Raw genomic sequence first — 111592 nt, forward strand, 5'->3', positions numbered from 1 at the left:
AAAGGCAATGATCATATTTAGAAACAAACAATGCCATTTTTGGTTTTTGTTCCTGATTGTACAAATCCCACGACATATTAAATTGCGCTGCAATTGTTTGGTCAAAATCAGTTTTAAAACTTTCAATAGTTATATTATGGTTGGTCAATTCACATTCCAATCGCATAAAAAACACATTTTGTTCCACATCAACATGTTGGTCGATATAGGTAATGTTCCCTTCTACTTTTGCAATAAAAGTAGTTACTGAAGCAATAATCCCTTTTTGGTCTCTGCAGTGAATCAGAATGGTAATTTTTTGCATTTTAGTCTAGATTGGTTTGTTATAGTTCTTTTAATTTTAGCCTCGAATTTCACGAATTAACACGAATTAAATTTGTGAAAATTCGTGAAATTTGTCGCTGAAAAATTTATTTTCCGTCCTGCATAGCAAACACGCTTTTTAATAAAGGCGTTGTTCTTGCACTAATATTATTACGAATATCTTTTTCTTCAACAGAGATCATTTTAAAAACTCCTGCCAAAGCTTGGTTTGTTGTATAATCAGTCAAATCTGGATTTACTTTTTTAACCAACGGAATCGTGTTGTATTTGGTAATAATATTTTTCCAAACCACATCGGCACCAACTTTTTCGAAAGAGCTTTTAATAACCGGATTAAATTTTCCGTATAAAGCTGTTGTAGTGCTATTTTGCAAATAACTGGTTGCGGCGCTATCATTTCCTAAAAGAATATTTTTAGCATCTGTAAACGACATGTTTTTAACCGCTGATACAAAGATTGGGGTAGCTTCTTTAACCGCATCTTCGGCAGCACGATTCAAAACTTTGATACCTTCATCGGCAAGAGATGATAATCCAATTTTGCGCAAAGTAGCGTCTACTTTTTGCAATTCTGCAGGCATTAAAATTTTTACGGCTTCATTTTTATAAAAACCATCAACGGCGGTCAATTTACTCACCTGTTCAGTAATTCCTTTATTTAAAGCTTCTTTTAATCCGGAAGCGATGTCAACTCCGCCAATTCCTGGAAGTTGCGAAGACAATTGTGGTAATTGATTTAGAGTCTGTTGTACCTGAGCACAAGAACTAAGAGAAAATACAAGGGCTAAAATTAAAATCTTTTTCATTAAGTAGGTTTTTATATAAGTTTCAAAAATACTACTTATTCAAAAACAAAGCCACAATTTTATTTTAAGAGCATAAACAATTTGTTTCATAAATAACAATTTGTTTTTTAAAGGTTCTATCCCTAGACTTCAGTATTAAGGTTCTTTTTGGAATGTTATTTTTTTTGGAGCTAATCCCACTATTCGTTGCGATCTTTTGTGGCTCCCTAATAAGCCCAATGTCATTAAGTTAAGGGTGATATAAAAATTACTGAACAGTTTAATTAAGAAAGTAATTAGAAAAATCCGTTTTTTATCAGCGTTTTCGCTTTAGCGAATCAGTAAAATCAGCGTCTAATTTTGACGCGGATAAAAACGGATTTACTTCGTAAAAACGCGGATAAAAACGGATTTACTTTGCAATAATTTTATTTTCTAAAAGCTTAACATAATCACATTGCCCGATTCCGAAACTTCAGGATAGTAGCTTTCTTTCACGGCCAATACATTCTAACATTATAATCCCAATACGTTTTACTGGAAAGATAAGTAGGCTGCATGGCAGAAATTGGTAGATTATTTTGGTCGTACAATTGTACTTGTATTATTTTTTCTGAGGTATCATCTTTTAAATCAATGTTTCCTTCGGCGGCGTCTATTAATTTCTTTTTCTTTAGATACAAATCAGGTTTTTCGATAATAAAGACAATTGCTGCTTCATTATTCGATTCTCTTTCACCTGCTAAATTACCGTTAGCATCAAAAGTTTCAATTCTTTGTAAATAGTCATTATTGTAATAAAATAATTGGAAAGAAATTCCGCCATGCAATACTTGCAACTTCTGATTCATAACACGAAACCGAAGTATTTGCTTTTTTGCATTTGTAAATTCTATTGATCCATTTCCAGTTGCATTAATGTGATTGTATAGAACCTTTGCGGGTTTTGAGAATTGTTTTATTTTGTTGGTATATAAATCATATTTACTTTGAGAATTTGCTGTATTGCAAATGCTCAGAAAAAAGGACAAGGATAAAAGCAATGATGATTTCATAGCTCTTTCTATTATTATAATTAATTTTTTATTTTTCTCCATTGTTGAAAAACACCTTCAAAAAAAGATTTAATTCCTCTTTCGCTACCGTCAATACTAACTTTGAATGTAAAGCCATTTTTTTTTGTAACGAGAATATAGGGGCAATAAGATAATCCTGCCTTATAAATTGTATCAATTTTCACAATATCATTATAATAGGCAAAATTTACATTGTCTTTTTTTGCATTTCGCTTATCTAACCAATAAGTTGCAATTCTTTTGTTAGTATAAAAATTCCCGCAAACATCTTTTTTATATTCGCTATAAAACTGATATATAGTTTCACTGTTATCAAGAAGGTTTAGCTTTTTTATGCGTTGAATATCAACTTGATTTAAAGTCTTGTGATTTTCAATTTTATTACAAGAAATAAACAGTACTAAAATTGTTATGAAAATATATCTGTTCATAAAACTTACTTCTTCAATAAATCAATTTCTTCTTTTGTAGCCTCAATATAAACGGACTTTACGCTGTATTTCCAAGTCCCTCTTTTTTCAGCTACAATAAATATAGTTCCTTTTCCTTTGGAGCCTTTTATAGGAATTTGCAGGTCACAATTTCCAGTATCATTACTTAAGCTAATATTTCCGGATGTCATTCCGTCTGCTTCAATAGGATTTCCGAGTTTTTCAATTATTACCTTGTTATGTTTTACTTCTGTTAAGGTTTCTTTGTAAACATCAGAATCTTTCATCATTGAGGTAACTCCAAAGAAAACTGCGGTTATAAATAAACCTAAAAGGACCAAAAGACTTAAACATCCTGTTGGCACAAACCATTTCCAGTTTCTATCCCACCAACTTTTTCTAACTTCAGTATAATTTTCTTCCATAATTAAAAATGTAATTTCAGATCAGAAAGATACTATTATTCTAGTTAAAATTCGGAAAAAAATGAAAGGGAAAGTTTACTTGAATAGTGTTCTAATTATTTCATATTGGCATAAGTATTTGTGAAAAGGCGTCCTTGTCCTATTGCGATCAAAGTATTGTGAGGATCTTTATAATCATCGGACATAATCGAAGCGAGTTGTAAGTTTTTGATCCCTTTAATATTATTATCCTGAATATCCAGTTCACCTGATAGAATAATTAAGTTTTGATATTTTGCGATATAAGAACCATAATCGAGTTCGCCGTTACTGTGTAGTAAGATCGAGAATTTATCGCCCTGACCGGATATAAAAGAACCTTTTCCTTCCCAGGTTTCATTTTGAGCATCATGGGAATAAATCGTGAAATTTTTGAAATCGACGCTTAAGTTAGTAGTGTTTTGGTTTGATAGCGTGAGAGTGGATGTGCCAAGATTCACGCCTAAATATCCATCATTAAAATTAGAGTTTGTACAACGAAAAGGATCAATATAATAAATACCTTCTACATTAGGAGGAGTATCGCCTTTGTTAATCGTGATTCCAAGTTGATCAATTGCTTTTTGCATGTTGCTGTCAACATAGTAATCATAAAGTTTTTTTTCAGGCGAGTCTGTTTGTTTTTCAGTAGAATCGTTAGAAGAACAAGCTGTTGTGCCAAGAACGATGCATAAAATAAATAATTTAAAGGTGATTGTTTTCATCTTATAGTTGGCTTAGAAGTTAAATAAAAAAAGAATTTAGCCCTATAAAAGAGCTAAATTCAATTTGTAAATATATCTTTTGTTAACTTCCAGATTTACCGGTAAAAGCTTTAAAATTTATAACTTAAGGCAATATTTGGTGAGATGATATTCAGAAAAACCTTTGGGGCAAAAAAGGCAGTTATGCGATAATTATTAAGAAAAAAAATTAGATGTATTGTAGGCAATACAAATTAGGATTGTAAACAGGATTGATTTGATTTAAGTCGGCTAAAATTTTGTGTGTATAATCACGACCGCCAATTGCTAAATAAAATAAAGATTTTGACAGATACATTGGTCTTAGAGGAAAGGTACGCCAACTAAGTAATACATTCTTTAAAAAATGTCTTAATACATACTTGATTTTATTTTCTTCAGGACGAACAAAATAAATCGTTGAACTTTTAACTTTGGTCATTAAATTAGGGAACATTACAAATCTTGCACCTTGTTGGATTAATAAATTTATTTCGAAAAGTGTTAATCCTTCAATATTTTCTGTTTTCATGATAAATTGATTTTTGTATTATAATAGTGGTATAATTATAGTGCAAAGATCAGGTTGTTTTATCGTTATTTTGTTCTGTAAAAGGTTTAAAAGTAATGCTTTAAGGTTTTTTTTAGAAATTAATAAAAGGCAAAAAAAGCTTCTTATACATCAAAATCAAATTATGATTTGAACGATAAGAAGCTTCTCTTATTAATATCCCAATTATTCTTATTTATCTGCTACAACATTTTCATTAGTAAGTACTTTGCTTAAATCGTTGTCTCTGTCATAAACATCGGGAAAGAAACTAACTTCTCCGGATTCATTTACCCATGAAGTAAAATAACAAATATAGATAGGTACTTTGTTTGCCAATTTAAAAGTAGTTTCTTCAGAACCATCCATTGCTTTATTGATTTTGTCTTCTGTCCATTCCGGATAATCTTTTAACATTGCAATTGCTAATTCTTTAGCTTTATTTACATTCACACAACCGTGGCTAAAAGTTCTTTTTTCAAAATCAAATAATGTTTTTGCAGGCGTATCGTGCATATAGATATCATCTGGATTTGGGAAAATAAATTTCACTAAACCTAATGAATTATCTGCGCCCGGTTTTTGTCTCACCTGACCATTTACAATCTCCATATTGTGTTCTGCCAAATAGTTTTTGTCAGCGGCAATTTTTGATTTCAATTCATTGTCAACAATACTTTGTGGAACTGTCCAATAAGGGCTAAAAATAATTTTATCGATATTACCGTTAAAAATTGTTGTTTTGGTCAATGGAGCACCTACAAACACTTTAGAAGTCAATTCGATTTTACCATTTTTTACATAAATCAATTCAAATGACGGTACATTAACCAGGATAAATTCTTTGTCTTTAGAAATTTGTGGCAAAATAGCTTTGCAACGTTCCAGATTAAGCATCAATGTTTTAATTTTTGCATCAATTGGAGTATTCAAATCCTTGATATTATCTTCATTAATGATATAGTTTGGTTTAAGACCGTTTCTCAATTTATATTTCATAACGCCATCCATTAATTCCTGATCATAAACATCACTTTTAGAATCATTTTTCAAATCGCCTATTACAAACAATCTGTTTCTAACTTGTGCAACTGTAATTGATTTTGCGTCTGGTCTGATATCTTTATAAGGAGTTTCTGTTGTGATAGGTTGCCAGTTGTTGTCTTTTTCTATTTTTTGGTATTTTTTTAAAGCACCTTGAAGTTTGTCATATTGATCAGATACAGCCGAAGTATTTTTCTCTAATAAAGTAGGTTTGGTCATTAGAGAATCTAATAAAGTTTCATAAGAAATTGTTGGTTTTCCTGCAATTGCTTGATTAGCATATATAATGTATGCTGCACTCAACAACATATCAGCATCTGTTTTTGAAAGTTTTTCTTTTGAAGTTGTGCTAAAAATCGAATTAATTTCTTCTTTATAAGGAAATTCAATTTGTGCAGATTTGTTATCAGTGTTGTTTATTTTTTTGTACAATAGATTTCCAAAGTCAATTATTTTTCCATTTTTATACCATATAGTTCCATAAGATCTGTTTTTGTATAAAGAGATCACATCATTTTGGTATTTTTTTAAATCAGAGTATCTTCTAAAAAAATCATTTAATACTTCTGTGTCAACTACATCGTCATTTTTATCCGTAGCATTCATGTAAACGTCAGCAGAAGTTTTTGTTGTATTTACATCATTTTTCTCAAGGTTATTAAAAGATGAAGTAAAGAAACCTGCGACTAAAATTAGGGTGATTGAATATAATGTTTTCATTTTATTTTAAATTTTTACGTTATTGTTCGTTAGGAAGTTTTTGGTAAAAATTTGGGGCTTTTCTACACTGCTAAATTAATGTATGATGTTGCTAAACAAGTTGTTATATTTAGTTTTAATGTTGCGAAATTGCCATGTTTGGATGGCTTATATACACTATATCAGATTAGTAATTAAAATGTTACCCTTCTTGTTGAAAAAAACATTTCTTTTTTTGTTAACATAAAGCTATTGAAGTGATCAAATATTAAAATAATTTGTAAATTGCTCCCTTAAAATTATCATATTCATAAAATGGAACAACAAAAACCATATAATCCTAAAAATAAAGTAAGAATTGTAACCGCTGCTTCACTTTTTGACGGACACGATGCTGCCATCAATATTATGCGCCGTATTATCCAGTCAACAGGAGTTGAGGTAATACATCTAGGTCACGATCGCAGTGTCGAAGAAGTAGTGAATACCGCTATTCAGGAAGATGCAAATGCGATTGCAATGACCTCGTATCAAGGTGGACATAATGAATACTTTAAATATATGTATGATTTGCTTCATGAAAAAGGAGCGGGGCATATCAAGATTTTTGGTGGCGGAGGCGGAGTAATTCTGCCAAGCGAAATTTCTGAATTGCATGAATATGGAATAACAAGAATTTATTCTCCGGATGATGGGCGTTCTTTGGGTTTGCAAGGAATGATTAATGATTTGGTAGAACGTTCCGATTATCCAATTGGAGATAAACTAAACGGAGAAATCGATCATATCGAAAATAAAATTCCAACGGCAATTGCGCGTTTGATTTCGGCTGCTGAGAATTTCCCTGAAATTGCAAAACCGGTTTTCGATAAGATACATACTAATAATGCCGATTCTAAAATTCCGGTTCTTGGAATTACAGGAACAGGTGGAGCAGGAAAATCATCTTTGGTTGACGAATTAGTTCGCCGATTTTTAATTGATTTCCCTGAGAAAACAATCGGATTGATTTCTGTGGATCCTTCGAAACGTAAAACCGGAGGAGCACTTTTAGGAGACAGAATCCGAATGAACGCGATTAACAATCCACGTGTTTATATGCGTTCGCTGGCAACACGTCAGTCAAATTTGGCATTATCTAAATATGTTGCCGAAGCGATTCAGGTTTTAAAAGCCGCAAAATATGATTTGATTATCCTTGAAACTTCAGGAATTGGACAATCAGATACAGAGATTATGGATCACTCAGATGTATCCTTATATGTAATGACGCCGGAATTTGGTGCAGCAACACAATTAGAGAAAATCGACATGCTTGATTTTGCTGATTTAGTTGCCTTGAATAAATTTGACAAAAGAGGTGCTCTTGACGCCATTCGTGACGTTAAGAAACAATACCAGCGCAATCATAATTTATGGGATAAAAACCCTGATAGTATGCCTGTTTTCGGAACCATTGCTTCGCAGTTTAACGATCCGGGAATGAACACGCTTTATAAAGCGATTATGGATAAAATTGTCGAAAAAACAGCATCAAATCTAGTTTCGACTTTTGAAATTACACGCGAAATGAGCGAGAAAATATACGTGATTCCGCCACACAGAACGCGTTATTTGTCTGAAATCGCAGAGAATAACAGATCTTATGACGAAATCGCACTTTCGCAACAAAAAGTAGCTCAAAAACTATACGGAATCTTTAAAACCATAGAATCAGTTTCGGGTAAAATTCCGCAAATTAATAAAGCAGGAATCGACGATTCGACCGTTTTACCAAGCGCAACCGAAGCACATGATGAAAATCGTATTTTCTTAAATCTTTTACTAAATCAGTTTGATAAGGTAAAAATGGACTTAGATCCGTACAATTGGGAAATAATCCTGAATTGGGATGAGAAAGTAAACAAATACAAAAATCCGGTTTACTCGTTTAAAGTTCGTGATAAAGAAATCAAGATCGCAACACATACAGAGAGTTTATCGCACCTTCAAATTCCAAAAATTGCTTTGCCTAAATACCAAGCTTGGGGCGATATTTTACGTTGGAATTTACAGGAAAATGTTCCTGGAGAATTTCCGTTTGCTTCAGGATTATATCCGTTTAAGCGTGAAGGCGAAGATCCGTCAAGAATGTTTGCCGGAGAAGGCGGACCGGAAAGAACCAACAAACGTTTCCATTATGTGAGCGCAGGATTGCCGGCAAAACGACTTTCGACTGCTTTTGATAGTGTGACTTTATACGGAAACGATCCGGATATTCGTCCTGATATTTACGGAAAAATCGGGAACGCAGGAGTTTCAATTTGTTGTTTGGATGATGCTAAAAAATTGTATTCAGGTTTCGATTTAGTTCATGCCTTAACATCTGTAAGTATGACCATTAATGGACCAGCGCCAATGTTGTTAGGTTTTTTTATGAATGCGGCGATCGATCAGCAATGTGAGTATTATATTAAGGAGAATGATTTAGATAAAGAAGTTGAAGCTAAAATCAACAAAATATACAAAGAAAAAGGAACAGAAAGACCGAAATACCAAGGCAATTTACCGGAAGGAAACAACGGTTTAGGTTTAATGCTTTTGGGTGTTACGGGAGATCAGGTTTTACCTCAGGAAGTTTATAATGAAATAAAAGCCAAAACATTATCACAAGTTCGTGGAACGGTTCAGGCCGATATTTTAAAAGAGGATCAGGCGCAAAACACTTGTATTTTCTCTACGGAATTTGCTTTGAGATTAATGGGAGACGTTCAGGAATATTTTATTACCAAAAACGTTCGTAATTTCTACTCGGTTTCGATTTCAGGATATCATATTGCAGAGGCTGGAGCGAACCCAATTACGCAATTGGCATTTACGCTTTCTAATGGTTTCACTTACGTGGAATATTACTTAAGCCGCGGAATGAGCATCAACGATTTTGGACCAAATTTATCGTTCTTCTTCTCCAACGGAGTAGATCCCGAATATTCGGTTATTGGTCGTGTGGCACGTAAAATTTGGGCAAAAGCCATGAAAAACAAATACGGAGCAAACGAAAGAGCGCAAATGCTTAAATATCATATTCAAACTTCAGGACGTTCGTTACACGCACAGGAAATTGATTTTAATGATATCAGAACCACTTTGCAGGCTTTGTACGCAATTTATGATAACTGTAATTCATTGCACACAAATGCATACGATGAAGCCATTACAACACCAACCGAAGAATCTGTACGTCGAGCAATGGCGATTCAGTTGATTATTAATAAAGAATTAGGTCTGGCGAAAAACGAAAACCCAATTCAGGGATCTTTCATAATCGAAGAATTAACCGATTTAGTTGAAGCAGCCGTTCTTCAAGAATTTGACCGAATCACAGAACGTGGCGGAGTTCTTGGTGCAATGGAAACAATGTACCAGCGTTCTAAAATTCAGGAAGAAAGTTTGTATTATGAAACTTTAAAACACAACGGAGATTTCCCAATTGTGGGTGTAAACACATTCCTGAGTTCAAAAGGTTCTCCAACGGTAATTCCGGCAGAAGTAATTCGCGCCACCGAAGAAGAAAAACAATATCAGATTACCATGCTGGATAATTTACACCAGTTTCATGAAGCAAAAGTAAACGAGCATTTAAACAAACTACAAGAAGCCGCGATTAAAAACGAAAACTTATTCGACCATTTAATGGAAGCTACAAAGGTTTGTTCGCTTGGTCAGATAACTTCGGCATTGTTTGAAGTTGGCGGGCAGTATAGAAGGAATATGTAGATTTTTTAATTTTTTTTAAAGTATAAAGCGCATTTGATTAAAGAAATTTAATTAAATGCGTTTTTTGTTTGAGTGATTTTTGTAAATAAATAAAATTTGCGTAAATCATTTATATATTTGTGATAATATGTGAAAAAACAGTGATATGTTTTTTTGTGCAAACTAACTAAAAACCACAGAGTGAATGAAAACAAAACTACTTTTATTTCTTTTAGCCTTCGTAATTGTAAACGTTAATGCCCAACAGGTAATATATAATACATCTGGTAATCCCTCAAGTTTCATTAAATTTAATGATAAGATTTTTTTCGAAGCGTATAATCAAGATTCTGGGAGTGAAATATGGCAAAGTGATGGAACATCTTCTAATACGTCAATTTTAAAAGACATATATCCGGGAAGTGAAAGTGGTTCCCAGAATTTTTTAAAAACGACTTCTACAATTTTAAAAGATAAATTATATTTCATTGCAAAAGACGAAAATTCACTTGGTGAAATATGGAAAACCGACGGAACAGCAAACGGAACTACTAAAGTGACAAATTTTCTTAACGGCAGAGTTTGGAGACTAACAGCAGCGGGAGATTACATCTATTTTTTAATTACCCAGGATAATAATACGTTACAGGTTTGGAAAACTGACGGAACTGAAGGCGGGACAGTACTTGTTAAGGATAATTTATCGATATGGAATGGACCAACTTTTCAAGGAAAATGTAATGATATCTTTATATTTACATTTCAACCTTATGGAACTAATAATACTAAGGTTTGGAGAAGTAGTGGCACTGCAGATGGTACATATCCTATTACTGAGGAACTCGATGGCAATGGATCAGGAGTAGGAGGTACATCGGCCTTATCACAATATATAGAATTTAATAATAAACTATATTTTGTTAGTAGATTATATTTACATGAAACAGATGGAACTTCTCAAAGTATTATTGGAAATGTACAAAGTAATATGACAACATATAGTGATGCAATTGTAGCAAATGACAATTTATATTTTATGTTTTTTTCTGAAGATAATAATTCATTGTCAGTATGGAAATTTGATAAAAAAGACAGGAGTATAGGTCAGATATACACAAATTATGGGTCTAATTATTTTTCACCATCTAATTTTGCAAAAACAAACGATGCCTTACTTTTTTCGGGATCAAATCCAACTGGAGGAACCTCATTAATATCTTTAGATCTTGCTACCAATGAAGCGTCATACTTAAAAGAATTGTCAGATAATAAGACTGAAAAACCTTTTTTATTCACAGAAAATTTAGACAGAAACACGATTTCTTTGATAAACAATGATCAATACTTTATCACATCTGCCATTGATAAAAATTATGCCAGAAAAGGATGGATTACAAATATTACAGCCAAAACGACAGAAAATATAGCAGACTTAAATGATGTGTGGGGTTCAATTAGTCATGGGGATTATTTGTATTATATCAAGGATAGTAAATTTATGAAATATGCAAAGAATTTAGGAACAGGATCAATCATAGATTATAAGCGATCTTTAGTACTTTATCCAAATCCCTCTTCTAACTTTATTCAAATTGAAGCAAATGATATTGATTTAATTGAAAGTATAAATGTTTTTGATTTAAGTGGCAAAGAAGTAATAAATAGATCTGATTATAGCAATGGCAAGATTGATATTTCTAAATTAAGTCAAGGAACATACATTTTTAGAATTAAACTAAATGGAGCTTTTATTGAAAAGAAAATAATTAAGAGATAAATAGCATAGAATGAATTTCAAGAAGCCGCCATTAAAAACGAAAACTTATTCGACTATTTAATGGAAGCTACAAAGGTTTGTTCGCTTGGTCAGATAACTTCGGCTTTGTTTGAAGTTGGCGGACAGTATAGAACGAATATGTAGAATTTATTATTTTATACATTTAGGAAAACCTCTCAGAAATGGGAGGTTTTTTTGTTTGTTAAATTTTTGGTTTGGATTAAATTTTTCTGTTTACGGGTTTCCTCAATTTTATAGGAATATGTTTTTATATATTTGTTTTGTAACTCTAACGTTTTTTATAATAATTAACTTATCTCAAATACTGAATGAAAACAAAATTACTTTTAATTTTTCTAGTCTTTGTAACTATACAGATGAATGCTCAACAGAAAATCTATGATTTTAAAAGCACTCCTTCGATTTTTAAAACATTTAATGATAAAATTATATTTTATGGAAATCAAGAAGATACTGGTCGGGAATTATGGCAAAGCGATGGAACTTCCTCAAATACAACATTATTAAAAGATATATATCCTGGTACAGAGCCGTCAGTAAAATCAGGTTCTGCAATTCTAAATGGTAAGTTTTACTTTATGGCAAGAGATGAAAGTTCTGAAGGCGAAATATGGCAAACAGATGGAACTGAATCTGGCACTACAAAAGTGACAAATTTTATTAATGGAAAAACTTATAAGCTTACGGTTGTGGGTAATTATATATTTTTCTTAGTCGGATTAGATTCTAATCATCTACAAGTCTGGAAGACGGATGGAACAACTGGAGGAACAGTATTGATAAAGGATATTTTAAATATTTGGAATAATTCTACTTTCGAAGGAAAATGTAATGATACTTTTATATTTACAATTCAGCCAGCTTCAACCATGAACTCAAGGGTATGGCGAAGCGATGGAACATCGGATGGAACTTTTCCTATAACTTCGGAAATGGATGGAAATGGATCTGACCCTGGTGGTACTACAGGTCTAACACAGTATATAGTACATAATAATAAATTATATTTTGTTAACAGATATTCTTTATATGAAACAGACGGAACTCTTCAAAATACTAAAACTATTGGGAATGTCTGGAATGGACAAAATAATGTTGCACAATACAGTGATGTCATTGAAGCAAATAATAGTCTATATTTTATGTTTTATTCATCTGATATATACAAGTTATCAATTTTCAAGTTTGATGATGTTACTAAAAATGTAAGTGAAGTTTACACTAATACTAGTAATAGATATTTTTCTCCGTCTAATTTTTCGAAAACAGATAGTTCATTACTTTTCTGTGCATCAAATGCAACAGGAGGCACATCGCTACTATCGTTAAGTATTAATGATTATTCTGTAACAGATTTGAAAGAATTAGCAAAGAATGATGTGCAAAGGCCTGATTTCTTTTTTGTCCAATCTTATGATGTAGCCACAATCTATAAAATTAAGCAGGATGAGTATTTTATTACGTCAGGTGTTGATGAAAAAAATTTAAGAAAAGGATGGATTGTTAATAATAATTTTCAGGCAATTGAAAATATTAGTGCACTTGACAATATAGTACAGGCTATTGTTTATAAAGACAATTTATATTATGGAAAGGATAAAAAATTCTGGAAGTATGCAAATAATTTGGGTGTTGGATCACTAGGAGCTAAGTCGACTGTAGCATTTTATCCAAATCCTTCAACTAATTTTATAAACATACAGACCGAAAATGATAACCAAATTGATGATATCCAAATTTTTGATTTGAATGGCCAATCGTTAACCAGTGAATCTGATTTTAGTAATAATAAAATTGATGTTTCTAAGCTAAATCAAGGAACATATATTCTTCAAGCTAAGATTAATGGTGCAATAATTTCTAAAAAAATAATAAAAAAATAAAGGACAGTAGACAAAGAAAAGCATCAACCACGGTTGGTGCTTTTCTGTTTTAATGCAAATGTTTAGAAGTATTTTTTATTGTATATTTAAAATCAAATTTTGAAATTATTATGAATATTGTACTAGAAAATAAGGGAATTAAAACAGATTCTTTTTATGTTGTCACGGTTTGAAAAAAGATGAAAGTTGTTTGTTTTGTTTATGTTTTGAGTACAATTTTTAGTCAGCTTGATAATTTATAATCAAACCGTGACTAATTGTCACGGTTTGTAATATATAAAATGTCTAGTAATAAAATCTAACTTGAAACTTCATTTAACGTATTCATTAGAGGTCGAAGGTCATAGTACATTTGTCTTGTATCTTCTCCAATATCATTTTCAGAGAGAAATTTAAAACCTAATGTTTCATAAAAGCCAAGTGATTTTTCGTAGGCATCCACAGTTAATAATTGACATGCACATTTGCTATTTTGCTCTAAGGCTAAATCAATAACAAAATTTACAAGAGCTTTGCCAATTCCTTTTCTTTCTTTTTTTGTAATCTCACAAACGGCTAATCTGCCTATTTTTATAGCTGGAAATTGTCTCAAATGTCGTTTAGGATGACTAATGATTTCTTTTATCCATCGCTTAAAAGCATTCTTGGATGCAAAATGATTTTCCTGAACAGCCAAAGCATCATTATATATGCTTAAATATGCAATAGTTTTATTTTCGTTTTCAAGTAAATAAGTAGTAGCAAGTAAATCTTTTTTATATGAAATTGCTTTATCGTTAAGAAAACTATTCAAATCAATATCACCGCACTCAAAAGGTTTAATATTTGTTGTGGGGTTTAATTCGAAAAATGAAAATCCTGTAAAAGGCATTAATTAGTTTTTAGAATTTCTTTTAGCTTATTTGCATCGGTTTGAATTGCTGCTAAAGAATCCATACTAACTTTTTTATCTTTATTTAAATCGATAGTTTTATAAAAGTCAACAGCTTCTTTACCTTTTAAAACAGGAGTATTTTTAATAGGCTTTGCCATAAGTTCGTTTCTTTAATTTAATGAAGTTATTAAAAAAGCTTTTTCTAAAAGAAGTCTTTTATTTTTTCAAAAGTACGAACAAAAATTAGATCAGCATCTTTTTTATATTAAAAAGTAAAAATATTCTTATATATATTAAAATCAAGTTATGATGAATTTGAATAGAGATACGAGGTTTTCCCAAGAATGTCCGCTCGTGAACCAAAGTTTATATAACACAATTATAATTAAGTTGATGCGCATTAGCAGGATACTCACGCCAGCAGAATAATAAAATCCCATCCTGTTTGTCAATTTCGACGGAGGAGAAATCTTCGTAAGTAACTCCGCAACAAAAGTTCAATCTTTGTCAAGCTTCTCGTGAAGATTTCTCCTTCGTCGAAATGACAATATTGTGATTATTTTAATAAAATTTTATAAAAGTTCCGGGGGAACGAAACATATTGTAGGGATGGATTTTAATCCGTCCACGACAAAGAAATTCCGTAATCAAAATCCAGTTGCTTGTATCGACAAAATTCACAGCAGATTATTTAGCTTTTTTTACTTTAAATTCTACTAATCCCTCCGGTTCGCAAATTTTGAATGCTACATAGTAATATTCTTTAGTAACTCGTCTGATATAAAGAGTTTCATCCGAATTATTATATTTTGTGCATTCGTGTTTATCCATAAGCTCGTATGGCAGGTCTACCAGCGTTTTTACCTTTGTATTGACATCATAAATAAATATGTTGTATTTATCGTCTTCATCTGTGTACAAAATCAGTTCGTTTTTTAAATCAAAATCCCCCCAAATACCTTTTAAAACTGCATTTCCGGTTTCTTTATTATACAGCCAAAAATAGGACTTGCTTGTTCCGCCTCCATTACTATGTAAAGCAAAATAATTTTGAAAATCAACTTTTTCATAATATGGACGATAATTTGCTATGAAAGTGTCAACTAATAAGTAGGTATTATCTTTTTTACCATTAATGAGTCTAAAATTAATTACTTCTTCATTTTTGTCTAAAGCCGGAAAAATAATTAATTTATAGTTGTTTTTAAGATAAGCAGTTTGTGTTTCTATCGTGTCACCTTTTTCATCAAAAAAAACGTTGTCGATTGGTTTTTTTATTTTTTCTTCTTCCTTAGAAGATTTACGATTATCCATTTTGCAGCTGATAAAGCAAAGCAATAAAATAATTAAAATTTTATTTTTCATTTTTTATAATTTTTCATTGGTAATCTCTCGAAAATAACTCAAAAACTCAAATTCATCCAAAGGAAATATTTGCAAAACAGTTTCTAAAATCAAACTTACATTAATAGATTGGTTTTTCTTTTCTTCAATATTCTGCATATTGTGATCAAGTGCCAAAATACATAATTTTAGCATATTGATTATAAAACACACGCCAGCAGCAGAAATGACAATATTGCGACTATTTTTAATAAAGTTTTACAAAGAGTTCCGGAGAGGAACGAAGCATATTGTAGGGATGGATTTTAATTCGTCCACGGCGATAAATTCCGTAATCAAAATCCAGTTGCTTGCGTCAGAAAAAAATCAGCAGAAGATTATTCACCAAAAACCTCCCCAACATAACTTAAATATTCAAATTCATTCAAAGGAAACATCTGGACAACAGTTTCCAGAATCAAACTCACATTTATAGATTCGTGTTTCATCTCGTCGATTTTGTGCATATCGTGATCGAGTGCCAGAATGCATAATTTGAGCATATCGGTAATAACGCAGCCAAGTTCTAAATAATTGACAACCTTAAACTGAACTGCATAAGCGTTTTTGTCCTTTGTTGGTTTTAGAGTTGTAAAATATTGGGCGGTTAATTTTTTAAGTCTTGCTAGTTTTTCAATTTCATTGGTTTCCATAAGGCGTATATTTTTAATTTGTATCTTGTTAATTGTTTTATAATTAGAATTTATAATTTTATTATAATAAAAATCTTACTTTTGTTTAGCTCGGCGAAGGAAGGAATTGATTGTACCGTACCAAATCATTTTTGCCCGTGTCGAACATTATTAAATATGTTTTTTACAGATTACCAGTTATTACACTTAATTATTATCTTTGAATTATGAGCACACTTACAAAACCAAATCATATAGGGCGAAAAATAAGCCGTATTCGTGAACTTCGTGATATGAAACAAGAAGCTTTGGCGCAAGCTTTAGGAACAAACCAACAAGCGATTTCTGCTTTGGAAAACAGCGAAACAATCGATGAAGCAAAACTTATAGAAGTCGCAAAAGCACTTGGTGTAACTGTCGAAGCAATTAAGAATTTTTCAGAAGAAGGCATGATTAATTATTTTAATACTTTTAATGAAACAGTTTCAAATAGTAGTTTTGGAAACGGAGCATGTAATAATGATTGCACTTTCAATCCATTAGATAAATTAATGGAATCTGTAGAAGAAAATAAAAAACTTTACGAACGTCTGCTGAAAGCGGAACAAGATAAAAACGAATATTTAGAAAAATTACTAAATCAGAAATAAAGATATTAATTCAAAAACCTTCCAGAAATGAAAGGTTTTTTTATTTTAGTGTCATGAAAAACGCTGTCTATTATATTCTGTTTCTTTTTGTTACGGTTTTAGGCTATGCTCAAAATAAGCAATTGTTACAAACGGGAGTTATTATCGATTCGGTGAAAATTACAACTGCTCCAACAGAATCGTATGCAATTTATTTCCCTAAAAAATACGATGCTAAAACCCCATTGGCATTGGTTTTTATTTTTGAACCAGCCGCGAGAGGCAAAATAGGGATTAAGCCCTTTATTCCGGCGGCAGAAACGTACAATTATATTTTGGTATGCTCAAATACTTTAAGAAATGGATCAACCCAAAATAATATTGCCGTTGCCAATAGATTATTTGATGATGTATTGCAAAACTATACGATTGATACTTCACAACTTTATATCTCAGGTTTTTCGGGCGGTGCAAGATTAGCCAGTTATTTCGGGATATCATCAGGCGCTTTTCAAGGAATTATTGCTTGTGGCGCTTCTTTTAATGGTATGGATAAATTTATACCACCTTCTAATAATTTCTCGTATGTAGGTATGGTTGGAGATAAGGATATGAATTATCAGGAAATGATTGAAAATAAAAAGTGGCTGGACAAAGCAAAGATTGCAAACACACTTTTTATTGCTCCTGTAGAACATGTTTGGCCTAAACAATCTGAAATGCTTCGGGCATTTGACTGGTTGGAAATTCAGGCTTATAGAAAAAATATAAGACCAAAAAACGATACAATTATCAAAAGAATTTGTGATAAGAACCTCCGAATTGCCGATAGTTTAAAGGCGAATAAAGAAATGGTTCTTTCGGTGAATACTTATGAAAAAGGAATTACTTTTTTTAATACAAATGAAGACAATTCTCTAAGAGCCAAGATTACCGAAATCAAAAAATCCAGCGAATATAAAGATGAGGTGGAAAAAGTAGAGAAGATAAAGGTTTTAGAAAATGAAATTTTAGATAAACTTTCACTTCGCTTTGCCCAGGAATTAAAATCGGATAAGAGCATTACTAATTTTAAGTTTTGGAAATCTGAAATCAAGGATTTGAATGTTATGAAGCTAGACAGCAAAAATCCTTTAACCCAAAATATGGCTGTTAGAGTATTATATTGGTTTCAGGTTTCGGTTTATGAAACTAAGCAGGAAAATAAAAGAACCCAACAAAATGACAAGTTTACTTATTGTCAGGAATTGTATAAAATTATTACCGAAACGAATTAGAGAAAAATCCAAGATTTCATTACAGTGAAGGGGAATAAGTGAAAAGAAAGCTATAATGAAGTAACTTTTTCATTTTGAAATATTGATAAAATATTTTAATTTATTATAAGATTTATCTTTCTTTTTTTGGTAAATTGGTACTTTGGTAAAACATATTAAATTTATAGGATTGTAATCAAAGAAATAAATTATTTTAATAAAATTGAGCATGAAAGAGCAAGAATCGATACAGATATTTGACGAAAAGAGAGTAAGAACTGTTTGGAATGAAGAGAAAGAAAAATGGTATTTTTCTATTATTGATGTAATAGAAGTTTTAACAAATTCTGATAGATCAAGAAAATATTGGAATGATTTAAAAAGTAAACTAAAAAGAGAAGGTAGTGAAGTGTCCGATAAAATCGGACGTTTGAAATTAGAGTCTTCCGATGGTAAGATGCGTTTAACAGATGTGGCTGATACTGAGCAATTATTTCGTTTAATACAATCAATTCCTTCTCCAAAAGCCGAACCATTTAAACTGTGGCTTGCTCAAATTGCTACAGAACGTTTGGATGAAATGCAAGATCCGGAACTTTCTATAGATCGGGCTTTAGATCAATATTTGCAGTTAGGGTATTCAGAAAGTTGGATAAATCAGCGATTAAAAAGTATTGAAATTCGCAAAGAATTAACCGATGAATGGAAAAACAGAGGAATAAAAGAAGGTAGTCAGTTTGGGACTTTAACAGATATAATTTCTAATGCCTGGTCAGGAAAAACGACCAAAGAATATAAAATGCTCAAAGGATTAAAAAAAGAAAATCTGCGAGATAATATGACAAATACCGAATTGATTTTGAATATGCTTGCAGAAGCATCTACAAAAGATATTTCGGTTGCAAATGAACCGGAAACTTTTGATGAAAATAAAGAAGTTGCTCAACAAGGCGGTAATGTTGCTAAGGTTGCTCTAAAAGAATTAGAATCTAAAACAGGAAAGAAAGTTGTGACTTCGATTAATGCTAAAGATATTTTGAAAAAACAGATTGAATAATAATGTTCTTCAGAGAAATAAACACATATAAAAAGTATGAGTCATCGCTGATGCTTTTCTATTTTAATGCAAATCTTGCGGAGTATTTTTTATTGTATATTTAATACCAAATCTTGAAGTTAGAATGAATATTATATTAGAAAATAAAGGAATTAAAACAGATTCTTTTTATGTACCGCCTTTTGTTTTGCGAGAAGGCGAAGTCGTTGTTTTGTTTATATATAAAGGAGGTGATTACTATGATGCCGAGGTATTTCTCAGAGATATTTTTTGCGGTAAAATTAAGCATGAAAATGTGATTCTGCATCGAAAGATGACCTTTGTGGATTATTTTAGAAGATCATATTTTAGAGATAATTTTTTCCCTTTGACAGTTGGAAGATATCTTAAGAAAAATGCAGATCTTAAAAGTCCTTTTGCCAGTAAAATATTTGAAGATAAATGGATTAAAAAAGAAACGAAAATAGAGAAATTGGCAGGAACTCCAAGAAAGCTTTTAACTTTATATGCGGCTCTTTCAAAAACAAAAGATATAGTATTTGACTTACGCGCACTGGATTGGGAGGGAACTGAGTTTGCTTTTAAGATGGTGAATGACGCAGTAAAAGATGGAGGGGCAGCGATTTTGCTTGACGGTATTGAGAATATGAAAGAATACGCATCAAATTTCATAGAATTAGAATGGAATAAGGATAAGTTGCCAATTATAAAAGAATTTAATTTTTAGTGCATCGGGACGTTACTACAATGAATTACATTGCTTCTTTTTTTATAAGCGTTCCGGAGGAACAAATCATATTGTAGGGATGGATTTTAATCCATTCAGCACGATGATAACCCCAATGTATGTCATTTCGATTTCTATGATAAAAGCAATTTTTTAGGAGCTAATCCCACTATCCGTTTAACTGTTGCGCCACACGAAAGGATTCGTGCGGAAGCATTTCAGAGAGTAAAATATCAGAGAGTAAAATATATTTCTTAAAGTTTATTTATAAAAAAAAGCATTCGCCGCGGCGAATGCTTTTAATTTTTTTAGGGCAAAAAAAAATTAACGGCGGAATCCAGGACTTTCGTTTACCGATTCGTCAAGCTTAATTGCTTTTACTTTTTTAGCTGCAACTTTAATTTCGTGTTTTACAACTTTGCTGCTTTCTTTTACTTCTAATGTATAAGTTCCAGAAGGAAAACCTTCTAAACTTATTGTTTTTGAAATCTCTAATTTGTCTGCAGCAGAATCTCCTTTGTAAACTAAATTATTGTTTTCATCAAAAATAGAAAAAATTGATTTTTCAACGGTGTTCAAAGTAAAACTAACTACTTTTCCGTTTCCGGTTTTTATATTCAAAATATAATCCCCTTTTCCATCAATTGCATAAGAAAAAAGTGTTGTTAGAAACAAGGCCACAACTAAGCCCATTTTGGTAAATTTTGTCATGTCTTTTTTAATTGTTTATTACTAATTTGGAACGTCCAAAACTAAAAATTAAAATTTAATTTTATGCAAAAAAAACACTTTTTTATAAGTGTAAATTGCTGAATTAAAGATGTTTCTGTGTTTTGTCTGAACTATGTACGTAATTGCTGGGCTCGTGGATGTTTTTTGAAGTTTTTTTTTAACCCCGTAAAAATCAGTATTTTGAAATTATTAAGAATAGTTTTCCAAAAAAAATAAGTTTACAGTTAGTCAGTAAAAAAAGGGCATAAAAAAACAGCTCATGAACGTCAAGGGAGCTGTTTTTTGAATATTATTATTTTAATTTTCATTAAGTCTTATCTCACATTTGGACTTCTTGATTCAGCATTTTTTAGCGTACTGCAACGCTGCTTTCTTTAGCAGAAAAACCTGCTTTGTAAACTGATGAAACTGCTTTTTTAGACAAAACTGTAGTATCATCGGTTATTGTAATTTCATGTCTTACTTTTTTTACATTATCTTCAACTTCCAAGAAGTACGTTCCTTCTGGAAATTCTTCTAAGCTAAAAGTTCTCAAAATTCCATCTTTACCTGAAGCGCTTTCAGCATAAATTAGAGTACCATCTTTGTCGTAAATTGCTAAACTGGCTTTTTTTACCTGATTAAGCGCAAACGTAATCACTTTTCCATTCGTTTTTATGACGTGAAGATTAAAATCTTCATTCCCGTCAATTGCATAAGTACTCATTCCTGTGAAAAGTACAGCACATACTAAACTCAATTTTAAAATCTTTTTCATGGTATTTAAATTTTAAATTAATAGTTCTAATTCTCTGATGCTAAATTACTTATGATATTTATGTATTCTCACAACTCTATTTGCTGATTTCGATGCTGTATTCTCATTTACGAAACCGTTATAGGTTAAAATTTGAATTATTTTTATCGTATTTGTTAATTTGATTATTATTTTTTAATGTTTGGTGTTAATTAAGAGAATGTAAATTTATCTGTATTTCTTACAAAAGAAATGTTTGCGAAAAAAGTTGAACCGCAGAGTGCGCAAAGTTTTTTTATCTTGGACTATGTCGAGCCAACACAGTTCACAAGCTTTGTGCAAAAGTTTTTACCGCAGAGCGCGCAAAGGTTTTTGCTGTAGATTATAAATAGTAAACACAAAGTTCGCAAAGCTTTATGTTTGTTTCTAACGAAAAGAATGTTTTGAAAAAGTTTTAACCACAGAGTGCACAATGAAAAAATGCAAATTTCGCAAAGCTATTTTTTGATGAAGCTTTGCGAACTTTGCGTTTACTATACGTAATAAAAAAAAACCTTTGCGCGCTCTGCGGTTAAAAATTAAGCACAAAGCAAAAAAAACTTAGCGACTTAGCGCCTTCGCGGCAAACCTCCCTCAAAAAAGTATAGAGCAAAAAAAAACAGCTCAATAACCACAAAGAGCTGTTTTTAAAACTATACAGTTTTTAAACTTTACTAACTATCTAACCTCATTCTTATACTTTATGAGAGCATAAAACTTTTTAGCGTACTGCTACGCTTGTATTGTTTGCAGAAACTCCTGCTTTATAAACTGATGAAACTGCTTTTGATGATAAAACCGAAGTTTCGTCAGTAATAGTAATTTCGTGTCTTACTTTTTTTGCGTTGTCTTCCACTTCTAAGAAATAAGTTCCGGCTGGAAATTCTTCTAAGCTAAAAGTTCTTAAGATTCCGTCTTTACCAGAAGCAGCTTCAGAATAAAGTACAGTGCCATCTTTGTCATAAATTGTTAAAGTGGCTTTTTTTACCTGGTTAAGGGCAAACGTAATTAGTTTTCCATTATTATTCTTTAATACGTGAAGATTAAAATCTTCATTTCCGTCAATTGCATAAGTACTCATTCCGGTGAAAAGTACAGCACATACTAAACTCAATTTTAAATTTTTCATGGTATTTAGTTTTTAAATTAATAGTTCTAATTCTCTGATGCTAAATTACTTTAGACTTATATATTTGAGCACAACTCTATTTGCCAATTTCTATGCTGTATTCTCATTTACGAAACCGTTATAGGTTAAAATTTGAATTATTTTTATCGTATTTGTTAATTTGGTTATTATTTTTCAACGTTTCGACTGAATTAAGAGAATGTAAATTTATCTGTATTTCTTACAAAAGAAATGTTTGCGAAAAAAGTTGAACCGCAGAGTGCGCAAAGTTTTTTTATCTTGGACTATGTCGAGCCAACACAAAGTTCACAAGCTTTGTGCAAAAGTTTTTACCGCAGAGCGCGCAAAGGTTTTGCTGTAGATTATAAATAGTAAACACAAAGTTCGCAAAGCTTTATGTTTGTTTCTAACGAAAAGAATGTTTTGAAAAAGTTTTAACCGCAGAGTGCACAATGAAAAAATGCAAATTTCGCAAAGCTATTTTTAGATGAAGCTTTGCGAACTTTGCGTTTACTATACGTAATAAAATAAAAAAACCTTTGCGCGCTCTGCGGTTAAAAATTAAGCACAAAGCAAAAAAAACTTTGCGACTTAGCGCCTTCGCGGCAAACCTCCCCAAAAAAGTATAAAACAAAAAAAAACAGCTCAATAACCACAAAGAGCTGTTTCTAAAACTATACAGTTTTTAAACTTTACTAACTATCTAACCTCATTTTTATACTGTATGCGAGTATAAACTTTTCTAGCGTACTGCTACGCTTGTATTGTTTGCAGAGAAACCTGCTTTATAAACTGATGAAACTGCTTTTGTTGATAAAACCGAAGTTTCGTCAGTAATAGTAATTTCGTGTCTTGCTTTTTTTGCATTGTCTTCAACTTCTAAGAAATAAGTTCCGGCTGGAAATTCTTCTAAGCTAAAAGTTCTTAAGATTCCGTCTTTTCCTGAAGCTGATTCAGAATATAGTACAGTACCATCTTTATCATAAATGGTCAGGTTTGCTTTTTTAGTCTGATTCATTGCAAACGTGATCATTTTTCCATTTGCTTTTAATACATGAAGATTAAAGTCATTCTTTCCATTATCATTACCATCAATTGCATAAGTACTCATTCCTGTCAAAAGCACTGCACATACTAAGCTTAATTTTAAGATCTTTTTCATAACTATATTGTTTAAATTTTTACTTCTAATTTTCTGATGCTAAATTACCTCAGTAGTTATTATTTTTTCACAACTGTATTTTCCTATTTCTATGCTGTATTCTCATTTACGAAAGCGTTATAGGTTAAAATTTGAATTATTTTAGGTGTTTTAGTTAATTCAGTTATTATTATTTAACCTTTTCAAATTTATTAACAATTTTTGAATTATCCAATATTCTTACAAAAATTACTATATACTTATAAAATCTTTGATTAAATACGATATATTGAAAAAATTAAGGATAAAAATATGGGTCTTGAAAAAATAAAACAGAAATCCCGATTTGACGCTTTGGTTTTTTATCGTTTTTCATGAATAATTCTTATTCACGAAACCGATATAGGTTAAATTTTGAGTTATTGTAGGTGTTTTTGTTAAATTTGCTATTATTTTTTAAAGATATTATCATGAAGACAATCGCCCCAGCTCTTGAAGTGATATCAAACTCCTACGGAAGTTCTTTTACCTACACGAAACACGCCGAAAAGACCAATAGTAAAGCCCATTTATGGCATTATCATCCGGAGATTGAATTGGTTTTTATAAACGGTGGAGCAGGGAAAAGACAAATAGGAAGCCATGTTTCTTATTATACCAACGGTGATTTGATCTTAATAGGTGCTAATTTGCCACATTGTGGCTTTACGAACGAACAAACGGGAAACATAAACGAAACCGTTATTCATATTAAACCGGAATTTTTGGGTAATGATTTTTTTATTGCTCCCGAAATGAAAAAGGTTCAGAACATTCTTAGTCAGGCTAAAGGCGGAATTGCTTTTGGTGGTGAAACTAAAAAACATATTGGCAAGAAAATCGAAATGATGGAAAATCAGCTTCCGTTTGAACGCTTGCTGACACTTTTGAGTATTTTCGACGAATTGGATTCTTCGCAGGATTATACGGTGCTTAACGCAGATGGTTTTTCACTGGAATTGCAAACGCAGGATAGTGATAGAATTAATGTAGTTTTTAATTACGTTAAAGATCACTTTCAGGAATCTATTGCAATAGACGAAGTTTCGAGTCTGGTAAGTATGACAACGCCTTCTTTTTGTCGTTATTTTAAAAAGATTTCAAACAAAACTTTTACCGAATTTGTAAATGAATATCGCTTGGTACACGCATCAAAACTTTTGGCAGAGAAACCAATAAGTATAAATGAAGTTTGCTACGAAAGTGGTTTTAATAATTTCAGTCACTTTAGTAAATCGTTTAAGCAATATACAGGTAAAAGCGCTTCGCAATACCGTCACGAACATAAGATTATTATTAGCTAAGATCATTTGCCCGCGGATTTTACGGGTTAAGCGGATTTTCGCTGGTTTTTTCGCCACGAATTTCACGAATTTTCGCTAATGCAGTTCGTTATCTTTTTATGAATTTATACGAATAGAATTGGTGAAAATTCGTGAAATTCGTGGCGAAAAAAGACATGTACAACATAAATCCTTTTAATCTGTGCAATCTGTGGCAAAAAATATCCAGCATTCAATTAGCGAAAATTTGAGAAATTCGTGGCGAACTTTTTTCTACATACAGAAATCTATAAAATCCACATAATCCGTGGCAAAAGAATATCACAAATTCATAATCTAACACCTTAAAAACTGGTCGGATTTTTCATATAATTAATTCGAAAAAAGGGTATATTTACAATCCTTAATCGAAAAATAAAAATATGAAAAACTTTAAAATCTTAGTATTTACGGTTCTTTTGTGCGTATCATCTTTGAGTTATGCGGCAAAAGTAGATACTTTACAAGTTGCCAGTACAGCTATGGGCAAAACCTATAAAGCCGCTGTTGTATTACCAAATTCGTATACAAAAAGCAAAGCAGCTTATTCGGTTATGTATCTATTACATGGCGCTTATGGACACTTTAGCGATTGGTTGAAAAACACACCCAATAAAAAACTAGTTCAAAATCTCTCCGATCAATACAACATTATTATTGTAATGCCCGAAGGCGAAACTTTTAGTTTTTATCTCGATAGTCCCGTAAATAAAGGAAGTCAGTTTGAAACTTTTATCACACAGGAAGTTATTCAAAAAGTAGATAAAACATATCGAACCATAAGCAACAGAAGCGGAAGAGTTATTACAGGACTTTCTATGGGTGGTCACGGTGCTTTGTATTTGTCGGCAAAACATCCTGATTTGTTTTGTGCTGCCGGAAGCATGAGTGGTGCGGTTGATATGAGTGTAATGCTTAATAGGGATTCCTCGGCTCAGGTGGTGAAATTGATGCAGCCTGTTTTTGGAGATAAAAGCGACAACTCAGAAATGTACGCTCAATATGCGGTTCTGAATATGTTAGATAAAATCAAAGCCAACAAATTACCATTAATTATAGATTGTGGTGTAGATGATTTTTTAATAGAACCCAACAGAGAATTACACCGAAGATTGGTTTATAACAAAGTAGAGCACGATTACACAGAACGTCCGGGAGCACATACCTGGGATTATTGGGAGAATTCATTGCCATATCATATGTTATTTTTTAATAAAATATTGCTTAAAAATCAGGTAGTTGTGAAGAAATAATAGAAAAATTCAACAAGAACTGGGTAAAATATTTTTTTTGGTTTGATTTTTGGAATATCTTTATATATAAATATTTCTAAAAACTAAATACCACAAATATCATGAAAAAGATACTTACACTTTTCGCAGTCATTGGATTAATGGCATTTTCTAGTTGTGAAGGACCAGAAGGACCTCAGGGACCTCCGGGATATGATGCTCCAATTGCTTTTGTTTATCAAATGAATAATGTTAACTTTGCTGGACCAGATTTTGCTGTTACTAGCACACCGTCAGGAATGTTGTCGGGAGATAATGTTTTAGTATATGAGTTAGTTAGCACAACGGGAGGAAACAGCTGGGCATTGTTGCCTCAGATATATTACTTTAATGATGGTACAGAAACTGCTCAGTATAACTTTAACTTTTCTAAAAATAGAGTTACGGTTTTTATTGATGGAAGTTTAAGTGATTTATCTCAATTACCAGCTGCTTTTAGATTAGGGAAAACATTTAGAGTTGTTATTATTCCAGGTGATGATGGAACTACAGGAAAAAAAGTAAAAGCTGATTATTCAGATTATAATGCGGTTATTGCAAAATATAATATTGATGATAGTAATGTTAAGGAATTAAATTAATCATTAGGTTACAAATACAAAAAAAGGAAATCGTAAGATTTCCTTTTTTTATGACATAATTTTTATTATTGTTTTATAAATGTAATTAGAGAAATATCTCTATTCTCAATCGCGATAAAGTAAGTGCCATTTGTTAATTGTGAAATATCTACACTAATCAAATTTGGATTTACTACTGAAAAATTGTAATTTATTGTATTTCCTGTTATATTGGTAATGGTTACCTTAGATTTTGAAATGTCTGTTGTGCTTTGGATGTTTAAAACTGATGAAGTAGGGTTAGGGTAAATTTTTATGTATGGTTCATCTGAACTTGCAGTCAGAGATACTTCATTACTGTAACTAGTAACTGTTTTATTGATCCCATTTGGATTAAAAATTTGGTAGTTGATTTTTGTAATTCTTCTGTAGATATATGAAGATTCGAGAACAAATGCTTGTGTACCTCTTCGTCCACTACCTGTAATAACTTTTAAAGAAGATAAAGATGGAAGATAGTCTTTTGATATTGCTGCTGGTATATCTGTCCATGCAGAAAGACTTCTTCCTTGGATTTGATTTTGCCATTGATAGCTTATTCCTAATATGCTGAAATTGTTACCATTCATAGTGCTACTATCAATAGTTGGTGTCGATCCAATTATTGTATTAGGGGCTTCGTAGTCTGTAAGAGAGATTATTTTTAATATTTGGTCGCAACAAATAGTATTATTATATCCCATAGTTCGAGTCATTATTTTAACTTCATTGCTAATTCTTGAAATCCCTTGATACGAGGCAATTCTTCTTACTATGTAATAATTATCCTCTGAATTTGTAATTGTAGGATTGAATCCATACAGGTTCGAAGAATTTTCACTTATGATTGGAATCCATATTTTTGAGTCTAAAGTGCTTTCTTTGTTTGTTTTAGTATATTCCCAAGAATAAGTTGCATCCCTAGAAATTTCGTCAGTTCTGTCATAAATATGATTCGGATCTTTCAACATATTTAAACTCACATGTGATAAGGTACCTGTAATGTCAACTGATTTTAAACTTGAGAATTCAGCAAAACCATTTGAATCTATTGTATTGGCATTATTTTGATCTATAGTATTACTCAAGATGGGTGATGGAACAACCGTAATAGTTACCGCATTACTTTTATTAGGGTATTGACCACCATAACGATATCCTAGACCTCTTGTAACTGTAAATTTTCCAGTTTCGGTTAGATAGTCAATTTCTAAAGAGCTTGGGCTATTGCTTATAAATCTCACACTGTTTAGTCCGTTTGCAGCCCAAGAAGAATTGATACCATAAGGTTCTCCCTGATAAGGATTAAGGTAAGTGGTTCCAGTTATTATTGCCGGTTTGTCGCCTAATCTAACGGTTTGGTTACAGCATAAAGTATTCGAGATTTTTGTAGGGTTAGGAGCATCGGCAGGAGGATTCAAATTTGTTCCTGTGGTCATTGTAGCATTTTTTATCACAGAAAGATAAGCGCTTTTATATGCTATTGCAGATGCGCTATTGCTGCTTTTATATTCGGCATATACAAATCCTCCGGAGGTTTGAAAATCTGACCAGTTTAAGTTTATCGTAAAACTTCTCGTGGCAGTTTTTCCTCCGCCAAAAAACAATGTACCGCCATCGCCGCCATTAGCAACATTTGCTCCTAGCGCGACAGAGTTTATATAATAAACCTTAATAGTTCCCTGATCTCCCACTGCAGCGCCAGCAGGAAATTCTACTTTAACGCCTAACGAAACAGTAGAGTAAGGAATAGAGGCAAGGTTAATTGGTCCGGCATTCACATTTGATCCGTTTACAGATGTTGGCGTGATAGTAACTTTTTGTGCAAACAAAGTGCTCGCAAACAAAAATAGGAAAAGGAGATAGATGTAATTTTTTCTCATGATAAATAGTTTTAAGGTTTATAGTATGTTAAATGTATTGTTTAATACATTTTTATCTTACTGGTAAAAGGTTTAATAATGACATTATAAGGTATTAATAATAAGACATAAAAAAGGAGATCTCCATGATCTCCCTTTTTTAGCTGATAGAATTTTAATTTTTTAATTACTTTTTAGAAAAGTTACCTGACCGTTTCTTCTTGATCCCAATCCTGTGTCGACATTTATAAAATAGGTTCCAATAGGTAGATTCGAAACATCGATACTAATTATGTTTGGGCTTACAGTTGAAAAATTATTTGAATTTACAATCGTCCCCAATGTGTTTGCTACGGTTATATTTGTAGTCGATAAAGTATAATCAGCTCCTTTGTATTCAACATTTATAATTGAAGATGCAGGATTTGGATAGGCGATTAATGTTGCCGGTCCATAATCTCGTCCTGATTTTATGTTGATCTCATTACTATATGATTTTGTAATTGCATCTGCAAAACTGCCATTGCTGCTTATAGTTCTATAGGTAATTGTTGCAATACGTCTGTAATTATAAATGGTCTGAACAGTCTGACTTGTTCCTCTTGGACCGTTTACTATTGTATATTGTAAAGGCACTGGAAGACAGTCTTTTGATGTTGATCCGTTAATGTTATTCCAAGTCCCAAATACATTTGGTCTGGTATTAGTAGTTATCGTTTGGTTTTGCCATTGATACGTTGTATTTAGAATTTGAATATTTGCTCCATTTGGATTTTCAATAGATGGAGCAGAACCTGTAATAACTGATGGACTTTCTACACTCGAAGCGCCCTCAATTAAAACCTGATCACAGCAAATAATATTGTTATTCTTTACTATTCGTGGTATTATTTTTAAAACATTACTAACTCTTTGTATGTCTTTGTAAATGGCAATCCTTCTCACAAGAAAATAATTATCGACTGTAGCTGACATGTTTTCCGGAGTGAAATACTCTAAAGTTGTACCAATTTCATTTGGTATAGTTATCCAAGTTTTGTATTCACTATTATCATTTGGACTTGTTCTTGTATATTGCCATTCAAATCGGTCTAAATCAGCATAAGTATCTCCTCTTTGAGCAACATGATAAGGATCTGCAAGAATGTTTAAGTTTACTTGTGCTGATACAGATCTGCCGCTGCCATATATTGATTTTGGATTTGTGTTCGTAATTTCAGTAAAACCATTTGCATCTTTTGCGCCTTCAATTGAAATTTCATTTGTAGTTATTGGAGAAGGAATTATTCTGATGTTTACGGGATTACTATCGTTAAAAGGAAAATCATTACCGAGTCTTCTTTTGTAAGTTCCTGGTTCTGTTACGTAATCTGTAATTAATACATTGTATTTATTTGTTGAATAGTTAACACCTTTGTAAGTAGCATTAGGAAATTGACCGCCAACGAGTTTAAGCCATGAAGCAGAAACTTTTGAAGGATCAATAGTAGTTGCTATCATTGGAGCCGGTCTGTCTCCGTATCTTACATCTTGATCACAGCATAATGTGTTTTTAAAATTTGGAGCAGTTGGTGTTGTTGGAGGAGTTACAGGAGGAGTAGTTGGTGTGCTGCCATTTTTAATAACGGATACATTAGCACTTTTGTAAACTATACCTGAAAAGCTTTTGTATTGTGCCGAGATAGATCCTCCTGAAAGATTAAAAGAGCTTAAGTCTAATGTGATTACAAAACTTATTGTTGCGGTATTTCCTCCGCCAAAGTTTGTCATTCTTTCAAAACCTCCTTCGGCTACAATTGGAGTAATTGCATTATCTTTAGTGAATAAAATACTAAGAGTTCCTTCGCTTCCGCTTCCTACTGGGACTGGGGATTCTATTCTTACGGATAAGGAAACGCTGGATCGATCTACAGATTCCAGATTTATAGGGCTTGTACTTACAACACTTTTGCCATTGACTACAAGTGGTGTAATGATAACTTTTTGTCCAAACATTAATGTGTTTAGGAAAAACAGGAAAATTAATGGAATGTAATTTTTGCTCATGATAAAATTTAATTATTTATAATGAGTAAAAATAATATATTGTTTGTGTATAATCTTATTTTTTAATACTAAAACATAAGATTTATTTGATATTATGTTATTTTGTTAAAATAGTGCATATAAAAAAGGAGATCAAAACGATCTCCTTTTTATTTTTATATATTTCAGAAAAATCATTCATTATCTGTATCGGTAAGTTCTTTTTCTTCTCCAAATTTTAGAGAAACCAAAATTCCCACTAAAAGCGAAAGAGCGATAAATCCTAAAGAAGCCCATTCTGGAACTTGAATTAAATCATGAAGAATCATTTTTAATCCTACGAAAGCTAAAATAGCAACTAAGCTATATTCTAAGAAACTGAATTTTGCCAGCATATTCGCCAGAAAGAAATACATAGAACGTAATCCCAGAATTGCAAAGATATTCGAGCTAAATACCAAAAACGGATCTTTGGTAATGGCTAAAATAGCCGGAACACTGTCTACTGCAAAAAGAACGTCCATAACTTCAATAACGATCAAGGCTACAAATAATGGAGTTGCAGCTTTTTTTGCCGTTTTTGTACTGATGAAAAATTTCTCACCGTCCATTTCAGCAGTAATCGGAATAATTTTTCCTAGTGTTTTGTATACAAAAGAATCTTTTGGCTGAAAATCATCATCTTCGCCGGAAAACAACATTTTTAAAGCGGTAAAGATTAAGAACGCGCCAAAAAGATACGTTGTCCATGTAAATTTATTGATAAGCATTACTCCAAAGAAAATCATTAATCCGCGGAAAATAACTGCTCCCAGAATTCCCCAGAACAAAACGCGGTGTTGGTATTTTTGAGGTATTTTGAAAGAAGCAAAAATAATGGCAATCACAAAAATATTATCTACACTTAAGGATAATTCGATAAGATAACCTGTAATAAACTTCATTGAAGCTACGGCAGGTTTTAGCTTATCTGGATTTGCAATATAATCTGTTGTATAAAGCCAGTAAATTACTCCCGAAAACAAGAATGAAAGTGTTACCCAAATCAGGGTCCATTTGCTTGCTTCTTTGGTACTAATAATATGAGGAGTTTTATTGAAAACACCCAAATCTAAAGCAAGAATAAAAACAACGGCTAATAAAAACAAAATCCAGACTATCATAATACTTTTTTTTAATGATTTACAAAGATAGTTTTTGAAGTTTAACTTTAAAATTTATTAGTAGAAATAAGCTTAAAATTTAGTGTAAACCGTACAGGTTTTAATCCCGAGACTTCGGGACTGTTGGGTTTGTTGGTATTGAATGTTACAAATCTATACTCATTTTATGTCATTTCGACGTAAGGAGAAATCACACTAGTGGCTCGACAAAGATTGGCGACTTTGATTGTAGAGTTTCTTGTGTGATTTCTCCTTCGTCGAGATGACAAGATTGTGTTAACATATTGGGTTTAGGGGTATTGAATATTACAAATCTGTACTCATTTTATGTTATTTCAACGTAAGGAGAAATCACACTAGTGGCTCGACAAAGATTGGTGACTTTGATTGTAGAGTTTCTTGTGTGATCTCTCCTTCTTCGAGATGACAAGATTGTGTTAACATATTGGGTTTAGGTGTATTGAATGTTACAAATCTATACTCATTTTATGTCATTTCGATCCCGAGGCTTCGGGAGAGAAATCACACTAGTGGCTCGACAAAGATTGGCGACTTTGATTGTGGAATTTCTTGTGTGATCTCTCCTCTGTCGAGATGACAAGATTGTGTTAACATATTGGGTTTAGGGTATTGAATATTACAAATCTATACTCATTTTATGTCATTTCGATCCCGAGGCTTCGGGAGAGAAATCACACTAGTGGCTCGACAAAGATTGGCGACTTTGATTGTGGAATTTCTTGTGTGATCTCTCCTCTGTCGAGATGACAAGATTGTGTTAAACCTGTTGGGTTTGTTGGTATTGAATGTTACAAATCTATACTCATTTTATGTCATTTCGACGTAAGGAGAAATCACACTAGTGGCTTAACAAAGATTGGCGACTTTGATTGTGGAATTTCTTGTGTGATTTCTCCTCTGTCGAGATGACAAGATTGTGCTAAACCTGTCGGGTTTGTTGGTAACAAAAAAAAGTGCCAACAATTAAGATGGCACTTTTAGTATTATAATTTAGGCTTTGAATTATAGTACTGATTTTACAGTTTTAACAATTCTAGCAGCAATTTTGTATGGATCACCGTTTGAAGCTGGTCTTCTGTCTTCTAACCAACCTTTCCAACCTTTCTGAACAGTCATTAAAGGAATTCTGATAGAACATCCTCTGTCTGAAACTCCATAAGAGAAATCGTGAATAGAAGCAGTTTCATGTTTACCTGTTAAACGTTGATCGTTGTAAGCTCCGTAAACTGCGATGTGTTCAGCAGTAACAGGACGGAAAGCCTCACAGATTTTTTCGTAAGTAGCTTGATCTCCACATGTTCTTAACACCTCGTTAGAGAAGTTAGCGTGCATACCAGAACCATTCCAGTCAGTATCACCAAGTGGTTTTGGGTGGTATTCGATATAGTAACCATATTTTTCAGTCAAACGATCTAATAAGTAACGAGCAACCCAGATTTCGTCTCCGGCTTTTTTAGCACCTTTAGCGAATAATTGGAATTCCCATTGTCCGCAAGCAACCTCTTGGTTAATACCTTCAAAGTTAATACCTGCAGCGATACATAAGTCAGCATGTTCTTCTACTAATTTTCTTCCGTGAGTGTTTTTTCCACCTACAGAGCAGTAGTACATACCTTGTGGAGCAGGATAACCTCCAACAGGGAAACCTAATGGCAATAAAGTTTTAGTATCCATGATGAAATATTCTTGTTCGAAACCAAACCAAAAATCACCATCATCATCAATAGTAGCTCTACCGTTTGAAGCGTGTGGAGTTCCATCAGCATACATAACTTCTGTCATAACCAAATATCCGTTGATACGTGTTGGATCCGGATAAATTGCAACAGGAACTAATAAACAGTCAGAAGATCCACCTTCAGCTTGTTTTGTTGACGAACCATCAAATGACCAGTTTCCAAGTTCTTCTAATGTTCCTTTGAAATTTTCGTGCTCTTCAACTTTAGTTTTACTTCTAAGATTTTGAGTTGGTTCATATCCATCTAACCAAATGTACTCTAACTTAATTTTAGCCATAATAATATAAATTAATTTTTTTGTTTTTTTCGTTGGGTCAAATATAGATTTATTTTTTTAGTCCTAAAAATTAGGGGGCTATTTTGTTTAATGGACTATAATTTTTTAGAGAAGCGCAATTTTGTTAGGGGTATATTTTATAAAAAGCAATTTTTAACACCTTAAAAAAATAAATTCGTAATAATTACGATAGATTTTTGAATTTCAGGGTTAAGGAATTATGAAAAAATGTTTATTTAATGAATAATACTAAGGTCTTTTGTTATATTTCTATTGTTCGTGTTCATTATTCTTTGTAAAAAGCTTCTTCTGTTGAAAAATCGTCGTATAATTTTCTAAAATTTAGCTGCAAAACAGGGGGTTTATTGTTTATATTTGTTCCTCTTTTTTTAATGAAAATTATTACGAATTTTTAAACTTATATACATGTCAACATTACGTTTCCAAGCTTTAAAAGAAGCTTCTACAAGAAAGCCGGTACATTTTGAAGAAATAGACAGAAAGTCAAACATTTTTGGTGCAAATGTGTTTAATGAAAAAGCAATGAAGCAATTCTTAACTTCAGATGCTTTAAAAGGGGTAAGAGATGCGGTTCAGCACGGAACTAAAATAGACAGAAAACTGGCCGATTATATCGCCATGGGAATGAAAGAATGGGCTCTTGCCAAAGGAGTTACACATTATACACACTGGTTTCAGCCTCTTACAGGAACAACTGCGGAGAAACACGATGCTTTTTTTGAAACTTCTTATGACGGAAGTGATCCTGTAGAAAAATTTGGCGGAGCACAATTAGTACAACAAGAACCGGATGCATCAAGTTTCCCGAATGGCGGAATCAGAAATACATTTGAAGCAAGAGGTTACACCGCTTGGGATCCAACTTCACCAGCCTTTATATATGGAACAACTTTATGTATTCCAACCGTTTTTATCGCTTATACAGGAGAAGCATTAGATAACAAAATTCCGTTATTGAGAGCATTATCTGTAATGGACGAAGCGGCGACAGAAGTATGTAAATATTTTGACAAAAACGTAAAGAAAGTTACCGCTACTTTAGGCTGGGAGCAAGAATACTTTTTGATCGATAAAGCATTAGCAAATTCACGCCCGGATTTAATGATGACTGGAAGAACATTATTAGGACATACTTCTGCAAAAGGGCAACAACTTGACGATCATTATTTTGGATCTATTCCTACGCGTGCTTTAACGTATATGAGAGATTTAGAACAAGAATGTATGTTATTGGGAATTCCGGTAAAAACACGTCATAATGAGGTTGCGCCAAATCAGTTTGAATTAGCACCAATTTTTGAAGAAACAAATCTTGCCGTAGATCATAACTGCTTATTAATGGATGTAATGCAAAAAGTGGCAGAGCGTCATGATTTTAAAGTGCTATTTCACGAAAAACCATTTAAAGGAGTAAACGGTTCCGGAAAACACAACAACTGGTCACTGGCAACAGATACAGGAGTTAACTTATTGAGTCCGAGTAAAACGCCAATGAGTAATTTACAATTTCTTACCTTCTTTATTAATACCATAAAAGCAGTTAACGATTACGAAACGTTATTGAGAGCTTCGATCGCAACAGCAAGTAACGATCACAGGTTAGGAGCCAATGAAGCGCCGCCGGCAATTATCTCTGTTTTTATTGGAGCACAATTGACAAAAGTTTTATCAGAATTAGAAAGCGTTACTACAGGGAAATTATCTCCCGAAGAAAAAACGGATTTAAAACTGAATGTAGTAGGTAAAATTCCAGATGTACTTTTGGATAATACAGACAGAAACAGAACATCGCCATTTGCCTTTACAGGAAATAAATTTGAGTTTAGAGCTGTTGGTTCAACTGCAAACTGTTCGAATGCAATGACAACCCTGAACGCGATTGTCGCAAAACAGTTAATAGATTTTAAAACAGAAGTAGATAGTTTAATCGATTCTAAAGACATGAAGAAAGATGATGCTATTTTTAATGTTCTGAGAGAATACATCAAACAATCTAAAAAAATACTTTTTGAAGGTGACGGATATAGTGAAGCCTGGGAAAAAGAAGCTGCCAAAAGAGGTTTAAGCAATTTTAAAACCACTCCGGAAGCGATTAAAGCGAAAGTTTCGAAACAAGCATTGGACTTATTTTCTGAATTAGGAATTTTAAACCACGTTGAAGCAGAAGCACGTTACGAAATAGAATTGGAAGAATACACCAAAAAAATTCAGATTGAAGGAAGAGTTTTAGGTGATATTGCCAGAAACCACGTAATTCCAACAGCGATTCGTTATCAAAATACATTAATTGAGAATGTAAAAGGATTAAAAGAAATTTTCGGGAAAGAATTTGAAACTATCGCAAAAGAGCAAATTGTTTTAATCAAAGAAATTTCCGGTCATATTGAAGGAATAAATTCTAAAGTATTGGCAATGACTAATGAGCGAAAAAAAGCAAATCAATTAACCGATGCTCAAAAAATGGCAGAAACATATTGCAATAAAGTAAAACCATATTTTGAAGATATTCGAAATCATTGCGACAAATTAGAATTATTAGTAGACGACGAAAGTTGGACCTTAACTAAATACAGAGAATTGTTGTTTACAAAATAGCAATTACAAAACATTCTTCTAAAGCCCGTCTCAAAAAGACGGGCTTTTTTTGTGATTATGTTAAAATAAAGCTTAAAGTAGCTTGAAATTAACAAATGTTTTAGACTAATTGTAAAGAAATTGTAATATGTAGCTTATTTCGTATGAATATTTTTAACGATTACAGTAGTTCATCGAGATAGTTTTACATTTCATCGAAAAGTAGTTAAGCTCTTGTAAAATAGCTGATTGTACTTTATTTTGATTTCGATAAGTTTTCTAATTTTGGTCAAGCGAAAGAGAAAATAAACTTTAGAGTCCTATTTTCAAATGATATTCTGAGAGCTGGATTTCCCCAAATCACACTGACCTACATAATAACTTGTATTAATAACCAATTAAATATATTTATTATGAAAAAAGTAATTTTAAGTATCTCCGCGATGCTTTTTATTAGTGCATTTGGAAACGCACAGATTCTACCAGGGACTATTGCTCCAAACTCAAGTTATGTAAACCAGACAGGTTCAAGCCAGGATGCTTTTGTTCATCAAATTGGAACTGCTCAAAGTTCTAGTGTAAAACAAATGGATTGGGATAATGCATCACAAGTTTATCAAGGAGTAAATCCGGCTCAAATGACAGTTTTTGGCATTAACATTTCTCATGACAACTTAGCAGAAGTAGTACAGGACGGAGAACAAAACAATGCATTTATTTCTCAAAACAACTGGAGAAATAAAGCGTATCAAACTCAAACAGGAGACAAAAATGAGGCAACCATCTGGCAAGATGAAACAAATGTTTCTTATGGTCTTTTTACAGGTAACCTGAAAGGGGAAGATAAAGGAACGCAAGTTCAAAACGGTAACCACAACAAAGCAACAATTGATCAGGGAACTAGTGGAAACACATTGCCAACAGCTGCTGTATTTACAGGAATGGCTGCGCTTACTACTTCAGTACCGGCTTCTCCTCACGGAAAAAACAAAGCTACCCAAACGCAAACCGGAAATTATGGTGAAACTTATGCTAGTCAGGGAGGTTTAAGCAATGAATCAAACCAAACTCAAACTAGTGGAGCATTTGCAACTGCAGCTTCTAAAAACGTTTCTAATCACTATCAATTTGGAGATAACAATCTAGCAAACTCTACTCAAACTGGTTACAGAAACATTGAAAATGTATTACAAGAAGGAGACGGAAACAAATCTTATGGAACACAAACTGCTGCATCATTCCTTTCTACAGGAAACGTAAGCGTTGTGCTGCAACAAGGTAATGTCAACTTATCTAATGTGATTCAAAGCAACTAAGATTACTAAAAATAGGTAAACATAACAGCTAAATTTATTTAGCTGTTATGTTTTAAAATCATAGAAAAATGAAAACTCGCTTTTTATATATTTTTCTTTTAATGCTTTTTTCTGTGTTTGTTCGAGGACAACAAAAAGACGATACTCAGGGATTTAAACCTTATAGCTCCTCTGTGTTTGATTCTAAAGAAACAGCACTGAGCATAGTATCATCGATGAATAAAAAAAGTACAGATCAATTACAGTTAGAACAAGTGCAGCAATTTTCGCAAGGCGTAATAATTCAGCAAATAGGGAATTATAATGCAGCCAGAGCAGAACTTGATGCGGAAAAAATTAATGTTTCAGTTTTTCAAAAAGGAGATTTTAATGATTTGTCATTAGTAAAAGAGGCTAAGACAATCGATCAGAATATCATTCAACAAGGAAAAAACAATAGTATTTCAGATTATTCCTTTCGAACCAATCTTGACATAAAAACAGAGATGATTCAAAACGGAAACGATCAGAAAATACAAAGTTATGGCTCAAATTCTATTTCTAAGGATATGAAAATCACACAAACCGGAAATGGAGCTTCGGTCATTATTTTAAACAAATTAAATTAAAAGCAATGCAATTTTTATACAGATATATGCTCTTGAATTTTTTGTTTTTTAGTTCGGTTTTGACAGGACAGGTTTCAGTTCCGCAAAATCAGATAAAGGCAAAAATAGAAATTGAGAAAATAGAAGATAACTATAAAATCACCGGAAGGGCAGAAAACCTTACCGATGTTATCAAAAGTGCTTCTTATAGATTATCTGTAATAAAAAATAATGATAAAAGTAATAATCAGTCTAATAATTCCCAAGTGGGACTTTTTACATTAGAACCAAATGAAGTTAAGAAATTGTCGACCACTCAGATAAATGTGAGTACAGATGATGAGGTTATTGTGTTGCTGTTGTTCTATGACGAAGACAAAGAAATAATAGCAAAAGACAGAGTGGTTCTGGGTGAAGAAAAAAAAAAGATGATGTAATAATTATGCCCGTTGACGGATTTGAGTTAAGAGGTATCGTAACAGATGATACCAAAACCAAAATGGGAAAAGATTTTTACGATAAGTATTATTACAAATACAATGATATTGGAATAAATGCAAAAAAAATAGTTGTTATAACTGAAGAATATAGTTTTGGAAGAAATACAAAAATAACCGTCTGGATAGACAACGAAGTTATTTATGATTTTTTAGTACGACCGGACGATGAATTTTTAGAAGCTGTAGCACAGGAATCAATCAATGCAACTATTTATTATTTGAAAGATTTAGAAAAACAACGCAAATATTTCACTCAGTATTAATTTTATTATTAAGGTCATGAAATTTATTTTAAGCCTCTCATTATTCCTTCTGCTTTCACCTTTTGTCAGATCACAAGCTTTGGTTTACAAACCTGTAAATCCCGCTTTTGGAGGTGATACTTTTAATTATCAGTGGCTTTTAAGCAGCGCTGAATCTCAGAATAAAATAAAAGATAAAACAGCAGTCACACCACAAAAAACAGATCTGGAACAATTTAAAGCAAGTTTAAATGCCCAGTTGTTAAGTCAGATTTCAAGCTCACTTTATAAACAGCAATTTGGAACAAATGGTTTATCTGTAGGATCGTACACTTTTGGAAGTTATTCAGTCGATATATTCCCTTCATCCGATGGTTTATCGGTAAACATTTTAGATACAACTACAGGAGAACAGACACAAGTAATCATTCCAAATAAATAAAATGAGATTATATCACTACTTAACACTGATAGTCATTTTTTTATTTTCGGGTTGTGGTGCCTTTTATAACCAGCCAACCGGAGTAGAAAAAGCAGTTCTGGGCGAAAGCACACCAGCAACATCGCTATTAAAAGAACTTCCAAAACCAAAAGAACAAATTGTAGTTGGAGTTTATAAATTCAGGGACCAGACAGGACAATATAAACCTCAGGAAAACGGAAGCAATTTTAGTACCGCGGTCACTCAGGGTGCAACTTCGATTTTGCTAAAAGCACTGGAAGATTCTAAATGGTTTATACCAATCGAACGGGAGAATATTGGAAATTTATTGCAGGAAAGAAACCTTATTCGGTCTACAAGACAAGAATATTCGAAAAATGCCAATCCAAATGAACCACAATTAACCCCATTATTATATGCGGGAGTTTTACTGGAAGGCGGAATAATCTCTTATGATTCTAATATTATAACAGGTGGTTTTGGAGCACGATATTTTGGTACCGGCGGTTCTATCAAATACCGTCAGGATCGTGTAACGGTTTATTTGAGAATGGTTTCGACATCAAACGGAAAAATTTTAAAATCAGTTTACGTTTCAAAAACAATTTTGTCCCAGGCAATAGACGAAAGTTTGTTTAAATACGTAAGTTTTAAAAGACTCTTAGAAGTAGAAACAGGATATACCACAAATGAACCCGTTCATATGGCGGTGACCGAAGCCATAGAGAAAGCCGTTCAATCTTTGGTTTTGGAAGGAATTCAGGACAATATCTGGCAAACAGATGCAACGCCGTCAGAATTGTATATCGCCATGAAAAAATACGAAACCGAAAACGAAGTCGCAGACCGTACCGCATTATATGGTAGAGATCTGGAACCAAGACGTTCTAAGTTTGCTATCGAAATTTCGGGCGGAACAACACTTATTGATGGCGATTATGTAAATCCTGTTTTAAAACCAATGGCGCGTGGAGCCTTAAAATATTTTATTACGCCCAGTCTTAATATAAGTGCTTCTACAAATGCAGTTTTGCTCGCCAATAAAGATTTAATCGACGTAGGATATCTGACTTATGATCTCAACTTGGAACTTCTATTGCTTCCAAGAGACAAATTTAGTCCTTATATATATGGAGGCGGCGGATTCGGAATGAATAAGAAGTTTGAAAATACACATTCAAAAGTACAATTTGGCGCCGGAGTAGAATATCTCGTTTCCAATGCAATCGGAATTAAATTATTTGGAGAATATAATGTCAACTTCAGCGATAATTTAGATTATCTCGTAGCCGGAGTCAGAGATGATTATTACTATAAATTCGGATTAGGATTGACGTATTATTTTTCGAGTCATAAAAATAAGAGTAAAAAATAGCCAGTTGAAATAATTTAAAACACAGATGATGAATAACCTATATTTTAAATTTTGTTTTCTTTTTTTCATTGTGCTAAGTTCTTGCAGTGAAGAAAAAGTCGACGCCGTATCGTATGGAACCGTTACCGGAAGAGTAGTAATCGCAGACACCTTTGAGCCAATGGAGAATGCCAAAATTACATCGAGTCCAACCTCTGGAACCATTTTTACAAATGCAGACGGAAGATTTGTAATGACCAAAGTGAAAATTGGAGAATACTCCTTTCAGGCACAAAAAGACGGTTATGTTGCAAAATACGAATCCGTTTCAGTGACATCCAATAATACATCAGAAGTTATATTTGAGATGAAAAAATCAACGGGAAATAACAAATCTCCGGCAATTCCGGCTTTGACAGCTCCTGTAGACAATGCCGTAAAACAAAATACAGCACTCGATCTTACCTGGACAGCAACAGATCCTGATAATGACGTTCTGACTTTTAAAGTCACTTTGCGAAATGATGCCAATACTGAGGTAAAAGTATTTCCGGATATTAAAGACAAAAAACTATCATTGACAGGATTATTATACGGAGTAAAATACTTTTGGCAAGTAACCGTAAATGACGGAATAAACGCAGATGTTTTGAGTGCCGTAAGTTCTTTTACAACAATAACATTCCCAACCACAAGATATTTGGTAGTCAATAAAGTGGGGGACAACAACATAATTTATTCTGTTGATGATACCGGAAACAGATATCAGCTCACAGCAAGTGAAACCAATAGTTGGCGACCCCGAAGAAATACACAAGCCAAAAAAATCGCCTTTGTAAGATCCAGCGGCGGACAAAATCATATTTATACTATGAACGAAGATGGATCGTCAATTACAAAAATCACAAATTCAGTTCCTATTACAGGTTTTAATTCGGATTATATAGGCTTTAGCTGGAATACATCCGGAAGCCAGATTATCTATCCCAATTTTGATAAACTGTACCGAATTAATAATAACGGAAGCGGTTTGACACAAATTTACAAAACACCAAACGGCAAATTCATATCAGAATGTGATTGGAGTAACGATGGCACAAAAATCGCTTTAAAAGTCAATGATGTCAGTGGTTACAATGTCGAAATTTATGTTATAAATACCTCCGGAACCGTAATTAGCCAAGTACTTTCAGGATTAAAAGGAGCTGTAAACGGATTAAATTTCTCCATAACCGGACAAAAACTGCTTTATGCCAGAGATATTTCCGAATTTGAAAATCAGAATTACAGACAGCTCGACAGCCGAATTTTCGAGTATAATTTTGCAACTTCAACAGCAGTATCAATTACAAACGAAAAACCAGCAGGGACAAATGATTATGATGCGAGATATTCGCCTAATGAAGCCGAATTTATTTTTACCAATACCTCAAATGATGGTGTTTCTGCAAAGACCGTTTTCAAAAGTGGTATTTCAACCGCAGATTCACGAGTCAATTTATTCACAGGATATTTTATGCCCGATTGGGAATAGTATAATAAATGCCAAAATTTTTATAGTGTTAATTGCAGGAAATCGGCAGGAATCATAAACCTGCCGTTTTTTTTTGTGAATCAGACCTGCTAATCAATCAAAGAATTAAAAAAAGCGATTATCTTTGCACCACATCAACACAAACTAAGTTTCATGAGTTCAGATTCTAGCAAAAGGTACGCGCAAAGAGGTGTTTCGGCATCAAAAGAAGACGTACACAACGCCATAAAAAACATCGATAAAGGTTTATTTCCTCAAGCATTTTGTAAAATTGTTCCTGATTATCTAACACAAGATCCGGAATATTGCTTGATTATGCACGCAGACGGCGCAGGTACAAAGTCGTCATTGGCATATATGTATTGGAAAGAAACCGGAGATATTTCAGTTTGGAAAGGAATCGCTCAAGATGCTTTAATCATGAATATCGACGATTTATTATGTGTTGGAGCAACAGATAATATCTTGCTTTCTTCTACAATTGGAAGAAACAAAAACTTAATTCCGGCTGAAGTTATCTCGGCAATCATCAACGGAACAGAAGAACTAATCAACGAATTAAAATCTTTTGGCGTAACGATTCATTCAACAGGCGGAGAAACTGCCGATGTTGGAGATGTAGTTCGCACCATAATTGTAGATTCTACCGTAACCGCTCGTATGAAACGCAGCGATGTAGTAGACAATGCAAACATTAAAGCAGGCGACGTCATTGTTGGTTTGACTTCTTTTGGTCAGGCAACTTACGAAAAAAGCTATAATGGCGGAATGGGAAGTAACGGATTAACATCTGCACGTCACGACGTTTTCGGCAAATATTTAGCAAAGAAATATCCTGAAAGTTACGATGCCCTTGTTCCCGAAGAATTAATTTATTCCGGTCAGGTAAATTTAACTGATGCCGTTGAAAATAGCCCAATAAATGCAGGACAGTTAGTACTTTCTCCAACGAGAACTTACGCACCTATTATCAAGAAAATTTTAGACACCTATACGCCAAACGAAATTCACGGAATGGTGCATTGCAGTGGAGGAGCACAGACCAAAATTTTACATTTTGTTCAAAACCTACACATTATAAAAGACAATTTATTTCCGGTTCCGCCATTATTCAAGTTAATTCAGGAACAATCAAAAACAGATTGGAAGGAAATGTATCAGGTTTTCAATTGCGGTCACCGTATGGAAATTTATGTTCCCGAAAATATTGCACAAGATATCATCGCGATTTCAAAATCATTCAATGTCGATGCACAAATCGTAGGTAGAGTAGAAGCGGCAGATGCCAAAAAACTGACTATTACCAGCGAATACGGAACATTCGAGTATTAATTTTTGGCATATAACGTAGAGATGCACAGCAGTGCATCTTACGCAAAGCTAATTTGGATTGCATTCGTTGTAAAATAATAACCATTAGCTTTTTCAGGAGCTAATCCCGCTATCCGTTACAATCTTTTGCTTTTTAAAGAAAAAAGCAAAAGGATTTTCACTACTATCGGGGCTAAAAAGCACACTGGGATATTACCAGCAACACAGAACATTCGAATATTAATTTATTAACCATATAAGTAATATAAGTTCATTTTAGATTTAGCGGAATCGATTGTCAGCTTGAACTTATATTTTCTTATATCACTTATATGGTTTTAGAAATACACACAGACTATGTACGAATTACTTTTTTGGAAATATTTAGAAGAAGTCTACCTAAATCATCACGAAGTTTACGAAGCACTTGTTGAAAAAGAAGAAGTAGAAGGTTTGGAAAAACTTCCGGTTGAGGTTATCATGAACCGAATCAATTCTGTTTTTTCAGAATGGGAAAAAGTAGACGAAAACAGCTGGCAAAATACCAAAGGAAAAGGTGCATTTCAAGTCATCACAACTCCACAAAGCGTCAAAATAGATTGTTACGGAACCGAAGGCAAAACCATGAACAAGCTTGTTGCATTGATGGAAGAATTCAAATGTCCGTTATACGATCCACAAGTTCCGGAGCGTTATGACGAAATGAGTGAATAGGAAAAACACAAAAGAAATATAAAGCAAATCATATATCTCGGAGAGATTAAATACTGTTAGAAACATATTTCATGAATTCCTCATTTGTCCGGTAGGGCAACGTCATTAAGTTAAGGGAATCTATAAAATTATTTAACAGTTTAATCAAGAAAGTAATTAGAAAAATCCGTTTTTATTAGCGTTTTCGCTTTAGCGAATCAGTAAAATCAGCGTCTAATTTTGACGCGGATAAAACAGATTTACTTTGTAAAAACGCCGATAAAAACGGATTTGATCTGCAATATAATCCCTTTAATCAGTGGCGAAAAAAAGAAAAAAATTATGAGCACAACATCAAATTTTAGTTTCTCAGACAATATAATTCTTGAAGACGATTTGGTTTTATTGCGTCCTTTACAAGAATCAGATGTCGATAATTTATTAGAAATCTCCATCAACGAGCCAGAAACCTGGAAATATTCCTTAATTGGTGCCGACGGAAAAGAAAATCTGATCAATTATATTCAATCAGCAATAAAAGCACGAGAAGACAAAAGAGAATTTCCGTTTATAGTATTCGATAAAAAATCTCAAAAATACGCAGGTTCAACACGTTTTTACGACATTCAACTTGATTATAAAACACTACAATTAGGATATACCTGGTACGGATCAGCCTTTAGAGGAACCGGATTAAACAAACACTGCAAATTTTTATTACTGCAATTTGCTTTCGAAACCCTCGGAATGGAGCGTGTAGAATTCCGCGCCGATAATAACAACGAGCGCAGTATCGCAGCCATGAAAAGCATAGGATGCAAAGTCGAAGGAGTTTTGCGCAGCCACATGCCCACAGCAAATAGCGAAGTCCGTCGCGATTCAATTATTCTAAGCATTCTAAAAAATGAATGGTTTGATGCCGTAAAAGAAAACTTAAAGCAAAAGCTTTAGCAAAGAAAGAGCCACAGGCTCGACATATATTGTAGGGCCGGATTTCAATCCGGTTTAAACAAAGAGATAAAGAGCCAGCGGCTCGACCAATATTGTAGGGCCGGATTTTAATCCGGTTTAGACAAAGAGAATAAATTATAATGAGTTTTCTAGGATAACGATTTAGGACGGATAAAAAACTAAGAAAAAGAGCTTCTTTTTCTTAGTTTTTTTTATGCATATTATATTGTAATAGATTTTTTAGTATCGCTTATTTAGGAATTGCAGTTTTAGCATTTAAAATTTCGTACAACTTTTTGTTGTCATTTGACAATGAAGACCAACTTTCTATTGACGAATATTTACACGAAATACTTGTGCTGCCATAACTAATTTCAATTGTGATATTTTCACCAGCTCCACAAGTAAGTACTTTGGTAGCAAGAGTTGGTTGATTTATGATTCGATAGGCATATTTTGCTAAACTGTCCCGTTCGTTTTTACTAAAATTTAATTTTTTCTGGACTTGTTTATATTCTCCATTTTTCTCCTTAATCCATTCTTCTAAAGAAGAAAAATCATCGCTTACACAAATTTTTTTTCGTTTTGATTCAAAAATAATAGTGTTATAATCTTGCAAATACTTATTTGAATTTTCTTTTTTTTGAGAACAAGACTGAGTTGTAATACATATTACAATTGTTGAAACTAATAATACAAACTTTTTCATAATTTAGGAGGTTGAAGAACTCTATTCTAATTGTTTATATCTGTTTAGGAATTTTGAAACCGAATTATTTTAGCTAAACGAAAATAAGGTTTAAAATTCCAAATAAAATTAAATTCAGATTTGGAATTTGGAATTTTTAAAATTGGATTTAATCTCCTAGCCATCCTTCAACAACAAACCTTGTTCTTTTCTAATCTTAACGACCAATTGATCAACATAGGATTTTATTTTCTGCGGAAGCGTATTCCAATTTTGATCTTTTTTAAAACTTCTGCAAAGATCTAAATCACATTCTACAGCACGAATTACATATTTTTTGTTTTTATAAACTGCAATAATTTTAACGCGTTTTATTTCGTCATTTTCATTTCTTGTTCCATAAACGATTATAGGCTCAATATAACCATCACCATCAATATCCTTTGTACTGCAGTATTTTGTCCAGAACCAGATATTCTTTTCTTTAGGTTCTGTGGCTTCTAATAAATCATTAATTCTCCATTTTTCCAAAAAACCACCATGATCATTCATGGTAGAAATCGCCTGAATCTTAGTATTTAAAGTATCTTTTTTAGAAATATTTTTTTGGTTTTCGCAGAAAAGTAATTCATAAACACCGCCTTTATCTTGATATTCGAATGCTTTGTAGATAGGAAAATCAGAAACACCATCTAATTCTCTTTGAATTATTTCGTCCTTTGTCAATCTGTAACTGCTTACTTTTTGAGCAAGTCCCAAAGCCGAATAAGAAAGAAACAGAATCAGAATATAATTTTTCATAGAAGTAAGAAGTGTTTTTTTGAATACTTCAAAGATATTCAAAACCTTATTTCGCAATAAGAAATTTACATTTTTAAAAAAGCAGAATTTGTTGTATTTTTCTAACCTGAAAGCATTGGTAAATCGTTTTAGTAAATAATGATTACTGCTTTTGACAAAATAATATCTAAAAATTACCTGATGAATAGAATGAAAAGTAAAAGTTTTCTTTTAGGATTAACCTTTTTAGTGCTTGGTTACGGCAATAAAGTAAATGCACAAAAGAAAATAGAGAAACAAAATCTAATTCAGTATGTTGATCCAATGATTGGTACAGCCAAGATGGGACATACTTATCCTGGTGCAACAGTTCCGTTTGGAAGCGTGCAATTGAGTCCTGAAACAGATACGATAGCTTACGGTTTAAACGGAAAATACAATGGCGAAGTCTATAAATATTGCGCAGGATATCAATATGAAGATAAAACGATTGTAGGTTTTAGCCACACCCATTTTAGCGGAACGGGACATTCAGATTTAGGTGATTTCCTGATTATGCCAACAACGGGAAAACTGCAATTAAATCCCGGTGTAGCTTCAAAACCATTATCAGGTTATAGATCGGCGTTTTCTCATACAACCGAAAAAGCAGAACCGGCATATTACAGTGTCTTTCTGGAAGATCATAAAATCAAAGCCGAACTTACCGCAACAACACGCGTAGGAATGCATCAATATACTTTCCCGAAATCTGAAGAGGCGCACATTATTCTCGATTTGACTTCTGGAATTTACAATTACGATAAAAAGAATGTCTGGACATTTGTTCGGGTAGAAAATGACACATTAATTACAGGATATCGCCAGACAAATGGCTGGGCGAGAACCAGAACAGTATATTTTGCGATGTCTTTTAGTAAACCAATTAAAAGTTACGGACAAGCTGCACAGGAAAAAAGCGTCTACAAAGGTTTTTGGGGAAGATTTGATCAAACCAAAAATTTTCCTGAAATGGCAGGTCAAAACCTGAAATTATTTTTTGATTTCAATACCGAAGAAGGAGAAAAAATCAAAATCAAAATGGCACTTTCTCCGGTAAGTTCTGCCGGAGCGTTGGAGAATATGAAAAAAGAAGTTCCGGGTTGGGATTTTGAAAAAATAAAAAAGCAAAGTCAGGAAGTTTGGAATAACGAATTGAATAAAATCCAGATTGAAACCATTCAAAAGGAAGATTTAGTCAATTTTTACACGGCAATGTATCACGCGTTTTTAGGTCCAACAGAATACATGGATTTAGACGGAAATTACAAAGGCTTGGATATGAATGTTCATAAAGCCGAGAATTTTAAAAATTATACCAGTTATTCTTTGTGGGATACTTATAGAGCTTTACACCCTTTATTTAACTTAGTTCAACCAGCGAGAAACTCAGATATGATAAGTTCAATGTTGGCGCATTCAGATCAAAGCGTGCATAAAATGCTGCCAATCTGGTCACATTATGCCAATGAAAATTGGTGTATGATTGGCTATCATTCGGTATCTGTTGTTGCCGATGCGATTGTAAAAGGCAATGGAAATTTTGACAAAGAAAAAGCACTTCAGGCTTGTATAAACACAGCAAAAGTACCTTATTATGACGGTTTGGAATATTATATGAAAATGGGTTATGTTCCGGAGGATAAAAATGGAGCTTCGGTTTCTAAAACATTAGAATATGCTTATGATGATTGGGCAATTGCTCAGGCTGCAAAAAAGTTAGGTAAAACAGACGTTTATAATGAATTCATCGAAAGATCAAAAAACTATAAAAATGTTTACGATGCTAAAACAGGATTTATGCGCCCTAAATTAAATGACGGAACTTTCAAAAAAGAATTTGATCCATTAGATACACACGGACAAGGTTTTATTGAAGGAAATTCATGGAATTATAGTTTGTATGTTCCGCAAGATCCAGCCGAAATGATTAAAATGATGGGCGGAAATGATAAGTTTAATGTTCGTCTGGATTCCTTGTTCAGCATGCATTTACCGGACAAATATTTTGAAAACACAGAAGATATTACCAGAGAAGGAATAATCGGGAATTATGTTCATGGAAACGAACCTTCTCATCATGTAGTTTATTTGTACGATTGGACAAATTCGCCTTGGAAAGCTCAGGATAAAATTAGAATGATCCTGAAAAAAATGTACCGAAATGGCGCTGACGGTTTAGGCGGAAATGATGATTTTGGACAAATGAGTGCGTGGTATATTTTTAGCAGTTTAGGATTTTATCCTGTTGCGCCGGGTTCTGACGAATATGCATTGGGAAGTCCGTTAGTTAAAAAAGGTACTTTTAATTTAGAAAACGGAAAAACTTTCGAAGTAGAAACCGTCAATCAATCGGATAAAAATGTATTTGTGAGTAAAGTGCTTTTAAACGGAAAACAATTAGATAAGCCTTTCCTGAAACATTCAGATGTTATTAATGGTGGTAAAATCACTTTTTACATGAGTGCTAAACCAAATAAGAAGAATTACTAGATTTTACGAGCAAAACCTAACAGGTTTTTAAAACCTGTTAGGTTTATTAATGTGTTATTTTGATATGAAAAAGCAAATAATAATTGAAAATATTGGCGTTTCTATGGATGGAGGAACTCTTGTTTTAAAAATAAGAAAAGAAGAGTCAATTTTTTATGAAGTTGAATTTGTACAAAAAGTTGTTTTTTCAAGTCGAGCTCCTATGGATCGATTGCCGGGAAGTTTGGTTTTAAATGAAAAAGAGGTTGAGATCAGGTCAGAATTGGAAAGAGAAATACTTTCGGAAATTAGAATTGCTGAATTTGGAATGCAATTAGAAGAAAGTGAAAGGGATTCCTTTAAAAGAATGATTTTGGAGCGCATTGAATTTGTTGAATCTGAGGATTATATAACAGTTGCCAGAAAAGTGGGACGCATAAAATAATTATTATTTAATAAAAAGAGAAACACAACCAACTTTATAAAAACTTCACGAAATTTGCACCTCAAATAAAAGACACGTATTATGAAAATAAATCTAAAATCAGGGATTGATAAGCTGCTTTTCGGAATGAAGCAAAATGATGTAACAGCTGCTTTAGGAAAACCGGACAAAAATTATGTAGACGAAGATGATAATGTAATTTTTGTATACAATGCACACAAAATCAGATTGACATTTTATCAGGAAGAAGACTTGAAATTAGGTTATTTAGTAGCTTCAAGTGCTGACTTGGAAGTTTTTGGATTCAAGCTTATCGGAAGAAAAATTGCTGATGTAAAGAAAGATTTAGCAACAAAAGGAATTACAAAATACACTCAGGAGACTTTTGATACTTTCGAAAACTATTTCAATGAAGACAATTGGTTTATTCTTCAAACAGAATTTGACGAAGTTGTAAAGTTTGAAGTTGGAGCAATTATTAATGAAAAAGACGAATTTGACTGGAAATTTCCAGTTAAGAAATAAGCACAATATTGTCATTTCTGACAAAAAGGAGAATAAAAAAAACCGACAATCACTTGTCGGTTTTTTTTTATGTTATTAATTAAAAGAAATTATCCTTTTAACCATGCATTTTTAAGTTTCTCTTTTGAAGGATCAATTACTTTAAAAGTTTCTTTTTCTTCAAATGGCACTTTCACAGTTCCTTTAATAGTTTGCTCAGCACCGGCACGTTTTATTTTAAACGTAATAGGATCGTTTTCTTTCCAATTTTCACTTTCCGTAATCAAATCATAAATATTGTCTAAGTTATACGCTTTGTCGTTTACAGAAACAATTGCATCACCAGGTTTAAGATTTAAATTTGTAAAAAATACGTTCAAATCAACATCAGAACGAACACTTATTACTTTAGTTGTTTTATCAACACCAATATATGGAGTTTGTCCTTTGATGAAGATTGATCCGGGAACTTTTTCAGAAGCTTTACCAACGCCAACTTTTGCTAAATAAAAATCATAAGGAATTGGAGTTGTTCCAGCCACATATTTATTCAAAAATTCACCAACTTCAGGATACGTTAATTGAGTGATTTTTGCAAAAAGTTCCTCATCATTAAATGGTTTTTCAATGCCATATTCACTAGCTAATTTATGCATTAAATCAAGAATTCCTCTTTCTCCGTTACTTTTTTCTCTAATGATAATATCAATACACATCCCGATCAAAGCACCTTTTTGGTACACGTTTAAGTATTGATCTTTGTACGGCTGCTCTAGAACATTTTTACTCATTACCGTAAATGACATGGTATCATTTAACGCTTTTGATTGTTCGATTTTATCAGCAATACGAGTATAGAATTCGGTTTCGTTAATTAAACCCTGATTGATTTGAAAAAGATTTGCAAAATATTCTGTTACACCTTCATACATCCATAAATGCTCTGACATTTTTGGCGCGTTATAATCAAAATACTGAATCTCTTTTGAGTGGATAGTTAATGGAGTTACGATATGAAAAAACTCGTGAGAAACTACATCTTTCATAGTTTCTACTAATTTTTCTTTTGGCATAGATTCAGGTAAAACAACAGTTGTTGCAGTTGGATGTTCCAAAGCTCCAAAACCATGTGCGTCGTCTTTTGCCATAGATGATAAATACACTAAAACCGTATATTTTTTGGTAGCATTTACTTTTCCTAAAAAGTTTTTCTGCGCCGTCATCATTGTTTTCATCTCCGGAGTGATGCTTTCTGCTGTAAATTTTCCTGTTGGAGAATAAACAGCGATTAAAATATCCATTCCGTTTACATTAAATGTAGTATAATCCGGTTTGGAATACATAATTGGATTTTCAACCAAAATCGCATAACGGGATGTTGTAAAAACATCACTTGTTTTGCTTGCATCTTCATCAGTCATTGACGTTGCTCCCCAAAGTGTTTCAGGATGTGTAATGGTAACTTTGTATGGAACTTCTAGTTTATCTTGAAAATAACCTACAAAACCATGCGTATTGACCATGAAATTGATTCCTGCATTGATGTTTGTTCCTGCTGGCGAAAACACATCGTCGTTACCAAATCCGGTTCCTTTTTCGGTATCAAATGTATCGCCTACCAAATAAGTAACTTTTTTTAATGTTTTTGCATTTGAAATTGACCATGAGTTGTCATCAATTCTCTTTACCGTTAAGGCATTTCCTTTAGCATCAAAAGCCTGAAAACTATCAGAGTATTTACCATAATTATCCGTAGAATAAGTTCCCGGAACCGTTTTTGGAATACTATAAATAACTTCGTCTGTTTTTATTTGTGGAGGAGTAACCGTTACCAGAACTTTATCGTCCTTTACATCTACAAGATTAATGTTGACCTCTACCACATTGCTTTTTGCAGCACCCGAAGAGCTCCCTGTTTTACAGCTCCAGAGTGTCACTGCAAGAGCTAAGGTATAAAGTATTTTTTTCATTTAAATAAGTTTAGTTATTTGTATTTGACATACAAAAGATAAAAAAGTTACAAGAAATTAAAAATATAAAAAAAACTCCTGAAGCACAGGAGTTTTGTCTTAGTCTAGTTTGTTTTTTATATAATATTTACCATCCAAATCTTCATCAAAATCATCTATTTTAACTGGTTTTGGTTTTGGTTTATTAGCAATGGCCTTCTTTTTCCACATCTCAAATTTTTCAAGAGGCATTTTCTTTTTCATGATTTCCAGAATTTCTTTTTCTGCCAATCCAAATTCTTTTTTAATGATTTCAAATGGATTTTTTTCTTCTAAAGCTAACGAAACAAGTTTTTCCGTTTGTTCCCAATTCAATTCTTTGCGGTTACTCTTTTTCATCACGTGAAAATTAATTCAAAATAGAGGTTAATGATTAATAGATTGATTTTCAATTTAAGTATCAATATTAATAAAAAAAATAATTACTTGGTAAGATCAGGTGCGTTTTTTTTATTGTTTTTAACTGTTTTTTATGGATCTTGATTTTTGAAACGGAATTTTCAATAAATTTTTCAATTTATTATTTTCTTCAGGCATCATATGCGTATCAACTCCATAAATTAATTTGTCTTTGGATAGTGTCGTAAAGGTACCAAAAAGCCGATCCCAAACTGAAAATATGTTTCCATAATTGCTATCTGTATAAGGAACAACATAATGATGATGGACTTTGTGCATATTGGGAGAAACAATAAAATAGCTCAGAAAAATATCCAGTTTATTTGGCAGCGAAATATTAGCATGATTAAATTGTGTCGCAATAACTGATAAAGTCTGATATAAAAAAACCATCCACATTGGCGTTCCAACGATCAAAACCCCAAGAGTTGTAAACACAAAACGAATAACACTTTCGCCCGGATGATGTCTGTTGGCGGTTGTCGTATCAATCCAGGTATCGGTATGATGAACAATATGAAAACGCCACAGAAATTTTATTTTATGCTGAATATAATGAGGCAAATAAGCACCGATTAAATCCAATAAGAGCAATCCAATTAGCGTATAAAGTAAAATTGGAATTTCCGGAAGCCATTGTAAAATTCCAAAATGATTTTCAGTTGCCCAATATGCTGTTTTGATTAGGATAAAAGCCAATAAAAAATTGATTATAATGGTAGTCAGTGTCAGGAAAAAGTTAATTCCCGCATGATGCCATTTTTTGTATTGCATCTGGAATAGGGGAAAGGTATTTTCTACGATCCAAAAAAATGTTATTCCTCCAACCAAAATTAAACTTCGATGTGAAGAGGGAATTGTGCTGAAATAAGCAATTACTTCATTCATAATAATTGGTTTTATAATAAAATAGAAAAGAGAAAATCAAATATAAATATATTAGATTTTCTCTTTTAAAATGATGTTACTTACAAAAGTATTTAGGCTTTTTTTATGAGACTAATTATAAATAGTAATACCCAGGCACCTCCAACGGCTATAATAATTTGCCATAGAAGTCCGCCGCCGCCAATTCCCAGTCTTCCGGCAATCCAGCCACCAATAATTCCGCCGACAATTCCAACGATGATATTACCAAGTAATCCAAAGCCGGCACCTTTCCAGATTTGACCTGCTAACCATCCTGAAATGGCGCCTATAAGTAAGAAATATAAAAATTCCATAGTTGATATGTTTTATTAGTTATGATTTGGTTTATAATTGGGGATTAAGCTTCAGCGTGATTTTGCAATAATGTTTTATAAATAAATCCTGCGACAATTGCTCCTAAAATTGGTGCTAACCAAAATAACCAAACTTGAGATAAAGGTTCTCCTCCGGCAAAGATCGCTTGTGACAATGATCTGGCAGGGTTTACGGAAGTATTGGTAATTGGAATACTGATTAAGTGAATTAAGGTCAAGGCCAAACCGATAGCGATTCCTGCAAATCTTCCGTTTGCAAATTTATCAGTTGCTCCAAGAATTACTAATAAGAAGAACAAGGTTAGAACAAATTCAGCTATAAATGCAGATTGTAAAGAATAACCATCAGGAGAGAAAGCGCCAAAACCATTTGAAGCAAAAGCTCCGGCTTTAGTATTATCAATAACATTTCCTGCTTTACCGGACCAGATAATAAATAATGTTCCCGCAGCTGCCAGTGCACCAATGCATTGCGAAATAATATAAGGCAACAAGTCTTTTGCCGGAAATCTTCCTCCGGCCCATAAACCAAAAGATACAGCAGGATTAAAATGCCCGCCGGAAATGTGTCCAACGGCGTAGGCCATTGTTAGTACCGTTAAACCAAATGCCAAAGCGACACCAGCAAATCCAATTCCCAGAGTAGGAAATCCGGCAGCAAAAAGAGCGCTTCCGCAACCTCCGAAAACAAGCCAATAGGTTCCGAAAAATTCTGCAAATAATTTTTTCATAATAAAATAATTTTAATGGTTAATGTTAAAAGGTATATTGGTATGCCCAATACACTAAAATAATCTGTACGAACAAACGTACAAATAAAATCCATTTTGGCAAGCCGAAACTCGCTTTTTTATTTTGAAACATGTATAAATTGGCAGGAAATATAGCAATTAACAAAGCAATGATGCCCCATGCTGCTATATGACTTGTAGGAGGAAACAGCAGAAGAATACCAAAAATTATTTCGGCAGCTCCACTTAAAGTATTTACTAATTTAGGGTTTTTGAATGCTGGAGGAATGATTTTGATATACATTCCCGGTTTTCTAAAATGATTAAGTCCGGCAATTATATAAAGAAAAGCCATTAAATATAAATGCCAGGGTAGATTCATGATATCTTATTGTTTATCACGAATTTATAAAAAAATTAACAATTATTACATTACAATAGGCTTTTTTTTCGTGTATCGCAAATTGAGCTATTTTTTAGACTTGAAATTTACATTCATAATAATTATGGCCAAAATAATTAGTACGATTCCAACCCATTGTGAGAAGATAACTTCTTCGTTTAATAACACATATGCCATCATAACAGAAACAGGAAGTTCAAGTGCAGAAACAATACTTCCCAATCCAATTCCGGTTAACGGGAAACCTGCTGTCATTAACATTGGAGGAATGATTGTACCAAATAAAGCTAAGATAATTCCCCATTTCATGAAAATCTCAAAGTTAAAAGGTGTTATTTGAGTTGCAAATGCAAATGAAAACACAATAATAGATCCTCCCAAAAGCATGTATAAGCTTCGTTGAGCAGATGAAATTTCGGTAGCAACACTATTTGCCGTAAACATAGTTGTAGTAAAAGATGCAGCAGCAAGAACTCCCCAGGCAATACCTCTCCAATCTAATTGGATATCATTATGAATGATATTAGTTGCCAGGACAGTACCAATAAGAACAATAATTACAGCAATCACTTTTTGTTTTGAAGGTAATTTTTTTTCTAAAAACATTTCAAGCAAAACGCCCATCCAAACGGTTTGCATTAATAAAACAATCCCAATAGAAACCGGAATGTATTTTACAGCCAAGTAATAGAACAAACTTGTCATTCCTAACGAAGTTCCGGCAATCATTAAACTAAATATATTTTTTGGAGTTGCCTTTACAACATTCTTTTTATGCTTAATTTTCTGAAACGCATTTATTAGTAAAATACCAATAATTCCTAATATAAATTGAGATGTTGTTACCTCGGCGGTAGTATATCCTTCATCATAGGCCATTTTTACGAAAGTAGCTAACATTCCGTAAGTTGTAGCTCCTATAGCAACTAAAAATACTCCCTTTAATACGTTGTTTTGTGACATCTTAACTTGTTTAGATTAAAAAAATAAAGCCGGCAAAGATAAGCTATTTTGTTTAGGAATTAATAGAAAATAATCATAAACATTATTGTCACTACGGTTTTAGAGGTGATTTATATCTTAAAATTGTGAATTTGATATAATTATGGAATAGTTAAAAATACGAAACCCATCAAAATCTAAATTTTGATGGGTTTGCTTTATATAAGATAAAATAACCTTTGTTTTATTTTACAACAGGTTGATTTTGATACATTTCGATTTCGAAAATCAAAGTAGCGTTTGGCGGAATTACTCCTCCTGCACCATTTGCACCATAAGCTAAATTTGAAGGAAGAATGAAGGTAGCTGTTTCTCCATCAGTCATCATATCTAATGCTTCGATAAAACCAGGAATCATTCCGTCTTTTTTACCTGCAGTAAATGGAAAAGCTTTGTATCCGCCTTGAGCGTCTCTATTAGCATCATATTTACCATAAGCTTTTGCTACACTTGCCATACTGCTGTCAAAAAGATTTCCATCTTCAAAATAACCTGCATAGTGAAAGTAAATTGTAGATCCTTCAGTTGGTTTTACGCCATTTCCTTTTTTAGTAATCACATATTTTAAACCTGATGCAGTTGTGGTCGCGGTTGCTTTTGCATTTGCAAAAGAAGCGGCTTTTTCTGCAACGACTTTTTGACTTTCCGCTTTTTGAGTTTCCAGTTTTTTTAATTCCTCAGAGAAAATTTTTACAGCATCAAATTTTTTGGCTGCAGCGCCTTTGCGTGTAATAACGATTTTTGTAATAACATCATCCTGAGCAATTTTGTTTACAACATCCATTCCAGAAACTACATGACCAAAAATAGTATGTTTTCCGTTAAGCCATTGTGTGTCTTTATGTGTGATAAAAAATTGACTTCCGTTTGTTGCAGGTCCTGAATTAGCCATTGCTAAAACTCCGCCTTTGTCAAATTTTAACTCAGGAACAAACTCATCTTTAAAGGAATATCCAGGATCTCCTGAACCATTTCCTTGAGGATCTCCGCCTTGAATCATAAAGTCCTTGATAACTCTATGAAACTTTAATCCGTCATAAAAAGGTTTTCCCTTTAAACTTTCAACTTTTACGTAAGGATTTTTACCTTCTGCCAAAGAGATGAAGTTTGCAACTGTTACAGGAGCTTTTACATATTCTAATACTAAAACAATGTTTCCATGTTTAGTTGAAATAGTAGCAAAAATACCTTCATTAGGGGTTGCTGCAGGAGCAACTTTTGTTGTTGCCGCAGGTTTGGGTTTAGTAACCGGTTTTTTAGTCGTTTGTGCCTGAATATTTACAATTGCAAGGCAAAATAAAAATAGAAATTTAAATTTCATCGTGTTTCGAATTTAAGTATAGGAATAACGGTTTAAAGATAAGAATATTATTACGGTTTTTCTAATAGTTGAATTTCGAAAATAATATTAGCATTTGGGGGGATAACTCCTCCGGCTCCGGTTGCTCCATACGCCAGGTGAGATGGAATAAAAAGAATTGCTTTATCTCCAAAAGAAAGTTGTTCAATTCCTTCAATAAATCCGGGAATCATACCGTCTTTACGACCTGCCTGAAACGGGATTGGCTGATATCCGTGTTGTTCTGCTCTTGCAGGATCAAACTTCCCGAAAGCTTTATTAACTTCTTCTACACTTGAATCAAACAAAGTTCCGTCTTCTAAGAAACCAGAATAGTGAATGTAGATTTGAGTTCCTGCAGCAGGTTTTTTTCCTGTTCCTTTTTCAGTAATTAAATACTCTAAACCAGTACTTGTTTTTGTTGCTTTTGGTCTAACAGAAGCGTAGTAAGCTACTTTTTCTTTTTGAACGCCATCAAATTTGCTTTTTTCTTTTGCGATTTCAGAAAAATAATCGTGAAATACTTTTACAGCATCAAATTTCTTTGCCGCTTCACCATTTCTGATAATAGTTACAGAAACGATTTTATCGTCTTGTTTAACTTGATTTACAACTTCCTGACCTTTTTCTACAACGTGACCAAAAATAGTATGTTTTCCGTCTAACCATGGAGTTTCAACATGGGTGATAAAAAATTGGCTGCTGTTTGTTCCCGGGCCATTATTTGCCATAGCCAGAACTCCGGCTTTATCAAATTTAAGATCTGTGATTTCATCCTTAAATCTATAACCTGCATCTCCGGAACCAGTTCCTTCAGGGTCTCCGGTTTGAATCATGAAATTTTCAATAACTCTATGAAATTTTAATCCGTTATAAAAAGGTTTATTTTTTAGATAATCCTTTGTTACGAATTCATTTTTACCTTCGGCCAGAGTTACAAAATTAGCCACTGTAACCGGCGCTTTTGTATAATCTAATTCAACAATAATGTGCCCTTTATTCGTTTCAATGTCAGCATACAAACCGTCAGGCAAATTGCTGTGTTCGTCTTTACAAGAATAAAATGAGGTAACGGCTAGTAGTAATAGTAAAATACTTTTTTTCATTGTTTAAAATGTTTTTTTATTAGTTTATAGTGTCTTTTTTAGCTGGAGTTGCTGGTTTTACAGCTGCCGGTTTTGGCGTAACAGGTTTCGGAGTTTGTCCCGCAGCAGTTTGAGCAGCCGGAGTTTGTCCTGTAGGAGTTGCAGTTTTTGCCGCATCAGGATCCGGTACAAAATTTCGAAGCGTAACCGTACAAATTAACGATTGGTTCGTTCCAATTTTTTTATTGTCTCCATGATATCCGTAAGCAATATGAGACGGAAATAAGAATGTCACAGTTTCGTTTTTGTGCATTAGTTTAATACCGTCACGTAATCCCATCATAATATCTTGTTTGTCTACATAATAAGTTTGCGGACCAAGATCTGCTTCTGAGTAGATGATATTGCCTTTTATGTCTTTTACTTCTAAGTTAAAATAGGCGATATCTCCTTTTTTAGGCGTAGAAAGATCGGTTTCATTTCTTTCGTCATAAGAAAACCAATATCCTTTTCTGGTGGCATAATATTTAGTTTTCGGATTGCTTTTGATTATTTTTTTGATAACCTGTTCTTCATTAGCAATTATTTTTTTGTTACGATCAACTGATTTTTTCATGAAAGTTCCTGAAGTTCTCGAAATAGGTCTTCTGGCATCTTCATGTTGTTTACAGCTAACCAGTAAAACAGCAAAAAGTAGGGTATAAATGCTTAGTTTTAGGGATTTCATGGGGTTATATTTTTAGTTTGGTTACTAAATCTTCGAATTTTGCCAACGTTTCTTCCATCGAAACATCAGATCTTCCGCCGGCAGCATTACTGTGTCCGCCTCCGTTAAAATGATCTCTTGCAAACTGATTCACATCAAATCCTCCTTGCGAACGGAAAGATATCTTAATGATTTTCTCGTCTTTATTTTCGATAAAAATAGCAGTAAAAAGAATACCTTTTATACTTAACCCGTAATTTACAATTCCTTCAGTATCACCTTTTACATAATTAAAAGAATCCAGTTCGTCCTGAGTAAGCGAAGTATAAGAAGTTTTGTGTTCTTCAAAAACTTTCATGTTTTGCAAAGCTCGACCCAATAATTGCAAACGGCTGTAAGAACTATTATCAAATAATAAAACCGGAATTAGAGTATTCTCAACTCCTAAATCAATTAATTCAGCAATGATTCGGTGCGTGTTTCCTGTTGTTCCCGGAAAGCGAAACGAACCGGAATCCGTTAAAATTCCAGTATAAATACACGTTGCAATTGTTTTGTCCAGATCTTCTTTTTTGCCCAAAAACGAAATGAAGTTATAAACCATTTCGCAAGTTGATCCAAATGTAGTATCAGAATACATAAAAGTCGCATAATCATCCGGTTTTTGATGATGATCAATCATAATAAATGGAGCTGTTAGCTTTGCTAAAGTATGTTCCATTTCGCCTGTGCGATGAAAAGCATTAAAGTCAAGTGTAAAAATCACCTCAGCTTCTTCTAATATTTTGGTACAGTTTTGAGTATCTTTTTCGAATATTTTTACCGTTTCTGAGCCTGGTAACCAAGCTAAGAAATCAGGGAAATCATTGGGAGCAATCACCGTTGGCTGATGATTGTTTTTTAATAAAAAATGGTATAAACCTAACGTCGAGCCCATAGCGTCTCCATCAGGACCTCTATGTGGTATTATGGCGATTTTCTTTGGGGTTGCGAGTAATAATTGTATCGCTTGAATATCTTGTATTTTCATAGTGTGCGAATTTACATTTTTTTAATGTAATGTTGAAATCATTTTACAGATTAACACACTTTTATAAGTTGGCTGTTGCAGTCACGGTTTTCAGTCGCAATTTTCAGTTTTTAGAATTTTATAATTTGTATTTTAATTGATGATAATCAGTCTGTAAAATTATTTTGTTTGATACTGACAGAAGATTTTCATTTTAAATTTACTTCTTCGATTTTGCTGTATTGATTTTACTCATAACAGCTGCGATCTTAAAGTTAAGTTCAAGCATTTTTTCATCATATGCGCTGCTGTTTTCAAGGATCTTTTGATAAGCCAGTTCATATAAACTAATTCTTAATTTGCAATATTCTATTAATTTTTCATTTTGCTCATGACTTTCTTTTGGGAGATATAATTTATCGAGTTCTTTTATCAAAGTGATATTTTCATTCCAATAATAAATGCCGCGGTCTTTGATTAAATACAAGGTACTTTCTTTATTTTCAGAAAATGAATTACCATATTGAACACTATAAGCCTCTAAAGCCATGTTTTCCATATCGGCGAATTCCTGCATCCTTCTTTGATATTCCATAACCTGATAAATATAAACCTGAGAGCTTCTGAAGTTAAAGTATAAAAAAACAATTGCAATTGTTGCCGTAGAAGTAATAAAAGCGATTGCATAATTTCGTTTTTTTCCAAAGGTAAATAGGGCTAAACCAAATACAATTCCAGTTGTAAATCCGCCAATTGATGCAGCATAATTAATGGCATCAGTAAAACTGAAGCAAACAATCAAAAGAATTAAAAATACAATTGGAAATATGATAGGATGTTTATTTTCTTTTTTAAAGTTTTAGAAATAAGCGCAATAAGTAAAATACCGTACATACCAAAAATAGCACCAGATGCTCCGGCACTTACAACGTCTTTATCCCAATATAAACTGCTTAAATTGCCAATTATACCGCATAATAAATAAGTGACAAGAAATATCCATTTCTTTAGATAAGATTCTAAAAGTAAGCCAACATAAGCCAAAGCAAAACAACTAACAACCAAGTGTAAAAAATTGAAAGGAACAAAACAGGCAGAAAGTAATCTCCACCATTGGTTTTCAGTAGTTAATGGACCGTGATTTCCTCCCCAATCAATTATTTCCTGAACTTCCGGTGAAAAAAAGTGAACTCCCAAATACAGCATAACCAGAAAATACAGAATATTTAAATAGATTAAAATTGGAGTAATCAAATAGTCTTTTGTTGGAATAAAAATGGAAAAAAAAGAATAAAAGGAAGTTATATTTTGTTCTGTTTCTTTTTCAGATGAAAGGTTGCGCTGTTCTGTTTTAATATGCTCAGGAAAAGCATCACTATCCAAATTTAGATTTGAAGCATCGTTTAATTCTTCAAAATAAAGCTCTAAAAAGGATTCGGTATTTTTTTTATTTCTGCCACAGTCATAAAACTGATTTCCATTTGAGGAACTTGTAATTAAAGCAGTTCCCTCTTCTTCAATAGTAATAGAAATGGTTTCGTTCCAAGTATGTTTTTTATTTTTTGAAACAGCAAAAATTTCGTTTTCGGCAACACCAATTAAAGTCCAATTTAATTTTTTACAGATACTTATTGTTGTCAGAATAAAAGCTGATGAGGGCAAATTATTTAAAGGCGTTAGCTGAGAAAAGGAAGCAGGAAATCCGAAAGCCATTTATAGTAAGATTTGATTTAGCAAAAACAATACTACAAAAAAAGTATTACTTATTCTAAAAAATATTGGTTTATAAATGCTCGAGTTCTTTTTTCTGAAACTTCTGATACAACTTATATTTAGCACCTTTAACAATCTGTGATTTATAAATTCCAACAGAACCAGAAGAAAAGTAGGCAACTGTACAAGCAATGGCAATAAACATTCCAGATTCAATTCCGAATAATTCCATGCCCATAATCGTGCAGGCGATAGGAGTGTGGGTCGCGCCCGAAAAAACTGCAACAAAACCCAATCCTGCTGAGAATGCAATTGGTAATGGAATTATTACCGATAAAGCACTTCCTAAAGTTGCACCAACAAAGAACAATGGAGTTACTTCACCGCCTTTAAAACCGGCTCCTAAAGTAAAACCTGTAAATAGAATTTTAAGCAAAAAATCATACCACGGATTTGCATTCGAAAAAGAATCTACAATAACGGGAACTCCTAATCCGGAGAATTTTGTAAGTCCAAAACCTGCAATTGCAACGGCAAGCACAATCCCACCGATAAAAGGACGCAACGGAGGATATTTTATATTTTTCGAAAAAAGCGAACCCCAAAAATGAGTACTTCTTGAAAATAATAAAGCTGCAAAACCGGATAGAATACCAATTATAATAACATAACCTATAGTTGGAATACTAATTTCAGGAACAATCGGAATGCTATAATGAGTATGTTTTACGTGCCAGAATTCTACAGTAAAATACGCTGTATAAGCGACTAAAAATGATAAAATAACACTTTTTAGATTGATTTTGCTGAAATATAAAACTTCCAAAGCAAAAATTGCGCCCGCCAGCGGAGTTCCAAAAACTGATGCAAAACCGGCACTGATTCCTAGAATAATCAAAATTTTCCTTTCGGAATTATCCAGTTTAAAGAGTTTGGTAAATTGATCAGCAATTGCGCCACCCATTTGTACCGCTGTACCTTCGCGACCGGCAGAACCTCCAAATAAATGTGTCAGTAAAGTTCCTAAAAGGACTAATGGAGCCATTTTAAGCGGAATTAATTTCTGAGGGTTTTCGTATTCTTCGAGCAATAAATTATTGCCTTTTACAACAGATTCTCCCCAATAATGATAGCTCAATCCAATCAATAATCCGCCGAAAGGCAAAAGCCAGATAATCCATTCGTGGTGAATTCTAAATTGCGTAACCCATTCCAGAGAAACTAAAAAAAATGCAGATGCAGATCCGGACAAAATCCCTATCAAAACACAGATCAAGATCCATTTGAAAGTTGTTAAAAATGTTTTTTTTAGTGTTTGAGAAATCATTAATTATTTAAAGAAAGTAGTTTGCCACGAATTTCACGAATTTTAACGAATTTCTTGGTGTTTTTGCGAATTTTTTCTGCCACAGATTAAATGAATTAGAAAGGATTTCTTTTATAATATTTAAAACCACTTTTAATGGTTTCAATTTTAATCAATTTAATAGCTTCAAAAATAGACAAGACATAATCTTTTTAATCCTTTTAATCTGTGGCAAAAGAAAAAAAAATAATTCGCGAAAATTCGTGTAATTCGTGGCGACTTTTTTTACTGTACAACAGCTGTAAATTCAATTTCAACTAAATATTCAGGAGCAACCAATTTACTGATCTCATAAAAACCAGTTGTTGGCTTTACATCTTTAAAAAACGCTGAATGCGCTCTTGCAACATCTTCAAAAGATGTAATATCGGTTGTAAAGATTCGGGTTCTAATGACATCTTTCATTCCAACGTTCAAATCTTGTAATACTTTTTCAACACGTTCCAGGATGTTGTAGGTTTGAGCATAAGCGTCGTCGGCTTTTACTTTTTCACCATCAACAATAGCCACCGTTCCTGAAACTTCAATAATATTACCAATTCTTACTGCGCGGCAATATCCCATTTTGTCCTCCCACGGTGATCCTGTTAAGATGTTTTCTCTTTTCATTTTTTGTGTTTTTTTTGAATTGTTCTTAGTATTTTTAAAAACAAATTCGGGTTCGTTAATTCCGCTGCAATTTATAAAATATACAACTGATAAAGAACCAAATTAGATTGAAATCACGTTGAAAATTATTCTTTTTTGTGATATTTTGAGAAATAGATTTTGTTTTTTTGCCACAGATTAAAATGATTTTAAGGATTATCTTATATGTGTAAAATTGTTGCCACGAATTACACGAATTTACACCAATTTTAATTCGTTTAATTTGTGAAATTCGTGGCTAAAAAATACTTACAGCATTAAATCATTTTAATCTGTGAAATCTGTGGCGAAAAAAAACATTATTCAATCTGATGCTGCTGATAAAGTCGAAGTTTGTTTTGTGTCGTAGTAAGATTTTGTTGTAAAACTTCGATTTTGTCTAATAAATTTGCGATTACATCAATACCTTCGAGATTGATTTTAAGATCATAATGAAGACGAATCATTTTTTCGACAGCCGGTAATTGTTCCGGTTGTAAATATTCATCTTCTTCCAGAACAATAATTTGTACCAAACCATAATTGTGCAGCTCGGTTATAAACGTGTTTTCAATTTCGTGATAAATACAAAATTGTTTTATGTGAATTAAGTTTTTACTATTCATGATTTCTTAATTTAGCTAATTCTTCGAATAATTCTTTTTCTTTTGCTGATAATTTGGTCGGAATTTTCAAAGTATAAGTAATGTATAAATCGCCAAACTGATTCTCTTTTTTATATATCGGAAATCCTTTTCCTTTCAGTTTTACTTTAGTTCCGGGTTGCGTTTCGGCAGGAACTTTAATTTTTACTTTTCCATCAAAAGTATTCACGAAAATTTCTCCACCCAAAATAGCGGTGTACAAATCCAGATCAACATCTGCATACAAATTATTGCCTTCACGTTTAAAATCAGAAGTATTATCAACCAAAAAAGTAATGTACAAATCACCATTCGGACCACCATTTGCACCGGGCGCTCCATGATTTGGAATCTTTATAATTTGTCCGTTTTCGACTCCTGCAGGAATTGTAATTCGGATATTTTTGCCGTTTACAGTTAAATTCTGTTTGTGCGTTGTATAAGCAGAAGCCAAATCTAATTGCAATTCGGCATTAAAATCCTGTCCTCTGTATTTTGCCTGACCTCTGGAACTTCTTCCACCGGAACCATACATAGAATTGAAGAAATCAGAAAAGTCACTTCCTGAAAAATCTCCACCTTCAAAACCGGAATAGCTTTGATTTCCGCCTTGTTGTTGTCTCGAATATTGTTGTTGGTTAGGATCGTAACCTGCTTTTTCAAATTCATCAGCATGTTTCCAGTCTTTTCCATATTTATCGTATTTTTTACGATTCTCAGGATTGCCTAAAACCTCATTTGCCTCATTAATTTCCTTGAATTTCTTCTCGGCCTCTTTATCATTCGGGTTCAAATCAGGATGATATTTTCGAGCCATTTTCCGATATGCTTTTTTGATTTCGGCTTCTGTGGCTGATTTTGTGATTTCTAATGCTTTATAATAATCGATATAATCCATAATGCCTGCATTTTAATAAAAGTGAATTAAGGTATTGAAGTTAGGAATAAGTTGGTAATAATCAAAATTTTATATTTTTTGAATAGGGATTTACAAGAAAATAGACAATTGTTTGTTTTTAATCTAAATCTTACAAAATATTTTTTAAATGTAGAAAATTGTCTACATTTGTGGTTGAATAGTATAAACTATTGTCTATTTTTTAGAGTAACTAAAAAAAGATAAAGAAATGTAGTAACAATAATATTTTATAATTATGAGAAAATTATCTTTTTTAAAATCAACAATTAGCCTTTTTCTTTTATTAAGCATGTCAATTTTATTGACAAATTGCAGTTCAAGCAACGACGAAGATCATGCGCCATCAAATGGTACTGCATTTAATGTAGCAGATTTTGCATTAACCTATACAAACCAGCAATTATACAATGATTATCTGGTAATTAATTTTAATATAAAAAATACTTCGAAAACGTCTTATCTTGTTTATGAACAAGGAACATTCACAGTAAAATTTACTGCTAAAACTACTGATGGCGAAGTGTTTCAAAGAACTCAATATGTAGAATATGTCGAAACTGGAGTTACTTACACAGAATCTGTACATCTTTATTACACAGTAGGAAAAAAATTAGATCTTACGACATTGACTGCAGTTATTGTTAAAGATTAATTCAATATTTTTTTAGAATAGTATATATAATTTTTGTATTTGATTCTCTAGTTTTTTCAGTAATCCGACTTGTCAAGATGAGTCGGATTTTTTTTATCTTTATTATAATTATGATTAAGAAAATTTTATAGAACTATCTTTTTGGCAGGTTTTTTGATTCCAAAAATTAGCTTAATATATTGTTATAATAGTCTTAAAGTTGTAGTGCCTAACTAAATTATGCTATTTTTGTGAAGCTAGACTTAGATTTTATAAAAATTATTAAAGCCGATTCGATAATACTTTTTCAATGAAGCACATCTTATTTTTCATACTACTTTTTACAGCTGTCACAGTATCAGCGCAAACTGAATTTGGGACTAAATTCAGACCTATTGCTGCACCAAAATTTAGTGCAAAACCTAAGAAAACGCCTATTCCCCAAATAAAAGATCCTCAGGCTGATAATAGTGATATTCCGAGTATTAAAACACCAAATGTTTTTGATAATACAAGTATTACACCAAAATCGCAATTACAGGTCGGACAGGAGAAAAGCAAATTTACGATGTCTACTGAAACTGATTTTGCCAATCCCGGCGATCGTTATGTTGCCAAAATGGAAAAGGATCTGGACAAGGCTCTAAAAGATGCGGGATTACGTGAAGGTCGTGGAGAACTCGTTAAAAAAAATATTTCGCTGGGAGAGTTTAAAACCAAATCACAGTATTTTATTGTAAAGTTTCGTGATTTTGGCGCTATCGATGGCGATTTGGTAAGAGTATCTTCAAACGATGTGGTGATCAGAGATCAGATATTTTTAGATTCTAATTTTAAAGATGTAAAAATCGTGCTTTCAAATGGCTTTAATAAATTAGATTTTGAAGCTTTAAATATAGGTACTTTAGGCGGAAACACTGCCGAAATCCAGGTTTATGATGACAAAGGACAATTGGTTACCAATGATTACTGGAACAATCTTGCGGCAGGTTTTAAAGCTTCGATAATAGTCACAAAAGAAGAATAAAATACAACCAGAATATTGTTGGATTTTTGTTTATGGTTGATTTGATATAATTACTCCGTCCCAGTTCGTGAAAAATTATTAAACACATAGAAACATAGTTTTTATGTGTAGAAAGAAGATGAGAGGAATATCTTTCTTTCACAGCTATATTATTTTAAATAAAGTAAAATGCCTTTTTTAAGTAAACAACAGCTATGTTTCAATGTGTTGAAATTATTTAATATTTTATTTCACTCTTTTACAAATTCAACTTTATTAGTTCCTTCGCCAGTTTCTTTTAGCATAAAACTTATTAAAATCGCAATCGAAATTCCGATTATCCAAAATAAACCTGCTTGCTGAAAATGTATCACTTTATCAGCAGTATCATTCAGCGTTTGTCCAAATAAACGACTAAATAAAGGGCTTAAAAGAGTTGTTACTCCAAAAGTTATAAAATTTATGGCTCCTGTAGCACTTCCTTTTACGTTATCAGGATTCGCTTCTTTGATTATGGAATACGGAATCATGGCAGCTCCGGAAGCTACGCCTAGTAAAAACATACTGATTTTTACAGGAAGTATATCCGGGAAATACAATAACTGAATTAAACTTACAATCATCATTGCTGCGCCAAATATTAAAACCGGTTTGCGCTTATTTATTTTATCTGTAATGTATCCTAGCAACGGACAGCCAAATACCCAGCCGAATGCTACCATTGCACTCGAAATTGTGGCAGTATGAAAATCAAACGCACGGTCTTTTTGAAAAAAATCAACCGCCCATGTCATGGCAAATATGGTTGTTGGTGCAAATAATAATCCCGAAACAATACCACACAACCACGATTGCGGATTGCTAAAAACAATTTTATAAGGCTCCAGTAAACTTTGTTTCTTTTGAATTCCCTCGGTCTTTTTCTCGACTATGTTTGCGGGAGTTATAAACCAAAGTCCAAATGCAACGATTATAGTAAAAATTCCAATAGAGAGCCAAAAAGTATTAATGTTCATTCCTTTTTCAATCAAAGGACCTACAACAAATTGTCCTGCTGATCCTCCAAGCATTCCTAAACATTGTGTAAAACCTATTGCCGTTGCCAGTGATTTCGCCGAAAATCCTTTGCTGGCAAGATATACACAACCCGGAAATGCGAAAGCACAACCGGCACCTTGAAATAATCGGCCTGTACCTCCGCTAAACTGACTTGAAATCATGAATAACAAACAACCAATTCCTAAAATAAGTGCTCCGGCGAAGAGCGAGTATTTAGCTCCAAATCGGTCCAAAGCAATTCCTGCAATCAAACTGCAGGTAGAATAGGTATAATAATACGTTCCGATAATTGTTACTAATCTAATTTCATTTACTGAGAAACTCTGCGCAAGCTCCGGAAGCATGACGGCTGGAGAGGAGCGTACTACATAATCTAAAAAATAGAAAAGCAGACCAAATACCCATGCGATAATGTAATATTTAGTATATGATTTATGAGTATTGATGTCCATAAAGGTGTATTTTAATGGTGAAGTCTAAACACGAATTTCACTAATTTGCACCAATCTTAATGCTTAAACTTAGTTTGAGGAATTAATTTCAAAATAATAATTAGTGTAAATTCGTGAAATTTGTGTTTGTTATTTGCATTTAATAAATCAACTTTTAGATGCCTTCTTTCAGATGTTTGTAATTGGATTTAATGGTATCTAAAACTTCTTCCATTTTGCCGCCCAACATTAAACGGGTCATAGATTTTGCCATACCTACAACTTGTTCCCATTCTACTTTTGGAGGCATTGCAAGTGCATTTGGATTCGTGAAAATATTCAATAAAATGGGACCATTATGACGGAGTGCATTTTCAATTGCTGTTTCGACGTCTTCGGGTTTGTGAACATTTACACCCTGAAATCCCATTGCCTGAGCAATCAGACCAAAGTCGGGATTCACCATATCAGTTTCGTTATCAGGAAGACCATTTACTTCCATTTCGAGTTTTACCATTCCTAAAGCTCGATTATTAAAAACAATAATTTTTATGGGAATATTATATTGATTGATGGTTGCCAAATCTCCCAAAAGCATAGACAAACCACCATCGCCACACATTGCAATAACTTGTCTTTCAGGATGTGCGAGAGCTGCTCCAATTGCCATTGGCATTGCATTTGCCATCGATCCGTGATTAAAAGAGCCTAACATTTTTCGTTCTCCCGTACCTTTTATAAAACGGGCGCCCCAAACACAAGTCATTCCCGTATCTACCGTAAAAATGGCATCTTTACTGGCTAATTTATCAATAATATGGGCAACATATTCCGGTTGAATAGTGTCTTCACCGCCATTATCATTAATGTAGATGTTCATATTTTCTTTTACACTTTCGTAGAATTTAAGCTGAGCTTGTAAAAAGCTATCATCCGTTTTAGTTTCCAAAAGAGGCAGTAAAGCTTCAATAGTATCGGTTATATCTCCGCATAAACCCATATAAAGATTGGCGCGTCGTCCTAAACGTTCAGAACTGGTATCTATCTGAATAATTTTATTATCTGTAGGCATGAATTTATCGTACGGAAAATCAGTTCCTAATAATAATACCAAATGCGATTCGTGCATGCTGTGATAAGCAGAAGGCTGACCGAGTAAACCTGTCATTCCTATTTCGTTGGGATTATTAGGTTGAATACTCATTTTGCCTCTAAACGAATATCCTACAGGCGCCTTAATATGTTGGGATAATTGCACCACCTGATCGTGTGCTTTTTCGGCCCCAATTCCGCAGAATAAAGTGATTTTTGTGCTCTCATTTATAGCTTTCGCCAATTGTTGTAATTCAGTATCAGAAGGCCTGATAACAGGATTACAATGAAAAAACTGAGTAGAAATATTGCTTTCAACTGCTTTTAGTTCAGAAACATCGCCTGGTAAACCAATCACAGCAACGCCTTTTTTACCCAAAGCATGTTGAATCGCTGTTTGTATAATTCGGGGTGCTTGCTCAGCCGTCATAATCATCTGATTGTAACAACTGCAATCATCGAAGAGTTTAATTGTATTGGTTTCCTGAAAGAAATCCATTCCCATTTCGCCCGTATTTATTGTGGATGCAATCGCTAATAAAGGTACATGTGAACGATGCGCGTCATACAAACCATTGATTAAATGCACATGTCCGGGACCACAACTTCCGGCACAAACGGCAAAACCGTCCAATTCGGCTTCAGCAGCAGCTGCATAAGCACCAACTTCTTCATGGCGAACATGAATCCATTTTATTTTTCCGTTTTTGCGTATTGCATCATTAAAATAATTTAAACTATCGCCGGTAACCGCATAAACGCGCTTTACTCCAGCCTCCACCAACATGTCAACTAATTGTTCTGCAACTATTTTACTCATGGGTTATATTTTTAAAATTAATATTCAGATTGTAACAACATTGGTTATGGTTGAGTTTACTTTCTTAAATGATTATATTTTAATAAACATCTGGTTATGATGTAAAAACTGTTTTTGGTATGGGTTTATAAATTTAAGGAAAAGAATTGGTTTTAGGAAGGTTCAAAGTTGCAAAGGTTCAGAGGGACAAAGTTTTTTTCTTTTTAGGTTCAAAGTTGCAAAGGTTCAGAGGGGCAAAGTTTTTTCTTTTTAGGTACAAAGCGGCAATCCCGAAGTCTCGGGACAAAGGGGCAAAGTTTTTTCTTTTTAGGTTCAAAGCGGCAATCCCGAAGTTTCGGGACAAAGGGACAAAGTTTTTTCCTTTAAGGTTCAAAGCGGCAATCCCGAAGTTTCGGGACAAAGGAGCAAAGTTTTTTCTTTTTAGGTACAAAGTTGCAATCCCGAAGTTTCGGGACAAAGGGACAAAGTTTTTTCCTTTAAGGTTCAAAGCGGCAATCCCGAAGTTTCGGGACAAAGGAGCAAAGTTTTTTCTTTTTAGGTACAAAGTTGCAATTCCGAAGTTTCGGGACAAAGGGGCAAAGTTTTTTCTTTTTAGGTACAAAGCGACAATCCCGAAGTTTCGGGGATAAAGGGACAAAGTTTTTGCGCTTCGTTTACCTCTGAACCTTTGTCCCTTTGCAACTTTGAACCTTTTTTAGAACGGATCCGCAGTCACTCTAAACTTCATATCTGCTTTTACCGTTACATCTTTTGTAAGTGTTTCTTTTAAAGTAACCTGCGTTCTGATTTTGTATTTATCAGCTTTAATGTATTGATCTAATCTTTTATCGGTACAAATTAAATCTAGCATATTTGTTGTTGAACTGATATTGTCCTGATAAGCCAATTCTATTTCGTCAGAATCTGTCGTGGAGATATACAAATGAATAGATTTTAAAAACGTAAATGTTTTATCTGAAGGATCTGTAATCGTTAATTTTAGCGATTTCAACTTTACATCTTTCACCAAACTAGCCTTGGTTTTGTTATTTGCAAATTCAGCCGATGAATTTGTAGTAACGTCAGGCGTAATAATTTCTGATGGTAAATTGATGGGCAAATTACTTTTTATCTGAATAGAAGCTTGGTTCGAAATGTTAAAACTCAATAAATCATCGACAGTACTGCAAGAGTTTAAAAATAAGGATAAAAAAAGAATAAGGGCAATTGATTTTGATTTCATTTTTTTTAGGGTCAAAGGGTCAGAGTTGCAAAGGTACAAAGGCTCATAGGTACAAAGGCTCAAAGGTACAAAGTTACAAAGGAAAAAAATCTAATACCTCCTATTTTAATGCCTCTGAACCTTTGTCGCTCTGTCCCGAAACTTCGGGATTGCACCTAAAAATCAGACAATGAAAAAAAAATAATTTTTTTCATTGTCTGATTTTTCATTTTGGAATATAAAAAGTATTTTTGCGCATGCAACACAACGTACTTATTTTAGATTTCGGATCGCAATATACACAGCTTATTGCGCGTAGAGTTCGCGAATTAAATATATTCTGCGAAATTTTCCCTTACAATCACTTTCCTAGTGATTTATCACCTTATAAAGCCGTAATTTTAGGCGGAAGCCCATTTTCTGTTCGTGCAGAAGACGCTCCACATCCTGATTTATCTCAAATTCGAGGCAAGCTTCCAATGTTGGCAGTTTGTTACGGAGCACAATACTTAGCACATTTTAGTGGAGGTGAAGTAGCAGCTTCGAACACCAGAGAATACGGTAGAGCTAATTTATCTTATATTAAGGAAGGTGAAACTTTCTTTAACGGAGTTTCAGAAAACAGTCAGGTTTGGATGAGCCATAGCGATAGTATCAAGGCTTTACCAACAAATGCTGTTAAATTGGCAAGCACGCATGACGTAGAATATGCTGCTTACAAAATTGAAGGTGAAACTACATACGCTATTCAATATCACCCTGAAGTTTTCCATTCTACAGATGGATCAAAAATGCTGAAAAACTTTTTAGTAGATATTGCCGAAGTTCCTCAAAACTTTACACCAGGTGCCTTCGTAGAAGAAATGGTGGCAGAATTAAAAGAGAAATTAGGAAATGATAAAGTAGTTTTAGGATTGTCAGGCGGAGTAGATTCTACTGTAGCGGCAGTTTTATTACATCAGGCTATCGGGAAAAACTTATACTGTATTTTCGTAAATAACGGTTTACTTCGTAAAAACGAATTCCAAAACGTATTAGATCAATACAAAGGAATGGGATTGAACGTAAAAGGAGTAGATGCAGGAGATCGTTTCTTAGGTGAATTAGCCGGAATCAGTGATCCTGAAACCAAACGTAAAACTATTGGTCGTGTATTTATCGAAGTTTTTGATGATGAATCACACTTAATCGAAGACGTAAAATGGTTGGCACAAGGAACTATTTATCCTGACGTAATCGAATCAGTTTCGGTAAAAGGACCATCGGCAACCATTAAATCACACCATAATGTAGGTGGATTGCCGGATTATATGAAATTAAAAATTGTAGAACCACTCAGAATGTTGTTTAAGGACGAAGTTCGAAGAGTTGGTGCTACTTTAGGAATAGATCCTGAATTATTAGGAAGACACCCTTTCCCGGGACCAGGATTATCAATCAGAATTTTGGGAGATATTACGCCTGAGAAAGTTCAGATTTTGCAAGATGTTGACGCTGTTTTTATCGACGGATTAAAATCTTGGGGATTGTATGACAAAGTTTGGCAGGCGGGTGCAATTTTGCTTCCTGTAAACAGTGTTGGTGTAATGGGCGATGAGCGTACATACGAAAAAGTAGTAGCGCTTAGAGCCGTTGAATCAACAGATGGTATGACTGCTGACTGGGTTCATTTACCGTATGATTTCTTGATGAAAGTGTCAAATGACATTATAAATAAAGTAAAAGGCGTGAACCGTGTGGTTTACGACATAAGCTCAAAACCACCTGCAACAATTGAGTGGGAATAGTATTGTTTTTCAAATTAAGGCGTTACATTTGTAATGCCTTAATTTTTTAAACCTACTAATTATGAGAGAGTTTTTAACGATTTCTCTTGTGTTTATTTTGTCTTTTAACAAAATAACTGCGCAAGATTCAATTATTGAATACAAAATTCAAAAAGGAGAAACCGCCTATTTTATTGCCCAAAAATACAAGGTTTCGATTGATGAAATTTACAAACTCAACCCCGAAGCACAAAACGGAATCAAAGACAATCAAATTATTAAGATTCCGGTTCACGGTGTAGAAAAACAAAATTCAGACCAACAAAATACTCATGTTGTTGTTGCCAAAGAAACGCTTTACAGCATTTCGAAACAATACGGACTTAAAGTCGAAGCTCTTCAAAGTGCAAACACAATTCTTGCAAACGGACTTCAGATTGGTCAGGAATTAATTATTCCGCAGAATACTGCAAATCCTTCCAAAACAGAAATTACAGCTTCTTCTAAAGTTACACATCAGGTCGTAGCCAAAGAATCTTTGTTTAGCATCGCGAGACAATACAATGTGTCGGTTCAGGATTTAGAAATCCTGAATAAAGAGCTTCTTCAAAACGGATTGCAGATTGGTCAGACGGTTGCAATTCCTAACAAACGAAAAACTTTAGACGGACGTGTTCGCGTGATTAATCAGGAAACTGTTTTTCATGTGGTCGAGCCAAAGGAAACCAAATTTTCGATTGCTAAAAAATACGGAATTTCTATCGATCAGTTAGAATCTCAAAACCCTGAAATTGTAAACGGATTGGTTGTGGGCAATAAATTAGCCATTAATACCAAAGAGGTTAAACCAACAAACGAAAGCGAAGAATTGATGTTGGCTCTTGCCGAAAAACAAGTCGTAGTCGAAAAAACAAAAGCCAAAACAGTTGAAATTGATGATTTAAAAGACAGATTGGTTGTTCAGAAAGAAATGAATAAGAAAATTATAAAAATTAATGATTTGAAAGTCAACCTGAATGACATGAACGGTTCTAAGGAAAATTCGGTTGAGAAATTGCGTTTGGTTCTGGAAGCCAATAAAAATGTACAGGATATTTTAATGGCAAAATTAGATTCATTAGTAAATACAATGAACAACGATTTGGTCGATTTGAAAAGAATGGATATTTTGAATGTAGACGAATCGAAACGTCTGGAAAAACAATCGTATGAAAGCATCGGGAAAACCAGCGATTTATCTTCTCAATTAAAGAAAGAATTAGCTGAAAACCGAAAAGCATATGCTGGTTTAATGAATAAAGTAGAGCAAATTGCTTCTGAAGAAAATAAGGAATACAAGAAAAAAATCCGTGAAAGCGAGAAAAATAAAGCTTCAACTTCTTTACAGAAACGTCTTTTTTTAGAAGAAATCAAACATTATAAAATCGATCAGGAACAAGGCGATGCGCAAAATCAGCTTTTGATTGCAAAAATAGATTCCCTGGATACTCAGAAAAAAATTGAAGTAAAACGTCATATCAGTAAAGCTTCATTTTATAGTATGGAAGCCCGAAAATTTGATGATAAACTGGCTTTGGTAAAATTGAAAAAGTATCAGGATGAAGCGGTTAAAAATCAAAGTAAAACAACTTCGGCGGAAGCTTCAAAAACTATTTCGCTGGAAGAAATGAAACGTGAACTTAAGGAAAATCCTCTTAAAAATAATAAGACGATAAAGGTTGAAATTTTTGATAATCTTAAAGAAGTTTCAAACGGCTATTACTTAGTTTTAGGTATATTTACAGACGCGACGCTAAGGGATAAGCTCATTATGAAACTCATTGATTCTGGTGATTTTAACGCTAGTTTCTTCTTTAACATCAACAGTCTTTCGTATTATGTTTATTCGGATAAGTTCGAAAATATGGAAGAAGTGCTCTATCAATGCAAGAAAAAAGAAGAAGAGGAGTTATATAAAGAGATTGTTATTGCTAAGTTAGAAATTGATCTTAGACAATAATTAGCGCAAAATTAACAAGTGGCAAGAATCTTGTTTTAAACAGAATTAGTAACTTGTTTTTGAATTAGAAATTAAATTGTTTTAAGTCCTATTATGAAATATTATTCAACATTATTGTCTCTGGTTTTTTTTGTAACCTGTAATGCTTTTTCACAAGAAAAAGTAGTTAAATATACGGTTTCAAGCGGAGAAACAGTTAACCAGATTGCCTTAAAATTTAAGGTTACGCCTTATGATATTTATGCACTAAATCCGGATGCGAGAAACGGAGTAAAACCAAATGCGGTTTTATTGATTCCAACAAATGGTGCTAAAGCTGTTTCTAAAACAGAAGAAAAAGCAGCAAAAAAAACTGTGGGTAAGAATCCAGGTACACATGAGGTACAGCCTAAAGAAACATTATTTGGAATTGAAAAAAAATATGATATTACCGATGAAGCTTTAAAAGCAGCAAATCCTTTTTTAGTAAAAGATGGTTTGCAAATAGGGCAAACATTGGTGATTCCTGCAAAAGGATCAACGGTAAAAACAGCAGCTGCGGCTGCCAAAGCTGTAAAATCTGTTGCACAGGAAAAGTATGTATATCATGATGTTATTGCGAAAGAAACTAAATTTTCGATTGCAAAAAAATACAATACGACAGTTGAAGATTTAGAAAAACGTAATCCTGAAATTGTTTCGAGTTTGCCGGTAGGATATCGAGTGACTATAAAAGGTACAGCTCCTAAAACGGAAACTCCTGCTCAAACCGTAACGAATGTTGCTAAACCTGCTGAAACTAAAAAAGCGGTTGAAACTACAAAAAAAGCAACTTCTTATATGGAGTATCAGGTAAAACCGAAAGAAACTTTTTATAGTTTAGGCAGAACTTTTCATATTTCTCAAGAAGATTTAACAGCCTTAAATCCTGCGCTTGCTGAAGGTGTAAAAGAAGGAATGGTTTTAAAAGTTCCTGCAGGATATTTAGCGCCACAAGCAATTATTCCTCAGGCACAACCTGTTGAAAAAGCTACTGAACAAGCCATTGACAGATCAACTGAAAGTACTGCGGGTATTAAAGTAGTTGATAAAGTAAAATCTGAAACTGTTTCTGCAAATCCGGAAATAGTGGAGTTGACTAAAAAAAGAGGTCAGACTGAGCGTAAAAAGTTAGTTTTATTATTGCCTTTTAATTTGGCAAAAATGCAAAATGATACTACAAGTTCGGCTAACAGAATCAAAAATGATAAGTTCCTGAATATGACTCTTGATTTTTATTCTGGAGCTATGATGGCGATTGATTCGGCCAAAACTTTAAAATTGCCAATTGATGTAGCGATTTATGATTCTCAGGAAACTAAAAGTTCTTCGAATATTTCGAGTTTAATTGCTCAGAATAAATTACAGGATGCAGATGCTGTTGTTGGACCATTTTATCAAAGTAATGCCGAAACTACGGCTAACGCATTGCATTCGTACAATGTTCCTGTGATCTCGCCATTATCAAAAGATTCGGCGAATCCAATTGATAATTTATACCAGACAATACCATCAAATGATGTAGTTAGAAATGCAGTTTTTGATTATATGCGTTCTAAAAACGGAAATATTGTTGCGGTAGTAGACAAGAAAAAAGAATCTGTTGTTAACTATATCAAACAAAACCAAAAAGGAGTTGTTTTTGCTGCTTTGACTGAAACTGGAGGATTGGATGTAGCGAACTTAAAAAGCTCATTATTGCCAAACCGAATGAATTATGTAGTAATGGAAACAGGTAATACTGCCATGGTTAAAACTACCATTAAGGCTTTGCTTGATGCACAAAAAACATGTCAGGTACAATTGGTGATTTTAGAACCAAACAGTACACTTGATACAGACGAAATTAGTTTTGATAACCTGGTAAAATTGAAATTAATGTATCCTTCTGTTACAAGAGAAAGTGATGAACAGCCTGTTTTAATTTTCGAAAAAGAATACCGATTAAAAAACAAAGTGAATCCAAATACGTACGCAACGCGTGGATTTGACGTAACTTTTGATGCGATGATGCGTTTGGTACAAGGAAAAACATATCAGGAAACAGCAGATTTAATGACAACAGAACAAGTTGATAATAAATTTCAATATTATAAAAAAGAAGACGGCGGACACGCTAATAAAGGTGTTTACATTTTATATTATGACACCGATTTAACTTTAAAAGTAGCAAATTAATGACATCAAAAGTAACCTATTTAGGAGATTTAAGAACGAGCTCAATTCATACGCAATCGGGGAGCGAATTAATCTCTGATGCACCACTAGATAATAATGGAAAAGGCGAAGCTTTTTCTCCAACTGATACAGTTGCCAATGCTTTAGCAAGCTGCATGATGACTATTATGGGAATCAAAGCACGCGATTTGAACTTAGATTTTAGTGGTTCGACTGCCGAAGTAACGAAAATTATGAACGCTGAACCAAGAAGAATTGGTGCAATCGAAATTGTTTTTGACATGCAAGGTGTTGAAGACGAAAAAAGTAGAACTATTCTGGAACGTGCCGGAATGACTTGTCCGGTGTTTTTGAGTTTAAGTTCAGAAATTGAAAAACGTATTACTTTTAACTGGAAGTAATTCCGAATTTAATAAAAGCAAAAAGCCATCCGATGAACGTCGGGTGGCTTTTTTAGTTATAATATTTACTGGTATTTGCGATATCCTGCAAGGTCTTTTTCTGACTTTGAAGGTAATAATAAGTCAAAGATTTTAGAAATATTTAGTTACATTACTTATTGTTTTGTAAATAAAATCAGCGTGTATCTGCTTTAATCTGCAGAATCTGCGTGAAATTTTTTGGCGACAGATTAAAAAGATTTTTTTTCACGCAGATTCTGCAGATTAAAGTAGATTTAATTTTAGATTATAAATTAAATAGATAATACCTAACAGGTTTTAAAAACCTGTTAGGATAAAAAAGGTTTACTATTGTCCTTTTTCAGCTTTTAAATCTTCGAGAATTGGAATATTTAAAGTTTTTACTTCTTTTTGAATAACATCATTTTTTTGTTCGAAAATCATAATGCTGTTTTTGCCTTTTTTAAGCCAGCATCCCGGTAAATAAAGTGTTTGTTGTGGACCAACGCTCCAGTAACGGCCAATATTGATTCCGTTTACAAATACAATTCCTTTTCCAAAATCGCGCATGTCCAGAAAAGTATCTCCGGTTTTACTAAGTTCAAAAGTTCCCTGATATAGCGTTGGGCGGTTTACTTTTCCAGAATTTTTGTAGGCATCCAAATTTGGTTCCTGCGTCATTGGTAATTGATACATTTTCCAATCGCCGGTAATCGTTTCACCGTTGATAATAACAGGGCTAATGATTCCTTTATTATTGGCATTAATTTGAGAACCATAATTAATACGCCCCATATTTTCGACCAGAATGTCTAAAGTTGCATTAAAAGGAACTTCAATTTCGCAATCGTATTTTTTGTAATAACGGTTTAATTCGGCAATCTTTTTTCCATTTACATAAACAATGGCATAATCGCGTAATCCGTTTAATTCCAGTTTTCCGCTGATAGGCTGAGTAAATCTTTTGCTGTACCAAACATAACCATCACCTTGATTTAATTGCTCAAATGTTAACGGATTATCATTTATGATTGGTGTGATTTTAGCTTTTACATCGGCTAAATCAACAACTTTTGTTAAAGTAATATTCGGGATTGTGATTACTGGCATTTTCTCCGGAACTGCGGGAGTTTCTTTTGTTTTTAGTAATTCTCTTAAAGCATTATATTTTGGCGTTGCCCAACCAGCCTCACTAATTGGAGCATCATAATCATAAGATGTCATATCAGGCTGAATATCGTGCTCTTTGTCATAGTTAGCGCCAGAGGTAAACCCAAAATTAGTTCCTCCATGTACCATATAATAGTTGAATGAAACCTGATTGTCTAGATATTTTTTAGTTTGCTGAACTGTTTCTTCCGCAGTTTGCGTTGGGAACGGTTCTGCCCAATGATCTAACCAACCAGGATAAAATTCAGCAACCATATAAGGACCTTGTCCATTATGGTATTGATCGACTACTTTTTTCAGTTTAGTAATATCACTTTCGCCATTTGCAGTTGGCAATGCACCCGGCAAAGCGCCACCTTCAAACAACCAACTTCCGTCTGAGGTAAAAAACGGAACTTCAAAACCAACATCTTTTAATTGCTGAAATACGACTGAACTGTATTTTTTATGCTCGTCAAGCGAAATATCCTTACGTTGCGCTACATAAGAACCGAATTCGTTTTCACCCTGAACCATAATAATTGGTCCGCCTTTGGTAATTTGCAAAGCCGCGACTTGTTTGTATAACTCCGTAAAATAAGCTTTTGTAGCCGCTAAATATGCCGCATTGTTTCCGCGAATAACCATATTGGGAACATTTTGTAAAAACCACGGATAACCGCCAAATTCCCATTCGGCACAAACATATGGACCCGGACGTAAGATTACAAACAAACCTTCTTCCTGAGCCGTTTTAATATATTCGGCTAAGTTTTTGTTTCCGGTTTTAAAATCCCAAACTCCGGGCGCAATTTCATGATAATTCCAGAAAACATAAGTCGCAACAGCATTTAATCCCATAGCTTTCATCATTTTTAAGCGATGACGCCAATACGGTTGCGGAATGCGGGAATAATGCATTTCACCCGAATGAATCTGAATCGGTTTTCCGTTCAATAAAAAATTCCCATCGCTAATCGCAAAAGTCTGCTTTTGTTGGGCTGATATAGTAGAAATTGTGAAAATCGAAAATAGCAGTATAAAGTATATTTTTTTCATTTTAATTATCGTTTAATTCTTCTTTAGAAATGTCATTAAATAAGCAAGAGAGCACCATGACTTGCCCTCTTGCTTCCTTTCAACTAACCAATAAATATTTATTCTGAAAACTCTAATTTTTGTAATTTGTTCCATCCACCACGAGTGAAATCCGGAATTTCTACAGGAACAGAACCTTTGTCAAGCGAGATCTCCGTTAAAGGACCTAAGCAAGACCATTCTGCCAAATCATAAACATCCATATCCAGCGGAAGCCCTTTTTGTAAACAATGAATCAAACGATAGTCCATAACGAAATCCATTCCGCCGTGACCGCCTACTTTTTTAGCTTGTTCTTCGATATTTTTCACCATCGGGTGTTTGTATTTTTCCATCAAAGCCTTTTTTACTTCTTCGGGAACAAAAGAATGTGCGCTTAATTTTTCGTGATTTGGTTTTACATCATCACCTAATTTGTCACCGTCTAAAGCATAACCTTCCAAAGGATATTTGTTTGCAAAACCTTTTGTTCCGCTCAATTGGTACATTCTGCTGTAAGGACGAGGAGAAGTAACATCGTGCTGAATTTGAATTGTTTTTCCGTTTTCAGTACGAATCATTGTCATTGTGTGATCTCCGTTTCTAAAATCTTTAATTTCCTGACCGGATTTTTCTTTGATATAAGCAGGATTTCCAACTGCTTTTGTGTCCATAGAAACCAGAAAATTCATTTTGTCACCACGATGAATATTCAAAGCCTGACAAGCAGGTCCCATTCCGTGCGTGGCATAAACATCTCCACGATGTTTAATATTATAATCCATTCTCCAATTGTTCCAATATTCACCCCAAAAAGGTTGTAAACCATGAATATAAGAACCTTCAGCGTGAAGAATTTCTCCAAATAAACCTTGTTGCGCCATGTTTAATGTCGTCAATTCGAAGAAATCATAAACACAATTTTCAAGTTGCATACAATGTTTTCTGGTTTTTTCGGAAGTATCGATAAGATCCCAAATTTCCTTCATTGTTAAAGCTCCGGGAACTTCAATTGCAACGTGTTTTCCATCTTTCATTGCTTGAACACCTATTAACGCATGATGTTTCCAATCTGTCGCAACATAAACTAAATCTACATTTGGTAACGCGGTTACTTTTCTCCACGTATTTTCGTCTCCAAAAAATTCCTGTGCTTTTGGAAGTCCGGCTTTGGTTAGAATTTCATTTGCCGATTGTGTGTTTTTTTCCAGCATATCGCAAAGTGCCACGATTTCGACCCCAGGAATATGCGTCATACGTTCAACAGCTCCAGGACCACGCATTCCAAGTCCGATAAAAGCAACGCGAACAGTAGGAATGGGGTCTGTAGCCAAACGTAAAACATCTTGTTGCCCTTTTGGACGCGATGGTGCTTTGGTTTTAATCATTTGTGCTGATGCAATTGTTCCTCCGAACAAAACAAAAGCTATTAGAATAAATTTTAAAAATCTGGTTTTCATAGGTAAGTTTAGTTTTGAAATTAATTTATTAAGGCAAAGTGCTAAAATTGATTTCCGGTTTTTTGTTGTTTAATGGTCTGGTAAAAATTGTTTTGGGTATCGTATAATCGTTAAAAAATCCTCCGTCTTTTAGATAAAATGAACCTTTTTCGACTCCGCCGGCAAAATCCATTCGGTATTCTTTTGCGCCAGTATTATCTGTTGTAAAAAGAACAGAATTAATTTCTGACCAAATTCCTTTATCATCGCAAATCCATTGATTATTGAATAAAACTTTACGGGATAAATCGCCTTGTTCCGGAATAAAATTTTCGAGAAAAGAATGAAATCTTTTTAAATAAGTATTGGTTTGCGGACGATTGAAACTGGCAATTAAAAGCCATTTGTTCAATTCAGGAGCAAAAAAGTAAGCGGTGTAATTGGTGCTGTTATTGTTTTGAGGAACTCCGTGAAGCAAAAACTTATAAGTATTTCCCGCTTTCCAATTGTATTGCAGATAACTTTGTCCGCCAGAACCTTCGCTTCCAAATTCGCCTGTGTGAACGTTTTCCCCTTTCTTAAGCATTTTAATTTTATGCGTTTCCGGAATACTATTCGGGTCATCTGTATTAAACGGACTCCAGACAGAGAATAAAATCCTTCTCTCGGTTGCTGAGTTTACCTGAATTCCAAAATATCCTTCGCCAAAACCGTTTGCCATAAAATACGAACCTATTTTATCCTCATTTTCAGGAACGGTAACTTCGTTATAATACCATTCGGCATTGGTAGTTTGCGGAACCTGATAATTTAGATGTACCGATGGTCCACGGCGTCCCCAATGATAAAAGTTTCCTTCGTTATTAGGAACATAAGAGATTTTGCCATCATAATCTTCACTTGAAATTGTTAGGCGATTAATGGACGGAAATTGATTTCCGGTTTTACTGATTCCTCTTATTTTGATAGCGACATAACCTTCTTTATTGATTTTCCAGTTTCCAACGGTAATTGCCTTTTTTGTAGTATCAAATTTTACTTTTTTAGAAATTCCGTTGATCGAGAATTCCAATTCTGATTTTCCAAAAACTTCAACTGATTCTTCAACTGTGATTTGAAAAGTTCCTGTTTTGGCAATTCTGAAATAAGCCGTAAAAATTTCTTTTGAGTCTGTCCAGTTTTCTATGCCATTTTCTGTAATAGTATTGCTTCCGTCAATATGTTTAGAACTAAAAGCATTTCCGGCAAGCGGCAAAGAAATTTTGGTTTTAGGATTTTCGATTTTGTTTTTTTCAATGAAAGAAGCGCCTTTTATAGAAGAAAAGGAAACTAATATTGAAGCAAGAAAGAAGTAAAATATATTTTTCATTTGATAGATGATTAGTTACTTTTTGAATTACCTCTCTAATGAACCAGATTAGAGAGGTTTCAAAAAACAGAAACCTAAAAAATTATGGGTTTTCGTCTAATTGTTTTTATTTAAAAGGCTTTAATTTTTATTTATTAGCTTGTAAATAAGGTTGTTATAATTATTAAAATCAGAAATAAATAGATGCTTATTTTTTATTGTGTAACGAAACTATCGAATATATTTTGATTAACCAAGAAAAAACACAAAAAATGTGCTCGAACACACTTATTTGGTGTTCTCGAGCACATTTTTAGAGATCGGACATGAGATTATCAATTTTTCGAGGTTTCAGACTTTTAAAATCAAAAATAATTATCCAAAACTACCTGATAAGATATTGTCAGGCACAATTTATTCCATCGGAACATTTCATTGGTAGTAGAATAAAAATAGATCGTGAGAAATATCGTCCTGTAAGGACGTTTGACAAATGGTGTATTTAATCCGTATGCATTTTTGCCGTTATTATTTATAAAATCAAACGTTCCTACGGAACGTAAAAAATGCTGTATTTATTTGATTACCAATGAAATGTTCCGATGGAACAAAAAAAAAATAAAAAATGCTGTATTTATTTGACTACCGATGAGATGTTCCGATGGAAACAAAAAAATATAAAAATATGTATCTTAAATAATGAAATGGATTTATTTTCTAATAATCGAAATAAAGAAGCAACCTGACGTGATATTGTCCTTAACAACTTGTTCCATTAAGTTAAGCTTTTTATAAACTAAAATTTAATCTCGCAAAATCGCAAAGCTTAAACACAATATTGTCAATTTCGATCCCGAGGCTTCGGGAGAGAAATCCTCGCGAGAAGCTCGACAAAGATTGGATTTTCGTTGCGGAGTTACTTGCGAGGATTTCTCCTCTATCGAAATGACAAAATCTTTGCGATTTTGCTCTTTTATGAGAGATTTATGTGCTTCACTATCAAAGATGTATGATATTTGGCTTCGGGACTGTCGGGTTTAGAATTGCTTTTTTACAGTAATTTCTAAAAAAAAACCTCTCTAATAAAACAAATTAGAGAGGTCTTGAAAAAGACATAATATTTAAAGTACTAATTATAAAATCATGTTTTTTTTTAAATTATTTTACTTACTTAATCTTTTGATTAAAAGCGTTACATGTTTTTTAGTATCCTCGTCTAAAGTCGATAATGCTTTATCAGATTCTTCAGCTGAGTATTTTGACAATCCCGTTATTCCGGCAGCGATTACATTATAAGATTGGTTTTTGATGCTTTCCTGCATTAATTCTTTGTAAGAAGCATCGCCAGTTCCAGCCAATTTTATAATTGCGGCTGCTCTCGCACTTGTCTTTTTATCATTTTTTGCAATATTTAGCAAAGTCTTGATTGCTGCATCTTTGATTTGAGTGTCACTTAAATCAATTGCTTTTATACTTAGAACACGCAAATCATCTTGTTGATCTTCTAAACCTGCCAAAAGTATCAATTGTGAATCATGACTTTTCTCTTTTGTGGCATATTTTATCGCTTCGATTCTGTTATAATAAGACGGAACATTTTTATATTGGAACAAATAATCCGCTACTTTTTTGTTGTCGATAACCTGACCAACTAAAATTTTATCAGGATCAAGATCTGTAAAAGTAGGCTGAGCAGGAACATCAAAACTGAAATTCTGCTCTCTTTGGTCAATCAAAATGTCTTTTCTAATCTTAGTTCCGTTTACATAAAAATCAACTTTTAATGGCAAACTAAAAGTTTGTACAGAACTTGCCTGAGTTTGTTTTACCGCAATTGTAGCTTTTCCGTTTGCATATCCATATTCTACGTTCAAGATTGGATTTCCTCCCTGATAATACCATTGGTTAAAATACGGACTCCAGTCTTTTCCGGTAACTTCTTCCATTGCTAAACGCAATTGATGTGATTCTCCGGATTTGTATGCATTTGTTGTTAAGTAACGGTTTAACGATTTGAAAAACGCCTCGTCGCCCATTTGATTTTTTGCTGCATATAATATGATAGAACCTTTTGAGTAACTGATATTGTCAAACATATCTTCTTTGTCTTTGTAATAAAAACGTGCCAAAGGCGGACTAATTCCATCTTTTGAAGAACGCAGACAGTTTTGTAATTTCTCATAACGAGATCTGTCTTCGGCGTCTTGTCCCGCGTCGTGACCGTGCCAAAGTACTTCACCAAAAGTGGCAAAAGATTCGTTCATCGTTAAGTTAGACCAGGATTCTGCCGTTACATAATCCCCAAACCATTGGTGAAAAAGTTCGTGAGCGATTGTACTTTCCTGATTGTCATCTAATAATTCTCTTTCGGTTTTTTGCACATATTCACCATGCAAAGTTGCGGATGTATTTTCCATCGCACCGGAAACATAATCTCTGGCAACAATTTGAGAATATTTTACCCAAGGATATTCTACGCCTAAAATTTTACCGTAAAACTTCATCATATCAGGAGTTTTTCCAAAGATTTGCTTGGCATATGGCGCATATTTTGGCTCCAGATAGTAGTTAACTTCTTTTCCGTTATAAGAATCTTTATAGATTTTAAAATCTCCAACAGCCATCATAAACAAATATGGAGAATGTGGGACATCCATTTTCCAGGTATCCGTACGAGTTCCGTTTTTATTGGCTTTTTGCGATACTAATTTTCCATTTGATAAAGAAACATATTTTGCCTCAACCGTCATTGCAATTTCGGCAGTTGTTTTCTGATTTGGTTTGTCAATTGTTGGAAACCATGCAGATGATGCTTCTGTTTCGCCTTGTGTCCAGATTTGGATTGGTTTGTCGTCCTTTCCGTCAGGATTTATAAAATACAAACCTTTGGCATCTGTAATTGCAACGCTTCCTTTTGCTTTTAATTCATCTGGTTTTGCTGTATAGTCGATGTAAATAATGTATTTTTCAGTGCTTTTGTACTTTCTGTCCAGCGTAATAAAAACCTGTTCGTTATCGTACGTATATTTTAAAGGTGTTTTTTTCTTTCCTTCAATTATCGCAATTTCTTTAAAATCCATTCCTTTAGCATCTAGCGTAAGAGCGTCAGTTTCGTAAAAATGAGGTTTTAGAGTAATCCATTCTTTTCCAAATAAATAACGTTTTCCATAATCAAATGATACTTCGAGCTTGGTATGTACTAAGTCGTGAACTTTTAATGGTGTAACTCTGTAAGCTGATATATCTTCTTTATTTTGGTCAGCATTTTGTGCCTCAATATTTTGGCATGCCAACAAGACAATGCTGAAAAGGGAACATTTTAAAAAAAGTTTATTCATTGTATTTGGTTTAATAATGTTTAGTTTTTAAAGTTTTTCTATAATTCTGACTTCACCATCCTTTTCATCGGCGGTTAAAATATCCGATTGTTTTTTAGTGTACATCTCTAAACTCCATTGTACAATTTTGTTTGTTGAATATAAACCAGCTTGATTTTTCAACCACGTTTCTGCTTCTTTTGCCGAAGAAGTTTTCTCGATAGCCCAAGCCGAAACCAATTGATTTGCGGGTAAGAAATTCATAACCGTATTATCAATTTTAGGGTTAAAAGTAGTGATTTTTTGCAAAGATTGTTTTGCTTTTTCAGTATCACCAAGATTTGTGTAACATTGATAATCCATCCAGTTTTCCAGTCTTTCGTCAATATCAACGTCATAGGGTTTTCCTACGCCCAGATTTTGCGGCCATAATTTTGCATCGGCAATAAATTGTAATGCTTTTTTGTATTGCTTGTTTTTCATTTCGGCTACAGCCTGCATCAATTTAGCTTCATGATACAACTGACGTCCGATTGTTGCGCCTTCAAACGGAAGAATTTCCAATTTGGTTAAAAAAGCATCTGCTGCAACATATTTTTTATTCAATAATAATGTTTTGGCATACAGCATTCCCATTAGATAATTTTCGGTATGTTTTTTATAAAAGGATTCAGCAATTGCCAACGCTTTATCATATTGCTTTTGAGTAATATAATGCTCTGCCAATAGTTTGTGATATCTCCATCCCTGATTATCTAATTTTAGCGCTTGCTGAAGACTTGCAATGACCAATTGCGAATCGTCTTTGAACAAAGATGCTTTTGCGGCATAAAAAGCCGGATCATTTGGTTTAGCACCGCATTGTGTGAATAAGTCTTTAGCTTTTGAAAGATTATCACGATTCCATTCAATTAATCCTAAATGATATTTCAATTGCCATTGATCGTTTGTCTGGATTAATTTCTCAAGAATAATAGCTGTTTCTCCACGGAATGGAAAGCTGATTCCTGGCTGTATTTTAGATAAATCCACAGGTTTGTTTTCTAAAAATGCTTTCCAGTATATAATTTCAGCACTTGGAGCCGCAAGGGAAAAAACTTTTAAAGCTTCCTCATTGCGGTCCAGATGCTGATACCAAATTCCTAATTCAAGATAGGTTTGTTCCGGCATTTCATTCTGTATTAGTGATGTGAAATGCTGTTTTGATGCTGCTGAATTTTCCCAAAGAAATCTTTCAAATCCAACAAAATGATTTAAAGGATCAAGGGTATTAATTTTATTTAAGGTTTCGGTTGCTTTGTTGGCATTGTTTTGCAGACGATATAGTACTGCCAAAACTTGTAAACCTTCCAGATTGTATTGATTGTTTAGCAAACTTTTTTCGGCATATTCAATCGCTTTTGACTGATCGTTTTCACTAAAGTAAATTTTGCTCAAAGCAGTATACGCAGAACTGCGGAATTCTACACCTGCAGCGGCAATATCAAAACCGTCTTTGGCATCAGTTGTATTTCCTAAATGCAGATTTGCAAGCCCATAATAATAATTGGCGGCAGGATCGTAAGTGTCTATAGATAAAGCTTTACTTGCCGAAATTACAGCTTCTTTATACTGCAATTTTCTAATTTGTAAAGATGCCAAAGCAGATAGAGCAGGAGCATAGTTTGGATCTTTTTTTAGACAGGCATTTAAGTTTTCTGCTGCTTTTACATAATCTTTAAAACTGATATAATTTTTTCCTTGCAGATATAATCCATAAACTGAATTGTTGTCAAAATCCTTTGGCATTTCTAGCGGACGAGCTAAATCGCCATCTTCCGGCGCCGAATTCCAAACCAATTTATTTTCACCAAGTGTCAATCTCAATTTATTTTCGTTAACCGAAACCTGAATCGAATCTTTGAATACTTCTAAAGTGTTTACCGAAATATCTTTAGAATAGATTTTCTTATCATTATCAAAAACTTCTAATTTCTCGTTTAGTTTTTGAAGGGGAGAAAAATAGATTTTCAGCCAGCCATTTTCGTTTTTTACATTTACGGCTCCATAATTATTGGCTTTTACAAAACCTTTTGTTTGTTTTACCGGAAACCAATATTCTGTCCACGAATCTGTTTGATAAGGCGCAAAAGAACGTTGTTTAAACGGAGTTAAATTACTGCCTTCACTTGCTTGATTAAACAATCTTCCGCTTTGTACTTCTACATATTGACCATCAGTATCAGTCAATAATTTTTCCCAAATCATTCCTTGTTGCGACAATCCCCAAATCCATATTTTCTTGCCGGGTTTGTCATCGTGATTGCCGTATCTTCCCATTCCGAAATCTTCGTCATGGTAATATCCACCAAAGAAATCGTCGTATTTACCAAAAACGTGATACGATTTATAACCGCCAAAATTATTGTTTTTATAGAATGATAAATCTTTACCATTTTCCTTGTCAATTGGCCATGAATTGTGTTCACCATTGTGACCCAAATAGCTTTTTCCGGGATAGATAAATTGCAGATTCTCGCCAGCTTTTATACCGGTATTCATCCACGTATAATAAGGCTGCTCAAATTCTGTCGAGTTAAACCAAAATGAATTTGTAGTAAAATAAGCTTTATCTTTTGGTAAATTGATGTCCAATTTCCAGGAAGTACGCGTCAATAAATCCAAAACTCCAACAACACAACTTACGCTTCCGTCAGGTCTTGTAATAATAGTATAATCTACAGGAGTAGCGCAATTTGGCGTATGCCCAATAATTCCGTAATTACCTTCTACACCACCGCTTGTCCACGGACCACGCATGGCAATATCTCTGAATTTGATGACATGATTGTTATAAACAAAATCTTTTCCAGTTGATTTTTCTACTGCCGACCAAACTTTTCCGCCTATTTCTGGCAGAATCATTAATTTAATATAATCGTTTTCAAGCTCAATAACTTTCCATTCTTTTTGAACAGGTTTGTCTGTAAATCCATCAAAACGGAAATAGGGATAAACCTTTGTATCCGGTTTAGGAATAGGATCCGGATCTGAAAACGGATAAGTCGTAAATACTTTCTTGTATTCTTTTATAGTGGTTTTATTTTGTGCGTTGACAAACAGGCTTCCAAAGAGTAGAATGGATAAGAAAGGTTTAAGTTTCATATGGAGAGCTTTTTATTGTTGGTTATTTGGTAGTTAATTTTGTTACTTCTTTTGAATTCAAAAGCAACCAAATTTATTTTTTGTATTAATGAAATCTTTTTTCAGGAGCTAATCCCGCACCCGAGCCTGAAAGTGCGAACTGGCGAAGCAATCCGTTTCAATCTTTTGTGGCTCCCGAAGCCTCGGGACCGCCACAAAAGGATTTCCACTTCTATCGCGGCTAGGCAATTATTTTCATAATAATATTTTCGCAATCTTGTTATTTCGATTTCTATGATAAAATCAAATCTTTGTTCGAGCAGTTCCGAAGGAACAAAATATATTGTAGGGATGGATTTTAATCCATCATTCGCAATCAAAACCCAATCTTGTCATTTCGATCCCGAAGCCTCGGGATCGAAATGACAAATAATACGGGCAATTTCTTATTATTTAACAATCAACAACCATCCTTTTCCTTTTGATACAGGCAATTCATCTTTTGCTGTAAAGGTTTGTGCCGGTTGGAAATTTGTGATTTCCGGAGCTGTGATTGTTGCTTTTGCAGGATTGATTCCAAGTTTTTTCCAGTCGATTGTTAGTTTTACTTTTACATCAGAATCTGCCCAGCTTGCAATCGAAATTAATGTTGAACCGTTCTTTTTGTAAACTGTTGCCAAAACTTTATCGTTGTTAGTTTTTACCGGACAGTTTTCGCTCCAATATCCAATCATTTCAGAACCTTTGATTCCGAAAGAATCCCATAATTTCCAGATTTCTCTTGGGTCAGCATTGTCGCTCCATGGTAATCTGTTAGTCATTCCGTAAACCATTCCTCTCCAAGGATTTCCTCCGCCTTGCAGCATTTCGCCCATTAATCCAAAAGGAATTCCGCTTACTTCTGTTAAGAAAAAGTCTGGTTGGTTTTTTTCGTAATCAAAATATTCTCCAAACCAAAGTTTATTGATGTACGGAAAGTGCTCCATATATAAATTGGCACTATTGTTAAATCCGTCGCTTTTATTGTACTGATTCGCACTGTGCAAGTCGATAATTCCAGGGTGACCATCTTTAGTAAGAACTCTTTTTACACGTTTCATAGTGATTCTGTCAAAAGCTACATCATCAAGATAAATTCCGTCAATACCAACGTTTTGTGTCAGCCAATTCATTCCTTCAACATAATAATTATGCCAACGGTTCATTCCGCTATTTACGATTGCAGCATCTTTAATTTCCGGTACAAACCACGCTGCAATATAATCCTCTCCAACGTGTTCTTGTAACCAAGAGAATCCGCCTCCTTTTCCCGGAGAATAAATTTCATGACCTAAACTTCTTAGAGCAAAAGTTTCATAAGCTTTGTTTGAAACTTCCCTAACCGTGTTGTAAATTTTTACTTTTAATCCTTTTTCATGCGCTTCATCGATATAACTTTTCATCTTTTTAAATTCGATAAAAGGATAGTTGATATATGGGTTTATAGCATTTGCATGGTGAATATTGATTACCGTTGCGCCAGTTTTTGCAATGGTATCAATTGGACTGTATTTGTGATAGAATTTAGTATCCCATTGAAAATCTGTGTCAATTTTATGGAAAGGTGTAATCAATAAATTAAAGTTATAATATAAAACATCCCCTTTTTTCATGCTGCGGGCTCCGCTGTAAGCATTTACCAAAACCGATTTTTGATTTGGTGCAATTGTGATTCCACCTTTATTTTCGTTACCCCAAGAAGTTGGTAATAATAGTGGTTTTTGCAAATAGAAATTGGTGTTCAACGGACGGCTGTATTTTTCATCACGTAAAGAAAACTGCAATCCTGAATTTACATTTCCGATCCAGGCACCATCTTGATTTTTATGAGCTACATCCCATTTCCAGTCGAAAGTTGTAGGACGATCACCGCCTTTTTGACCTAATCCCATCATGTATTTTGCAGATGTTGGCTGAAAAGGCATTTGAAAATTAATATCATTAAAAGTAAGATCTTCAAGCGCTGTAACTTTTACAGTATAATGTAAAAAACCATCAAATTCAATTGAAGCATTCACATCCATTTGAACTGATTGTGACGTAGAAGTGCTTTCCCAAGCAATAGTTCCAGCTTCTTTTTTAGTGAATTTAAGTCCTGTATTTTTCCATTGTAAGGATTCTTTTCCTGTTGCATCCACAAAATGAAATGCTAATGGAGCACTCAAAATATCATTGGCTTTTGTACCAATACTTGTCATTTCAGGAGTGAAATAAGTTTGAATTTGGGTTGGAAATCCATTGGTGCCCAAAACTAATTTTCTTCCTAATAATGAGATTTCAGAATCTTTAACAACAAGTGGAGTATAAGGTGCAATAACGGTATTTTCCTGTGCCAAAGTTGAGTTTAACCATTTTAGGCGTGTCATTTTCTCTGGGAAATCGATTCCTCCGTTTTTAGTCACTTCGTCAGTTACTTTTATTTGTAGGTTGATTACTGTAGATTTTCCGTCAGCAATTACGGTGGCTTTTCCGGTATAAGTTCCTGCCGCTGCGGTTTGAGGAATATCGATTCCGCACCACATTGCTTGTACTTTTCCTTTAGAAACAGAAACATTTGCAGTAAAAGGAGATCCGTCGTAACGAACTCCATCGGTGTTGATACAGTTGATATCTTTTGCTTCAATTAGAGCTCCGTTACTACTGATTAAATTTGAAAAAGTAACTTTTACATTTCCTAAATCCTGTAACGCATAAACGCCCAATTGAAATGCTAAATATTCTCCTTTTAACGCCGTATCTGCAAAAGTGCTTTGAACTCCTTTTTGAATCCATCTTTGTGGTAAATCATTTCTCATTCTAATAGAATACGTTCTGTCTTCAGGGAAAACTAAGAATGAACTTCCGCTGTTTTTTGCCACAATATCGTTTGTTTCAGCCGCAGTTGCGATAACTTCCATTGGATAAAAACTATTGAAAGCATTCACACTCTGAATTTCTTTAACGGTACAATTATCAGCTAAATTAGGTTTGATTTTAGACAGCCATTGTGCATCAGCTTTATATTCCGGTTTAGCATAAACTCCTTTAGGGTAATTAGCATCGCCTTCATCAATATAAGGCATATAATACACATAATAAGTTCCTTTTCCTGAAACCGGTTCAAAATAAATTGTACCTTTTTCTCTGTTGATATCAGCTATTTTTACATTTTGAATTTCTTTTCCTGAAGCATCTTGAACAATGATTCTTTTTAATTCCGGTTTTTCGTCTCTTCTGCGCCATTCGATTGTTGTTTTTGCAACATTCTCTTTGCCGGTAAATTCGACTGCAACACGGTGATTTCCTAACAAATTAGGATTCCAGCTGTCATTGCCATCGGTATATTTTAGTTGTTGTGCAGCCAATGGAATACTGAAAATGCAAAGACACATAATCAATATTCTACTTAAAATTTGTCTGTTTTTTAGGTTTGGTTTCATTGTTTTATTGTTCAGGTTTAAAAAGTAAGCGTAGTTAATAAGTTAGTAAACGGCTTTCCATCCATTCTTTTTCCAGTAGGCAATAATGGGTTTGTAAGGACCGTATTTATGTTGTTCTTCGGTAAAGTTATCCTGAAAAGGGCTATGTGAGTAATCAATTGGTTTGCCCATTTTGTTAGGATAATCAAATGTTTTTGGGTTTGGTCTTGTGTGTATCGCATCATCATTTACATAGGCGGCAATATCAAGCGCTTGTTTATCTGTAAGATACGGTTTTCCTAAAGTTACTTTATCATAAGGCATATTGCTTTTTAGCCATTGCGCCTGTTTGATAACTCTGTGCATACTAGAACCCGGCTGATAACCGTATTCTCCCCAAAGCGGCGGATAAGTATAACCGGATTTATCGGCATTGTACACTCCTTCGCCATTATTTCCGTGACAACGGGCACAATTTTCAACAAACAGCGCTTTTCCTCTTTCGGGACTTGCGGCAACATCCGGAAATTCGATTTCTAAATTTTTAGCGCCTTTAAAATCCCCATCTTTAGGAACAAATTTACTGATCCATTTAAAGTACGATAAAAAAGCAACCATTTCTTTGCTATCCAGCGGAAGCGGTGTTCCGGAATGTGGACGCATAATGCAATTATTAACACGTTCAGCAAGTGTTAAAACTTTATTTTCACGTCCGCGATATTGCGGATAATTATCGTGTGAAGACATTAAATTGAAGGCATGAGGTTTTGTACCGGCATCCTGATGACAATTGGTACAATTCATTTTATTGCCTAAATATTTCCCTTTAATTCCGTTTGGACCAATATAATAAGCCGTTTTTAGCATCAATTCTCTTCCATAACGAACGGATTCTCCAAATTGATCGTCCGGAATTTTTGACGTATCGATTGTGATGTACGAATCATCATCGGCAGTTTTTGCTGCTAATGTTTGCGATGTTGTAGTATTGCAGGAATTGAAAACAACAATTGGCAATGCTGAAAATATACCAATAAGAATTATTTTTTTCATGTTGTAAAATTTTTAATTGAGAAGAAAAGGTTTCAGGTTTTCTTCGGGAATAAACTGTACGCGATAGGGAGGAATTTCAGATTCTAAAGCCCAAAGTAAAACTCCTTTTCTATTGGTTAAAACCGTAATATGTCTTTTTGAACAGCAAACTAATATAGCATCTTTGTCAACCATATAAGCACTTCCCATTCGGTCATTGTAAATGTCTTTTGGAAGATTTATGTGGAAATCCAGTTTTGCTGATTTTCCTTTTTCATCTACTTTTAATGTGTAAACTGATGATTGTTTTTTGTCAACACCATTATCAAAAAACATCAGACTTCCTTCGGCATTAATGTGTGCGGCATGTGCTTGGGAGAAATTACTATCAGCAGACATTTTCATGTTTCCGCCTTTGCCTAATTTCCAGATTACTTTTCCCGTTTTTGAATCTACTTTCCAAATTTGACCGTTGTTATAAAACGAAATCAGAAAGTTTCCGTCTGTATCATAATTCAGACTGTTGGCGTGCATCCAGTCTTTTTTGGTTTTCAATAATGCTTTATCTTTCATTGGGTCCAGGTCATCAAAAACGCTCCATTTCCAGATTTGTTTTCCTTTTTTATCCAAAATAAGGATTCCGTCACCATTGATTGTATCTTTTTGTTTTCCACCGATTTTAGTTAAATCGGTTATTCTTGCATCAACAAATAAAGTAACAATTTGATTCGCCGAATTTTTTATGATTTCGTGATGAATCACTTGTTTAAAATCGCCTTGTCCTTTTTTAATATGGGTTAAAGTATCGCCTTGTAAATTGATTTCCAGAATCTCACTTCCGTAACTTGTTGGTTCATCATTTTTTCCTAAAATAGAAAGTATCGTTTGATCTTTGGTAAAATGAGTTACTTTAAATCCTGTTCCTTCAACGGTATGATACCATCTTAAATTTCCTTTATAATCAACAATGTATGCAACTCCCGGTGTTTCTCTTTTTGCTAAAAGCATAAAACCACTTTTGAAGTTTTTAGGTAAAAGTTCCGGTTTTGGGCAATTTGCTTTGAATTGTTTTTGAAGCCATTCCGGTAATTTTCTAGATTTGAAAGTGTATAGTTTGCTTGTGTTTTTGTTTTCTCCCTGAACAGTAATTAATTGAAAACTATAGTTGGTTTCCGGAGTAATGTTGCAAAGTACTAAGGAATGCTTAATACCATTTTTTGAAATTGGAGACGTTATTTTGCTTTTTATTCCTTTTTTATCAGACCAATATTCTGCATATACCTGAGCATCGTCCTTCGTAGTAACATCGATTTGAATCTTCAATTCGTTGTTGCTATGAGTCCCAATGTTGATACTTGAAATAACATTACCCTGATTTTGAGAACAGCTTGCCATTGCAAGAAGTGCCAAAATAAAACTCCATTTTAATACTAATTTTTTGATCATCTGAAAGGTTTCTTTTGTGAAACAGAAAAGTACTTCTTTTGTTTAAAAAATCAGGAATAGACAGACAATTTTAACGGTCTATTCCTGATTGAATTATTGCTTATTGTCTGTCGGCGTTACTTAATGTAGGGTTAAGATCAACCTGACTTTGTGGATAAGTATAATATTTATTTTGTGGCATTTTTACTTGTGCTGCTTCTCCAACTCTAAGGTGGTATGCGTTTACAAGAACATCATATTTGTTCATTCTGATTAAATCTGCACGACGTTTTCCTTCGTAGAAAAGTTCCCATCCTCTTTCTTGCAAAATAGCGTCTCTCAATGAATTTTGATTGTAATCACCTAAAACTAATTGTTTGGCATGTGATCTTCCTTTAACCTGATTGATCAGATTGATCGCTTCGATTGTTGGACCGCTAATTTCGTTTAAGGCCTCAGCTCTGCTTAATAATACATCGGCATAACGAAGAATATTTACACTATGACCATCATAATACGTTGTAGTTTCATCATCAGCATATTTTCTGGTAGAGACATCCGGCATATACAATTCTCCTACTGGCGGTTCTGCACCTAATGTTGGAGCTTGTTTGTGTAGTAAATGATCTGAACCCATAAATTCAGGGAAGAAACATTGTTTACGCTCGTCTTCGTCACCAAAAGTGTTGTAGAAATCCCAATTCACCGTATAATATTGCCATCTGTTTGCCACAACAGGGTGATCAGTTGGTCCAAAGTGGTTTAGTAATTCAGTTCCATTAGTATTGGCATCACTCAATGAAGAGAAAATATTTTCGCTGCACCATTTGTTACTTTCTTTAAACAAACCTAAGTACGACGGATAAAGGCTGTATTCGCCAAGACTCATTACTTGTTGCGTATACGTAACTACCTTTTGCCAGTCATGGCTGCGCAGGTATAATTTTGCTAATAAAGTAAGTGCTGCACCTTTTGTAGCACGACCAACATCATTACTTTCGTAAATTGCATTGTTTTTGTAATTAACTGGTAAAACAGCAGCAGCTTCAGTTAATTCTTTAATCATAAAAGCATCTATTTCTTCAACTGACGAAGGTGGTATTTGATCTAAATATTTAGGATTACCTATGTTATCTTCCGTAACCAAAATTACCGGACCCCAAGCGTCTGTTAAATCCATATAAGAAGAACATCTTAAAAACTTAGCTTCGGCTATAAACTGCGCTTTTTCGGCTGGAGTAATTCCCGACATTTTTGCAATATTGAAAATCGCATTATTGGCATTTGCAATCAATTTATACATCGAATTCCAGTCTTCAAGAAGTAAACCATTTGCTGAATTCCATGTTCCTAATGATAATTGTCCCGGATCTCCACCAAATTGGCAATGTCCTAAATCTGTTGCAATATCTGTTAAGGCGAAATGTCGTGTTGCCCAATAAGAGTAATTATCTCCTACAGAAGGTCCTTTTAATCTGCCATAAACGGAATTAACGGCCGCTACTGCATCTGACTTTGTTTGATACCCATTGGTATTAGTCAAACTACTGTATACCGTAGGTTCAAGATCCTGGTTACACGAAAATTGTGTACCTGCGGTTAGTAAAAGTAGTAATAATGTATATTTTTTCATTTTAATAAATTTAATGTTACTAAAAAAGCTTTAGACTAGTGAATTGCTACTTTTATACCTAAGATAAATGTTCTTGAAGCCGGGAATGAGTTAAAATCAATTCCTCCACCAAGGTTTTGTGCTGTAGAACTGGCTGTGTGTCCATTTATTTCAGGATCGTTACCAGAATAGTTGGTAATAGTCAATAAGTTTTGACCAATTGCATACAATCTGATACTGTCTATAAATTTGGCTTGTTTTAAAACACTTTCCGGAATTGAATATCCGATAGAAACATTTTTCAAACGTAAATAAGAAGCTTCTTCAACAAATTTCGAATTCACATAACTTCCGTATTTGCTTTTGTAATATCCGTCTCTTGGAATATCAGTGTTTTCATTAGTGCCCGCAACCCAACGATTAAGTGCATCTGTACTTGTAGAGGATTCACCAACCATTGCTGTCATGTTGTAAACGGAATAATCAAAAGCGCCCTGGAAAAAGATATTCAAATCAAAATTTCCATATTTAAAATCATTATTAAGACCTGCAATATAATGTGGCGTAGAGTTTCCTAAATACGTTCTGTCATCGGCAGTAATTTTACCATCTCCGTTAATATCTTCATATTTTGGATCTCCGGCAACTGATAATGGCTGAGCAGCATAAGTTTCTCCCGTTTTAATTACACCGGCATATTTGTAGCCGTATAATACGCTCATTTCTTTTCCTGGTTCTAATCTTGTAAACTCTTGTCCGGAAACAGTTCCGCTTGGATTAGAAGTATTCTGGCTAATAATTTTAACATTGTCAGCAAGAGATACTACTTTTTGTTTATTATAAGCAACATTTAATGAAGTAGTCCAAGTGAATTTGTCGTTTCTAAAATTTGTACTCGTAATTCCTAATTCAATACCTTGGTTGTCAATAACTCCTGAGTTAACAGTTTGGGTATTAAATCCCCACCATCCGCCAACTGGTACTCTTATAAGTGCATCACTAGTTCTTTTTTTATAAACATCAACTGTTGCGGTAAGTTTATCATTAAAGAATCCCATGTCTAAACCTATATCGGTTTGAGCGGTTTGTTCCCATTTTAAATTAGGGTTTGCAAGATTTGCAGGTTCTGTAGCACCAGCCAATTCACCAGGATTAAGTGTTCCTCCCCAAGATTGTAATCTGTTCATGTAGGCATAATCTCCAATACCGTCATTTCCTGTAATACCGTAACTAACTCTCAATTTAAGATCAGATAAAGTAGTGAAGTTTTCCATAAAAGATTCTTTAGAAATTTTCCAGGCAACAGCTCCGGAAGGGAAAATTCCGAATCTGTTATTTGGTCCAAAACGAGAAGAACCATCTCTTCTTATCGTAAATGATGCTAAATATTTATCATTAAAAGCATAGTTTAACCTTCCGAAATAAGAAGTCAATTTAGTCTCGATTTTCTCCGTTTCAGGTTTTAAATAAATTTCAGCTCCCTGAAGATTATAGTAGGTCAACAAATCACTTGAAAAACCAGATCCGGATGCTTTCACTCTTTCATAAGTATCTTTTTGGTTTGATGTTCCAATCATTACTGTAAAAGCATGGATATCTTGTAAATTAAACTTATAAGTCAAGTATTGGTCTGTACTCCATCTAAAATACGTTCTGTTTTCTTCAGATCCTGTACCTTTTAAAGCAGCACCTGCAACCAAAGTTCTCGGGGTGTATTTTCCCTGAATGTTTTCCTGCCATTCAGCTCCTGCACCAAAATGATACGTTAAACCTTTAATGATTTCATAATCCAAAAACATATTTCCATTTGCCAATCTGTTGATTGTGTGGTCTGTTGGTTCCAATAAAAGCGCCAGTGCATTATCTTTTCCTTGGTATTTATAGTAAGATCCGTCAGCATTATAAATAGGCAGATTAGGATAAGCAGTTTGAATAGAAAACATTGGTGACAAAATATTATCTCCAAAATCACTATTATGACCTTCACTAGAAGCACCGTAAAAATTAGTACCGATATTTAATTTATCATTAAATTTTTTCTCAGCGCCCATTCTCACACTATATCTTTCATAGTCCGTGTTCTCAATTGCTCCGGTTTGTTTGATATAATTTCCGGAAAGAAAGAATTTTGAAGTTTTGTCGCTTCCGCTAAAAGTAAGCGATCTGTTCAATACTTCGCCCGGACGAGTTGCTGCCTCAAACCAGTTTGTATTTGCCACAGGAAGACTTACAGGAAAAAGCGGAGGTCTTCCGTTTTCATGCTGAATGGCATTTTGAATATCAACAAATTGTTGTCCGGTTAACAATGAAGGCTCTTTAATAATATTTTGAAAACCATCAGAAATTTCGGCTTCAACCTGTAATTTCCCTAGTTTTCCTTTTTTGGTCGTAATCATGATTACTCCATTTGCTCCTCTGGAACCATAAATTGCAGTAGAAGCAGCATCTTTTAATACCTGAATATTTTCGATATCATTCGGACTAATAGAACCTCCTGAACTTGTAATAAAACCGTCAACAACGTACAAAGGTCCATTAGAATTGTTGATTGAGTTTCCACCTCTAATTACGATTGTAGGGCTAGTTCCCGGCGCATAACTATTTTGCTGCACCTGAACTCCTGAAGCGCGACCTTGTAAAGATTGTCCAACATTCGAAATTGTCCCGCCTAAGTTCAAATTGTCTTTTCCAATAGAACTTACAGAACCGGTAAGATCCTTTTTCTTCGCTTTTCCGTATCCAATTACGATTTCCTCTAATTTTTGTCCAGCCTCTTTCATAACAATTTTTAAAGGCGCAGTTCCTACAGTAACTTCTTGATCTTCCATACCAATATAAGTCACAATAAGTTTCGTAACATTATCGGCAACAGTGATTGTGAAATTTCCGTCAAAGTCAGTTTGAACACCTTTAGACGAACCTTTAATTACAACATTTGCGCCAGACAACGGAATTCCGTTTTGATCTGTTACAGTACCTTTTACCGTTTTTTCAAAAAACAACGTAACATTATTTTTAGAAGATGTATGTATTGATGAAGCTGCCGAAGCCTGAAATGTTAAAGCTAATAAGGAAAGAATTGTTAATTTGATTTCTTTATTGGAGACATTCGTAATCCGAAAATCCCTTGGCTTTTTTTGGGTTAATAATTTCATACTTAAAATTGGTTTTGGTTAATGATTAATTTGTTTTTTCTTGTTTGTAGGTTTTAGATTTTTTTTTAATCTTAAAATTCATTTTTGCCTTTTTATTTGGTTTTAAAGTGAGTTATTTTCTTTTTAAAACAGTCGTTGCATTTTCGCTTTAATAGGGAACGATTTTGTCAACTTTTCTCCCGTTTTTGAGTGACAAAAACGCTTAAAATTTTTCTTAATTAACTTAGTTTTAAGATTAATACTTGACGAAACTATAGATTATATTTTTATAAAACAAGAAAAAACATAAAAAATGTGCTCGAACACACAAAATTTATGTTCTCGAGCACATAAAATTGTGCAAAACGTTTTTTTTGACATAAAATCGTGTGATTTGTATAAAATATTTTGGAAATAAAAGTCCTTCCATATTTGAGGTTATTTTATGCTAAATTGTTATTTATATGAATTATAAATGTTGTTTATATAAAATCTTGTGAATTTCGTAATCACGAGATCTGATTTGTAATAATTAAACAGGCTTTTCTTATGGAATTATTTAACAGAAAAATTGATTTATACGGATTTTATTTAATTAAAAAAGAAGCTGCTTTTTTGTGAATTTTGAAGTATATTAGTTCTTCCGAAAAGTGTTTAAAAATAGGACATTATTTTAGCGCATTTTCAGTTTATAGGAAAGTGAAAAAATAACAAAATTTAAGAATCAGAATTGTGAAAGAATATCAGGTAATTTTAATAGATAAAAACGAGAAAAAATCTAATGAAATTTTAGATTCGGTGCTTTGGAAAAAAGCAAATTGTCTCACCGATTTTTCTTCACCTTGGAAAAACGACCCTTTTTCTAAAATAGAATTCAGGGCACTTTGGGATCTTGAAAATCTCTTTTTTAATTTCAGGGTTTTTGATACTGATATTTATTTGGATCGAAAAGATGATAGTTTTGACAGCATCGGAAATTCTGATAGAGTAGAACTTTTCTTTCGTGCAAATGATTCTTTAAACCCTTATTATTGCATCGAAATGGATACTGCAGCAAGAATAATGGATTTTGAAGCCCGACCAAACAAAGATTTCGATTTTAATTGGAAATGGCCTAAGAATGAGATAGAAGTAAAAGTATCAAAAGAGGAAACTTCATTTACGGTTGAAGGCAGAATTAGCATTCAATCCTTAGAAGCTCTCAATTTAATTCAGAACAATACAATCAAAGCAGGAGTTTTTAGGGCAAAATTTTCTTTGGTTGAAAATCTGCAATATGATGCAACCTGGATTTCGTGGGTAAACCCAAATACCGAAACACCTAATTTTCATATCGCTTCTTCTTTCGGGAAATTTAAATTGTTGTAAAAAAGGTGCAGAGGTTTAAAGGCTCAGAGGGACAAAGGTTTTTGCCCACGGATTAAATTGATTGAACGGGTTTTCGATGGTTTTGTATGTACAAAATTAATCGCGCAAAGTCGCAAAGTTTTAATGTAGAGACGCACAGCAGTGCGTCTTTGGTAGTTGGAATTTTCTTGTAGAATTGTGAAAAAAAAATCTGCAAGAACCCGTTCAATCCGCAAAAACCGCGTGCCATTACACAAGAAACTTCGTAATCAAGATCGCCAATCTTTGTCGAGCTACTAGTGTGATTTCTCCTTGCGTCGAAATTGAAAGATTGTGGTTATCATTGCGAAGGATGGATTAAAATCCATCCCTACAATATATTTTTGTTCGTCCGGAACTTTTTCTAAAATTCCGAAGGTATGGAGTATTTTGTAGCAACGGATTTTGATCCATTGAAAAGGACAAAAAGATTTGGTTTTATAATAGAAATCGGAATGACAAATCAGATGGAATTTATTTTGCAACACTACGATATAAGAAACTTTAAAAAAAACTTTGTGTCTTAGCGACTTCGTGGCAAATCACACTAAGAAACATAAAATGAAGCATTCTCCACATTAATAATATCAATAGGAAGTAAAATGGTTTCCGGAATATCTTTTCGGAATAAAAAATGTTCTACTAAAGTACTCACTCCAAGATAAGCTTGTCTTTTTTGATTTTGGTGAATTAAAAAATGAACCAATCCCTGATTTAGGAAGTTTACATTTTTTTCGACTAAATCGTAACCAATAATCGCAATCTTTCTCGTTTTTATCGAAGATAAGATAGAAGCAATTTGATAGGCTTTCGAAGTTGTGATGAATATTCCTTTCAAGTTTGGATTTTCTTCTACAAAAGCTAAAAATTTAGTTTCAACATTTGGATGTTTTAATTTTAGAGTGGTCAATGAAAAACCGGAAATCTTTTTTTCGTCAAAATAATTTCTAAAACCTTTTTCCTTCTCCTGCATGTGAACCGCATTTTTAAGGCTTTCGTCAATATGTATAATCGCAATTTGACCATCTGTTAAAATCAGGTTCATTAAACTGGCAGCCACTCGACCACTTTTATACAAATCCTGTCCAACAAAACTTTTGATGGATTCGCCTTCGATTTGATTATTAAAAGTATTCACCATAATATTCAATTCGTCGTATTGTTTTACGATTTCCAAAGTTTCCTTATGAAACAACGGAGCGATCAAAACGGCATCAGGCGATTGCTTGATAATATTTTCGTTTGTATTTAAAAACGATTTGGTGCTTTCCGGATTAAAATAGTGCGTTTCAATCACCACACTATACGCCTTAAATTCCGTTATTGCTTCCTGAATTCCGTTTACACAAGGAAGCCAGTACGAGTCAATTTCAGGATCCGGAAGTAAAACACAAATTCTATAGACTTTTGTGCTCTTTAGATTTCGGGCAATTAAGTTGGGCTCATAATCGATAACGTTCAAAACTTCGTTTATCTTTTCTAAAGCTGTTGGAGATACTTTTCCTCTATTGTGCAAAACGCGGTCAACAGTTCCTTTAGAAACTCCAGCCATTTTTGCTATATCCTTAATTGTGTACTTTTTATCCATATGAGCAAATATAGAAACTTTGATTTAATTATTTTAAAAATTCTGTCAGAATTATTTAGTGTGCTCGAGAACATTTATTTTGTGTGTTCGAGCACATTTTTTGTTTTTTTCTTGTTTTATAAAAATATAATATATAGTTTCGTAGAATCAAAACCAGAAAACTAAAATAAATCCTTAACCAATTAATGTTGTAATTTACTGTATTACAGCGTTTTATTATAGAATTATAAAGTGAAAAAAATTACTTCATTAGCCCCAGGTCGGACATGTCTCTTTGGAGATCATCAAGATTATTTAGGATTGCCGGTTATAGCCTGTGCAATTGATCGAAATATAAAACTAACTGCCGAACAAAATAATACCAATACGTTTGTTCTCAATATGATTGATATCGACGAAGTTCGTGTCATAAATATTGATGCAACTTTTGACAAATTAGAACCACGGGACTATTTTGCTTCATCATTGCGGGTATTGCGCAGATATGGTTGTGTGCCAAATGTGGGATACAATATCACCATTACCGGAGATATCCCTATTAACTCAGGAACATCAAGTTCATCGGCATTATTAATGGCTTGGATTCGTTTTTTGATTACTGCTTTTGGAGTTGATAATGAAATTACGCCCGAATTTATTTCAAAAATCGGCTACGAATCTGAAGTTTTAGAACACGGAGAACCGGGCGGAATGATGGATCATTTTAGTATTGGAGTAGGGAATATTGTTTACATCAATACAAAAGATCCTTTCTCGTACAAAATTATCGGAACAGAATTAAAAGGTTTGATTACCGGCGTCTCTGGTGTTCCAAAAGAAACAATTGGATTACTGGGCGAAGTAAAAGGAAATGCTTTGATAGCAATTGATATTGTCAAACAGAATTTCCCTGATTTTGATCTAAATACTTCTGAAATTGAAGATTTAGACCAATATAGAAATTGTTTACCAGACCGATTAATACCTTATTTTGATGCTGCACTAAAAAATTTCCATTATACAAAAGAAGCTTTAAAAGAGTTCGAAAAGCCAGTTTTAGATCTTAAAAAAATAGGCGAATTGATGAATCAGCATCATGAAGTTTTACGCGATTTATTGAAAATTACAGTTCCGCGAATTGATGATATGATCAATGCAGCTTTGCGTGCCGGTGCTTACGGAGCTAAAATTGTAGGTTCAGGCGGCGGCGGAAGTATTGTTGTAATTGCCGATCCAAAAAATGAAGATTCGGTAATTGAAGCTATTTTAAAAGCCGGAGCTCAGGAAGCTTATGGCGTGTCTGTAGATCCGGGTGTGAGAATTATTGAAAATATTGAAATTTAAAAAATAAGTATGCACAACAATTTAGTTATTCTTGCGGGCGGAGCTTCGTCTCGTATGAAAAAAGAAGCAGTTTTAGATAATTTATCTCCCGAAGAAATCGCTCAGGCAAATGAACGAAGCAAAGGTTTAATTGGAGTAGGCGGAAGCGGAAGACCTTTATTGGATTATCTTTTATTGAATGCCAAAAAAGCGGGATATAAGAATATCTATATTATAATAGGAGAGCAGGGAGAATTGTTTAAAGAGTTTTACGGAAGTCAAAATGTAAATAATGATTTTCATGGACTTAATATTTCATTTGCTGTGCAATATATTCCCGACGGAAGAGTAAAACCATTTGGCACTGCCGATGCTTTGTTTCAGGCGGTAGAACAATTTCCGGAATTGAATTCTCAGCAATATTCTGTTTGTAACAGCGATAATTTATATTCGGCGAAAGCTTTATTGGCGCTTAGAGAAACCACTAGTCCAAACGCTTTTATTGCGTATGATCGTGATGCATTAGAATTTCCTTCTGAAAGAATTTCGCGTTTTGCCATTGCCAAATTGGATAAAAACAATCAGTTATTAGACATTTTAGAAAAACCTTCGACAGAAGTTTTAAATGATTATAAAGATGTTGAAGGAAAAATTAGAGTAAGTATGAATGCTTTTAAATTTAACGGAAGTACTTTATATACCCATCTTAAAAATTGCCCTGTTCATCCTGAAAGAGACGAAAAAGAATTGCCAACAGTACTTTTAAATTCGGTAAACGAAAACCCAAATACAACGATAGGAATTCCGTTTTCAGAACACGTTCCGGACTTGACAGCAAAAGAAGATATTGCAGATGTAAAAGAATATTTAAAAAAATATTACCCCGTTTTAGACTGGGGCGCCTAAAAAAAATTAACAAAAATTTGATATCTAATTTACCAATAAGTACAACTTATTAGACTACTTTTGTCTTTCACTGCAAAAAAAACGCATATATTTGCGTAAATATTGCAAATAACTACAAGAGTGTTGCTGTTATTTTAGATTCAGAAAACCACTAATCTATTAACAATCAACCAAAAGTATTATGTCAAACATTGAAAGTGCATTACATATAGACAAGAGGAGTACTATTATTCCGATGATAATCTTAACTGCATTATTTTTTATTCTGGGTTTTGTGACCTGGCTAAATGGGCCTTTAATCCCATTTTTTCAATTGGCATGCGAGTTGACCTCTTCTCAGGCTTATTTTGTAACTTTTGCTTTTTATATCGCCTATTTTGTTATGGCAATTCCATCCTCTTGGGTGATTGAAAAAGTAGGGTATAAAAATGGTATTTCATTAGGATTATTAATCATTGCAGCAGGCGCATTTACGTTTTATCCCGCAGCCGAAAGCAGAACCTTTTTATTGTTCTTAATAGCATTATTTATAATGGGAACCGGTTTGGCAATTTTGCAGACAGCATCAAATCCTTATGTAGTTGTGATTGGTCCAAGAGAAAGCGCTGCCGCCAGAATTAGTGTTTTAGGAATCGCCAATAAATTAGCCGGATTTGTGGCGCCACTTATATTGACAGCTTTGGTTTTGTCTAATATGCAGGAGTTTACCGCAGACAAAATTGCATTACTGGATTCAGTTTCAAAAACAAATGCTCTAAATGCTCTTGCATTACAATTGCAAAGACCTTATCTTTATATGGGATTGATTATTATGGTTTTGGCGCTTTTAGTAAAGCTATCGCCACTTCCGGAAATCGATTTGGATGAAGACGGAAATGTAACGCATTTAAGTATTTTTAAGCAAATCAGAAACGCATTCAGACGTCCGCAATTGGTTTTAGGCGTAGTTACTTTAATGCTGTATTTGGCTGCCGAAGTTTTAGCCGGAGATTCTATTGGAGGTTTCGGAAAAGAGTTGGGAGTTTATGGAACAGAAGGAAATTTTTATTTAAAGTTAACTTCTTTCACAATGTCAGCAATGGTTGTGGGTTATATATTAGGAATCACATTAATTCCAAAATACCTTTCACAGGTAACGGCTTTAAAAGCGTCAGGAGTTTTAGGTTTGATTTTAGTATTGGCAATCGTTTTGATTTCGCCTAAAATAATGGTTCAGCTGCCTGGAATTCCAAATTTGCCTGTTGTAATACTTTTAGTAGCATTATTGGGTTTGGCAAATGCACTTTGCTGGCCTGCAATATGGCCAATGGCGTTGGAAGATTTAGGTGGATATACTAAAATTGGAAGTGCAATTTTGATTATGGGAATCATTGGAGGAGCAATTTTTCCTTTGTTTTACGGAATAATCACAGAAAATATAAATGCATCAAATATTGCAGACGGAACCGCAGCAGTTTCAAAAAGCGGAAACCAAATTGCCTATTTAATGTTATTACCATCTTATTTAATGATTCTTTTTTATGCTATAAAAGGTCATAAATACCGAAAATGGTAAAATTAAAGAGAGAAATTAAAAAAAGACTATATCATGTTAAAAAGTAAAATCGACAAAGCAACGGGGTTCGAGAAACGATTCGAAAACATCAATACAGTTGTTTTTGAAAATTCAAATGATGCTTCAAAAGCGGTTGCTCAGGAAATTGCAGCTTTAATTCAATCCAAACAAAAAGAAAACAAGCCTTGTATTTTAGGTCTTGCGACTGGTTCTTCTCCAAAAGGATTATATGCAGAATTAGTTCGTTTGCATAAAGAAGAAGGTTTGAGTTTCAAGAATGTAATCAGTTTTAACTTGGATGAATATTATCCAATGGAACCAAACTCGATCAACAGCTACGTTCGTTTCATGAAAGAATTGCTGTTTGATCATGTCGATATTTTACCTGAAAACGCACACGTTCCTAACGGACTTTTAACAAAACAAGAAATCGCCGATTATTGCCACGATTATGAAGCTAAAATCGAAGCTTTGGGCGGAATCGATCTCCAGATTCTGGGAATTGGTGGTAACGGACATATTGGTTTTAATGAGTCAGGATCGTTACAAAACTCTAAAACTCGTTTAGTAGCTTTAGATCACATTACAAGAGTTGCCGCAAGCAAAGATTTCTTCGGATTGAGCAATACACCAAGAACAGCAATAACGCTTGGAGTGAAAAAAATCATGGAAGCTAAAAGAGTAATCTTACTGGCTTGGGGAGAAGGAAAAGCAAATGTTGTAAAAAGATCTGTAGAAGATGAAGTTACGAATCGCGTACCCGCTTCATTTTTGCAAGAGCATAATAATGCTGTTTTTATTCTAGATAAAGAGGCTTCTTCAAAACTAACGAGAATCAACAAACCTTGGTTGGTAGAAAAAGTAATCTGGACAGACAAATTAACCCGTAAAGCGGTTTTAGGATTGGCGCTTCAGCTTAAAAAACCAATTTTAATGCTTACGGATGCTGATTATATCGAACACGGAATGAGCGATTTATTGGCTGATTCAGGTCCGGCATACGACATCAATATTAAGATATTCAATAAATTACAAAATACAATCACAGGCTGGCCAGGCGGGAAACCAAATGCAGACGATACAAACCGTCCTGAAAGAGCAGAACCGGCAAGAAAGCGTGTCTTGATTTTTAGTCCGCACCCTGATGATGATATCATTAGTATGGGAGGAACTTTTATGCGTTTGCAAGAACAAGGGCATGAAGTTCATGTAGCGTATCAAACCTCAGGAAATATTGCTGTGGCGGATGATGAAGCGTTGCGTTTTGCAAGATTCGTAATTGATTACAATGAAAAATTCGGAATTAAAAGTGCCGAAGCAGATAACATTTACCAAAAAGCACAAACTTTTCTGGAAAACAAAAAGAACAGCGAAATCGACATTCCGGAAGTTCGTTATATCAAAGGATTAATCCGAAAAGGAGAAGCACGATCCACAAGCCATTTTGTTGGTTTAACCGATGATCAGATTCATTTTATGGAATTGCCTTTCTATGAAACTGGAACTATCGAGAAAAAGCCAATCGGAAAAGAAGATATTCAATTGACGATGGATTTAATCGAAAAAATTAAACCGCATCAAATCTATGCTGCAGGAGATTTAGCAGATCCACACGGAACTCATAAAGTATGTCTGGATGCTATTTTCGAAGCTGTAAAAGCCCTGAAGCCAAAATCATTTATGGACGATTGTTGGTTATGGTTATACCGTGGAGCTTGGCAGGAATGGGGAATTGACGAGGTCGAAATGGCTGTACCAATGAGCCCGGATCAGGTTTTGGCAAAACGTCACGGAATTTTCAAACACCAATCTCAAAAAGATGGAGTTGTTTTTCAAGGAACTGACGCCAGAGAATTTTGGCAAAGAGCTGAAGACAGAAATGCAGAAACAGCAGCTTTGTACCAACAATTAGGTTTGGCAACTTACGCAGCAATGGAAGCGTTTGTGAGATGGCACTACTAAGTCACAGTTTTCAGTGGCAGTAAACAGTCAGTTGTAAACTGAAAACTGTGACTGCGACTGTAAACTTTTTTAAAATCTGTGGCAAAAAAATAATAGCTTTGCATCAATTAGAAGCAAGAAAAGAGAATAAGTCAATATTCTTTTCTCTTGCTTCTTTCTTCTTTAAAAAAATGGAACCAGACAAAAAACTTCTTATAAAATTAGCGCACACCAAAATGCCTTTCGGGAAATACGAAGGATGGTTTTTAATCGATTTACCCGAATATTATGTCGTTTGGTATCAGAATAAAGGTTTTCCAAAAGGAGAATTAGGGCAGCAATTAGCGCTTGTATACGAGCTAAAACTAAACGGTTTGGAAGAATTAATTCGGAATATTAAAAAGCAATATCCAAAACCTTAAAAAATAGTAAGAAAAATCTTTTGCTATATCGTTTTTTTTATTTATGTTTGGTATATAAAAATATTACAATTTTTAAAAACAAATTGATACCACAGAATTCGAGACTGAATTTATAAATGTGTACAAGTCAAGATTTAAAAATGTTACTATTTTTATTTGATATAAAAAATATTATAATTTTTATAAACATATTGATACCACAGAATTCAAGCCTGAATTTATAAATGTGTACAAGTCAATGTTTTAAAGAATTATAATATTTTTTTTTATGTTAAAATTTACTTCAGTAGCAAGTATAACTTGCTGGTACGGGAAATATCCCTGGTACCTTCCTTATTTTTTACATTCCTGCTCTTTTAACCCTACGGTTGATTTTTATATTATTACTGATAATAGTAGTAAGATTGAGAACAAACCTGACAATGTAAAAATAATTTACAAAACTCTTGATGAAATCAAAGCAACAGCTTCAGAAAAGCTTGGTTTCGCTGTAAATATTGATTATCCCTATAAATTATGCGATTTTAAACCTGCTTATGGTTTTTTGTTTCCGGAAATTATTAATGGATATGATTTTTGGGGAATAGCTGATATTGACATTGTTTATGGATCTATTCGAAATTTCATGACCGAAGAAATTTTAAAAAATCATGATATTATAAGTAGTCGGCATGATTACCTAACAGGCTCTTTCTGTTTGTTTCGAAATAATGATTATATCAATCATCTGTTTATGAAGAGTAAAGATTACAAAATGATTTTTAGTAACCCTGTTCACTTTTGTTTTGATGAATGTAATTTTCTTTTTGAAAAGCTAAAATCGGGAATTTCAATATTAGAAATAAATAATCCGATTGAAAGTATGACCTACATAATCAAAAAAGAAGAAAAGCTAAACAGGCTTAAAGCTTTTTTTGATTTTATAATAGTTGAAGGTTTGCCGGGAAATATTGAATGGAATAATGGAAAATTAGTATATAAAGACATGTACGAAGTTATGTTTTATCATTTAATAGAATTTAAAACTTCATGTATTGAACGAAAAACATTAAAACCAATTCCCCTAAAGTATTTTTTTACAAAAACTCAAATAATGGAATAATGTTAATGTTTTAAATTATAAGTATTTATTTATAAATAATTATATATTTGTAGTATTAATTTTAAAATATACCATTATGAGAATTAAAAAAATGAGTTTTGCAGATATTGAAGAGACAATGTGCAAAGAAGAAATGAAATGTATAATGGGAGGTAGCGGATCTGGTGGATCTGTTGGTGGAGGAAGTTATAATACTAATGGATCGTTAATGTACGGAGGAAGTAATCCACCAGCTTATAGTGGTTCTGGAGGTTATTATGGTAATACAGAAGGTTGGGGTTCTGGATTTACAACTCCAAGCTCAGGAGGCTCCTCATCATCAGGAGGAAGTGGAAGTTCTTCTCCAATGATAATAACTACTGGATGGCTTCCAACTGATATTGGTATAAAAACAACGGATCCAGTTTCTATAAGTAGATATATCGATTTTATTAATCTTAATAATGGTATTGTAACCAGTAGTCAAGTTGCAACATTTATAATGAATGAAGGTTCATTGGCAGGTCAAAGAGAAAATAGTATTCAATTATATGGAACAGTATTGAATAATGTTACAGTTTATAATAATTAATTCAAGTTGCTAGTTGATTGCTTTATTTAACTGGAGTCCAAATACAAACAATGTCAGTTTTATCAAAAAACCTTCTAATGTTACTGCATGTATAGTTCTTGGAAACATTTTTTTTATGTCGCTTATTGTTGTTTCTACTCTTTTTCTCATTTTTAACTTTTCATTTTTTTGCTCTATTGTATCTGTTCGTTTAGCATTTGACTTTCTTTGAATTTTTAATAAAACACATTTTTTCATTAGGGCAAAATCTTCTAAACCGTAATCAGTATAAGCACTATCTCCATAAATCG

The 111592-nt window shown here is 33.6% G+C and carries 93 protein-coding genes and 1 pseudogene (1 of these 94 cut by a window edge); 38 read left to right on the forward strand and 56 right to left on the reverse strand.

What is annotated here, in order from left to right:
- The 8 genes from purU to EAH81_RS09525 form a co-directional block, all read right to left on the reverse strand.
- Window positions 1–304 carry the 5' end (the start) of a formyltetrahydrofolate deformylase gene (gene purU / locus EAH81_RS09490; protein ID WP_140506272.1) on the reverse strand. 551 nt of this gene lie to the left of the window's left edge, so only the first 304 of its 855 coding nucleotides appear in the window; it begins with the start codon at window positions 302–304; its stop codon lies beyond the left edge, outside the window.
- Window positions 305–410: 106 nt separating this feature from the next.
- Window positions 411–1130: a DUF4197 domain-containing protein gene (locus EAH81_RS09495; protein WP_140506274.1), complete on the reverse strand. Its 720-nt coding sequence runs from the start codon at window positions 1128–1130 to the stop codon at window positions 411–413.
- A 473-nt stretch (window positions 1131–1603) separates the two neighbouring features.
- Window positions 1604–2164 (reverse strand): hypothetical protein, encoded by a 561-nt coding sequence (locus EAH81_RS09500; RefSeq protein ID WP_140506276.1) that lies wholly within the window; start codon window positions 2162–2164, stop codon window positions 1604–1606.
- Between the two features lie 20 nt (window positions 2165–2184).
- Window positions 2185–2616: a hypothetical protein gene (locus EAH81_RS09505; protein WP_140506278.1), complete on the reverse strand. Its 432-nt coding sequence runs from the start codon at window positions 2614–2616 to the stop codon at window positions 2185–2187.
- A gap of 5 nt (window positions 2617–2621) precedes the next feature.
- Window positions 2622–3041 (reverse strand): cytochrome c oxidase assembly factor Coa1 family protein, encoded by a 420-nt coding sequence (locus tag EAH81_RS09510; protein WP_140506280.1) that lies wholly within the window; start codon window positions 3039–3041, stop codon window positions 2622–2624.
- Between the two features lie 95 nt (window positions 3042–3136).
- Window positions 3137–3784: a hypothetical protein gene (locus tag EAH81_RS09515; RefSeq protein ID WP_140506282.1), complete on the reverse strand. Its 648-nt coding sequence runs from the start codon at window positions 3782–3784 to the stop codon at window positions 3137–3139.
- Window positions 3785–3992: 208 nt separating this feature from the next.
- Entirely contained in the window at window positions 3993–4334 is a 342-nt protein-coding gene (locus tag EAH81_RS09520; protein WP_140506284.1) for a hypothetical protein, read from the reverse strand.
- 210 nt (window positions 4335–4544) lie between these two features.
- Window positions 4545–6116, reverse strand: coding sequence for a murein L,D-transpeptidase (locus EAH81_RS09525; protein WP_140506286.1), 1572 nt, complete (start codon window positions 6114–6116; stop codon window positions 4545–4547).
- 294 nt (window positions 6117–6410) lie between these two features.
- Here EAH81_RS09525 and EAH81_RS09530 point away from each other — a divergent pair, with 294 nt between their 5' ends.
- The 3 genes from EAH81_RS09530 to EAH81_RS09540 all read left to right on the forward strand — a co-directional run bounded on the left by EAH81_RS09530 (window position 6411) and on the right by EAH81_RS09540 (window position 13511).
- Window positions 6411–9851, forward strand: coding sequence for a methylmalonyl-CoA mutase family protein (locus EAH81_RS09530; RefSeq protein WP_140506288.1), 3441 nt, complete (start codon window positions 6411–6413; stop codon window positions 9849–9851).
- A 184-nt stretch (window positions 9852–10035) separates the two neighbouring features.
- A complete protein-coding gene (locus tag EAH81_RS09535; RefSeq protein ID WP_140506290.1) occupies window positions 10036–11607 on the forward strand; it encodes a T9SS type A sorting domain-containing protein in 1572 nt (523 codons plus the stop codon).
- Between the two features lie 329 nt (window positions 11608–11936).
- A complete protein-coding gene (locus EAH81_RS09540; protein WP_140506292.1) occupies window positions 11937–13511 on the forward strand; it encodes a T9SS type A sorting domain-containing protein in 1575 nt (524 codons plus the stop codon).
- Window positions 13512–13809: 298 nt separating this feature from the next.
- Here the strand turns inward: EAH81_RS09540 and EAH81_RS09545 are convergent, their stop codons facing one another.
- The 5 genes from EAH81_RS09545 to EAH81_RS09560 all read right to left on the reverse strand — a co-directional run bounded on the left by EAH81_RS09545 (window position 13810) and on the right by EAH81_RS09560 (window position 16421).
- The gene (locus EAH81_RS09545) at window positions 13810–14382 is read right to left on the reverse strand and encodes a GNAT family N-acetyltransferase (RefSeq protein ID WP_140506294.1); all 573 of its coding nucleotides are present in this window, start codon (window positions 14380–14382) and stop codon (window positions 13810–13812) included.
- Window positions 14382–14543, reverse strand: coding sequence for a hypothetical protein (locus EAH81_RS27405; RefSeq protein ID WP_161595801.1), 162 nt, complete (start codon window positions 14541–14543; stop codon window positions 14382–14384). Before EAH81_RS27405 ends, EAH81_RS09545 begins: the two co-directional genes overlap by 1 nt.
- A 529-nt stretch (window positions 14544–15072) precedes the next feature.
- Window positions 15073–15750 carry a hypothetical protein gene (locus EAH81_RS09550; RefSeq protein WP_140506296.1) on the reverse strand — a complete coding sequence of 226 codons (678 nt, stop codon included), beginning with the start codon at window positions 15748–15750 and terminating at the stop codon, window positions 15073–15075.
- Between the two features lie 3 nt (window positions 15751–15753).
- The gene (locus tag EAH81_RS09555) at window positions 15754–15906 is read right to left on the reverse strand and encodes a hypothetical protein (RefSeq protein WP_194150817.1); all 153 of its coding nucleotides are present in this window, start codon (window positions 15904–15906) and stop codon (window positions 15754–15756) included.
- Between the two features lie 200 nt (window positions 15907–16106).
- A complete protein-coding gene (locus tag EAH81_RS09560) occupies window positions 16107–16421 on the reverse strand; it encodes a hypothetical protein (RefSeq protein ID WP_140506299.1) in 315 nt (104 codons plus the stop codon).
- A gap of 206 nt (window positions 16422–16627) precedes the next feature.
- On the opposite strand from EAH81_RS09560, the gene EAH81_RS09565 reads away from it, so the two are divergent.
- The 4 genes from EAH81_RS09565 to EAH81_RS09580 all read left to right on the forward strand — a co-directional run bounded on the left by EAH81_RS09565 (window position 16628) and on the right by EAH81_RS09580 (window position 20069).
- The gene (locus tag EAH81_RS09565) at window positions 16628–17050 is read left to right on the forward strand and encodes a helix-turn-helix domain-containing protein (RefSeq protein ID WP_140506301.1); all 423 of its coding nucleotides are present in this window, start codon (window positions 16628–16630) and stop codon (window positions 17048–17050) included.
- 53 nt (window positions 17051–17103) lie between these two features.
- Window positions 17104–18306 (forward strand): hypothetical protein, encoded by a 1203-nt coding sequence (locus EAH81_RS09570; RefSeq protein ID WP_140506304.1) that lies wholly within the window; start codon window positions 17104–17106, stop codon window positions 18304–18306.
- Window positions 18307–18514: 208 nt separating this feature from the next.
- Complete coding sequence (locus EAH81_RS09575) at window positions 18515–19342, forward strand: Bro-N domain-containing protein (protein WP_140506306.1); 828 nt, start codon at window positions 18515–18517, stop codon at window positions 19340–19342.
- Between the two features lie 124 nt (window positions 19343–19466).
- The gene (locus tag EAH81_RS09580) at window positions 19467–20069 is read left to right on the forward strand and encodes a hypothetical protein (protein ID WP_140506308.1); all 603 of its coding nucleotides are present in this window, start codon (window positions 19467–19469) and stop codon (window positions 20067–20069) included.
- A 324-nt stretch (window positions 20070–20393) separates the two neighbouring features.
- On the opposite strand, the gene EAH81_RS09585 is transcribed toward EAH81_RS09580, so the two are convergent.
- From EAH81_RS09585 to EAH81_RS09600, 4 genes are all read right to left on the reverse strand, one after another.
- Window positions 20394–20780, reverse strand: coding sequence for a secretion protein (locus EAH81_RS09585; RefSeq protein WP_140506310.1), 387 nt, complete (start codon window positions 20778–20780; stop codon window positions 20394–20396).
- A 370-nt stretch (window positions 20781–21150) separates the two neighbouring features.
- The gene (locus EAH81_RS09590; RefSeq protein WP_140506313.1) at window positions 21151–21558 is read right to left on the reverse strand and encodes a secretion protein; all 408 of its coding nucleotides are present in this window, start codon (window positions 21556–21558) and stop codon (window positions 21151–21153) included.
- Window positions 21559–22297: 739 nt separating this feature from the next.
- Window positions 22298–22705, reverse strand: coding sequence for a T9SS type A sorting domain-containing protein (locus EAH81_RS09595; RefSeq protein WP_140506315.1), 408 nt, complete (start codon window positions 22703–22705; stop codon window positions 22298–22300).
- Window positions 22706–23447: 742 nt separating this feature from the next.
- Window positions 23448–23867 carry a T9SS type A sorting domain-containing protein gene (locus tag EAH81_RS09600; RefSeq protein WP_140506317.1) on the reverse strand — a complete coding sequence of 140 codons (420 nt, stop codon included), beginning with the start codon at window positions 23865–23867 and terminating at the stop codon, window positions 23448–23450.
- A gap of 449 nt (window positions 23868–24316) precedes the next feature.
- Between EAH81_RS09600 and EAH81_RS09605 the strand changes: the two genes are divergently transcribed.
- The 3 genes from EAH81_RS09605 (at window position 24317) to EAH81_RS09615 (ending at window position 27080) form a co-directional block, all read left to right on the forward strand.
- Window positions 24317–25189: an AraC family transcriptional regulator gene (locus EAH81_RS09605; RefSeq protein ID WP_140506319.1), complete on the forward strand. Its 873-nt coding sequence runs from the start codon at window positions 24317–24319 to the stop codon at window positions 25187–25189.
- A 401-nt stretch (window positions 25190–25590) separates the two neighbouring features.
- Window positions 25591–26460 (forward strand): alpha/beta hydrolase, encoded by an 870-nt coding sequence (locus EAH81_RS09610; RefSeq protein WP_140506321.1) that lies wholly within the window; start codon window positions 25591–25593, stop codon window positions 26458–26460.
- Between the two features lie 101 nt (window positions 26461–26561).
- The gene (locus EAH81_RS09615) at window positions 26562–27080 is read left to right on the forward strand and encodes a hypothetical protein (protein WP_140506323.1); all 519 of its coding nucleotides are present in this window, start codon (window positions 26562–26564) and stop codon (window positions 27078–27080) included.
- 65 nt (window positions 27081–27145) lie between these two features.
- On the opposite strand, the gene EAH81_RS09620 is transcribed toward EAH81_RS09615, so the two are convergent.
- From EAH81_RS09620 to EAH81_RS09635, 4 genes are all read right to left on the reverse strand, one after another.
- Complete coding sequence (locus EAH81_RS09620; RefSeq protein WP_140506325.1) at window positions 27146–28981, reverse strand: T9SS type A sorting domain-containing protein; 1836 nt, start codon at window positions 28979–28981, stop codon at window positions 27146–27148.
- A gap of 162 nt (window positions 28982–29143) precedes the next feature.
- On the reverse strand, window positions 29144–31006 hold the full coding sequence (locus tag EAH81_RS09625; RefSeq protein ID WP_140506328.1) for a T9SS type A sorting domain-containing protein: 1863 nt from the start codon (window positions 31004–31006) through the stop codon (window positions 29144–29146).
- Between the two features lie 173 nt (window positions 31007–31179).
- On the reverse strand, window positions 31180–32148 hold the full coding sequence (locus EAH81_RS09630) for a TerC family protein (RefSeq protein WP_140506330.1): 969 nt from the start codon (window positions 32146–32148) through the stop codon (window positions 31180–31182).
- Between the two features lie 1023 nt (window positions 32149–33171).
- Entirely contained in the window at window positions 33172–34185 is a 1014-nt protein-coding gene (locus EAH81_RS09635; protein WP_140506333.1) for a glutamine synthetase beta-grasp domain-containing protein, read from the reverse strand.
- 426 nt (window positions 34186–34611) lie between these two features.
- On the opposite strand from EAH81_RS09635, the gene EAH81_RS09640 reads away from it, so the two are divergent.
- From EAH81_RS09640 to EAH81_RS09690, 11 genes are all read left to right on the forward strand, one after another.
- Entirely contained in the window at window positions 34612–36801 is a 2190-nt protein-coding gene (locus tag EAH81_RS09640; RefSeq protein ID WP_140506335.1) for a glutamine synthetase III, read from the forward strand.
- A 392-nt stretch (window positions 36802–37193) separates the two neighbouring features.
- Window positions 37194–38096: a hypothetical protein gene (locus EAH81_RS09645; RefSeq protein WP_140506338.1), complete on the forward strand. Its 903-nt coding sequence runs from the start codon at window positions 37194–37196 to the stop codon at window positions 38094–38096.
- A 68-nt stretch (window positions 38097–38164) separates the two neighbouring features.
- The gene (locus EAH81_RS09650) at window positions 38165–38704 is read left to right on the forward strand and encodes a hypothetical protein (protein WP_140506341.1); all 540 of its coding nucleotides are present in this window, start codon (window positions 38165–38167) and stop codon (window positions 38702–38704) included.
- A 5-nt stretch (window positions 38705–38709) separates the two neighbouring features.
- Complete coding sequence (gene csgH / locus EAH81_RS09655) at window positions 38710–39120, forward strand: curli-like amyloid fiber formation chaperone CsgH (protein WP_140506343.1); 411 nt, start codon at window positions 38710–38712, stop codon at window positions 39118–39120.
- A gap of 5 nt (window positions 39121–39125) precedes the next feature.
- Entirely contained in the window at window positions 39126–39446 is a 321-nt protein-coding gene (locus EAH81_RS09660) for a CsgE family curli-type amyloid fiber assembly protein (protein WP_099711450.1), read from the forward strand.
- A gap of 16 nt (window positions 39447–39462) precedes the next feature.
- Window positions 39463–39867: a curli production assembly/transport component CsgF gene (locus tag EAH81_RS09665; protein WP_140506345.1), complete on the forward strand. Its 405-nt coding sequence runs from the start codon at window positions 39463–39465 to the stop codon at window positions 39865–39867.
- Window position 39868: 1 nt separating this feature from the next.
- A complete protein-coding gene (locus EAH81_RS09670) occupies window positions 39869–41242 on the forward strand; it encodes a CsgG/HfaB family protein (protein ID WP_140506348.1) in 1374 nt (457 codons plus the stop codon).
- Between the two features lie 25 nt (window positions 41243–41267).
- Window positions 41268–42755, forward strand: coding sequence for a carboxypeptidase regulatory-like domain-containing protein (locus EAH81_RS09675; protein WP_140506350.1), 1488 nt, complete (start codon window positions 41268–41270; stop codon window positions 42753–42755).
- Between the two features lie 153 nt (window positions 42756–42908).
- Entirely contained in the window at window positions 42909–44087 is a 1179-nt protein-coding gene (locus EAH81_RS09680) for an AIR synthase related protein (RefSeq protein WP_140506352.1), read from the forward strand.
- Between the two features lie 336 nt (window positions 44088–44423).
- Complete coding sequence (locus EAH81_RS09685) at window positions 44424–44780, forward strand: hypothetical protein (RefSeq protein ID WP_121325973.1); 357 nt, start codon at window positions 44424–44426, stop codon at window positions 44778–44780.
- Between the two features lie 321 nt (window positions 44781–45101).
- Window positions 45102–45710, forward strand: a complete 609-nt coding sequence (locus EAH81_RS09690; protein WP_140506354.1) for a GNAT family N-acetyltransferase — start codon at window positions 45102–45104, stop codon at window positions 45708–45710.
- Between the two features lie 250 nt (window positions 45711–45960).
- On the opposite strand, the gene EAH81_RS09695 is transcribed toward EAH81_RS09690, so the two are convergent.
- Together EAH81_RS09695 and EAH81_RS09700 are read right to left on the reverse strand one after the other, a co-directional pair.
- On the reverse strand, window positions 45961–46419 hold the full coding sequence (locus EAH81_RS09695; protein WP_140506356.1) for a hypothetical protein: 459 nt from the start codon (window positions 46417–46419) through the stop codon (window positions 45961–45963).
- Between the two features lie 156 nt (window positions 46420–46575).
- A complete protein-coding gene (locus EAH81_RS09700; protein WP_140506357.1) occupies window positions 46576–47199 on the reverse strand; it encodes a M949_RS01915 family surface polysaccharide biosynthesis protein in 624 nt (207 codons plus the stop codon).
- Window positions 47200–47388: 189 nt separating this feature from the next.
- Between EAH81_RS09700 and EAH81_RS09705 the strand changes: the two genes are divergently transcribed.
- The 3 genes from EAH81_RS09705 (at window position 47389) to EAH81_RS09715 (ending at window position 50659) form a co-directional block, all read left to right on the forward strand.
- The gene (locus EAH81_RS09705) at window positions 47389–49710 is read left to right on the forward strand and encodes a GH92 family glycosyl hydrolase (RefSeq protein ID WP_410501103.1); all 2322 of its coding nucleotides are present in this window, start codon (window positions 47389–47391) and stop codon (window positions 49708–49710) included.
- 64 nt (window positions 49711–49774) lie between these two features.
- A complete protein-coding gene (locus tag EAH81_RS09710; RefSeq protein ID WP_140506360.1) occupies window positions 49775–50134 on the forward strand; it encodes a hypothetical protein in 360 nt (119 codons plus the stop codon).
- 81 nt (window positions 50135–50215) lie between these two features.
- Window positions 50216–50659: a hypothetical protein gene (locus EAH81_RS09715; protein WP_140506362.1), complete on the forward strand. Its 444-nt coding sequence runs from the start codon at window positions 50216–50218 to the stop codon at window positions 50657–50659.
- Between the two features lie 89 nt (window positions 50660–50748).
- On the opposite strand, the gene EAH81_RS09720 is transcribed toward EAH81_RS09715, so the two are convergent.
- From EAH81_RS09720 to EAH81_RS09800, 17 genes are all read right to left on the reverse strand, one after another.
- Complete coding sequence (locus tag EAH81_RS09720; protein ID WP_140506364.1) at window positions 50749–52608, reverse strand: peptidase M61; 1860 nt, start codon at window positions 52606–52608, stop codon at window positions 50749–50751.
- Between the two features lie 99 nt (window positions 52609–52707).
- Window positions 52708–52986, reverse strand: coding sequence for a DUF2805 domain-containing protein (locus tag EAH81_RS09725; RefSeq protein ID WP_140506367.1), 279 nt, complete (start codon window positions 52984–52986; stop codon window positions 52708–52710).
- A 120-nt stretch (window positions 52987–53106) separates the two neighbouring features.
- Complete coding sequence (locus EAH81_RS09730; protein ID WP_140506369.1) at window positions 53107–53934, reverse strand: sterol desaturase family protein; 828 nt, start codon at window positions 53932–53934, stop codon at window positions 53107–53109.
- Between the two features lie 92 nt (window positions 53935–54026).
- The gene (locus EAH81_RS09735; RefSeq protein WP_140506371.1) at window positions 54027–54269 is read right to left on the reverse strand and encodes a GlsB/YeaQ/YmgE family stress response membrane protein; all 243 of its coding nucleotides are present in this window, start codon (window positions 54267–54269) and stop codon (window positions 54027–54029) included.
- 44 nt (window positions 54270–54313) lie between these two features.
- Window positions 54314–55021 carry an aquaporin Z gene (gene aqpZ / locus EAH81_RS09740; protein WP_140506373.1) on the reverse strand — a complete coding sequence of 236 codons (708 nt, stop codon included), beginning with the start codon at window positions 55019–55021 and terminating at the stop codon, window positions 54314–54316.
- Between the two features lie 25 nt (window positions 55022–55046).
- On the reverse strand, window positions 55047–55403 hold the full coding sequence (locus EAH81_RS09745) for a DoxX family protein (protein WP_140506375.1): 357 nt from the start codon (window positions 55401–55403) through the stop codon (window positions 55047–55049).
- 87 nt (window positions 55404–55490) lie between these two features.
- A complete protein-coding gene (locus tag EAH81_RS09750; protein WP_140506377.1) occupies window positions 55491–56387 on the reverse strand; it encodes an EamA family transporter in 897 nt (298 codons plus the stop codon).
- Between the two features lie 223 nt (window positions 56388–56610).
- The gene (locus EAH81_RS09755; RefSeq protein ID WP_140506379.1) at window positions 56611–57747 is read right to left on the reverse strand and encodes a peptidylprolyl isomerase; all 1137 of its coding nucleotides are present in this window, start codon (window positions 57745–57747) and stop codon (window positions 56611–56613) included.
- A 50-nt stretch (window positions 57748–57797) separates the two neighbouring features.
- Window positions 57798–58871, reverse strand: a complete 1074-nt coding sequence (locus tag EAH81_RS09760; RefSeq protein ID WP_140506382.1) for a peptidylprolyl isomerase — start codon at window positions 58869–58871, stop codon at window positions 57798–57800.
- A gap of 19 nt (window positions 58872–58890) precedes the next feature.
- Window positions 58891–59577, reverse strand: coding sequence for a gliding motility-associated peptidyl-prolyl isomerase GldI (gldI, locus tag EAH81_RS09765; RefSeq protein WP_140506384.1), 687 nt, complete (start codon window positions 59575–59577; stop codon window positions 58891–58893).
- A gap of 4 nt (window positions 59578–59581) precedes the next feature.
- On the reverse strand, window positions 59582–60586 hold the full coding sequence (locus tag EAH81_RS09770) for a DHH family phosphoesterase (RefSeq protein ID WP_140506386.1): 1005 nt from the start codon (window positions 60584–60586) through the stop codon (window positions 59582–59584).
- A 199-nt stretch (window positions 60587–60785) separates the two neighbouring features.
- Window positions 60786–61367 carry a hypothetical protein gene (locus EAH81_RS09775; protein ID WP_140506388.1) on the reverse strand — a complete coding sequence of 194 codons (582 nt, stop codon included), beginning with the start codon at window positions 61365–61367 and terminating at the stop codon, window positions 60786–60788.
- Between the two features lie 5 nt (window positions 61368–61372).
- Window positions 61373–62278: a rhomboid family intramembrane serine protease gene (locus EAH81_RS09780; protein WP_140506390.1), complete on the reverse strand. Its 906-nt coding sequence runs from the start codon at window positions 62276–62278 to the stop codon at window positions 61373–61375.
- Between the two features lie 70 nt (window positions 62279–62348).
- Entirely contained in the window at window positions 62349–63605 is a 1257-nt protein-coding gene (locus EAH81_RS09785) for a voltage-gated chloride channel family protein (RefSeq protein WP_140506392.1), read from the reverse strand.
- Window positions 63606–63869: 264 nt separating this feature from the next.
- Window positions 63870–64253, reverse strand: a complete 384-nt coding sequence (locus EAH81_RS09790; RefSeq protein ID WP_140506395.1) for a RidA family protein — start codon at window positions 64251–64253, stop codon at window positions 63870–63872.
- A 338-nt stretch (window positions 64254–64591) separates the two neighbouring features.
- A complete protein-coding gene (locus EAH81_RS09795) occupies window positions 64592–64897 on the reverse strand; it encodes a chaperone modulator CbpM (RefSeq protein WP_140506397.1) in 306 nt (101 codons plus the stop codon).
- Complete coding sequence (locus tag EAH81_RS09800; protein ID WP_140506399.1) at window positions 64890–65813, reverse strand: DnaJ C-terminal domain-containing protein; 924 nt, start codon at window positions 65811–65813, stop codon at window positions 64890–64892. The genes EAH81_RS09795 and EAH81_RS09800 overlap by 8 nt, the downstream gene beginning before the upstream one ends.
- Window positions 65814–66069: 256 nt before the next feature.
- Between EAH81_RS09800 and EAH81_RS09805 the strand changes: the two genes are divergently transcribed.
- Window positions 66070–66486 carry a hypothetical protein gene (locus EAH81_RS09805; RefSeq protein WP_140506402.1) on the forward strand — a complete coding sequence of 139 codons (417 nt, stop codon included), beginning with the start codon at window positions 66070–66072 and terminating at the stop codon, window positions 66484–66486.
- 289 nt (window positions 66487–66775) lie between these two features.
- Window positions 66776–67492: a hypothetical protein gene (locus EAH81_RS09810; RefSeq protein ID WP_140506405.1), complete on the forward strand. Its 717-nt coding sequence runs from the start codon at window positions 66776–66778 to the stop codon at window positions 67490–67492.
- A gap of 230 nt (window positions 67493–67722) precedes the next feature.
- Here the strand turns inward: EAH81_RS09810 and EAH81_RS09815 are convergent, their stop codons facing one another.
- From EAH81_RS09815 to EAH81_RS09830, 4 genes are all read right to left on the reverse strand, one after another.
- A complete protein-coding gene (locus EAH81_RS09815; RefSeq protein WP_140506408.1) occupies window positions 67723–68982 on the reverse strand; it encodes an MFS transporter in 1260 nt (419 codons plus the stop codon).
- A gap of 154 nt (window positions 68983–69136) precedes the next feature.
- A complete protein-coding gene (locus EAH81_RS09820) occupies window positions 69137–70873 on the reverse strand; it encodes a thiamine pyrophosphate-dependent enzyme (RefSeq protein ID WP_140506410.1) in 1737 nt (578 codons plus the stop codon).
- A 178-nt stretch (window positions 70874–71051) separates the two neighbouring features.
- Complete coding sequence (locus tag EAH81_RS09825; protein WP_161595802.1) at window positions 71052–71510, reverse strand: hypothetical protein; 459 nt, start codon at window positions 71508–71510, stop codon at window positions 71052–71054.
- A gap of 57 nt (window positions 71511–71567) precedes the next feature.
- On the reverse strand, window positions 71568–72095 hold the full coding sequence (locus EAH81_RS09830) for a hypothetical protein (protein WP_140506415.1): 528 nt from the start codon (window positions 72093–72095) through the stop codon (window positions 71568–71570).
- A gap of 236 nt (window positions 72096–72331) precedes the next feature.
- On the opposite strand from EAH81_RS09830, the gene guaA reads away from it, so the two are divergent.
- From guaA to EAH81_RS09850, 4 genes are all read left to right on the forward strand, one after another.
- The gene (gene guaA, locus EAH81_RS09835; RefSeq protein ID WP_140506417.1) at window positions 72332–73861 is read left to right on the forward strand and encodes a glutamine-hydrolyzing GMP synthase; all 1530 of its coding nucleotides are present in this window, start codon (window positions 72332–72334) and stop codon (window positions 73859–73861) included.
- A 61-nt stretch (window positions 73862–73922) separates the two neighbouring features.
- Entirely contained in the window at window positions 73923–75839 is a 1917-nt protein-coding gene (locus EAH81_RS09840) for a LysM peptidoglycan-binding domain-containing protein (protein ID WP_140506420.1), read from the forward strand.
- 93 nt (window positions 75840–75932) lie between these two features.
- Window positions 75933–78035, forward strand: coding sequence for a LysM peptidoglycan-binding domain-containing protein (locus tag EAH81_RS09845; protein ID WP_140506422.1), 2103 nt, complete (start codon window positions 75933–75935; stop codon window positions 78033–78035).
- Window positions 78035–78436, forward strand: coding sequence for an OsmC family protein (locus tag EAH81_RS09850; RefSeq protein WP_140506425.1), 402 nt, complete (start codon window positions 78035–78037; stop codon window positions 78434–78436). Before EAH81_RS09845 ends, EAH81_RS09850 begins: the two co-directional genes overlap by 1 nt.
- Before the next feature lie 348 nt (window positions 78437–78784).
- Here EAH81_RS09850 and EAH81_RS09855 read toward each other — a convergent pair whose 3' ends face one another.
- The 10 genes from EAH81_RS09855 to EAH81_RS09900 all read right to left on the reverse strand — a co-directional run bounded on the left by EAH81_RS09855 (window position 78785) and on the right by EAH81_RS09900 (window position 100550).
- Window positions 78785–80644 (reverse strand): glycoside hydrolase family 35 protein, encoded by a 1860-nt coding sequence (locus EAH81_RS09855; RefSeq protein WP_140506427.1) that lies wholly within the window; start codon window positions 80642–80644, stop codon window positions 78785–78787.
- 98 nt (window positions 80645–80742) lie between these two features.
- A complete protein-coding gene (locus EAH81_RS09860; RefSeq protein ID WP_140506430.1) occupies window positions 80743–82122 on the reverse strand; it encodes a Gfo/Idh/MocA family protein in 1380 nt (459 codons plus the stop codon).
- Window positions 82123–82150: 28 nt separating this feature from the next.
- On the reverse strand, window positions 82151–83470 hold the full coding sequence (locus EAH81_RS09865; RefSeq protein WP_140506432.1) for a DUF3472 domain-containing protein: 1320 nt from the start codon (window positions 83468–83470) through the stop codon (window positions 82151–82153).
- A 1142-nt stretch (window positions 83471–84612) separates the two neighbouring features.
- Window positions 84613–86787, reverse strand: a complete 2175-nt coding sequence (locus EAH81_RS09870; RefSeq protein ID WP_140506434.1) for a M1 family metallopeptidase — start codon at window positions 86785–86787, stop codon at window positions 84613–84615.
- A gap of 27 nt (window positions 86788–86814) precedes the next feature.
- A complete protein-coding gene (locus EAH81_RS09875; RefSeq protein WP_140506436.1) occupies window positions 86815–89910 on the reverse strand; it encodes a DUF5107 domain-containing protein in 3096 nt (1031 codons plus the stop codon).
- A gap of 428 nt (window positions 89911–90338) precedes the next feature.
- Window positions 90339–93347, reverse strand: a complete 3009-nt coding sequence (locus tag EAH81_RS09880) for a glycoside hydrolase domain-containing protein (RefSeq protein WP_241676544.1) — start codon at window positions 93345–93347, stop codon at window positions 90339–90341.
- A 42-nt stretch (window positions 93348–93389) separates the two neighbouring features.
- Window positions 93390–94379 (reverse strand): c-type cytochrome, encoded by a 990-nt coding sequence (locus EAH81_RS09885; protein WP_140506438.1) that lies wholly within the window; start codon window positions 94377–94379, stop codon window positions 93390–93392.
- Between the two features lie 12 nt (window positions 94380–94391).
- A complete protein-coding gene (locus tag EAH81_RS09890) occupies window positions 94392–95804 on the reverse strand; it encodes an aryl-sulfate sulfotransferase (RefSeq protein ID WP_140506440.1) in 1413 nt (470 codons plus the stop codon).
- A 100-nt stretch (window positions 95805–95904) separates the two neighbouring features.
- The gene (locus tag EAH81_RS09895; protein ID WP_140506442.1) at window positions 95905–97416 is read right to left on the reverse strand and encodes a RagB/SusD family nutrient uptake outer membrane protein; all 1512 of its coding nucleotides are present in this window, start codon (window positions 97414–97416) and stop codon (window positions 95905–95907) included.
- A 35-nt stretch (window positions 97417–97451) separates the two neighbouring features.
- On the reverse strand, window positions 97452–100550 hold the full coding sequence (locus EAH81_RS09900) for a SusC/RagA family TonB-linked outer membrane protein (protein WP_140506445.1): 3099 nt from the start codon (window positions 100548–100550) through the stop codon (window positions 97452–97454).
- Between the two features lie 711 nt (window positions 100551–101261).
- Between EAH81_RS09900 and EAH81_RS09905 the strand changes: the two genes are divergently transcribed.
- Window positions 101262–101897: a sugar-binding protein gene (locus EAH81_RS09905; RefSeq protein WP_140506447.1), complete on the forward strand. Its 636-nt coding sequence runs from the start codon at window positions 101262–101264 to the stop codon at window positions 101895–101897.
- A gap of 565 nt (window positions 101898–102462) precedes the next feature.
- Here the strand turns inward: EAH81_RS09905 and EAH81_RS09910 are convergent.
- Entirely contained in the window at window positions 102463–103503 is a 1041-nt protein-coding gene (locus EAH81_RS09910; RefSeq protein ID WP_140506450.1) for a LacI family DNA-binding transcriptional regulator, read from the reverse strand.
- Between the two features lie 231 nt (window positions 103504–103734).
- Here EAH81_RS09910 and EAH81_RS09915 point away from each other — a divergent pair, with 231 nt between their 5' ends.
- From EAH81_RS09915 to EAH81_RS09945, 7 genes are all read left to right on the forward strand, one after another.
- Window positions 103735–104826: a mevalonate kinase gene (locus EAH81_RS09915; protein WP_140506452.1), complete on the forward strand. Its 1092-nt coding sequence runs from the start codon at window positions 103735–103737 to the stop codon at window positions 104824–104826.
- A 9-nt stretch (window positions 104827–104835) separates the two neighbouring features.
- Complete coding sequence (locus EAH81_RS09920; protein ID WP_140506455.1) at window positions 104836–105711, forward strand: sugar phosphate nucleotidyltransferase; 876 nt, start codon at window positions 104836–104838, stop codon at window positions 105709–105711.
- Window positions 105712–105892: 181 nt separating this feature from the next.
- Window positions 105893–107266: a sugar MFS transporter gene (locus EAH81_RS09925; RefSeq protein ID WP_170214128.1), complete on the forward strand. Its 1374-nt coding sequence runs from the start codon at window positions 105893–105895 to the stop codon at window positions 107264–107266.
- A 33-nt stretch (window positions 107267–107299) separates the two neighbouring features.
- Window positions 107300–109228 carry a glucosamine-6-phosphate deaminase gene (gene nagB / locus EAH81_RS09930; protein WP_140506457.1) on the forward strand — a complete coding sequence of 643 codons (1929 nt, stop codon included), beginning with the start codon at window positions 107300–107302 and terminating at the stop codon, window positions 109226–109228.
- 170 nt (window positions 109229–109398) lie between these two features.
- Entirely contained in the window at window positions 109399–109629 is a 231-nt protein-coding gene (locus EAH81_RS09935; RefSeq protein WP_140506459.1) for a DUF3820 family protein, read from the forward strand.
- A gap of 268 nt (window positions 109630–109897) precedes the next feature.
- On the forward strand, window positions 109898–110731 hold the full coding sequence (locus EAH81_RS09940) for a DUF6625 family protein (protein ID WP_140506461.1): 834 nt from the start codon (window positions 109898–109900) through the stop codon (window positions 110729–110731).
- A 76-nt stretch (window positions 110732–110807) separates the two neighbouring features.
- Entirely contained in the window at window positions 110808–111302 is a 495-nt protein-coding gene (locus EAH81_RS09945) for a hypothetical protein (protein ID WP_140506463.1), read from the forward strand.
- A gap of 9 nt (window positions 111303–111311) precedes the next feature.
- On the opposite strand, the pseudogene EAH81_RS09950 reads toward EAH81_RS09945, so the two are convergent.
- Window positions 111312–111592: pseudogene (locus EAH81_RS09950) on the reverse strand (IS982 family transposase); the annotation flags it as partial.

It is taken from the genome of Flavobacterium pectinovorum, assembly GCF_006438875.1.
GTDB lineage: Bacteria > Bacteroidota > Bacteroidia > Flavobacteriales > Flavobacteriaceae > Flavobacterium > Flavobacterium pectinovorum_A.

Excerpts from the sequence above, each read along its gene's own strand:
- EAH81_RS09495 (WP_140506274.1), bottom strand. The coding sequence starts at position 1,130 with ATGAAAAAGATTTTAATTTTAGCCCTTGTATTTTCTCTTAGTTCTTGT.
- EAH81_RS09500 (WP_140506276.1), bottom strand. The coding sequence starts at position 2,164 with ATGAAATCATCATTGCTTTTATCCTTGTCCTTTTTTCTGAGCATTTGC.
- EAH81_RS09505 (WP_140506278.1), bottom strand. The coding sequence starts at position 2,616 with ATGAACAGATATATTTTCATAACAATTTTAGTACTGTTTATTTCTTGT.
- EAH81_RS09510 (WP_140506280.1), bottom strand. The coding sequence starts at position 3,041 with ATGGAAGAAAATTATACTGAAGTTAGAAAAAGTTGGTGGGATAGAAAC.
- EAH81_RS09515 (WP_140506282.1), bottom strand. The coding sequence starts at position 3,784 with ATGAAAACAATCACCTTTAAATTATTTATTTTATGCATCGTTCTTGGC.
- EAH81_RS09520 (WP_140506284.1), bottom strand. The coding sequence starts at position 4,334 with ATGAAAACAGAAAATATTGAAGGATTAACACTTTTCGAAATAAATTTA.
- EAH81_RS09525 (WP_140506286.1), bottom strand. The coding sequence starts at position 6,116 with ATGAAAACATTATATTCAATCACCCTAATTTTAGTCGCAGGTTTCTTT.
- EAH81_RS09530 (WP_140506288.1), top strand. The coding sequence starts at position 6,411 with ATGGAACAACAAAAACCATATAATCCTAAAAATAAAGTAAGAATTGTA.
- EAH81_RS09535 (WP_140506290.1), top strand. The coding sequence starts at position 10,036 with ATGAAAACAAAACTACTTTTATTTCTTTTAGCCTTCGTAATTGTAAAC.
- EAH81_RS09540 (WP_140506292.1), top strand. The coding sequence starts at position 11,937 with ATGAAAACAAAATTACTTTTAATTTTTCTAGTCTTTGTAACTATACAG.
- EAH81_RS09545 (WP_140506294.1), bottom strand. The coding sequence starts at position 14,382 with ATGCCTTTTACAGGATTTTCATTTTTCGAATTAAACCCCACAACAAAT.
- EAH81_RS27405 (WP_161595801.1), bottom strand. The coding sequence starts at position 14,543 with ATGGCAAAGCCTATTAAAAATACTCCTGTTTTAAAAGGTAAAGAAGCT.
- EAH81_RS09550 (WP_140506296.1), bottom strand. The coding sequence starts at position 15,750 with ATGAAAAATAAAATTTTAATTATTTTATTGCTTTGCTTTATCAGCTGC.
- EAH81_RS09560 (WP_140506299.1), bottom strand. The coding sequence starts at position 16,421 with ATGGAAACCAATGAAATTGAAAAACTAGCAAGACTTAAAAAATTAACC.
- EAH81_RS09565 (WP_140506301.1), top strand. The coding sequence starts at position 16,628 with ATGAGCACACTTACAAAACCAAATCATATAGGGCGAAAAATAAGCCGT.
- EAH81_RS09570 (WP_140506304.1), top strand. The coding sequence starts at position 17,104 with ATGAAAAACGCTGTCTATTATATTCTGTTTCTTTTTGTTACGGTTTTA.
- EAH81_RS09575 (WP_140506306.1), top strand. The coding sequence starts at position 18,515 with ATGAAAGAGCAAGAATCGATACAGATATTTGACGAAAAGAGAGTAAGA.
- EAH81_RS09580 (WP_140506308.1), top strand. The coding sequence starts at position 19,467 with ATGAATATTATATTAGAAAATAAAGGAATTAAAACAGATTCTTTTTAT.
- EAH81_RS09585 (WP_140506310.1), bottom strand. The coding sequence starts at position 20,780 with ATGACAAAATTTACCAAAATGGGCTTAGTTGTGGCCTTGTTTCTAACA.
- EAH81_RS09590 (WP_140506313.1), bottom strand. The coding sequence starts at position 21,558 with ATGAAAAAGATTTTAAAATTGAGTTTAGTATGTGCTGTACTTTTCACA.
- EAH81_RS09595 (WP_140506315.1), bottom strand. The coding sequence starts at position 22,705 with ATGAAAAATTTAAAATTGAGTTTAGTATGTGCTGTACTTTTCACCGGA.
- EAH81_RS09600 (WP_140506317.1), bottom strand. The coding sequence starts at position 23,867 with ATGAAAAAGATCTTAAAATTAAGCTTAGTATGTGCAGTGCTTTTGACA.
- EAH81_RS09605 (WP_140506319.1), top strand. The coding sequence starts at position 24,317 with ATGAAGACAATCGCCCCAGCTCTTGAAGTGATATCAAACTCCTACGGA.
- EAH81_RS09610 (WP_140506321.1), top strand. The coding sequence starts at position 25,591 with ATGAAAAACTTTAAAATCTTAGTATTTACGGTTCTTTTGTGCGTATCA.
- EAH81_RS09615 (WP_140506323.1), top strand. The coding sequence starts at position 26,562 with ATGAAAAAGATACTTACACTTTTCGCAGTCATTGGATTAATGGCATTT.
- EAH81_RS09620 (WP_140506325.1), bottom strand. The coding sequence starts at position 28,981 with ATGAGAAAAAATTACATCTATCTCCTTTTCCTATTTTTGTTTGCGAGC.
- EAH81_RS09625 (WP_140506328.1), bottom strand. The coding sequence starts at position 31,006 with ATGAGCAAAAATTACATTCCATTAATTTTCCTGTTTTTCCTAAACACA.
- EAH81_RS09630 (WP_140506330.1), bottom strand. The coding sequence starts at position 32,148 with ATGATAGTCTGGATTTTGTTTTTATTAGCCGTTGTTTTTATTCTTGCT.
- EAH81_RS09635 (WP_140506333.1), bottom strand. The coding sequence starts at position 34,185 with ATGGCTAAAATTAAGTTAGAGTACATTTGGTTAGATGGATATGAACCA.
- EAH81_RS09640 (WP_140506335.1), top strand. The coding sequence starts at position 34,612 with ATGTCAACATTACGTTTCCAAGCTTTAAAAGAAGCTTCTACAAGAAAG.
- EAH81_RS09645 (WP_140506338.1), top strand. The coding sequence starts at position 37,194 with ATGAAAAAAGTAATTTTAAGTATCTCCGCGATGCTTTTTATTAGTGCA.
- EAH81_RS09650 (WP_140506341.1), top strand. The coding sequence starts at position 38,165 with ATGAAAACTCGCTTTTTATATATTTTTCTTTTAATGCTTTTTTCTGTG.
- csgH (WP_140506343.1), top strand. The coding sequence starts at position 38,710 with ATGCAATTTTTATACAGATATATGCTCTTGAATTTTTTGTTTTTTAGT.
- EAH81_RS09660 (WP_099711450.1), top strand. The coding sequence starts at position 39,126 with ATGCCCGTTGACGGATTTGAGTTAAGAGGTATCGTAACAGATGATACC.
- EAH81_RS09665 (WP_140506345.1), top strand. The coding sequence starts at position 39,463 with ATGAAATTTATTTTAAGCCTCTCATTATTCCTTCTGCTTTCACCTTTT.
- EAH81_RS09670 (WP_140506348.1), top strand. The coding sequence starts at position 39,869 with ATGAGATTATATCACTACTTAACACTGATAGTCATTTTTTTATTTTCG.
- EAH81_RS09675 (WP_140506350.1), top strand. The coding sequence starts at position 41,268 with ATGATGAATAACCTATATTTTAAATTTTGTTTTCTTTTTTTCATTGTG.
- EAH81_RS09680 (WP_140506352.1), top strand. The coding sequence starts at position 42,909 with ATGAGTTCAGATTCTAGCAAAAGGTACGCGCAAAGAGGTGTTTCGGCA.
- EAH81_RS09685 (WP_121325973.1), top strand. The coding sequence starts at position 44,424 with ATGTACGAATTACTTTTTTGGAAATATTTAGAAGAAGTCTACCTAAAT.
- EAH81_RS09690 (WP_140506354.1), top strand. The coding sequence starts at position 45,102 with ATGAGCACAACATCAAATTTTAGTTTCTCAGACAATATAATTCTTGAA.
- EAH81_RS09695 (WP_140506356.1), bottom strand. The coding sequence starts at position 46,419 with ATGAAAAAGTTTGTATTATTAGTTTCAACAATTGTAATATGTATTACA.
- EAH81_RS09700 (WP_140506357.1), bottom strand. The coding sequence starts at position 47,199 with ATGAAAAATTATATTCTGATTCTGTTTCTTTCTTATTCGGCTTTGGGA.
- EAH81_RS09705 (WP_410501103.1), top strand. The coding sequence starts at position 47,389 with ATGAAAAGTAAAAGTTTTCTTTTAGGATTAACCTTTTTAGTGCTTGGT.
- EAH81_RS09710 (WP_140506360.1), top strand. The coding sequence starts at position 49,775 with ATGAAAAAGCAAATAATAATTGAAAATATTGGCGTTTCTATGGATGGA.
- EAH81_RS09715 (WP_140506362.1), top strand. The coding sequence starts at position 50,216 with ATGAAAATAAATCTAAAATCAGGGATTGATAAGCTGCTTTTCGGAATG.
- EAH81_RS09720 (WP_140506364.1), bottom strand. The coding sequence starts at position 52,608 with ATGAAAAAAATACTTTATACCTTAGCTCTTGCAGTGACACTCTGGAGC.
- EAH81_RS09725 (WP_140506367.1), bottom strand. The coding sequence starts at position 52,986 with ATGAAAAAGAGTAACCGCAAAGAATTGAATTGGGAACAAACGGAAAAA.
- EAH81_RS09730 (WP_140506369.1), bottom strand. The coding sequence starts at position 53,934 with ATGAATGAAGTAATTGCTTATTTCAGCACAATTCCCTCTTCACATCGA.
- EAH81_RS09735 (WP_140506371.1), bottom strand. The coding sequence starts at position 54,269 with ATGGAATTTTTATATTTCTTACTTATAGGCGCCATTTCAGGATGGTTA.
- aqpZ (WP_140506373.1), bottom strand. The coding sequence starts at position 55,021 with ATGAAAAAATTATTTGCAGAATTTTTCGGAACCTATTGGCTTGTTTTC.
- EAH81_RS09745 (WP_140506375.1), bottom strand. The coding sequence starts at position 55,403 with ATGAATCTACCCTGGCATTTATATTTAATGGCTTTTCTTTATATAATT.
- EAH81_RS09750 (WP_140506377.1), bottom strand. The coding sequence starts at position 56,387 with ATGTCACAAAACAACGTATTAAAGGGAGTATTTTTAGTTGCTATAGGA.
- EAH81_RS09755 (WP_140506379.1), bottom strand. The coding sequence starts at position 57,747 with ATGAAATTTAAATTTCTATTTTTATTTTGCCTTGCAATTGTAAATATT.
- EAH81_RS09760 (WP_140506382.1), bottom strand. The coding sequence starts at position 58,871 with ATGAAAAAAAGTATTTTACTATTACTACTAGCCGTTACCTCATTTTAT.
- gldI (WP_140506384.1), bottom strand. The coding sequence starts at position 59,577 with ATGAAATCCCTAAAACTAAGCATTTATACCCTACTTTTTGCTGTTTTA.
- EAH81_RS09770 (WP_140506386.1), bottom strand. The coding sequence starts at position 60,586 with ATGAAAATACAAGATATTCAAGCGATACAATTATTACTCGCAACCCCA.
- EAH81_RS09780 (WP_140506390.1), bottom strand. The coding sequence starts at position 62,278 with ATGGCTTTCGGATTTCCTGCTTCCTTTTCTCAGCTAACGCCTTTAAAT.
- EAH81_RS09785 (WP_140506392.1), bottom strand. The coding sequence starts at position 63,605 with ATGATTTCTCAAACACTAAAAAAAACATTTTTAACAACTTTCAAATGG.
- EAH81_RS09790 (WP_140506395.1), bottom strand. The coding sequence starts at position 64,253 with ATGAAAAGAGAAAACATCTTAACAGGATCACCGTGGGAGGACAAAATG.
- EAH81_RS09795 (WP_140506397.1), bottom strand. The coding sequence starts at position 64,897 with ATGAATAGTAAAAACTTAATTCACATAAAACAATTTTGTATTTATCAC.
- EAH81_RS09800 (WP_140506399.1), bottom strand. The coding sequence starts at position 65,813 with ATGGATTATATCGATTATTATAAAGCATTAGAAATCACAAAATCAGCC.
- EAH81_RS09805 (WP_140506402.1), top strand. The coding sequence starts at position 66,070 with ATGAGAAAATTATCTTTTTTAAAATCAACAATTAGCCTTTTTCTTTTA.
- EAH81_RS09810 (WP_140506405.1), top strand. The coding sequence starts at position 66,776 with ATGAAGCACATCTTATTTTTCATACTACTTTTTACAGCTGTCACAGTA.
- EAH81_RS09815 (WP_140506408.1), bottom strand. The coding sequence starts at position 68,982 with ATGGACATCAATACTCATAAATCATATACTAAATATTACATTATCGCA.
- EAH81_RS09820 (WP_140506410.1), bottom strand. The coding sequence starts at position 70,873 with ATGAGTAAAATAGTTGCAGAACAATTAGTTGACATGTTGGTGGAGGCT.
- EAH81_RS09830 (WP_140506415.1), bottom strand. The coding sequence starts at position 72,095 with ATGAAATCAAAATCAATTGCCCTTATTCTTTTTTTATCCTTATTTTTA.
- guaA (WP_140506417.1), top strand. The coding sequence starts at position 72,332 with ATGCAACACAACGTACTTATTTTAGATTTCGGATCGCAATATACACAG.
- EAH81_RS09840 (WP_140506420.1), top strand. The coding sequence starts at position 73,923 with ATGAGAGAGTTTTTAACGATTTCTCTTGTGTTTATTTTGTCTTTTAAC.
- EAH81_RS09845 (WP_140506422.1), top strand. The coding sequence starts at position 75,933 with ATGAAATATTATTCAACATTATTGTCTCTGGTTTTTTTTGTAACCTGT.
- EAH81_RS09850 (WP_140506425.1), top strand. The coding sequence starts at position 78,035 with ATGACATCAAAAGTAACCTATTTAGGAGATTTAAGAACGAGCTCAATT.
- EAH81_RS09855 (WP_140506427.1), bottom strand. The coding sequence starts at position 80,644 with ATGAAAAAAATATACTTTATACTGCTATTTTCGATTTTCACAATTTCT.
- EAH81_RS09860 (WP_140506430.1), bottom strand. The coding sequence starts at position 82,122 with ATGAAAACCAGATTTTTAAAATTTATTCTAATAGCTTTTGTTTTGTTC.
- EAH81_RS09865 (WP_140506432.1), bottom strand. The coding sequence starts at position 83,470 with ATGAAAAATATATTTTACTTCTTTCTTGCTTCAATATTAGTTTCCTTT.
- EAH81_RS09870 (WP_140506434.1), bottom strand. The coding sequence starts at position 86,787 with ATGAATAAACTTTTTTTAAAATGTTCCCTTTTCAGCATTGTCTTGTTG.
- EAH81_RS09875 (WP_140506436.1), bottom strand. The coding sequence starts at position 89,910 with ATGAAACTTAAACCTTTCTTATCCATTCTACTCTTTGGAAGCCTGTTT.
- EAH81_RS09880 (WP_241676544.1), bottom strand. The coding sequence starts at position 93,347 with ATGAAACCAAACCTAAAAAACAGACAAATTTTAAGTAGAATATTGATT.
- EAH81_RS09885 (WP_140506438.1), bottom strand. The coding sequence starts at position 94,379 with ATGAAAAAAATAATTCTTATTGGTATATTTTCAGCATTGCCAATTGTT.
- EAH81_RS09890 (WP_140506440.1), bottom strand. The coding sequence starts at position 95,804 with ATGATCAAAAAATTAGTATTAAAATGGAGTTTTATTTTGGCACTTCTT.
- EAH81_RS09895 (WP_140506442.1), bottom strand. The coding sequence starts at position 97,416 with ATGAAAAAATATACATTATTACTACTTTTACTAACCGCAGGTACACAA.
- EAH81_RS09900 (WP_140506445.1), bottom strand. The coding sequence starts at position 100,550 with ATGAAATTATTAACCCAAAAAAAGCCAAGGGATTTTCGGATTACGAAT.
- EAH81_RS09910 (WP_140506450.1), bottom strand. The coding sequence starts at position 103,503 with ATGGATAAAAAGTACACAATTAAGGATATAGCAAAAATGGCTGGAGTT.
- EAH81_RS09920 (WP_140506455.1), top strand. The coding sequence starts at position 104,836 with ATGCACAACAATTTAGTTATTCTTGCGGGCGGAGCTTCGTCTCGTATG.
- EAH81_RS09925 (WP_170214128.1), top strand. The coding sequence starts at position 105,893 with ATGTCAAACATTGAAAGTGCATTACATATAGACAAGAGGAGTACTATT.
- nagB (WP_140506457.1), top strand. The coding sequence starts at position 107,300 with ATGTTAAAAAGTAAAATCGACAAAGCAACGGGGTTCGAGAAACGATTC.
- EAH81_RS09935 (WP_140506459.1), top strand. The coding sequence starts at position 109,399 with ATGGAACCAGACAAAAAACTTCTTATAAAATTAGCGCACACCAAAATG.
- EAH81_RS09940 (WP_140506461.1), top strand. The coding sequence starts at position 109,898 with ATGTTAAAATTTACTTCAGTAGCAAGTATAACTTGCTGGTACGGGAAA.
- EAH81_RS09945 (WP_140506463.1), top strand. The coding sequence starts at position 110,808 with ATGAGAATTAAAAAAATGAGTTTTGCAGATATTGAAGAGACAATGTGC.